This is a genomic window from Sphingobium trunci, from assembly GCF_022664535.1.
In the GTDB taxonomy this organism is placed as follows: domain Bacteria; phylum Pseudomonadota; class Alphaproteobacteria; order Sphingomonadales; family Sphingomonadaceae; genus Sphingobium.
On the sequence record NZ_JAKUJY010000007.1, the window covers coordinates 1 to 110,404 of the forward strand.

Annotated in this window: 119 protein-coding genes (1 of these 119 cut by a window edge); 79 read left to right on the forward strand and 40 right to left on the reverse strand. The window is 65.4% G+C overall.

Annotated elements, in window-relative coordinates:
* The 7 genes from MJ601_RS08115 to MJ601_RS08145 form a co-directional block, all read left to right on the forward strand.
* Positions 1-480 (forward strand): flagellar motor protein MotB (locus MJ601_RS08115; protein WP_245405716.1); only part of this gene is annotated, 480 nt, incomplete at its 5' end.
* A 65-nt stretch (positions 481-545) separates the two neighbouring features.
* On the forward strand, positions 546-1,094 hold the full coding sequence (locus MJ601_RS08120) for a flagella basal body P-ring formation protein FlgA (RefSeq protein ID WP_242125192.1): 549 nt from the start codon (positions 546-548) through the stop codon (positions 1,092-1,094).
* Between the two features lie 46 nt (positions 1,095-1,140).
* Positions 1,141-1,419, forward strand: a complete 279-nt coding sequence (flgM, locus tag MJ601_RS08125; protein ID WP_242125194.1) for a flagellar biosynthesis anti-sigma factor FlgM — start codon at positions 1,141-1,143, stop codon at positions 1,417-1,419.
* Positions 1,420-1,423: 4 nt separating this feature from the next.
* Entirely contained in the window at positions 1,424-1,732 is a 309-nt protein-coding gene (locus MJ601_RS08130) for a hypothetical protein (protein WP_242125196.1), read from the forward strand.
* A 152-nt stretch (positions 1,733-1,884) separates the two neighbouring features.
* Complete coding sequence (locus tag MJ601_RS08135; protein WP_242125197.1) at positions 1,885-2,706, forward strand: lysozyme family protein; 822 nt, start codon at positions 1,885-1,887, stop codon at positions 2,704-2,706.
* A gap of 9 nt (positions 2,707-2,715) precedes the next feature.
* On the forward strand, positions 2,716-4,836 hold the full coding sequence (gene flhA / locus MJ601_RS08140; RefSeq protein ID WP_242125199.1) for a flagellar biosynthesis protein FlhA: 2,121 nt from the start codon (positions 2,716-2,718) through the stop codon (positions 4,834-4,836).
* Positions 4,837-4,848: 12 nt separating this feature from the next.
* Entirely contained in the window at positions 4,849-5,586 is a 738-nt protein-coding gene (locus MJ601_RS08145; RefSeq protein WP_242125202.1) for a sigma-70 family RNA polymerase sigma factor, read from the forward strand.
* 10 nt (positions 5,587-5,596) lie between these two features.
* Here MJ601_RS08145 and mdoH read toward each other — a convergent pair whose 3' ends face one another.
* The 3 genes from mdoH to MJ601_RS08160 all read right to left on the reverse strand — a co-directional run bounded on the left by mdoH (position 5,597) and on the right by MJ601_RS08160 (position 10,093).
* Positions 5,597-7,489, reverse strand: a complete 1,893-nt coding sequence (gene mdoH, locus MJ601_RS08150; RefSeq protein WP_242125204.1) for a glucans biosynthesis glucosyltransferase MdoH — start codon at positions 7,487-7,489, stop codon at positions 5,597-5,599.
* A 74-nt stretch (positions 7,490-7,563) separates the two neighbouring features.
* Positions 7,564-9,045, reverse strand: a complete 1,482-nt coding sequence (locus tag MJ601_RS08155) for an OpgD/OpgG family glucan biosynthesis protein (protein ID WP_242125206.1) — start codon at positions 9,043-9,045, stop codon at positions 7,564-7,566.
* Positions 9,046-9,268: 223 nt separating this feature from the next.
* Positions 9,269-10,093 (reverse strand): flagellin N-terminal helical domain-containing protein, encoded by an 825-nt coding sequence (locus tag MJ601_RS08160; RefSeq protein WP_242125208.1) that lies wholly within the window; start codon positions 10,091-10,093, stop codon positions 9,269-9,271.
* 338 nt (positions 10,094-10,431) lie between these two features.
* On the opposite strand from MJ601_RS08160, the gene MJ601_RS08165 reads away from it, so the two are divergent.
* The 25 genes from MJ601_RS08165 to queE all read left to right on the forward strand — a co-directional run bounded on the left by MJ601_RS08165 (position 10,432) and on the right by queE (position 32,102).
* Entirely contained in the window at positions 10,432-11,679 is a 1,248-nt protein-coding gene (locus MJ601_RS08165; RefSeq protein WP_242125210.1) for a sigma-54 interaction domain-containing protein, read from the forward strand.
* 13 nt (positions 11,680-11,692) lie between these two features.
* On the forward strand, positions 11,693-12,052 hold the full coding sequence (gene fliE, locus MJ601_RS08170) for a flagellar hook-basal body complex protein FliE (protein WP_242125212.1): 360 nt from the start codon (positions 11,693-11,695) through the stop codon (positions 12,050-12,052).
* 3 nt (positions 12,053-12,055) lie between these two features.
* Positions 12,056-13,807 carry a flagellar basal-body MS-ring/collar protein FliF gene (gene fliF, locus MJ601_RS08175; protein WP_242125215.1) on the forward strand — a complete coding sequence of 584 codons (1,752 nt, stop codon included), beginning with the start codon at positions 12,056-12,058 and terminating at the stop codon, positions 13,805-13,807.
* A complete protein-coding gene (gene fliG / locus MJ601_RS08180; protein ID WP_242125217.1) occupies positions 13,800-14,816 on the forward strand; it encodes a flagellar motor switch protein FliG in 1,017 nt (338 codons plus the stop codon). Before fliF ends, fliG begins: the two co-directional genes overlap by 8 nt.
* Positions 14,803-15,438, forward strand: coding sequence for a FliH/SctL family protein (locus MJ601_RS08185; RefSeq protein ID WP_242125219.1), 636 nt, complete (start codon positions 14,803-14,805; stop codon positions 15,436-15,438). Before fliG ends, MJ601_RS08185 begins: the two co-directional genes overlap by 14 nt.
* Positions 15,435-16,763, forward strand: coding sequence for a FliI/YscN family ATPase (locus MJ601_RS08190; RefSeq protein ID WP_242125221.1), 1,329 nt, complete (start codon positions 15,435-15,437; stop codon positions 16,761-16,763). The genes MJ601_RS08185 and MJ601_RS08190 overlap by 4 nt, the downstream gene beginning before the upstream one ends.
* The gene (locus tag MJ601_RS08195; RefSeq protein ID WP_242125223.1) at positions 16,760-17,185 is read left to right on the forward strand and encodes a hypothetical protein; all 426 of its coding nucleotides are present in this window, start codon (positions 16,760-16,762) and stop codon (positions 17,183-17,185) included. The genes MJ601_RS08190 and MJ601_RS08195 overlap by 4 nt, the downstream gene beginning before the upstream one ends.
* Positions 17,186-17,192: 7 nt before the next feature.
* Positions 17,193-19,115 (forward strand): flagellar hook-length control protein FliK, encoded by a 1,923-nt coding sequence (locus tag MJ601_RS08200; protein WP_242125520.1) that lies wholly within the window; start codon positions 17,193-17,195, stop codon positions 19,113-19,115.
* Between the two features lie 27 nt (positions 19,116-19,142).
* Positions 19,143-19,805 carry a flagellar basal body-associated FliL family protein gene (locus MJ601_RS08205; RefSeq protein WP_242125225.1) on the forward strand — a complete coding sequence of 221 codons (663 nt, stop codon included), beginning with the start codon at positions 19,143-19,145 and terminating at the stop codon, positions 19,803-19,805.
* Between the two features lie 50 nt (positions 19,806-19,855).
* Positions 19,856-20,740 (forward strand): flagellar motor switch protein FliM, encoded by an 885-nt coding sequence (locus MJ601_RS08210; protein WP_242125227.1) that lies wholly within the window; start codon positions 19,856-19,858, stop codon positions 20,738-20,740.
* Positions 20,737-21,075 carry a flagellar motor switch protein FliN gene (gene fliN / locus MJ601_RS08215; protein WP_242125229.1) on the forward strand — a complete coding sequence of 113 codons (339 nt, stop codon included), beginning with the start codon at positions 20,737-20,739 and terminating at the stop codon, positions 21,073-21,075. Before MJ601_RS08210 ends, fliN begins: the two co-directional genes overlap by 4 nt.
* A gap of 100 nt (positions 21,076-21,175) precedes the next feature.
* A complete protein-coding gene (locus MJ601_RS08220) occupies positions 21,176-21,439 on the forward strand; it encodes a FliO/MopB family protein (RefSeq protein ID WP_192668607.1) in 264 nt (87 codons plus the stop codon).
* Entirely contained in the window at positions 21,429-22,214 is a 786-nt protein-coding gene (gene fliP / locus MJ601_RS08225; protein ID WP_242125230.1) for a flagellar type III secretion system pore protein FliP, read from the forward strand. Before MJ601_RS08220 ends, fliP begins: the two co-directional genes overlap by 11 nt.
* A gap of 10 nt (positions 22,215-22,224) precedes the next feature.
* Positions 22,225-22,497, forward strand: coding sequence for a flagellar biosynthesis protein FliQ (gene fliQ / locus MJ601_RS08230; RefSeq protein WP_242125232.1), 273 nt, complete (start codon positions 22,225-22,227; stop codon positions 22,495-22,497).
* Complete coding sequence (gene fliR / locus MJ601_RS08235) at positions 22,494-23,276, forward strand: flagellar biosynthetic protein FliR (protein ID WP_242125234.1); 783 nt, start codon at positions 22,494-22,496, stop codon at positions 23,274-23,276. The genes fliQ and fliR overlap by 4 nt, the downstream gene beginning before the upstream one ends.
* A gap of 3 nt (positions 23,277-23,279) precedes the next feature.
* Complete coding sequence (gene flhB / locus MJ601_RS08240; protein WP_242125236.1) at positions 23,280-24,416, forward strand: flagellar type III secretion system protein FlhB; 1,137 nt, start codon at positions 23,280-23,282, stop codon at positions 24,414-24,416.
* A 104-nt stretch (positions 24,417-24,520) separates the two neighbouring features.
* Positions 24,521-24,979, forward strand: coding sequence for a hypothetical protein (locus MJ601_RS08245; RefSeq protein WP_242125237.1), 459 nt, complete (start codon positions 24,521-24,523; stop codon positions 24,977-24,979).
* An 83-nt stretch (positions 24,980-25,062) separates the two neighbouring features.
* Entirely contained in the window at positions 25,063-26,466 is a 1,404-nt protein-coding gene (fliD, locus tag MJ601_RS08250; protein WP_242125238.1) for a flagellar filament capping protein FliD, read from the forward strand.
* Between the two features lie 21 nt (positions 26,467-26,487).
* Entirely contained in the window at positions 26,488-26,886 is a 399-nt protein-coding gene (locus MJ601_RS08255; RefSeq protein WP_242125241.1) for a flagellar export chaperone FliS, read from the forward strand.
* Positions 26,887-27,030: 144 nt separating this feature from the next.
* Entirely contained in the window at positions 27,031-28,227 is a 1,197-nt protein-coding gene (locus MJ601_RS08260) for an aspartate aminotransferase family protein (RefSeq protein ID WP_242125243.1), read from the forward strand.
* A 58-nt stretch (positions 28,228-28,285) separates the two neighbouring features.
* The gene (gene argF / locus MJ601_RS08265) at positions 28,286-29,215 is read left to right on the forward strand and encodes an ornithine carbamoyltransferase (RefSeq protein ID WP_242125245.1); all 930 of its coding nucleotides are present in this window, start codon (positions 28,286-28,288) and stop codon (positions 29,213-29,215) included.
* A 69-nt stretch (positions 29,216-29,284) separates the two neighbouring features.
* On the forward strand, positions 29,285-30,193 hold the full coding sequence (gene hslO / locus MJ601_RS08270) for an Hsp33 family molecular chaperone HslO (protein WP_242125247.1): 909 nt from the start codon (positions 29,285-29,287) through the stop codon (positions 30,191-30,193).
* 131 nt (positions 30,194-30,324) lie between these two features.
* Complete coding sequence (locus MJ601_RS08275) at positions 30,325-30,720, forward strand: DUF3617 domain-containing protein (protein ID WP_242125249.1); 396 nt, start codon at positions 30,325-30,327, stop codon at positions 30,718-30,720.
* A gap of 37 nt (positions 30,721-30,757) precedes the next feature.
* Positions 30,758-31,450, forward strand: coding sequence for a 7-cyano-7-deazaguanine synthase QueC (gene queC / locus MJ601_RS08280; RefSeq protein ID WP_242125251.1), 693 nt, complete (start codon positions 30,758-30,760; stop codon positions 31,448-31,450).
* A gap of 4 nt (positions 31,451-31,454) precedes the next feature.
* Complete coding sequence (gene queE, locus MJ601_RS08285) at positions 31,455-32,102, forward strand: 7-carboxy-7-deazaguanine synthase (protein WP_242125253.1); 648 nt, start codon at positions 31,455-31,457, stop codon at positions 32,100-32,102.
* Positions 32,103-32,118: 16 nt separating this feature from the next.
* On the opposite strand, the gene cpdR is transcribed toward queE, so the two are convergent.
* The gene (cpdR, locus tag MJ601_RS08290) at positions 32,119-32,496 is read right to left on the reverse strand and encodes a cell cycle two-component system response regulator CpdR (RefSeq protein WP_242125255.1); all 378 of its coding nucleotides are present in this window, start codon (positions 32,494-32,496) and stop codon (positions 32,119-32,121) included.
* A 151-nt stretch (positions 32,497-32,647) separates the two neighbouring features.
* Here cpdR and MJ601_RS08295 point away from each other — a divergent pair, with 151 nt between their 5' ends.
* A complete protein-coding gene (locus tag MJ601_RS08295; protein WP_242125257.1) occupies positions 32,648-33,541 on the forward strand; it encodes an N-formylglutamate amidohydrolase in 894 nt (297 codons plus the stop codon).
* 369 nt (positions 33,542-33,910) lie between these two features.
* Here MJ601_RS08295 and rplL read toward each other — a convergent pair whose 3' ends face one another.
* From rplL to MJ601_RS08310, 3 genes are all read right to left on the reverse strand, one after another.
* Positions 33,911-34,288, reverse strand: a complete 378-nt coding sequence (gene rplL / locus MJ601_RS08300; protein ID WP_046761890.1) for a 50S ribosomal protein L7/L12 — start codon at positions 34,286-34,288, stop codon at positions 33,911-33,913.
* 54 nt (positions 34,289-34,342) lie between these two features.
* Positions 34,343-34,858 carry a 50S ribosomal protein L10 gene (rplJ, locus tag MJ601_RS08305; RefSeq protein ID WP_242125259.1) on the reverse strand — a complete coding sequence of 172 codons (516 nt, stop codon included), beginning with the start codon at positions 34,856-34,858 and terminating at the stop codon, positions 34,343-34,345.
* A gap of 340 nt (positions 34,859-35,198) precedes the next feature.
* The gene (locus MJ601_RS08310) at positions 35,199-37,304 is read right to left on the reverse strand and encodes a RelA/SpoT family protein (RefSeq protein WP_242125261.1); all 2,106 of its coding nucleotides are present in this window, start codon (positions 37,302-37,304) and stop codon (positions 35,199-35,201) included.
* A 110-nt stretch (positions 37,305-37,414) separates the two neighbouring features.
* On the opposite strand from MJ601_RS08310, the gene MJ601_RS08315 reads away from it, so the two are divergent.
* From MJ601_RS08315 to MJ601_RS08325, 3 genes are all read left to right on the forward strand, one after another.
* A complete protein-coding gene (locus tag MJ601_RS08315) occupies positions 37,415-37,921 on the forward strand; it encodes a winged helix-turn-helix transcriptional regulator (RefSeq protein ID WP_242125263.1) in 507 nt (168 codons plus the stop codon).
* Between the two features lie 102 nt (positions 37,922-38,023).
* The gene (locus MJ601_RS08320) at positions 38,024-39,130 is read left to right on the forward strand and encodes a sensor histidine kinase (protein ID WP_242125265.1); all 1,107 of its coding nucleotides are present in this window, start codon (positions 38,024-38,026) and stop codon (positions 39,128-39,130) included.
* Positions 39,127-39,930, forward strand: coding sequence for a LytR/AlgR family response regulator transcription factor (locus MJ601_RS08325; RefSeq protein ID WP_242125267.1), 804 nt, complete (start codon positions 39,127-39,129; stop codon positions 39,928-39,930). Before MJ601_RS08320 ends, MJ601_RS08325 begins: the two co-directional genes overlap by 4 nt.
* A gap of 3 nt (positions 39,931-39,933) precedes the next feature.
* On the opposite strand, the gene MJ601_RS08330 is transcribed toward MJ601_RS08325, so the two are convergent.
* On the reverse strand, positions 39,934-40,350 hold the full coding sequence (locus MJ601_RS08330) for a GtrA family protein (protein ID WP_242125270.1): 417 nt from the start codon (positions 40,348-40,350) through the stop codon (positions 39,934-39,936).
* A gap of 138 nt (positions 40,351-40,488) precedes the next feature.
* Between MJ601_RS08330 and MJ601_RS08335 the strand changes: the two genes are divergently transcribed.
* Positions 40,489-42,405 (forward strand): hypothetical protein, encoded by a 1,917-nt coding sequence (locus MJ601_RS08335; protein WP_242125272.1) that lies wholly within the window; start codon positions 40,489-40,491, stop codon positions 42,403-42,405.
* Here MJ601_RS08335 and MJ601_RS08340 read toward each other — a convergent pair.
* Complete coding sequence (locus MJ601_RS08340; RefSeq protein ID WP_242125275.1) at positions 42,367-42,825, reverse strand: nucleoside deaminase; 459 nt, start codon at positions 42,823-42,825, stop codon at positions 42,367-42,369. The genes MJ601_RS08335 and MJ601_RS08340 overlap by 39 nt on opposite strands.
* A 37-nt stretch (positions 42,826-42,862) precedes the next feature.
* Positions 42,863-43,084 (reverse strand): hypothetical protein, encoded by a 222-nt coding sequence (locus MJ601_RS08345; protein ID WP_242125277.1) that lies wholly within the window; start codon positions 43,082-43,084, stop codon positions 42,863-42,865.
* Positions 43,085-43,238: 154 nt separating this feature from the next.
* On the opposite strand from MJ601_RS08345, the gene rpmB reads away from it, so the two are divergent.
* Positions 43,239-43,532: a 50S ribosomal protein L28 gene (rpmB, locus tag MJ601_RS08350; RefSeq protein WP_007687480.1), complete on the forward strand. Its 294-nt coding sequence runs from the start codon at positions 43,239-43,241 to the stop codon at positions 43,530-43,532.
* A 110-nt stretch (positions 43,533-43,642) separates the two neighbouring features.
* On the opposite strand, the gene MJ601_RS08355 is transcribed toward rpmB, so the two are convergent.
* Complete coding sequence (locus tag MJ601_RS08355; RefSeq protein ID WP_242125279.1) at positions 43,643-44,626, reverse strand: esterase-like activity of phytase family protein; 984 nt, start codon at positions 44,624-44,626, stop codon at positions 43,643-43,645.
* Positions 44,627-44,926: 300 nt separating this feature from the next.
* On the opposite strand from MJ601_RS08355, the gene MJ601_RS08360 reads away from it, so the two are divergent.
* Complete coding sequence (locus tag MJ601_RS08360; RefSeq protein ID WP_242125281.1) at positions 44,927-45,343, forward strand: glycine zipper 2TM domain-containing protein; 417 nt, start codon at positions 44,927-44,929, stop codon at positions 45,341-45,343.
* 141 nt (positions 45,344-45,484) lie between these two features.
* On the opposite strand, the gene MJ601_RS08365 is transcribed toward MJ601_RS08360, so the two are convergent.
* Positions 45,485-45,712, reverse strand: coding sequence for a circumsporozoite protein (locus MJ601_RS08365; protein WP_242125283.1), 228 nt, complete (start codon positions 45,710-45,712; stop codon positions 45,485-45,487).
* Positions 45,713-45,926: 214 nt separating this feature from the next.
* On the opposite strand from MJ601_RS08365, the gene MJ601_RS08370 reads away from it, so the two are divergent.
* The 4 genes from MJ601_RS08370 (at position 45,927) to metH (ending at position 51,572) form a co-directional block, all read left to right on the forward strand.
* Entirely contained in the window at positions 45,927-46,898 is a 972-nt protein-coding gene (locus MJ601_RS08370) for an ArsR/SmtB family transcription factor (RefSeq protein WP_242125285.1), read from the forward strand.
* Positions 46,895-47,830 carry a methylenetetrahydrofolate reductase gene (gene metF / locus MJ601_RS08375; RefSeq protein WP_242125287.1) on the forward strand — a complete coding sequence of 312 codons (936 nt, stop codon included), beginning with the start codon at positions 46,895-46,897 and terminating at the stop codon, positions 47,828-47,830. The genes MJ601_RS08370 and metF overlap by 4 nt, the downstream gene beginning before the upstream one ends.
* Positions 47,827-48,873 carry a homocysteine S-methyltransferase family protein gene (locus tag MJ601_RS08380; RefSeq protein WP_242125289.1) on the forward strand — a complete coding sequence of 349 codons (1,047 nt, stop codon included), beginning with the start codon at positions 47,827-47,829 and terminating at the stop codon, positions 48,871-48,873. Before metF ends, MJ601_RS08380 begins: the two co-directional genes overlap by 4 nt.
* Before the next feature lie 98 nt (positions 48,874-48,971).
* On the forward strand, positions 48,972-51,572 hold the full coding sequence (gene metH, locus MJ601_RS08385) for a methionine synthase (RefSeq protein WP_242125292.1): 2,601 nt from the start codon (positions 48,972-48,974) through the stop codon (positions 51,570-51,572).
* Positions 51,573-51,615: 43 nt separating this feature from the next.
* Here the strand turns inward: metH and MJ601_RS08390 are convergent, their stop codons facing one another.
* Positions 51,616-52,773, reverse strand: coding sequence for a serine hydrolase (locus MJ601_RS08390; protein ID WP_242125294.1), 1,158 nt, complete (start codon positions 52,771-52,773; stop codon positions 51,616-51,618).
* Between the two features lie 175 nt (positions 52,774-52,948).
* Between MJ601_RS08390 and MJ601_RS08395 the strand changes: the two genes are divergently transcribed.
* Positions 52,949-53,806: an alpha/beta fold hydrolase gene (locus MJ601_RS08395; RefSeq protein WP_491572894.1), complete on the forward strand. Its 858-nt coding sequence runs from the start codon at positions 52,949-52,951 to the stop codon at positions 53,804-53,806.
* A 115-nt stretch (positions 53,807-53,921) separates the two neighbouring features.
* Here the strand turns inward: MJ601_RS08395 and nadB are convergent, their stop codons facing one another.
* The 5 genes from nadB to purM all read right to left on the reverse strand — a co-directional run bounded on the left by nadB (position 53,922) and on the right by purM (position 59,132).
* On the reverse strand, positions 53,922-55,541 hold the full coding sequence (gene nadB, locus MJ601_RS08400; RefSeq protein WP_242125296.1) for an L-aspartate oxidase: 1,620 nt from the start codon (positions 55,539-55,541) through the stop codon (positions 53,922-53,924).
* Between the two features lie 3 nt (positions 55,542-55,544).
* Positions 55,545-55,991 carry an endonuclease domain-containing protein gene (locus MJ601_RS08405; protein ID WP_242125298.1) on the reverse strand — a complete coding sequence of 149 codons (447 nt, stop codon included), beginning with the start codon at positions 55,989-55,991 and terminating at the stop codon, positions 55,545-55,547.
* Positions 55,991-56,929, reverse strand: a complete 939-nt coding sequence (locus MJ601_RS08410; RefSeq protein WP_242125300.1) for an ABC transporter ATP-binding protein — start codon at positions 56,927-56,929, stop codon at positions 55,991-55,993. The genes MJ601_RS08405 and MJ601_RS08410 overlap by 1 nt, the downstream gene beginning before the upstream one ends.
* A 45-nt stretch (positions 56,930-56,974) precedes the next feature.
* On the reverse strand, positions 56,975-57,925 hold the full coding sequence (purN, locus tag MJ601_RS08415; RefSeq protein ID WP_242125302.1) for a phosphoribosylglycinamide formyltransferase: 951 nt from the start codon (positions 57,923-57,925) through the stop codon (positions 56,975-56,977).
* 112 nt (positions 57,926-58,037) lie between these two features.
* Positions 58,038-59,132 (reverse strand): phosphoribosylformylglycinamidine cyclo-ligase, encoded by a 1,095-nt coding sequence (purM, locus tag MJ601_RS08420; RefSeq protein ID WP_242125304.1) that lies wholly within the window; start codon positions 59,130-59,132, stop codon positions 58,038-58,040.
* A 43-nt stretch (positions 59,133-59,175) separates the two neighbouring features.
* On the opposite strand from purM, the gene MJ601_RS08425 reads away from it, so the two are divergent.
* From MJ601_RS08425 to MJ601_RS08475, 11 genes are all read left to right on the forward strand, one after another.
* The gene (locus tag MJ601_RS08425; RefSeq protein WP_242125306.1) at positions 59,176-60,525 is read left to right on the forward strand and encodes a heavy-metal-associated domain-containing protein; all 1,350 of its coding nucleotides are present in this window, start codon (positions 59,176-59,178) and stop codon (positions 60,523-60,525) included.
* Positions 60,526-60,533: 8 nt separating this feature from the next.
* The gene (locus tag MJ601_RS08430) at positions 60,534-61,160 is read left to right on the forward strand and encodes a P-loop NTPase family protein (RefSeq protein ID WP_242125308.1); all 627 of its coding nucleotides are present in this window, start codon (positions 60,534-60,536) and stop codon (positions 61,158-61,160) included.
* 27 nt (positions 61,161-61,187) lie between these two features.
* Complete coding sequence (locus tag MJ601_RS08435) at positions 61,188-63,326, forward strand: RNA degradosome polyphosphate kinase (protein WP_242125309.1); 2,139 nt, start codon at positions 61,188-61,190, stop codon at positions 63,324-63,326.
* 6 nt (positions 63,327-63,332) lie between these two features.
* Positions 63,333-64,847, forward strand: coding sequence for a Ppx/GppA family phosphatase (locus MJ601_RS08440; protein ID WP_242125312.1), 1,515 nt, complete (start codon positions 63,333-63,335; stop codon positions 64,845-64,847).
* 132 nt (positions 64,848-64,979) lie between these two features.
* Complete coding sequence (locus tag MJ601_RS08445; protein ID WP_242125315.1) at positions 64,980-65,651, forward strand: queuosine precursor transporter; 672 nt, start codon at positions 64,980-64,982, stop codon at positions 65,649-65,651.
* A gap of 25 nt (positions 65,652-65,676) precedes the next feature.
* The gene (gene argB / locus MJ601_RS08450) at positions 65,677-66,594 is read left to right on the forward strand and encodes an acetylglutamate kinase (protein ID WP_242125317.1); all 918 of its coding nucleotides are present in this window, start codon (positions 65,677-65,679) and stop codon (positions 66,592-66,594) included.
* A 116-nt stretch (positions 66,595-66,710) separates the two neighbouring features.
* Positions 66,711-67,001 (forward strand): YggT family protein, encoded by a 291-nt coding sequence (locus MJ601_RS08455; protein ID WP_242125318.1) that lies wholly within the window; start codon positions 66,711-66,713, stop codon positions 66,999-67,001.
* Positions 66,998-67,327, forward strand: coding sequence for a DUF167 domain-containing protein (locus MJ601_RS08460; protein ID WP_242125320.1), 330 nt, complete (start codon positions 66,998-67,000; stop codon positions 67,325-67,327). Before MJ601_RS08455 ends, MJ601_RS08460 begins: the two co-directional genes overlap by 4 nt.
* Positions 67,324-68,217, forward strand: coding sequence for a bifunctional methylenetetrahydrofolate dehydrogenase/methenyltetrahydrofolate cyclohydrolase FolD (gene folD / locus MJ601_RS08465; RefSeq protein ID WP_242125322.1), 894 nt, complete (start codon positions 67,324-67,326; stop codon positions 68,215-68,217). The genes MJ601_RS08460 and folD overlap by 4 nt, the downstream gene beginning before the upstream one ends.
* Positions 68,214-68,888, forward strand: a complete 675-nt coding sequence (locus tag MJ601_RS08470) for a YybH family protein (RefSeq protein ID WP_242125324.1) — start codon at positions 68,214-68,216, stop codon at positions 68,886-68,888. Before folD ends, MJ601_RS08470 begins: the two co-directional genes overlap by 4 nt.
* Positions 68,885-69,502 carry a MarC family protein gene (locus MJ601_RS08475; RefSeq protein ID WP_242125326.1) on the forward strand — a complete coding sequence of 206 codons (618 nt, stop codon included), beginning with the start codon at positions 68,885-68,887 and terminating at the stop codon, positions 69,500-69,502. The genes MJ601_RS08470 and MJ601_RS08475 overlap by 4 nt, the downstream gene beginning before the upstream one ends.
* Positions 69,503-69,595: 93 nt before the next feature.
* Here the strand turns inward: MJ601_RS08475 and MJ601_RS08480 are convergent, their stop codons facing one another.
* The gene (locus tag MJ601_RS08480) at positions 69,596-70,276 is read right to left on the reverse strand and encodes a YiaD family glycine zipper/OmpA-like lipoprotein (protein ID WP_242125328.1); all 681 of its coding nucleotides are present in this window, start codon (positions 70,274-70,276) and stop codon (positions 69,596-69,598) included.
* A 154-nt stretch (positions 70,277-70,430) separates the two neighbouring features.
* Between MJ601_RS08480 and MJ601_RS08485 the strand changes: the two genes are divergently transcribed.
* Complete coding sequence (locus tag MJ601_RS08485) at positions 70,431-71,747, forward strand: hemolysin family protein (protein WP_242125329.1); 1,317 nt, start codon at positions 70,431-70,433, stop codon at positions 71,745-71,747.
* Positions 71,748-71,835: 88 nt separating this feature from the next.
* On the opposite strand, the gene MJ601_RS08490 is transcribed toward MJ601_RS08485, so the two are convergent.
* The 3 genes from MJ601_RS08490 to MJ601_RS08500 all read right to left on the reverse strand — a co-directional run bounded on the left by MJ601_RS08490 (position 71,836) and on the right by MJ601_RS08500 (position 76,166).
* Complete coding sequence (locus MJ601_RS08490) at positions 71,836-74,529, reverse strand: TonB-dependent receptor (protein WP_242125330.1); 2,694 nt, start codon at positions 74,527-74,529, stop codon at positions 71,836-71,838.
* A 151-nt stretch (positions 74,530-74,680) separates the two neighbouring features.
* Positions 74,681-75,385, reverse strand: a complete 705-nt coding sequence (locus MJ601_RS08495; RefSeq protein WP_242125332.1) for a 2OG-Fe(II) oxygenase — start codon at positions 75,383-75,385, stop codon at positions 74,681-74,683.
* A gap of 28 nt (positions 75,386-75,413) precedes the next feature.
* On the reverse strand, positions 75,414-76,166 hold the full coding sequence (locus tag MJ601_RS08500; RefSeq protein WP_242125334.1) for a class I SAM-dependent methyltransferase: 753 nt from the start codon (positions 76,164-76,166) through the stop codon (positions 75,414-75,416).
* A 126-nt stretch (positions 76,167-76,292) separates the two neighbouring features.
* On the opposite strand from MJ601_RS08500, the gene pip reads away from it, so the two are divergent.
* Positions 76,293-77,234, forward strand: coding sequence for a prolyl aminopeptidase (pip, locus tag MJ601_RS08505; RefSeq protein WP_242125336.1), 942 nt, complete (start codon positions 76,293-76,295; stop codon positions 77,232-77,234).
* A gap of 19 nt (positions 77,235-77,253) precedes the next feature.
* Positions 77,254-77,580 (forward strand): hypothetical protein, encoded by a 327-nt coding sequence (locus MJ601_RS08510; protein WP_242125338.1) that lies wholly within the window; start codon positions 77,254-77,256, stop codon positions 77,578-77,580.
* A gap of 53 nt (positions 77,581-77,633) precedes the next feature.
* Here the strand turns inward: MJ601_RS08510 and MJ601_RS08515 are convergent, their stop codons facing one another.
* Entirely contained in the window at positions 77,634-77,996 is a 363-nt protein-coding gene (locus MJ601_RS08515; protein WP_242125340.1) for a PilZ domain-containing protein, read from the reverse strand.
* A 79-nt stretch (positions 77,997-78,075) separates the two neighbouring features.
* Positions 78,076-80,259 (reverse strand): excinuclease ABC subunit UvrB, encoded by a 2,184-nt coding sequence (gene uvrB / locus MJ601_RS08520; RefSeq protein ID WP_242125342.1) that lies wholly within the window; start codon positions 80,257-80,259, stop codon positions 78,076-78,078.
* A gap of 391 nt (positions 80,260-80,650) precedes the next feature.
* On the opposite strand from uvrB, the gene MJ601_RS08525 reads away from it, so the two are divergent.
* The 3 genes from MJ601_RS08525 to MJ601_RS08535 all read left to right on the forward strand — a co-directional run bounded on the left by MJ601_RS08525 (position 80,651) and on the right by MJ601_RS08535 (position 82,049).
* Positions 80,651-81,190, forward strand: a complete 540-nt coding sequence (locus tag MJ601_RS08525; RefSeq protein WP_242125344.1) for a DUF3617 domain-containing protein — start codon at positions 80,651-80,653, stop codon at positions 81,188-81,190.
* Between the two features lie 10 nt (positions 81,191-81,200).
* Entirely contained in the window at positions 81,201-81,479 is a 279-nt protein-coding gene (locus tag MJ601_RS08530) for an HNH endonuclease (protein WP_242125345.1), read from the forward strand.
* Between the two features lie 69 nt (positions 81,480-81,548).
* The gene (locus MJ601_RS08535; protein ID WP_242125348.1) at positions 81,549-82,049 is read left to right on the forward strand and encodes a DUF3617 domain-containing protein; all 501 of its coding nucleotides are present in this window, start codon (positions 81,549-81,551) and stop codon (positions 82,047-82,049) included.
* 9 nt (positions 82,050-82,058) lie between these two features.
* On the opposite strand, the gene MJ601_RS08540 is transcribed toward MJ601_RS08535, so the two are convergent.
* From MJ601_RS08540 to MJ601_RS08560, 5 genes are all read right to left on the reverse strand, one after another.
* Positions 82,059-83,279, reverse strand: a complete 1,221-nt coding sequence (locus tag MJ601_RS08540; RefSeq protein ID WP_242125524.1) for an MBL fold metallo-hydrolase — start codon at positions 83,277-83,279, stop codon at positions 82,059-82,061.
* 171 nt (positions 83,280-83,450) lie between these two features.
* A complete protein-coding gene (locus tag MJ601_RS08545; protein ID WP_242125349.1) occupies positions 83,451-84,812 on the reverse strand; it encodes a methyl-accepting chemotaxis protein in 1,362 nt (453 codons plus the stop codon).
* A gap of 97 nt (positions 84,813-84,909) precedes the next feature.
* On the reverse strand, positions 84,910-85,824 hold the full coding sequence (locus tag MJ601_RS08550) for a DMT family transporter (protein WP_242125351.1): 915 nt from the start codon (positions 85,822-85,824) through the stop codon (positions 84,910-84,912).
* A gap of 81 nt (positions 85,825-85,905) precedes the next feature.
* On the reverse strand, positions 85,906-87,426 hold the full coding sequence (locus MJ601_RS08555; RefSeq protein WP_242125353.1) for a fumarate hydratase: 1,521 nt from the start codon (positions 87,424-87,426) through the stop codon (positions 85,906-85,908).
* Positions 87,427-87,519: 93 nt separating this feature from the next.
* Positions 87,520-88,167, reverse strand: a complete 648-nt coding sequence (locus tag MJ601_RS08560; RefSeq protein WP_242125354.1) for a glutathione S-transferase family protein — start codon at positions 88,165-88,167, stop codon at positions 87,520-87,522.
* Between the two features lie 518 nt (positions 88,168-88,685).
* On the opposite strand from MJ601_RS08560, the gene MJ601_RS08565 reads away from it, so the two are divergent.
* From MJ601_RS08565 to MJ601_RS08580, 4 genes are all read left to right on the forward strand, one after another.
* On the forward strand, positions 88,686-90,620 hold the full coding sequence (locus MJ601_RS08565) for a ribonucleoside-diphosphate reductase subunit alpha (protein ID WP_242125357.1): 1,935 nt from the start codon (positions 88,686-88,688) through the stop codon (positions 90,618-90,620).
* Between the two features lie 151 nt (positions 90,621-90,771).
* Positions 90,772-91,101: an endonuclease domain-containing protein gene (locus MJ601_RS08570; RefSeq protein ID WP_491572895.1), complete on the forward strand. Its 330-nt coding sequence runs from the start codon at positions 90,772-90,774 to the stop codon at positions 91,099-91,101.
* A 5-nt stretch (positions 91,102-91,106) separates the two neighbouring features.
* Entirely contained in the window at positions 91,107-92,159 is a 1,053-nt protein-coding gene (locus tag MJ601_RS08575) for a ribonucleotide-diphosphate reductase subunit beta (RefSeq protein ID WP_242125360.1), read from the forward strand.
* 82 nt (positions 92,160-92,241) lie between these two features.
* Positions 92,242-92,889 carry an MT-A70 family methyltransferase gene (locus MJ601_RS08580; RefSeq protein WP_242125361.1) on the forward strand — a complete coding sequence of 216 codons (648 nt, stop codon included), beginning with the start codon at positions 92,242-92,244 and terminating at the stop codon, positions 92,887-92,889.
* Here the strand turns inward: MJ601_RS08580 and MJ601_RS08585 are convergent, their stop codons facing one another.
* Together MJ601_RS08585 and MJ601_RS08590 are read right to left on the reverse strand one after the other, a co-directional pair.
* Positions 92,890-93,192: a BglII/BstYI family type II restriction endonuclease gene (locus MJ601_RS08585; RefSeq protein ID WP_348635567.1), complete on the reverse strand. Its 303-nt coding sequence runs from the start codon at positions 93,190-93,192 to the stop codon at positions 92,890-92,892.
* The gene (locus MJ601_RS08590) at positions 93,167-93,535 is read right to left on the reverse strand and encodes a BglII/BstYI family type II restriction endonuclease (RefSeq protein ID WP_242125363.1); all 369 of its coding nucleotides are present in this window, start codon (positions 93,533-93,535) and stop codon (positions 93,167-93,169) included. The genes MJ601_RS08585 and MJ601_RS08590 overlap by 26 nt, the downstream gene beginning before the upstream one ends.
* 80 nt (positions 93,536-93,615) lie before the next feature.
* On the opposite strand from MJ601_RS08590, the gene MJ601_RS08595 reads away from it, so the two are divergent.
* Entirely contained in the window at positions 93,616-93,810 is a 195-nt protein-coding gene (locus MJ601_RS08595; RefSeq protein ID WP_242125365.1) for a hypothetical protein, read from the forward strand.
* A 263-nt stretch (positions 93,811-94,073) separates the two neighbouring features.
* Positions 94,074-94,574, forward strand: a complete 501-nt coding sequence (locus tag MJ601_RS08600; RefSeq protein WP_242125367.1) for a glycine zipper 2TM domain-containing protein — start codon at positions 94,074-94,076, stop codon at positions 94,572-94,574.
* A gap of 46 nt (positions 94,575-94,620) precedes the next feature.
* Here the strand turns inward: MJ601_RS08600 and MJ601_RS08605 are convergent, their stop codons facing one another.
* Positions 94,621-95,190 (reverse strand): thermonuclease family protein, encoded by a 570-nt coding sequence (locus MJ601_RS08605; RefSeq protein WP_242125368.1) that lies wholly within the window; start codon positions 95,188-95,190, stop codon positions 94,621-94,623.
* 120 nt (positions 95,191-95,310) lie between these two features.
* On the opposite strand from MJ601_RS08605, the gene MJ601_RS08610 reads away from it, so the two are divergent.
* Positions 95,311-95,703, forward strand: a complete 393-nt coding sequence (locus tag MJ601_RS08610; RefSeq protein WP_242125370.1) for a group II truncated hemoglobin — start codon at positions 95,311-95,313, stop codon at positions 95,701-95,703.
* A 40-nt stretch (positions 95,704-95,743) separates the two neighbouring features.
* Here the strand turns inward: MJ601_RS08610 and MJ601_RS08615 are convergent, their stop codons facing one another.
* Positions 95,744-96,064, reverse strand: coding sequence for a hypothetical protein (locus tag MJ601_RS08615; RefSeq protein WP_242125372.1), 321 nt, complete (start codon positions 96,062-96,064; stop codon positions 95,744-95,746).
* A gap of 131 nt (positions 96,065-96,195) precedes the next feature.
* Here MJ601_RS08615 and MJ601_RS08620 point away from each other — a divergent pair, with 131 nt between their 5' ends.
* The 5 genes from MJ601_RS08620 (at position 96,196) to MJ601_RS08640 (ending at position 99,358) form a co-directional block, all read left to right on the forward strand.
* Entirely contained in the window at positions 96,196-96,576 is a 381-nt protein-coding gene (locus MJ601_RS08620) for a RidA family protein (protein ID WP_242125374.1), read from the forward strand.
* Between the two features lie 16 nt (positions 96,577-96,592).
* The gene (locus MJ601_RS08625; protein ID WP_242125376.1) at positions 96,593-96,949 is read left to right on the forward strand and encodes an ArsC family reductase; all 357 of its coding nucleotides are present in this window, start codon (positions 96,593-96,595) and stop codon (positions 96,947-96,949) included.
* A 65-nt stretch (positions 96,950-97,014) separates the two neighbouring features.
* On the forward strand, positions 97,015-97,998 hold the full coding sequence (locus MJ601_RS08630; protein WP_242125529.1) for a glycerophosphodiester phosphodiesterase: 984 nt from the start codon (positions 97,015-97,017) through the stop codon (positions 97,996-97,998).
* Positions 97,999-98,050: 52 nt separating this feature from the next.
* Positions 98,051-98,476 (forward strand): RrF2 family transcriptional regulator, encoded by a 426-nt coding sequence (locus MJ601_RS08635; protein WP_242125378.1) that lies wholly within the window; start codon positions 98,051-98,053, stop codon positions 98,474-98,476.
* 225 nt (positions 98,477-98,701) lie between these two features.
* Complete coding sequence (locus MJ601_RS08640) at positions 98,702-99,358, forward strand: MBL fold metallo-hydrolase (protein ID WP_242125380.1); 657 nt, start codon at positions 98,702-98,704, stop codon at positions 99,356-99,358.
* An 8-nt stretch (positions 99,359-99,366) separates the two neighbouring features.
* Here MJ601_RS08640 and MJ601_RS08645 read toward each other — a convergent pair whose 3' ends face one another.
* Positions 99,367-99,798: an MAPEG family protein gene (locus MJ601_RS08645; protein ID WP_242125383.1), complete on the reverse strand. Its 432-nt coding sequence runs from the start codon at positions 99,796-99,798 to the stop codon at positions 99,367-99,369.
* 209 nt (positions 99,799-100,007) lie between these two features.
* Between MJ601_RS08645 and rpmF the strand changes: the two genes are divergently transcribed.
* The 5 genes from rpmF to MJ601_RS08670 all read left to right on the forward strand — a co-directional run bounded on the left by rpmF (position 100,008) and on the right by MJ601_RS08670 (position 103,188).
* Positions 100,008-100,187 carry a 50S ribosomal protein L32 gene (gene rpmF / locus MJ601_RS08650; protein WP_192667702.1) on the forward strand — a complete coding sequence of 60 codons (180 nt, stop codon included), beginning with the start codon at positions 100,008-100,010 and terminating at the stop codon, positions 100,185-100,187.
* 66 nt (positions 100,188-100,253) lie between these two features.
* On the forward strand, positions 100,254-101,279 hold the full coding sequence (gene plsX, locus MJ601_RS08655) for a phosphate acyltransferase PlsX (RefSeq protein ID WP_242125531.1): 1,026 nt from the start codon (positions 100,254-100,256) through the stop codon (positions 101,277-101,279).
* Positions 101,276-102,244, forward strand: a complete 969-nt coding sequence (locus MJ601_RS08660) for a beta-ketoacyl-ACP synthase III (protein WP_242125385.1) — start codon at positions 101,276-101,278, stop codon at positions 102,242-102,244. Before plsX ends, MJ601_RS08660 begins: the two co-directional genes overlap by 4 nt.
* A gap of 222 nt (positions 102,245-102,466) precedes the next feature.
* Positions 102,467-102,763, forward strand: a complete 297-nt coding sequence (gene ihfA, locus MJ601_RS08665; RefSeq protein WP_192667705.1) for an integration host factor subunit alpha — start codon at positions 102,467-102,469, stop codon at positions 102,761-102,763.
* Between the two features lie 71 nt (positions 102,764-102,834).
* Positions 102,835-103,188, forward strand: a complete 354-nt coding sequence (locus MJ601_RS08670) for a MerR family transcriptional regulator (RefSeq protein WP_242125533.1) — start codon at positions 102,835-102,837, stop codon at positions 103,186-103,188.
* A 20-nt stretch (positions 103,189-103,208) separates the two neighbouring features.
* Here the strand turns inward: MJ601_RS08670 and MJ601_RS08675 are convergent, their stop codons facing one another.
* From MJ601_RS08675 to MJ601_RS08690, 4 genes are all read right to left on the reverse strand, one after another.
* The gene (locus MJ601_RS08675) at positions 103,209-103,727 is read right to left on the reverse strand and encodes a GNAT family N-acetyltransferase (RefSeq protein WP_242125386.1); all 519 of its coding nucleotides are present in this window, start codon (positions 103,725-103,727) and stop codon (positions 103,209-103,211) included.
* Between the two features lie 9 nt (positions 103,728-103,736).
* A complete protein-coding gene (locus MJ601_RS08680; protein WP_242125388.1) occupies positions 103,737-104,279 on the reverse strand; it encodes a SixA phosphatase family protein in 543 nt (180 codons plus the stop codon).
* A 94-nt stretch (positions 104,280-104,373) separates the two neighbouring features.
* Positions 104,374-107,124, reverse strand: coding sequence for an ATP-dependent DNA helicase (locus MJ601_RS08685; protein WP_242125390.1), 2,751 nt, complete (start codon positions 107,122-107,124; stop codon positions 104,374-104,376).
* 52 nt (positions 107,125-107,176) lie between these two features.
* Positions 107,177-107,569 (reverse strand): PilZ domain-containing protein, encoded by a 393-nt coding sequence (locus MJ601_RS08690; RefSeq protein ID WP_242125392.1) that lies wholly within the window; start codon positions 107,567-107,569, stop codon positions 107,177-107,179.
* Between the two features lie 246 nt (positions 107,570-107,815).
* On the opposite strand from MJ601_RS08690, the gene MJ601_RS08695 reads away from it, so the two are divergent.
* Complete coding sequence (locus MJ601_RS08695; protein WP_242125394.1) at positions 107,816-109,396, forward strand: lysine--tRNA ligase; 1,581 nt, start codon at positions 107,816-107,818, stop codon at positions 109,394-109,396.
* Between the two features lie 265 nt (positions 109,397-109,661).
* Here MJ601_RS08695 and MJ601_RS08700 read toward each other — a convergent pair whose 3' ends face one another.
* Positions 109,662-110,132 (reverse strand): RcnB family protein, encoded by a 471-nt coding sequence (locus MJ601_RS08700; RefSeq protein WP_242125396.1) that lies wholly within the window; start codon positions 110,130-110,132, stop codon positions 109,662-109,664.
* Between the two features lie 165 nt (positions 110,133-110,297).
* A protein-coding gene (locus MJ601_RS08705) for a prolyl hydroxylase family protein (RefSeq protein WP_242125398.1) crosses the window boundary here: on the reverse strand, positions 110,298-110,404 show its 3' portion. The gene runs 580 nt beyond the window's last position; the window shows 107 of its 687 coding nt (coding positions 581-687); the start codon falls outside the window, past its right edge; its stop codon occupies positions 110,298-110,300.

The window sequence follows — 110,404 nt, forward strand, 5'->3', positions numbered from 1 at the left end:
ATCCTCACCCCTTCCGGTGCCCGGCGAAGCCGCTGGGCACTCAGTTTCGCCGATCTGCTGCTGTTGCTGCTGGGCTTTTTCGTCATGTTGCAGGCGGGCGGACAGCGTCGCGACGCGATGCTCGCGCAGGTGCGCCAGCAATTTGGCGGGCGCGCCATGGCTCAGGCGACGGAAATCGCCGCGTCCGAACTGTTCGTGCCGGGCGAGGCCCTGCTGACCCCGCTGGGAGAGGCGCGGCTGACGAGGGTGGCGCAGCGCTTTGCGGGGGATCAGGGACGGCTGGAGATCAGCAGCCAGGGCAGCGATCCGGGGCGGCAGCGATTCGATAGCTGGGACCTGGCGGCCGCGCGGCTTGGCGCGGTGGCGCGAGCGTTGAAGGACAGGGGCGTGGATCGGCACCGGATCGTCCTGCGCGGTCTGGACCAGCTGGATGGCGCGGCGGGCAAGGGGCAGGTCATTCGCATATTGCCGGCCCAATGAGAGATGTCTGGCACGATATTTGCGTATCTCATGGTTAATCCTGTCCGCTTCATCGGAGAGACGCCGTGAACATCAAGCCCAAGATCCTCCTTCTGCTGCTGTCGACCCTGGCGTCGCAGCCAGCGATCGCGCAGCAGAAATTCGAGAATCTGGATCGCATCGACAGTCTGGTCGCGATGACCGTCGGCGCCAATGTGGGTGAGCCGGGAGGGCCGATCGCACCGGTCGACCGGCGCTTGCGGCTGGCCGCCTGTCCGGCGACGCCCAATGTGGAGGGGCCTGTGTTCGGGGCCGCGATCGTGAAATGCGATGCGCTGGGCTGGCGGATTCGCGTGCCGCTGGTCGCGGGCGGCGCGGCCGCGGCTTCAGGACCGGTCGCGCGCTATGCTCCCGCGATGCGCGCAGCGCCCAGGGAGGCGCTCGTGAAGAAGGGCGATCCGGTGCAGCTCATGGCGGGAAATGCCAGTTTCAACGTCTCGCGCATGATGGTGGCCGACGAAGACGGCGCCCTGGGCGAGACGATCCGGGTGCGCGAAGACAAGAAATCACCCCCGGTACTGGCGCAGGTCGTGGAAATGGGGATAGTTCGTGTTCCGGGATTTAAGGATTTTTGAACCCGGCCGTTATAGCCTCGTGCGGGACGAATGAAGGATTGAAACAATGATCAACTCTGTCGGCCAGAATCTGGGTGCCGCCATAGAGGCGAACCGTCTGAAGGAAGGCGGCAGGACGACGCGTGCCTCGGCCGCTTCGGCTGCGCCCTCGTCCGCTGCGGCGGCTTCGGCCAGCCCGGTGGCCCGCATGGCGGCGGAAGGCGCACCGGTCGACATGGACCGCGTGGCGGCGATCAAGGCGGCGATTGCTTCGGGCAATTATCCGGTCGATCCGGCGGCGATCGCCGACCGCATGATCGCGCTCGACCTGCCGAGCGCGGGCTGAACCGATGCCGCTCGGGCTTGCCGCGCTGGATGAACTGACCGCAGCGTTCGAGGAATTGCGCGCGGTGCTGGATGGAGCGGACCCGGCGGCGATCGAGTCGGCCAGCGCCCGAATCGCGCGCGCGGCGTCCGGGGTGAGAGCCATCGGCGTATGGCGGTCCGATTCGGCGGTGAAGGACCGGCTGAAGGCGCTCCAATCACTGATGGAGGCGGCGCGGGTGCGGACCAATGTGCTGGCCGACCATGCGAATCAGCGGCTGGCCATTCTGGCCGCCCAGGGATCGGAAACGGCGCCGCTGACCTACGGGCGCTGAAACCCCTTATTTTCGGTGATTTATGAAGGGCGCCCAGGGCGCCCTTTTGCGTTGAACCGAATGCCCGGCCGTTAATTATGAGCGCGCGTTAACCAAATCTTGGCACAAGCCTTGCTCTAATGATCCCCGGGTACCAGTGGGGATTGTTAACCGTGTCGGCTTTCGCAGACATATCAGTACAGGGCGCTTCGGCAGGCAATCGCGTGACCAACGCGATCGCCATGGCCAGCCGCAGGACGGGCGTGGACTTCGCCTATCTGTTGGGGCAGGCCAAGATCGAGAGCAGCCTCAACCCGACGGCCCGCGCGGCGACTTCCTCCGCGACGGGCCTGTACCAGTTCGTCGACCAGAGCTGGCTCGCCGTCATCGACAAGCATGGCAGCGAATATGGGCTGGGCTGGGCTGCCGATGCGATCAGCAAGGGCAGCAACGGACGCTATTATGTGTCCGACCCCGATTTGCGCCAGCAGATACTGGACCTGCGCAATCATCCCGAAACCGCTTCGGTGATGGCGGCGGAGCATGCCGCCGACAACAAGGCCTATCTCGAACAGCGGCTGGGACGCGAAGCCGAGCCGGTCGACCTTTATATGGCCCATTTCCTGGGCGTGGGCGGCGCGGCCAAATTCCTGTCGATGGAGGACAGCGCGCCGGATGCGGCGGCCGCCTCCCTGTTTCCCGCGGCGGCGCGAGCCAACCGCTCGATCTTCTACGACAAGCAGGGCAATGCCCGCAGCTTTGCCGAAATCCGCGACCGCTTTGCCGCCAAGCTCCAGAAGGGCTTCGATTCGGTGGGCACCGGTGACATCCAATATGCCGACGCTTCGCTGCCTTCCGGCGCGAAGACCGTACAGCCCGCCGATTATGTGCGGATCGAAACCCAGCGTCTTGCGAGCGCCGCCGACGTCAGCGTCCGGCCGGACCCGCAGACGGCGCGTCTCGCCTATCTCATGCTTGCCACCCTCGGAAGGTAACGGCCGACAATGACTCCTGCCCAAGTCAAAGCGAAGATCTGGATGAGTGCCGCCAAGGGTGCGGTGCTGCCGATTGCGACGCTGATGGTCGTGCTGTTCATGATGGTGCCGGTGCCTGCGATGATGCTGGACATCGGGTTCATCACCAACATCATGATCTCGCTGGCGGTGCTGATGGTGGCGCTGAATGCCGCAAAGCCGCTGGATTTTTCGAGCTTTCCCACGGTCCTGCTGTTCGCGACCCTGTTACGGCTGGCGCTGAACGTCGCCTCGACCCGCGTGGTGCTGGTGTCGGGGCATGAGGGATCGGATGCGGCCGGCCATGTGATCGAGGCGTTCGGCCATTTTCTCATCGGCGGCGATTATGTCGTCGGCATCTTCGTCTTCGCGATCCTGATGATCATCAACCTCGTCGTCATCACCAAGGGCGCGGGCCGCGTGTCGGAAGTCAGCGCGCGTTTCACCCTGGACGCTCTGCCGGGCAAGCAGATGGCGATCGACGCCGACCTCAACGCCGGCCTGCTGACTCCGGAAGAGGCCAAGGTCCGCCGCCGCGAAGTCGCGACCGAGGCGGATTTCTATGGCTCGATGGATGGCGCCAGCAAATTCGTGAAGGGCGACGCGGTCGCGGGCATCCTCATCCTGGCGATCAACATCGTCGGCGGTATCATATTGGGGGTCGTCAGCCATGGCCTGTCCATTGGCGAGGCAGCCCAGACCTATATCATCCTCGCGATCGGCGACGCGCTGGTGGCACAGGTTCCGGCGCTTCTCCTCTCCATCGCGGCGGCGGCGATCGTCACCCGCGTCGGCAGCGACGACGATCTGTCGGGCCAGATCACCAGCCAGTTCGGTTCGGGCAAGGCCTGGGTTCCGGTGGCCGCGATCCTGACTTTCCTGGGTATCCTGCCGGGGATGCCGCACATGATCATCCTGCCCGCTGCTGCCCTTGCGGGGGGCATCGCATGGCAGTTGCGCAAGGCTGGCCAACGCAAGGCGGCCGAACCCGAACCCGCCGCGCCGCCGCCCAATCCGGCGGTGATCGAGTGGAACGATGTTTCGGACGGCGCGGTGCTGGGCCTCGAAATCGGCTATGGCCTGATCGGGCTGGTCGACGAGCGCAAGGGCGCCCCGCTGATGGCCCGCATCACCGGCATTCGCCGCCAGTTGTCCAAGGAACTGGGCTTTGTCGTGCCGATGGTCCGCGTGAAGGACAATCTGGCGCTGGAGCCGAACCAGTATCGCATCACCATTGCCGGTGTCGTTGTCGGCGAGGACGAGATCTTCCCCGACGACCTGCTGGCGCTCGACAGCGGCGCGCTGGAGGGCACGGTGTCCGGCCGCGAAGCCAAGGACCCGACCTTCGGCCTCGACGCGGTATGGATTTCGCCCGCCAAGCGCAGCGAAGCGGTGGTCGCGGGCTATACGGTGGTCGATCCGCCGACGGTCGTGGCGACGCACCTCAACCAGCTGATCGCGATGAATGCGAGCGAGATGTTCGGCCTCGACGAAGCGCGCAAGCTGCTCGACAATCTGAAGGAGGCCGCGCCGCAGCTTGTCGATGGCCTGACGCCGGGGCTCTTGAGCCTTACCCAGATCAGCGCGCTTTGCCGTGCGCTTCTGGCGGAGGGCATCGCGCTCAAGGATTTCCGCCGCATCTGCGAGGCGATGGTCGATGCCGCGCGGCCCGACATGAGCCCCGACCAGCTGGTCGAGGCAGTGCGCCAGCGGATCGGCTCGCTCATCATCCAGGGCCTCGTTCCGGTGAAGATGCCGCTGCCGGTGATCACGCTCGACGGCGATCTGGAAGCTTTGCTCGCGCAGGCGATGCGCATGGCGGGCGATGCCCGGCACCCCATCGAACCGGCACTGGCCAACCGGATCATCGAAGCCGTCGTGCAAGCCGCCCGGCCGCTGCTGGGTCAGGCGCGCAACTTCGCCATCGTCACCTCGCCGGTCGCGCGTCGCGCGCTCGCCCGCCTGTTCAAGCCGCATCTGCCGGAGACGCCCGTGCTCTCTTTCCTCGAAATACCCGATGGCAAGGGCGTGGAAGTCGTCGCCGTGGTCGGCGGCGAACAGCGGCCCGCGCCGCGCCACGATCCGCTGCCCACGCGCGAACGCGTTGCATAAGGAACTCGTCTCATGTTCATGAACAGGGTCGTCGCCGGTTCCGATGCCAATACCTATGGCCGGTCCGCCAACAACCATTCACCTGAACGCCTCGCGCGCCAATATATGCCGCTGGTGCGCAAGACTGCCTGGCACGTCCATGGCCGCGTTTCGAGCGCCATCGAGATCGAGGATTTGCTCCAGATCGGCATGGTCGCGCTGGTCGAGGCGGCCAACGGGTTCGAGGATCGGGGATTGGGTTTCGCCTCCTACGCGCAGATGCGCGTGCGTGGGGCGATGATCGACCATCTGCGCCGCCATGCCACCATGACGCGGTCCGCCATGGCCCAGCGCAAGCAGTTGGCGGCCATTCGCAACCGGCTGGAGCAGAAGCTCGGCCGCGCGCCGCTGGAAGCGGAAATGTCGGCGGAAATGGGTCTGGATGCCGCCGCCTATCGCGAAGTCGCGGACAGTTGCGAAATGGTGCAACACAGCAGCATGGACGAGGTCTATTCCGACCAGTCCATGTGGTTCGCCGACGTCGAGGACCGTGCCGACGATGTGCTGGAACGGGAGTCGCTAAAGGGTGCGCTGGCCAAGTGCATCGGTGACCTGCCGCAGCGCGAGGCGCTGGTGCTCCAGCTCTATTTCGTCGAGGAACTCAATCTGGAGGAAATCGGCGCGACGCTGGACATTGGCGCGGCGCGGGTCTGCCAGATCAAGAAAGCGGCGCTGGACAAGCTGCGCGAAAAGCTGCGCGACTGGGATTGACGCCGACCGATCAGCTATCGTTGGCTGCGTCGGAAAATCCCTTGATCGGCGCATTGTCCAACTGCAACTGCCGATAGCGCGTCTTCTGGTAATTCTGCGTCCGCCACCACGGCTCCGCCACCTGGAACAGCCCGCTTTTCGCGACATGGCTTCCCAGATCCTTGCGCGCCGTGAAGGCCGCGAAGAAGGGAGCCAGCACCAGCCCCGCTGCCACCGGCATGATCCAGCCGAGGGAAGTGCCCGACCGGATCGCCAGTATCGTCAGGCCGACGCCCAACAATATATGCCATTTGAACAGCCAGATGGCGCCAAGGATCGCCATGCCGTCGCGATCGCGGGTCTGCCCGTTCCAGCTGCTTTTCCGCCCCATCAGGATACCGAACAGATTGATCGTCTGGGTCAGCATGCTGACCGGGGCCATCAGGATCGACAGGCCGATGTCCGCGATCACGCCGCGCATCATGCGGATGCCCCCGCCAAAGCCGATGCGAGTGGACGGATCGGCCAGCGCCCAGAGCATGGCGAGCAGCTTCGGTCCGAACAGCAGCACGGCGGTCAGCACCAGCAGCCCGCCTGAAGGCAGGATCGCACTGGGCGGCCATACGCCCGCCGCCGCGCCGCCCAGTACGACCAGCATCAGCGCCAGCCAGAGCGGCGAGGTGCAATAGGCGGATGCGCCGACGAACAGCTGGAACTTGCTGACCGGATGCATCCCCCTGATCCTGGCGAGGAGGGGTACATGCTGGATATTGCCCTGGCACCAGCGCCGGTCGCGCGTGGCGAGGTCCGGCAGGGAGGGCGGAAATTCCTCGAAACTGTCGTCCGCCATGACGATGTGCACGTCCCACCCGCGACGGCGCAGCAGGGCTGCCTCGATCATGTCATGGCTCATGATATGGCCGCCGAACGGGGCGCGGCCTGGCAGCTCCGGCAGGCCGCAGCTTTGCGCGAAGGCCCTCGTCCGCAGGATGGCGTTATGGCCCCAGAACATGCCTTCGGACCCTGCCCACCAGATCATCCCGGCGGCGGAAATGGGCCCGAACAACCGGCTGGCAAATTGCTGCCATCGGGCGAACAGGGTCGTCGCTCCGACGATGGACGGCACGGTCTGGATCAGGCCGACATGCGGATGCCGTTCCATATCGGCGGCAAGGCGTGCCATGGTCTGGCCGCTCATCACGCTGTCGGCGTCCAGCACGATCATATAGTCATAGGCACCGCCGAAGCGCTGGACCCATTCGGCGATATTGCCGGGCTTGCGCCCGACGTTCAGCGCGCGACGGCGATAATGGACGGGACGGGAGAAGCTCTTGCGCATCTTGAGATAGGCCGTGCGCTCGATCTCGCCATTGGCGGGGTTCGAATCGCTGAGGATGAAGAATTCGAAGCGCTCGCCGCCCATCACCTGCGCCAGCGAGCGCTCCATGATCGACAGCCGGCCCAGCACGCCCTGGAAATCCTCGTTGCAGACCGGCAGCAGCACGGCGGTCCGTCCGCGCAAGGGGGTGGTGGAACGCATGCGATAGGGGCCGGCCCCCTTGCCCTTGCCCACCGTCAGCAGCAGGAAACCGATCAGGCTGGTCGCGAATCCGAAGGCGATCCAGGCGAACAACGGGATGAACAGCGCAAGATAGACGCCTTCCCACACCGAAATGCCGTCCAGGCCGATCGACCGCCGCATCTCGTGCGCCGCCATGGAAGCGGGCAGCAGGGCCAGCAGGACGACCAGCAGGCGCCGTGCCCACAAGTCGACGTTGAACGGACGGTGTGGCAGGTCGCGCGGGCTGGCCGAAAAATCCTGCGCAGGCATGGCCAGCCGCCGTTCGGCGGGCAGATGCTCGAACGCCTTGCCCGGTGCCGGTGCGATGGTCTTACTCGATTCCACGCCGCCAGTTGCCTTCATGCCAGACCCATTGCCCACACTCGTTCATAGAAAAGCCCGTGCCAATAACCTGATTCCATGCAGGCTGGTTCCCTTCAGGCGCCTAGCGGATAATGCACATATTCGCTGAACGGGCGATTGCCGGAGCGAAGCTGGGCGCGAATATCAGCCGCCTTGCCCCGATCCCGGCGGATATCTAGGACCACGCGGAACAAGCCCTTCTGATGGAGGACGGGATAGCCCGCCTTCTTGACAAGCGTTCCCCCGGCCAGGTCGACCCAGATATCGGGTTGCGCCCTGTCGGGCACGCCCGCGAAGTCGATCAGAAGCCGGTCGCCGTCCGGTTCGGATTTGCCGAGCCAGATATTCTCCACCGTGGCCAGTCCGGTCGAGGCGGGCGTGCGGGCGCTGGTCCAGTCCAGCCGGTAGCTGGCCTCGATGCGGCTGCCCGCGCGGGTGGGGGCGGCAGGCGTCCAGTAGGCCGCGACATTGTCGGTATATTCGCTGTCGGTGGGGAAGGCATAAAGCCGCACCTGGCCTGCACCAAGCGGCTTTCGGGCCGTGGCCCAGAGCGAGGGGCGCCGCTCGTAGAACACGCCGTCGTCCTGATAATGGTCGAAGTCGCGGTCGCGCTGGAGCAGGCCGAAGCCCCTGGGGTTGCGCTCTGCAAAGACATCGACGCGAGGCGCGGACGGATTGACCAGCGGGCGGCAATGGGCGGTGCCATCGGCACTGGCGATGCTCAGCATGTCGCTGTCATGGATTTCCGGGCGCCAGTCGGTGCGGGTGCGCCGGTCGGCCTGATCGTACCAGAACATGCTGGTCATCGGCATCAGCCCCAGTTCGGGGATGGCGCGGCGGGTGAAGAAGACCGCATCGACATCCTGATGCACGCCGTCCCGGTCGAGACTGCTGGCAAAGCGCATTGCGCCGGTGATGGACGCGCTGTCGAGCAGGGCATAGACGGTCACGCTGCTGCCCCCGGTGCGTTCCAGCCAGAAATGGGTGAAGCGGGGGAATTCCTCCTTGCCCGCGATGCTGGTGTTGAGCGCGACGGCGCGGGCGGACAGTCCGAACTGCTTGTCCGCGGGCGCCCGGAAATAGGTCGCGCCCAGAAAGGACAGCCAGTCGCCGTCCCGGGCCGCGTTCATGATGCGAAAACCGGCAAAGCCCGCATCCGGCCCAAGCGCGTGCACGGGGCTGCCCGGCGGCGCATCGAACATGGCGGGGTCGTAGCGCAGCGGCGTGGCCCGGCCGCGTTCGACCAGCGCGATGGTGACGGGCTGCTGGACCGTGCTGCTCAGGGGAAAGAGGCGGATGCCGGTGTCGCCGCCAAGCTCGTTCCAGATCGTCCGCTCGTCGCGGAACCGTGCCTGGTTGAAGGCGTCGTAGCCGATCTTGTCCGCGCCGGGGAAGAAAGGCGTGACCGCAAAGTCGCCGCGGGCCAGCCGTTGCGCCCTGCCCACCAGAATGTCCCAGGAAAAGCTGTCTGCGCGGGCCTGCGCGAAAAGAGGCCCGGGAAGCAGCAGCGCCGCGCCGGAGGCCGCGATCATCGCGCGGCGATCTATCTTGGTCATGTTCCGCATCATGGGTGCGAAAAACGCCAAGGCAAGTGTTTCGATCCCGAACCGATCGGGAAATGCGATGAAGCCTCCGTCCGGGGGGACGGAGGCTTCTTTGGACTGGTCGTTTCATCGAAGTTTGTACCCCCGGCACGGTGGGGACTGTTAATGTGCCGGGGGTGGCATGACAGGCTGTCGGTGACCAAGACCTCAGCCGGTCAATTCGGCAAGAAGCGGATTACTGGATCAGCTTCAGGACGTTCTGCTGGCTCTGGTTCGCCTGGGCCAGCATCGCGGTCGAGGCCTGGCTCAGGATCTGGGCCTTGGCGAGAGCGGTCGTCTCGGTCGAGAAGTCCGCGTCCTCGATGCGGCTCTTCGCGTCAGTCAGGTTGGTGACGTTCGCGGTCAGGCTGTTGACCACCGATTCCAGCTGGTTCTGCGCGGCGCCCAGGTTGGCGCGGGTCGTCGAAACCGTCTGGATCGCCGTGTCGAACTTGTCGAGGTCGGCCGAGGTCAGGCTGGTGAAGGTCAGACCGGTGACGGCCGTGATGGTGGCGTCGGTGGTCAGCTTGTCCAACTTGATGTCGACGCCGTCGCTGCTGTTCGCACCGGCCTGGATCGTCACGGTGCCGGCCGTGCCGGCCGTGCCGTCGAACAGGGTCAGGCCGTTGAACTTGGTGTTGGCGAGCGTGTCGGTCAGCTGAGTCGAAAGCGAGGTCAGTTCGGACGCGATGTTCGCCTGAGCATTGGTATCGTTGGTGCCGTTGACCGACTGGACGGTCAGTTCACGCATACGCTGCAGCATGTTGGTGACTTCGTCGAGCGAGCCTTCCGCCGTCTGCGCCAGCGAGATGCCGTCGTTCGCATTGCGGATGCCCTGGGTCATGCCGCGGATCTGCGAGGTCATGGTGGCGGCGATGGCGAGGCCGGCGGCGTCGTCCTTGGCCGAGTTGATGCGCTTGCCGGTCGACAGGCGTTCCATTGCGGTGGAGAGCGCCTTGCTGGAAGCCGCGTTGGCATTCTGAGCACGCAGCGCCGAAGAGTTGGTTCCGATAACAGTCATGATAATCCCTTTCCGTTCACTATCAGGTCGCTGCCATCAGGCTGCTTGCGGCCTCGAAAGGGGATAACGGCGGGCGAAAAAAAGCTTTTAGGCCATGCCTCACTTTTTTTGAAAAAACTTTAAAAAGCCCGGGAAACTGGGCTTTTCTGGAGAAGGGCAGGCGCCCTTATATGCGGAAGCGAGAGAAAAGTTCCCCGCGGCCGGAAAAAAATTGCCGTGATGCGGCAAGAGGTTTGCCGGATTAACCATATGATAACCATGCTCGGGCAATTTGAACCCATCGAAGGGGTCAGGGGTGTACGGGGGTACAAGCCTGCCAGAAACATGGGGTCAAGTTCATGTCATCACTGGACGTGAGCCGAGGAGTCTGTGCGCTCGTTCCGGGCCTGCAGCACTGGCTGGAAAATGCATTCTTCTCCGTGCGTATATTGGACGCGCAGAATCCGCGCGAGCGGGATGACCGGCGCGTGCTGCTGGCGACCGAGATCGGGTACGCCACCCATCGCGACATATTGATCAACCTGATAGATGGGGAACCGTCCCTGGTTCCCGCTGCCAACGGCCTGCCCGCCCGCGTCGCCTTCGGGCTGGAGGATATGGGCTTTGCCTTCGCGCTGATCGCCGCGCTGGCACGGCCTGCTGCCGTACCGGCAGTGGGCGATGCGGCCAGCGCCCGGCTGATGAAGCTGGCCGGCCGCGTGGCCCGCAGCGATGCCACCGTGCTGATCCAGGGCGACACCGGCACCGGCAAGGAAGGCATGGCGCGCTTCCTGCACGCCCAGTCGGGCCGCACGAACCATGACTTCATCGCCGTCAACTGCGCGGCTCTTCCCGAAACCATGATGGAAGCCATGCTCTTCGGCCACAAGAAGGGCAGCTTCACCGGCGCGAACAATGCGTCGGAGGGCCTGTTCCTGGCAGCCGACGGCGGTACGCTGTTCCTCGACGAAATTGCCGAGCTGCCGCTCGCGCTGCAGGCCAAGCTGCTTCGCGCGCTGCAGGAGGGCGAGGTGCTGCCGGTCGGCGCGACCCATCCGGTGCCGGTCAATGTCCGCATCATCGCGGCCTGCAACCGCAACCTCGCTGCCGAAGTCGCCGCCGGGCGTTTCCGCGAGGATCTCTACTGGCGCCTCAACGTCATGCCGCTGGAACTGCGTCCGCTGGCGGAGCGTCCGGGCGATGTCACCGCCATTGCCGCCGCCATGCTGCTGCGTTCGCCGGAGGCCCTGATATGGCCGACCGCCGCCGCTCTGGCGAAGCTGGCGGCGCATAGCTGGCCGGGCAACGCACGCGAACTGGGCAATGTCCTCCAGCGCGCCATCGTCCTGCGCGACGGCGACCGGATCGATGCAGACGACCTGCACATCACCGGCGCGCCACAGCCGCTGCGCGTGGTGCAGGCGCAGGTGCTGGAAACGGCCCAACCGATCCGCCTGCGCGATGTCGCCCATCATTCGAAGCTGGAGGCTGTCCGCGCCGCGCTGCGCGAAACCGATGGTCACCGCGCCGCCGCCGCGCGCAAGCTCGGCATTTCCGAACGCACCTTGCGCTATCGGCTCGCCGAGATGCGCGAGCTGGCCGCTTAAGGGGAGATAGGGCATGTCTAGCATTTCCCCCACCGACAGCGTGATGGCGATCCGCAACGCCATCCTTCAGAAGAACGCCGCGCTGCGCGATGTTGCCCAGACCGGCAATGTCGGCACCGGATCGGCGGTCGGCACCAATGGCGCCACCGCGCCGGGCGGCTTCACCGATGCGCTGAAATCGGCGCTGGAGCAGGTCAATGGCCTGCAAAATCAGGCGGGCGAAGCCGCCGCCTCGTTCGAACGGGGGGAAACGACGGATATTGCCGGCGTCATGCTTGCCAAGCAGCAGGCGTCGGTCAGCTTCGAAGCCACCCTTCAGGTCCGCAACAAATTGTTGTCCGCTTACAAGGACATCATGAGCATGCCGGTGTAATCCATGAGCGAGAACGCACTCACCCCCTCCGTTGGCGGCGCTGCCGCTCTCCCGGCCACCAGCTCCGCCTTTCCCGGTGGCGCGAAGGGCGTCGATGCGCTGAGGGCGCGCTTCACCGGCTTCATCAAGCAGCCGGCCGTAGCGAAAAGCCTGCCGCTGCTGGGCCTGCTGGGCGTAGTCGCGACGGCTGGCGCGGCGTGGCTGGCGCTGCGCGAGCCGCCGCAGCGCGACCTGTTCCGCGCCTTGCCCGATGCCGACAAGTCGGCGGTCGCGCAGGTTCTGGACCAGAATGGCATCCGCTACGACTTCGACAATTCGGGCGGCATGACCGTTGGCCAGGACGATTATTTCAAGGCGAAGATGATGCTCGCCGCCCAGGGCCTGCCCAAGAGCGCGCCCGACGGCAACAGCATGATCGACAGCCTGCCGATGGGCGCCAGTCGTGCGGTGGAGGGCGAAAAGCTGCGCTCGGCCCGCGAAATGGATCTGGCCCGCACCATCGAGGCGATCGACAGCGTCGAAAGCGCGAAGGTGCATCTGGCCGTCGAACCGCCCAGCGTTTTTCTGCGCGAGCGGGCCAAGCCGTCGGCCTCGGTGATGCTGCGTCTGGCTTCGGGCCGGTCGCTGACCGACGCGCAGGTGAGCGCGATCGTCCACCTCGTCGCTTCGTCCATCCCCGAACTCAATCCGGAGGATATTTCGGTCGTCGACCAGAATGGCCACCTGCTCAGCAATAATGACAGCAATGCCGCCGACGATCGCCAGCTTGCCGTGCAGACGAAGATGGAGGATCGCTATCGCCAGTCGGTGATCGCCCTGCTGACCCCGATTTTGGGCGCGGGCAAATTTTCGACCGAGGTGCATGCCGAACTGAACTTTGCCGAGCGGCAGGCGACCCGCGAAACCTATCCGCAGGACGAGGCGCGGCTGCGCAGCGAACAGGGCACCTGGGCCTCCGACCCGCGCGGTCAGGGCAAGGGCGGGGAGGCCAGTGGCGTCCCCGGCGCCCTCAGCAACCAGGCGCCGGTCAATCCGACCGTCACCCAGACCAATCCCAATGGCCAGGCCGTGGCCCAGGGCACCACCAGCGCGCAGACCGCCGCCCAGCCCGGCACCCCGCCCAATCCGCTGATGAAGACCGAGGAAACCTTCAACCGCAGCTTCGAACTGGGGCGTGAAGTCTCCGTGACCAAGGATGCGATCGGCACGGTGAAGCGCCTCTCCGTCGCCGTGGCGCTGGACAACGGCCCGGACGGCAAGCCCCGCTCGGCGCAGGAAATTGCGGCTCTGGAGGCTCTGGTGAAGGGCGCGGTCGGCTTCGACCAAGCACGTGGCGACGTGGTGGCCTTGTCCTCGCGCAGCTTCGTCAAGGAAGAGGCGGCGACGACCCCCTGGTATGAAGCCGAATGGGTGTCGCCGCTGGTGCGCAACGTCTCGGCACTGCTGGTCGCGCTGCTGGTGATCTTCGGCATCGGCCGGCCGCTGCTGAAGCGCCGCGCCGCCGCACAGGAGGCCGCCGCCGAGCGGAACGCCGCGGAAGGCAAGAAGATCGGCCGCGAAATCTCGACCGAAATCACCCGCCAGGCTGCCGTGAACCCCGATGGCTCGGCGCCCGTGACGCTCGATATGATCTCCTCCACCTACGACTATGCCCAGCGCGCCGACCTGATCCGCAATTTCGTGAAGCAGGACCCCGATCGCGCCGCGCTGGTCGTTCGCGACCTTCTGAAGGAAGGGAAGAAGGAAAATGCCTGAGGTTGACGCCGCCAGCCCGGCGCTGAAGGGCAGTGCCGCCGCCGCCGTCCTGCTGATGCTGTTCGACGAGGACGAAGCCGCGCAGATCCTCTCGCGCCTCGAACCCGACGAAGTGCGTCAGCTCGGTTATGCGATGTACGATGTCGCTGACGTCGCGGTCGAGGAAGTCAATGAAGCGCTCGACCATTTCGTCACCAAGGCGAAGAAGCGCACCACCATCGGCTATGGCGCGACCCAGCATATTCGCGGCGCGATGACCAAGGCGCTGGGTGAGGAACGGGCGGAGAATATGCTCGCCCGCATCACCCCGCCCACCCGGTCGACGCAGCTCGAAATGCTGAAATGGATGGATGCCAAGGAAATCGCCGCGCTGATCGAGGCGGAGCATCCGCAGATCATGGCGATCGTGCTCGCTCATCTGGAGGCGCCGATCGCCGCCGATGTGCTGCAATTGCTGCCGGCCGAATATCAGGAAGAGATCGTCTACCGCATCGCCACGCTCGGCCCCGTGTCGAACGAGGCGCTCGACGACCTCGAACAGCTTCTCCTGCGCGGCAATATGGCCAAGAAGCAGGGCGGTGCCTCGCAGCGCGGCGGCACGGTCGAAGCGGCTGCGATCATGAACAATGTCCGCAAGGAAAATGAACAGCGCATCATCAAGGCGCTGGCCAAGCGGGACAAGATGGTCGCCCAGACCATCGAGGAGGAAATGTTCGTCTTCGACAATCTTATCGACATGGACGACAAGAATCTGGGCACGCTGATGCGCACCGTCGACAGTTCGATCCTGGTGGTCGCGCTGAAGGGTGCGAACGACATGCTGAAGGCCAAGATCTTCGGGTCCATGTCCGCCCGCGCCGCGCAGGCGATCGCCGACGAGATCGAGGAACGCGGTCCGATCCGCCTCGCCGAAGTGATCGACGCGCAGAAGCTGATCATCGGCACCGCCCGCCGCATGGCCGATGCGGGCACCATCATGCTGGGCGGCAAGGGGAATGATTTTGTATAAGGGCTGGAACGGGCACGACGTCGCCAGCATCCCGCTGGGCGGCATGGGCCAGGTCAGGAGCGGCGGCTTCCGCAGCCTCTTTACCGAAGGGCATGGCGCGCAGGGCACGGCCGTCAACGACGCCGCGCCGCAAAGCGAAGAGGATATACTGGAACAGGCACGCATCGAGGCCTTTGCCATGGGCTTCGACGAAGGCTGCCGCGTGACCGCCGATGCCAATGCTGCCGAGGCCGAGGCGCGCAACCGTCTGGCCCAGGCGCTCGAACTGCTGGCGCCGGCGCCCAGCGGCATGCTCTCCACCATGTTGTCCGCCACCGTGGTGCGGCTGGTCGAGCAGATTGTGGGCGAGGTCGAGATCGACATCGAGCGGCTGCTCCAGCGCTGCGATACCGTTGCCGCCTTCATCGAGGACAATGACGAAAAGGGCGCGCTGCATCTGCACCCTGAGGATATCGCCTTGCTGGACGGGGAAGAGATCGGCGTCAGGCTGGTGGGCGACAGCGCCATGCAGCGCGGTTGCGTCCGGCTGGAAACGAAGGATGGCTGGGTCGAGGACGGCCCGGACGTGCGCCTCTCACGCCTCCGGTCGCTGCTAGACGACATGGAGGGCAAGGCAGGATGATCCGCGCCGCGCTAGCCCAGGCGGAGACGCTGTTCGACCATATGCAGGTCCAGAACCGCCAGCCGCGCCATGTCGGCCGTCTGGTCAGCCATGATGCGGGGATGCTGGAAGTCACGGGCTTTCGCCGCCCCATCGGCGCGGGCGCGCGGGTGATCGCGGCGGACGGCACCGTCTGCCGTGCCGAGGTCGTCGGCTTTCGCGGCGACAGGACTTTGCTGGTGCCGCTCGACAATGACGCGCCGCTGGAAAATGGCGCGCGCGTGGAGCCGGACAGCCAGGCCAACATGGTGCAGGTGGGCGAGGGGCTGATCGGCCGCGTCATCGACGCCATGGGCCAGCCGCTCGACCGCAAGGGGCCGATCATCGCGGGCGGATCCTGGCCGCTCAACGGGGTCAAGGGCAATGTCCTCGACCGGGGGCGGGTGACCGAAGCCTTCGATCTGGGTGTCCGCGCCGTCAACGCGCTGCTGACCGCCGGACGCGGCCAGCGCATCGCCATCATCGCGGGGTCCGGTGTCGGCAAGTCGGTGCTGATGGGCCAGATGATCCAGGGTGCCGAGGCCGATATCGTCGTCGCTGGCCTGATCGGCGAACGCGGGCGCGAGGTCAGCGACTTTCTGGAAACCAAGCTCAAGGGCGCGATGCACAAGAGCATCGTCGTCGCCGTGCCAGCCGACCATCCGCCGGTGCTGCGCCTGCGCGCCGCCGCCCGTGCCACCGCCATCGCCGAATATTTCCGCGCGCGCGGCAAGAAGGTGCTGCTGCTGATCGACAGCCTGACCCGCTGCGCCCATGCCCAGCGCGAGATCGGCCTTGCGCTCGGCGAACCGCCAGCGATGAAGGGCTATCCCCCCTCCGCGCTCGCGCTGATCCCACGCCTGGTCGAGCGGGCTGGCGTCGATGCCCGCACCGGCGGATCGATCACCGCGCTCTACACCGTGTTGGCCGATGGCGACGATACCGACGATCCGATCGTCGACGCTGCCCGCGCCATCGTCGACGGGCATTTCGTGCTGTCGCGCCATCTGTCGGAACAGGCGATCTTCCCCGCCATCGACATCGGCAAGTCCTTGTCCCGCGTCATGGCCGATGTGGTGCCCGACGAGCATCGCATGGCCGCCGCCGCCTATCGCCGCCTGTGGGCGGCCTATGAGGAAAATCGCGACCTGATCCTGATGGGCGCCTATCGCCCCGGCAACGATCCGGTGATCGATGAAGCGGTGCAGCGGCGCCAGGACATTCTCGACTTCATCCGGCAGGATCAGAAGAGTTTCATCGATCTTCCCACCAGCGCCGATGCGCTGATCGCTGAGTTCGGCGCGTGAAGGAGGAGGTCTCCCGCCGCAACCGCGTGCTGCGCGTTCGCCATGTCCAGCATGCCATGGCGGTGGCCGAAACCGCCCGCGCCCGCGACGAGGCGGAGGGCATCGCCCGCAATGTCGAAAGGCTGCGCAATGTGCGCAATGATCTTTTTACGGCCCAGGGCGTCGCAACTGGCGCGAATTTTGCAGCGATGCAGGAACTGGCGGGTCGTCTGGAACAGGCGGGGCGCCAGCTGGATGGTGCGCTCTACGATGCGCGCCGCAAGGTGGAGGTCAAGGAAGGCCTCAGCCTGGCGGCCAATCGGGATCGCGAAATCGCCGTGAAGCTCAAGGATCGCGCCCGCGCGGACCTGGAGGAATGGCGGGAGAATAAACTGGCGGCTTTGCCGCGCTATCGCAGGATGCAGCGGACAGGAGATGTCTGACGTGAACATGCTGACCAGTCTCAAGGCCTTGCTCTTCTCCTCGGCCGCCACGCATGTGCCGGTCGAGGGGGCTGGCGCCCTTGCCGTTCCGGGCGAGGCGGGCGCCGATTTCGCGCAGTTGCTCCATGGTACGATGGAGGCGCCGACCGCAGCCCAGACGGTGGCGGTCACGGATGGGGCGGCGACCGCTCCGCAGGCCGCCGATCTGCCCGAAGTGGAGGCGTCCTCGACCGCAGTGACCACGGGAGAACTGCCCCTTGGCCTGGCAACGGCGCTGAATGCGGTTCAGGCCCATCGCAAGCCATCGTTGCCGTTGCCCCCTGGCCTGGCGCAGAGGGTGGAAAAGGCGCAGCAGAGCGATCAGGCCGAGGCTGAAGAGGTGGCGCCTGTACCGCCATCGGACGAGACGGGGCCTGTCGCGCCTGTAACACCGGAGCCTGTCGATCGAACTGCGCTGCCATCGCCTGAACCTGAAGAAGGCGAGTTGGTTGTCACCGATCAACCTGTCGGGAAACAGGATAAACCCGTCAAAGTCGCCAAATCTGTGGAAAAGGCGGAAATGGCGACTACCGAAGCTTTCGGGGATGATCCGGCCGTTGAGCAAGCGCCTCAAGAGGCGGGACCGGATCAGGAGGATGAGGGCAAGTCGGCTCCGGTCCGGAACGAAGCGGCGTCGCATCCCCTGCCAATGCCTATGCCGATGCCCATGCCCGTGGTGAATGCCGCGCCGCCGCCTCCCCCGGCCGAAGCGGCAGCAGGAGGTGAAACATCCCAGGCTTCCGCCGTTGTGCCGGAAGCATGGCCGCAGCCGGTGCCGATCCCGACAGACACAAAAGCCAGACCGGAGTCTCCGCCGGAAATCGACCCTGTCCCATCGGCCAAGGCCGCATCTCCAGCGCCTGACCCCACCGGGCTAGCCGCCGATATACCTGTCGTGATCGCGGAGGCTGCCCCGCAGCTTCGGGAATCCTCCCAGCCTGCGAGTCGGGCGCCGGTGACCGGCATTCCCGATGCTCCGATGGCAAAGCCTGTCCCGACCGCCGACGAACAGCCCACGGTCGCGGATCAGCCCTTGGCGGCGGTTCCCGCGGTGCAGGCCCAGCCGATGAAATCCGAAGCGCTTGCCCTGCTCCAGATGGTGCGCGATCAGATTTCGGCCCGTCAGCCGGGCGCGCCGGTTCGCGTCGGTGAACAGCTTTCCGCCATCGCCCGGACCAAGTCGGACCGGTCTTCGAGAATGGCTGAAACGCCCTTGGCAAGTCCGGCCCAGCCATCGCCCGACCTTTCGGCGCCACAGGCTGCGCCGCTGCAGTCCGCTTCCACCCCGGCCGTGCCTTCGACGGTTGCCGCCGCCCCGGTTGCGGATCTGTCCGCCAGCCTGGGCGCGCAGGTCGTCGACATGGGCGTTTCGGGCCAGTGGATCGACGGTCTGGCCCGCGATATCGCTGGGCTGTCCGCCAATGGAGCGCAGGGCCGTTTCCAGATCAACGCTGACCAGCTCGGCCCGGTCCAGGTCGATATCCGGCACGGACAGGAGGGCGCGTCCGTCAGCCTGACCGTTGCCAGCGCGGCGGCGGAGACGGCGCTTCGTCAGGACAGCGACCGGCTGCGGCTCGATGCGGGACTGGCGGCCGTGCGCATCACCGATGTGAAGATCGAGCGTGCGCCCCATGTCGCGGAAGCCGCGCGGGCCGACGGCGCCAGTCAGCAAGGTTCGCAGCAGCAGCCCCAGCAGCAGGCGTCCCAGCAACAGACGGGACAAAGCGCCTGGGCCAACAGCCAGAATATGGGACAGTCGCAGGGGCAGGGCCGCTGGCGGGCGCAGGAAAATAGCAGCTTTACCCCTAAAAATTCCGGCGATCCTGCCGTTCTTAACCATGACGACATGCGCCGGGCGGGCAATGATACCGTGCGCGCGCGCTATGCCTGATTGGCCTGATACGGGGGACTGTGACCGATGAGTGACGAGGCAAAGCCGAAGAAGAAAAAGGGCGGGGGCATGAAGATGATCCTGCTCATCGTCGTGGCCATGGTCGTGGGCGGGGCGGGCGCCGCCGGTGGCCTCTATGCCGCCGGTTTCTTCACCCACAAGGAAGAAGGGCCGAAGGAAGATCCGAACAAGCCGGTCCTCGTCCTTGCGGGCGAGAGCGCGGAGGACGTGGCCAAGGCCCATGGCGGCGGCGGTGGTGGAGAGGGTGGCGAAGGCGGCAAGGGCGGCGGCAGCAGCCATCAGCCATTGCCTGCTGGCGTCCATCTACCTGCCAAGGGCATCGATCTGCCCGCCCCGTCGAATCCGTCAGCCTATCAGGCGACCTATTTCCAGCTCCAGACGCCGTTCACATCGAACATGTCGGACACGGACGCCTTCGCCCAGATTTCGATCGCCGTTTCGACCTATTATGACATGCGCGTGATCGATGCGATCAAGGCCCATGAAATGGCGATTCGCAGCCAGGTGCTGATGATGCTGGCGCAGCAGCCGGTGGAGGCGCTGTCGACGCCGGAGGGCAAAAAGGCCCTTCAGGGCAAGATCAAGGGCATCATTAACGACATTCTGAAGCAAAAGACGGGCTATGGTGGCGTCGATAACGTTTATTTTACCAATTTCGTTATTCAATAGGGCTGCCTGAACGTGCGGGAAGTCCCCCGCCGTGATGGCAGGGGACATTCATGACCGACGTTCAATCCTATGCCTTCGGGCGAGGGGAATCGCAGGCGCCGCTGATGCTGTCAGGGCTGGACCGGCTGGGCGAAAAGCTCGGCCGGCGCCTTCGTGCCTTGTTCGAGCCGATTGCGGGCGCCCGGCCGCTTGTCGTCGCGCAGGATGCGCGGGCGCTGGAATTCGGCGCATGGGGCGCAGAAGTCCCCGCCTTTTCCAGCATTGGCGTCTATCGCCTGGCGCCGCTCAAGGGGCAGGTGCTGCTGCGGCTGGACGCGGCGATGATCTCCACGCTGGTCGACTGTTTCTACGGCGGCATCGGCAATCGCCCGCTGCCCTCGCGCGGCGAATTCACGCCTACCGAAGACCGGCTGATCGCCCGCATTTCCGATGCGTTCATGGCCCGCCTGATCGAATGCTGGAGCGACATGCTGGCGGTCGAACCGGCTCTGGTCGTCCGCGAAACCGGCATCGGCTTTGCTGCGGCAGCGCAGCCGGGCGAGCAGATGGTGCTGCAGCGCTTCAAGCTCAGTATCTCGCGCGATCAGGAATGGCCCATCGACCTGCTGTTCCCCCTCGCCGCGCTGCGGGCGGTCGAGCCGCTCATGGGGGCGAAACTTCCCGTTGACGAGGAACGCGTCGATCCGGTCTGGCAGGCCCGCATCGCCTCGCGGATGCGCGATATCCGCCTGCCTGCCCGCACGGTGCTGGCGCGGCCCAATCTTTCTCTGGCCGAACTGATGCAACTCAAGGCCGGCGATATCATTCCCGTCACCATCAACCGCAGCCTGCCGCTGATCGTCGGCGACCGCATCGTGGCCCATGGCTCGATCGGCGACCAGGACGGCCGCGCCGCATTCCAGATCGAAAAGCTTGCACAGGAACCCGGACAATGAGCGACATGAGCGAAGCACCGCGCCTCGACGGCATCGGAGAGGACAGCGTCAGCCGCATGGTGAACAACCGCCAATTCCGTTTGCTGGCGGACATTCCCGTCCGCATGTCGGTGGAGGTGGGGTCGACATCCCTGCGTCTGGCGGAAGTCATGGACCTGAGCGAAGGCAGCGTGGTCGAACTGGACCGGCAGGCCGACGACCTGCTCGACATCATGGTCAACGGTGCGCTGATCGCCAAGGGCGAGGTGGTGACGGTAAATGGCCGTTACGGCATCCGTATCGTCGAGATTGCCGCGACCGAAACCCGTCTGGCGGGTGTCGAACGGCGCGGTTGAGGATGCGCCCGATCTTTGGGTAACTGATTTTACCGCTTGCCTTGCGCGTCATTCTTTCCGAACGCATGACGCATTAACCATAGTCGCGGAAAGCCTTTGCATGATCTGGTATTTCGTCAAGCTGCTGATCCTGTTGCCTCTGGTGGGCGGCATGGCGTTCGGCGCGCTCTGGCTCTGGCGCAAATATCAGCCGGGCATGATGGTGGGGCAGAATGACCGCTCACTGAAATTGCTGGAAGCGCTGCCGATGGGGACTTTCGGCAAGCTGGCAGTCGTCGAGTTCGAGGGGAAGAAGATCCTGCTGTCCGTCACCCGAGGCCGGATCGAGAAGATCGCGGAAGGCGATCCCTATCGTGCGCGCTAAGGCCCTGTTGATTGGCGGCCTTGCGCTGGCCGTCGGCCTGTTGCTGGCCGAACCCGCGCTGGCACAGGCTGTCGCCCAGGCGGCGCCGGTCGACAATGGCGGCGCGCTGACCCGCGCCATGGGACAGATTTCGGGCGACGGCCGTTCGCTGTCGCTCTCCCTGCAGATCCTGATCCTTATGAGCCTGCTGACGGTGCTGCCGTCGCTGGTGCTCATGATGACCAGCTTCACCCGCATCCTCATCGTGCTGTCGCTGCTGCGGCAGGCGCTGGGCCTGCAACAGACCCCGCCCAATCAGGTGCTGGTCGGGCTGACCCTTTTCCTGTCGCTGTTCGTGATGCGGCCCTATGTCGATCAGATCAACGCACAGGCCTTCGACCCCTATGGCAAGGGGCAGATCAGCATCGAGGAAGCGGTGGGCCGTTCGGGCAAGGTGTTGCACGGTTTCATGACCAAGCAGACGCGCGAAACCGACCTCAAGCTGTTCCAGAATCTGGCCGAGGCGCCCGCCTTCAAGTCGCCCGCGGACATTCCCTTCTCGATCCTGCTGCCGGCTTTCGTGACGTCGGAACTCAAGACCGCGTTCCAGATCGGCTTCATGATCTTCCTGCCCTTCCTCATCATCGATCTGGTCGTCGCATCGACGCTGATGGCTTTGGGCATGATGATGCTGTCCCCCACGATCATCTCCATGCCGTTCAAGCTGCTGCTATTCGTGCTGGTCGATGGCTGGGCGCTGACCATGGGGTCGCTCGCCGGCTCCTTCGCCACCTGAGGAACGGGCCATGGAAAACGCCGATTTCTTCATGGGGCTGGCGCAGCAGGCGCTGTGGATCACGGCGCTGGCGGCAGCGCCGATCCTGATTCCGGCGCTGATCGCGGGCGTGCTGATCGGCATGATCCAGGCGGCGACCTCCATCAACGAACAGACGTTGAGCTTCATCCCGAAGATTCTGGTCGTCGGTGGGATGCTGGTGCTGTTCGGCGGCTCCATCATGGTGCTGATCGCCGATTTCACGCGCGAGATTTTCGAGCGCATCCCGGATCTGCTCCAATGATCGCGCCGGGCTTCGCCAATGTCGAAGTCCAGCTCTGGATCTGGCTCATCGCCATGATCCGGCCCGGCGCGGCCTTCATCGCCGCGCCCGTTTTCGGCGCGCCCGCGGTGCCGCTGCAACTGCGGCTGATCCTGTCGCTGGCGCTGGGCATGGCGGCGCTCAACAGCGTGCATATCGTGCTGCCCCAGGACGGCATCGCCAGCTTCGAAGGCGTCATGCTGGTCGCGGGCGAGGTCCTGGCCGGGCTTGCCATGGGGTTCGCCGTGCAGATCGGCTATGCCGCCGCGCTGGTCGCGGGCGAAGCGATCGGCAACACCATGGGTCTCAATTTCGCGGCGATGGTCGACCCCTCGTCGGGGCAGGCGACGCAGGCGGTGGGGCAGTTCCTTTCCATCCTCGCGACCTTTCTCCTGCTGGCCATGGATGGGCACCTCATGCTGGTGAGCTTCATCGTGCAAAGCTATCAGGCGTTGCCGCCGGGCGGCGCGATGCTGAGCAACGATGCGGTATGGCATCTCATCGAATTTGGCGGCGCGCTGCTGGGGGCGGGGGTGACGATCGCGCTGCCGGTCGGCTTCGCGCTGGTGCTGGTGCAGATCGTCATGGGCATGCTGTCCCGCACGGCGCCCGCGCTCAACCTGTTCGCGGTCGGCATGCCGGTGGCGCTGATGGCGGGGCTGGTGCTGCTGGCCATGGCCGCGCCGGTCATGGGGGATGGGATCACCGCCGCGCTCAAGGCCGGGCTGGACCAAGCCCAGTCCGTTTCGGAAGGGCATTGAGCGATGGCTGAAAGCAATGGCGGCGAAAAGACCGAAAAGCCGACAGCCAAGAAGCTGAGGGAAGCCGCCAAGAACGGCGACATCCTGCAATCGCGCGATCTGGCGACGGCTCTGGTGGTGATGGCCGGGATCGGCTGGATCGCGGTCACCGGTCCCAGGGTGATCGAATCCCTCTCGGACATGCTAATCGAGGCGCTGCGCTTCCGCCGTGAGGATATCGTCAATTTCGCCCCCGCCGACCGGGGGATGAGCCTGCTCTCCGGCATTGCCGTGCCGGTGGCGGGCATTCTGCTGGCGACCCTGCTGGCCGCCATTGCCGGGCCTGCGCTGCTGGGTTCGCTGGGCTTCCGTCCCGGCGCCTTCGCCCCCAAGGCATCGAAACTCAATCCCGCCTCCGGCCTCAAGCGGATGTTCGGGCTTCAGGGGCTGATCGAACTCGTGAAGTCGATTGCCAAGGTGTCGCTGCTGGGCGCCATCGGCGTCTGGATGATCTGGGACCGGATGACGGAGATCGTCGGCCTCGGCAAGGCGGGGCTGGCGCCTGCGATGGCGGATCTGGGCAATATCTTCATCATGACCTGCCTGGTCATGGCGGGCGGACTGTTCCTGATCGCTGGGATCGACGTGCCGGCGCAGCTCTTCCAGCGCGCCAAGCGGCTGTCGATGAGCAAGCAGGAAATCAAGGACGAGCACAAGGAAAGCGAAGGCTCGCCCGAACTCAAGGGCCATATCCGCCGACGCCAGTTCGAGGTGTTGAGCGGTTCCACCCGCAAGGCGGTAGCCGAGGCGAGCGTCATCATCACCAACCCGACCCATTTCGCGGTCGCACTGCGCTACAAGCCGGGGCAGGACGGCGCGCCCGTCGTCGTGGCGCGGGGCTGCGATGCGGTGGCGGCTGCGATCCGCGAACTGGCCGACCAGAATGGCGTGACCGTGCTGCAATATCCCGATCTGGCGCGCGCGATCTATTTCACCTCGCGCGCCGGACAGCTTGTCAATGAAGGGCTCTATATGGCCGTCGCGACGGTGCTGGCCTTCGTCTTCCGGGTCGAGAATCGCATGGCCAGCGAGATGGACCGGCCGTTCATCACCGTTCCGGACGATCTCCGCTTCGATGCGGATGGCAAGAAAATGCCATGATTTCAGTCGACTGAAAGGTCGCTCGAAAAAATAACGCTGCTTAACGCAAGTTTAGCACTTATTATCCGTATAATGTTCACGGGGACGCATTAAGATGGTGCGTCATGAACGACTATTTATCGCGGAGCGAGATATCGCCGGTTGAACGCAGCGCCACCCGCGCGCCGTCAGCCGTTTCCGCCGTTCAGCCGGTTTCCACCTCGGTTACGGCCAATTCCAGCGGCGGATCGGCACGAAACACAGCATCCGAAGACCAGGCGCAGGCCGAATCGGATATCGCCAGCAGTGCCGAATATGCCAGGGTCCATGCCCGCATCGCCGACATATTAGCCGACCTGCGGTCGCAGGACGGCATGACCACGGTCGAGGGCGCGGCGCAGGAAATCCAGTCCATGCTGCCCGCGCCGCAGGTGCTGGTGCCCTTGCCCCCGGCATCGAAGGAGGCGGTGGAAAGTTCGATCCGCATCGCCCGGCGCATCGCCGAACAGGCCGTCTATGCCCATGCCGCGCAAGCCAATGTCCGGCGCGGCACGGTCGACCAGATCGTGACCGCAAGCCTCTGACTTTCCGCTTTTTGCGTCCCCGCGAAAATCATTCCTAAAGGTCTTGGGTCTAGGGCCGTTCTTGCATTTGAAAGGACGGTCCCATGACTTCGGTGAGCAGCAGCATCTTGACGGCGCTTGGCGCAGGATCTGGCATCGACACCAGCTCGCTCGTCACCAGCCTGGTCAGCGCGGCGAAGGAGCCGAAGCAGACCGCGATCACCACCCGCCAGACCCTGAATACCGCGCGCATCTCCGCGCTGGCGTCCGCCTCCAGCTCGCTCGACACCTTTGCCGACGCGCTGAACAGCCTGCTGGCGGGAACCGGCTATTCGGGCACGCCGGCGTCCAACGACACCAGCATCGTCGCGGTCAGCGCGCTCCCGGGTGGAACGCCCACCGGCCTTCCCGCGCAGATCGAGGTGCAGCAACTGGCCTCGGCACGCACCCTGGCCTCCACCCCCGTTTCCGGCGCCACCTCCAGCACGGCGGTGGGTGAGGGGCAACTGACCCTGACGGTCGGCGGCAACAGTGCGACCATCACCATCGATTCGACCAACAACAGCTATTCCGGCCTCGCCACGGCCATCAACAATGCGGGGCTGGGCGTGACGGCGTCGGTCATCACCGATACCCAGGGGACGCGGCTGGTGCTGAAGGGGCCGACCGGCGAGGCGAACGACTTTTCGCTGACCAGCGTGTCAGGCACCGATCTCGCCCAATTCGCCTGGAGCGGCACCGACAGCAGCACCATGGCCTCCATGTCCGATCCCAAGGATGCGATCATCAAGCTGGACGGCGTGGAGCAGCATTATGCCAGCAACACGATCGACAGCGCCATTTCCTATCTCCGCATCGACCTCAACAAGGCATCGCCCGGCACCACCGTCACGCTCGCGACGAGCGAGCCGACCACCTCCATGCGCGACCTGATGGTCGAGTTCGTCGATGCTTACAATACGTTGATGAAGGCGCTGAACACGGCGACGGCGACCGGCACCGACTCCTCGAATGCGGGCGTGCTGAACGGCGAATCGTCGATCCGCGACATGAAGCGGCAATTGTCGCAGATGGTCTCGACCGCGCTGACGACGACCGGCACCTACAAGACGCTGAACGATATCGGCGTCAGCACCAATCGCGACGGCACGCTGTCCCTGGATACCACGGCTCTGGACAAGGCGATCGCGGCGGACCCCACGGCCATCACCCAGATGCTCAATCCCGCGGTCAAGACCAGCACCAATATCGGCCTCGCCGGGCTGATGGACAGCGTTCGCGACAATATCAAGAAGGATGGCGGCCCGCTCGCCACCTCGCAGAGCAAATATAAGGCGCTGGCGAGCGATCTCACCGATCAGCTCGACAAGCTGGACACGCAGATGAGCGATTATCAGGCGCAGCTGACCAAGGTCTATTCGGCCATGGAAACCCGGCTGTCCGCCATGAAGGCGACGCAGAGCTATCTGGAACAGCAGGTGGCGCTGTGGACCAAGAGCAGCAATTGATAAAAAAGGGTCAGGAAGAACATGTTCTATAATCACAGCGGCTTTGGTGGTGGTGCGGCGGCCCGGCGTTATGCAGCCGTGCATTCGGGCAGCCGGATCGAGGGCGCCACGCCTCATGCGCTGGTCAAGGTGCTGTTCGACGAACTGCTGCTCGCGCTGGATGCCGCCGCGCTGGCCGAACGGAACGGAGACCGCATCAAGGTTTCGGACAAGCAGGCCCGCGCCATGTCGATCCTGTTCGCGCTCGAATCGAGCCTGGATTTCGACAAGGGCGGCGACATCGCCACCGGCCTCGCGCAAATCTATCGCGAAGCCCGCCGCCTGCTGCTGGCCGGCGCCAAGGGACGCACGGCCGAGCCGGTCGAACAGGCCCGTGCCATGATCGGCGAGATAGCAGAAGCGTGGAATCAGATCGGGTAAACGGCCCCGATACCGTCCCTGCCGCATGGGGTTGCGCCTTTGGGGGCGCCCTTGTATAGGCAGCGCTCGCAAAGGGCGGCCCGGCGGGGGCCGCCTTTTTGCGTTTCGGAAAACTGCTTACATCAGCCCAGAAAGGGAAGGTCCATGTCGATTACGCCGCTCATGCCCGTTTACCCCCGGTGCGATGTACGCCCGGTCCGAGGCGAGGGCTGCTATCTGATCGGGGAGCGCGGCGAACGCTATCTGGATTTTGCCAGCGGCATCGCGGTCAACCTGCTGGGCCACGGCCATCCGAAACTGGTCAAGACCATCGCCGATCAGGCGGCGACGCTGATGCACACGTCGAACCTCTACGGCATGCCGCTGGGCGAGAAACTGGCGCAGCGGCTGGTCGACACGACCTTTGCCGACACGGTGTTCTTCACCAATTCGGGTGCAGAGGCGGTCGAGTGTGCGATCAAGACCGCGCGCCGTTACCATTATGCCAATGGGGAAGCGCACCGTCACAAGATCGTGACCTTCGACAACGCCTTCCACGGGCGGACGCTCGGCACGATCTCCGCGACCAGCCAACCCAAGATGCGCGACGGGTTCGAGCCGCTGCTGCCCGGCTTCGACGTGGTGCCGTTCAACGACCTTGCGGCAGCCACCGCCGCAGTCGATGAGGACACCGCGGCGATCATGCTGGAACCGGTGCAGGGCGAGGGCGGCGTCACGCCCGCGACGCAGGAATTCCTCGCGGGCCTGCGCAAGCTGTGCGACGAAAAGGGCCTGCTGCTGATCCTGGACGAAGTGCAGTGCGGCTATGCCCGCACCGGCACCTTCTTCGCGCATGAGCAATATGGCCTGACGCCCGACATCATGGCGGTGGCCAAGGGCATCGGCGCGGGCTTCCCGCTGGGCGCCTGCCTCGCGACCGAGGAAGCGGCCAAGGGCATGGTGTTCGGCACCCATGGATCGACCTATGGCGGCAATCCGCTGGCCATGGCGGTCGGCCTGACCGTGCTGGAAGAGGTGCTGGGCGAGGGCTTCCTGGATCATGTGAAGGCGATGGGCGCGCGCCTGCGTTCGGCGCTGGAGCAGCTCATCCCCAATCATGACGGCATGTTCGCGGATGTGCGGGGCATGGGCCTGATGCTGGGGGTCAAGATGACCGACAGCTACGATGCGCGCAATTTCGTGGCGCATCTGCGCGACAATCATGGCCTGCTGGCAGTGTCGGCGGGGCAGAATGTCGTGCGTATCCTGCCGCCCCTCGTCATCGAGGAAAGCCATATCTCCGAATGCATCGAGAAGATCTCTGCCGGTGCGCGGAGCTTTGCGGACGCGAACGCGGCCTGACGCCAATCATCCCCCTCCGTTCGACGCGATCGGACGGAGGACGGGATTGGGGGTTATCATGAGCAGACATTTCCTGAACCTGAGTGATGCCGGCGGCGATGCCATCGCCGCCATGATTTCCGACGCCATCGACCGGAAGGCCGCGCGCAAGGACTGGCCCAAGGGTCGGGCCGATGCCGATGCGCCGCTCGCCGGGCACACGCTGGCGATGATCTTCGAGAAGAATTCGACCCGCACCCGCGTGTCCTTCGACATGGCGATCCGCCAGCTGGGCGGCACGTCGCTGATCCTGGACGGCGCGACCAGCCAGCTCGGCCGGGGCGAGACGATCGCCGACACCGCGCGCGTGTTGAGCCGTATGTGCGACGCCATCATGATCCGCACCGACGATCATGCGAAGATCGAGGAAATGGCGCATCATGCCAGCGTTCCGGTCATCAATGGCCTCACCGACCTGTCGCATCCCTGCCAGATCGTCGCGGACCTGCTGACCGTGGTGGAACATGGGGTGGCGCTGCCCGGCAGCCAGTGGGCCTGGCTGGGCGACGGCAACAACGTCCTCCATTCGATCGTCGAGGCGGCGGGTCTGATGAAGTTCGACGTGCGCATCGCCGTGCCGGAGGGCTATGATCCCGATCCGTCCTTCGAGGCGGAAGCCGGTGCGCGTGGCGCCCGGATCGTCCATAGCCGGGATCCGCAGGCGGCGGTGGCGGGCGCCGATATCGTCGTCACCGACACCTGGATCTCCATGGGCCAGGCCCATGCCGAGGAAAAATTGAAGGCGATGATGCCCTACCAGGTGACGCCCGAATTGATGGCGCTGGCCAAGCCGACCGCCAAATTCCTCCACTGCCTGCCCGCGCATCGCGGCGAGGAAGTGGTGGAAGCGGTGATCGACGGGCCGCAATCGGTGATCTGGGACGAGGCGGAAAACCGCATTCACGCCCAGAAGTCGGTGCTGCTCTGGGCGCTGGGCCGCCTCGGTTGAGTTTGGCAGGCGCCTTCCTATCTAGCATCCTTTGACTGGCCCGCAAATGCGGGCCGCACGGAGCCTGATTTGACCACGACTGCCTCTCTCGACCAGGCCCTTGGCTTCACCATCCCCTCGCGCCATGCACGCGGGCGGATCGTGCGGCTGGGTCCGGTCCTCGACGATGTGCTGGCCGCCCATGCCTATCCGCCGCAGATCGAGCGGCTGCTGGCTTCCGCGCTGGTGCTCGCGGCGCTGCTCGGTACGACGCTCAAGGATGCGGGCGGCCAGCTCACCCTTCAGGCGCAGACCGAAAATGGCGTCGTCAGCCTGCTGGTCGCCGACTACAAGGGCGGCGAGGTGCGCGGCTATGCCAAGTTCGACGCCGACCGGCTGGCCGAACTCGGTCCCGATCCGACGCTGTTCGGCCTGTTCGGCAAGGGTTATCTCGCCATCACTTTCGACCAGGCGGTGAGCGGCGAGCGCTATCAGGGCATCGTGCCGCTGGACGGCGAGTCGCTGGCGGACGCGGCGGAACATTATTTCTTCCAGTCCGAACAGATCCCCAGCATCATGCAGATCGCGACCCGCCACGACGCGGGCGAAGGCTGTTTCGCCGCCGGCCTGCTGCTCCAGCATCTGCCCGAAGGCGAAGTCGGACGCGAACGGCTCCACGTCCGCCACGACCATCCCGAATGGGAACATGTGCAGGCACTGGCCCATACGCTGAAGGATACAGAACTGACCGATGGTACCTTGCCGCTGGCCGATATCGTCTGGCGGCTGTTCCATGAAGAGGATGAGGTGCGCGTTACGGAGCCGACAGCGCTTTCCAAGGGGTGCCGCTGCGACCTTGGCCACATCCGCAGCGTGATCGGCCGTTTTCCGGCGGAGGAGCGCGCGGAAATGGCCGACGATCAGGGCATTATCGGGGTCGATTGTGCCTTCTGTTCGCGCATGTTCCCGGTGGCGCTCGACAGTTTCGGACAGGGCTGATCGTCCCATTTTCGCCAGCCGCGCTCCGGCCCGGATTCGTTTCGCTATCAAATTGCCGCAATTCGCAGGCATGACGATCGGCGGAGTCGCATTCCGGCGCGGCTGGCGCGCAACTGATGAGGATTTCGGGAATGGGCTTGCGCACGTTGATATCAGCGTTTGCGATCATGGCGGCGGGCTGGCCCGCTCAGGCGGCTCCGCCCTCGCCACGGCTCGCCAAGGGGCTGGAGCCGGGCGAATGGGAATTGCGCGAACGCGGCGGGGATGGCGATGTCCGGCGCCTCTGCATGTCCGATTTCCGCCAGTTCCTGCAGATTCGACATGCCCGCGCGAGTTGCAGGACCTTCATAGTCAGTGAGACGCCGACCCGGCACGTCGTGACCTACGAATGCGGCGCTGCGGGTAATGGACGCACCGATCTGCGCGTGGAAACCGCGCGGCTTGTCCAGATCCGGTCGCAGGGCATTGCCGAGGGCGCACCCTTCGAATTCGCGATGGAGGGGCGCTGGATCGGCGCCTGCCACTAGACTTGCGCTGATGCGCCGGGAGGGGTAGCGCGGACCCATGGTTGCCCATGAAGGAAAATTTGCCGTCGTTCTGCTGTCGGGCGGACTCGACTCCATGGTCGCGGGCGGGATCGCGCGCGAAGCCGGTTATCGGGTGCTGGCCCTCACCATTGATTATAATCAGCGGCATCGCCTGGAATTGCAGGCTGCCGCCCGGGTCGCGTCGGCGCTCAATGCCCTTTCCCATATCGTCCTGCCGCTCGATCTCAGCGCCTTTGGCGGATCGGCCCTCACGGCGGACATCGCCGTACCCAAGGGCGGCGTGGAGGCGGGCATTCCGATCACCTATGTGCCTGCGCGCAACACCATCTTCCTGTCGCTGACCTTGGGCATGGCGGAGGTTGCGGGTGCAAACGACATCTATATCGGCGTCAACGCGCTCGATTATTCGGGCTATCCCGACTGCCGCCCCGAATTTATCGAGGCCTTCCAGAATATGGCGGCGCTGGCCACCAAGGCGGGCGTCGAGGGCGATCCCGTTCGCATCAACGCGCCGCTCCAGCATATGAGCAAGGCCGATATCGTGCGGGAGGCGCATCGGCTGGGGCTGGACGCCGGGATGAGCTGGTCCTGCTATGACCCGACCCCGGACGGGAAGCATTGCGGCCTGTGCGATAGCTGCCGCCTGCGTTCCAAGGGGTTCGAGGAGGCAGGTCTGCCCGATCCCACCATCTATGCGGTAAAGCCCTGACGCCATGGGCTATGCCGTCAAGGAGATGTTCCTCACCCTTCAGGGGGAGGGCGTCCATGCCGGGCGCCGGGCGGTGTTCCTGCGCTTTGCCGGGTGCAACCTGTGGACCGGGCGGGAACAGGACCGGGCGAGTGCCATCTGCCGCTTTTGCGACACGGATTTCGTCGGCACGGATGGCGAGGGCGGCGGCAGGTTCGCCGATGCCGAGGCTCTGGCTGACGCGGCGCTGGCCTTCTGGGGCGAGGGTGAAGAAGGGCGCTATATCGTCCTGACCGGAGGCGAACCGATGCTCCAGATCGATGATGCGCTGGTCGATGCGCTGCACGCGCGTGGCTTTTCCATCGCGATCGAAAGCAACGGCACCCTGCCCGCGCATCCGGGGCTGGACTGGGTCTGTATCAGTCCCAAGGCGGGAAGTGAGGTCGTCCAGTGCAGCGGCAACGAGCTGAAGCTGGTCTGGCCGCAGCCGGGGCAGGGCCATAGCCTCGCCGATGTGGAGGCTATGGAGGGCTGGGCCTTCGACCATTGGCTGGTTCAGCCGCTCGATGATCCCAGAGCCAGGGAAAATGCGCAGGCGGCGGTCGATCTGGTGATGGCGCGCCCGCGCTGGCGGCTCACGCTCCAGTCGCACAAATATCTGGGATTGCGTTAGGCGCGGCTTGCCTGACTCAGTTGAGGCCGGTCAGGCTTTCGCTGCCGAACATCCGTTCGACCTCCAGCACCAGATCGCGCAGGTGGAAGGGCTTGGACAGGACCTTGGCCTGCGGCACGGCCTTGCCCGCCTTCAGCGTCACGGCGGCAAAGCCCGTGATGAACATGATCCGCATTTCGGGCGCGACGGCGGCGGCATGTTGGGCCAGTTCGATGCCGTCCATTTCCGGCATGACGATATCGGTTAGCAGCAGGTCGAACCGGTCGCTGTTGATATGGGGCACGGCCTCCGCCCCTGTCGACACCGCCACGACCTCATAGCCGGACCGCTCCAGGGCGCGGGCCAGATAGGTGCGCATGCTTTCATCGTCTTCGGCCAATAATATTCGAACCATCGCCCCGTTTGTCTCGCCCCAGGCCCTTTACGGCCGACACACCAGATCGCCCCCTTCGCGGATGGCGTGAAGCGCCTATATATGCGACAAGGTGTAAATATTATCCAGCCGAGTAACCATTTTTGGACGGTGGCGTGTGAAAGGAGTCCCATTGGCACATTCCGCGCCGCCGGTTCCCACCGAATCCACCCCCGCCTATGATCTTTACGAGCCGGAGATGCCGTCCGGCCCGGTCATCATTTCCGTCCCCCATGCGGGCCGCGACTATGATTCGCCCCTGCTCGCCCAGGCGCGGGTAAGCCGGGAGATATTGCAGCGGCTTGAGGACCGTTGGGCCGATCTGATCGCCTATCCCCTGGTCGATCGGGGCTGGCCGGTGCTGGTGGCGCGGGCGCCCAGGGCGATGATCGACCTCAACCGGCATGAGCGGGAGGTCGATCCGGGCATGGTCACCGGCATCCCGCGCGACTGGCCCCTGCAGAGCAGCGCCAAGCTGAGGGGCGGCCTGGGCCTTGTTCCGCGCCGCCTGCCGGGCGCGCATGAGCTGTGGCAGCGGCCGATCGCATGGACGGAAGTCGAGCGCCGGATCGCGCAGATCCACCGGCCTTATCATGCGACGCTGGCGCGGCTGATGCGGACGGCGCGGGAAACCCATGGCCATGCGATCCTGATCGACCTCCATTCCATGCCGCCCCTGCCGCCGCCCGCCGCGGGACAGAAGGCGCCGGACCTGGTGCTGGGCGATCGCTTCGGCCGCAGCGCGTCGGCGCGATTGATGACGCTGGCGGCGGATGTCGCGGCCGGCCATGGACTGATCGCGGCGCAGAACCATCCCTATGCGGGCGATCATATGATCGAACGGCATGGGCGTCCGGCGCAGGGTCTTTATGCGATCCAGCTCGAATGCGACCGACGCCTGTATCTGGACGAGACGCTGGACCGGCCGGGGCCGGGGCTGGCGGATTTGAGCCGGGTCGTTGCCGCCATGGTGGAGGCGCTGGCCCAGGAATTGCCCCGGAGCGGCTATGCGATGGCGGCGGAGTGAAGGCCGTCAGTGGGCTTTGACGAACCGGACGTCCGACCCAGGGGCCTGGGTGACATAGGTGACACGATAGCGGCCTTTGCGACGCGCCGTTTCGCGCCCTTTTCCTGTGGGTTGATCGACGATGGAAAGAGCCGGGGCGGGCATAGCGCGGCCTGGAGGGTGTAGGACAGGAAAAAGCGCCAGTGCGAGTGAGTTCGGGGCGGCGTTGCGTATTTCCCCTCCACCGCGCTTCCTGCTCCAACGCCTGTCGCTCCGGCATGGCGACAGGAAAAAGGGCGGCGCCATGCAGGCACCGCCCTGAATTTCTCCGGCGCAAAGCCGGGAAGCGAGGCCCCGCGGTCGCGAGGCCCTGCATCTTGTCGACCGAACTTACTTGAGTTCGACGGTCGCGCCAGCTTCTTCCAGCTGCTTCTTGACCTTCTCGGCCTCGTCCTTGCTGACGCCTTCCTTGATCGCCTTCGGCGCGCCTTCGACGAGCGCCTTGGCTTCGGTCAGGCCCAGGCCGGTGATGGCGCGGACTTCCTTGATGACGTTGATCTTCTTGCCACCGTCGCCGGTCAGGATCACGTCGAACTCGGTCTGCTCTTCAGCAGCGGCAGCAGCCGGGGCGCCGGCGGCGGGGCCAGCGACGGCGACGGCAGCGGCGGCCGAAACGCCCCACTTTTCTTCCAGGGCCTTCGACAGCTCGGCGGCTTCGAGGACGGTCAGGGCCGACAGCTGGTCGACCAGAGCATTGATATCTGCCATGTTAAATTCCTAAAAAATTGAGTTGAAAACGTTCGTTTCGAAAAGGCGTGGCGATTAGGCCGCGTTCTTTTCCGCATAAGCGTTGAAGACCCGTGCGAGCTGGGCAGCCGGTGCCTGGGTGACGGTCGCGAGCTTGGTCGCGGGCGCAACGAGCAGCCCGACGATCTTCGCACGCAGTTCATCCAGCGACGGCATCGAGGCGAGCGCCTTGACGCCCTCCGCGTTCAGCATCACATCGCCCATCGCGCCGCCAACGATCTCAAGCTTGTCGTTGGTCTTGGCGAATTCGACGGCAACCTTGGCGGCAGCCACCGGATCGGCCGAGGAGGCGAGGCCAACCGGGCCGGTCAGCAGGTCGCTGATGCCGGTATAGTCGGTGCCTTCAAGGGCGATCTTGGCGAGGCGGTTCTTCGTAACCTTGTAGGTGCCGCCGGCTTCCCGCATCTTCTGGCGCAATTGGGTCGACTGGGCGACCGTCATGCCGAGGTTGCGGGTCACGACGACCACGCCAACATCCGCCAGATGTGCGTTCAGCGCGGAAACGACCTCAGCTTTCTGATTACGATCCATGCCATTACTCCACTTCATGTCCGTCCGGAACATCCGGGCGAACGGCAAAACCCGCGACGAATCGCGGGGCATCGAGTCCGAAGGGGAGAGATCGACTGGCCCGAATCCTCAAGAGGGAACAGGCAGACCCGGACAGGCGCAAGACCCGGCCGGCAAAGAACTTTTCCCCGTCTAGGCTGGAAATTAAGAAGGGCATATTCCCTTCACCAACTGTCTCGGACGGAAGACCGCCGGCATTGCTGACGGCGGTCTGCTGCGGGCGCCCTTACAGCGCCTGACAGGCAAAAGCAACGGATAACGAGCACGCCGCTCCCACGGAAGCAGGAAAGCGGAAGACGGCCTACACCCGATCCGCCTGCACCACCGCGTCGAGCGCGCGGAGCGCCGAGAGGATGCGGTTGAGATGCTGGGCGTCGGCCACTTCCAGGTCGATGATGTCGGTGTGGAAGGGGCCTTCGCGGTTCACCAGTTGCAGGTTGAGGATGTTCGCCTTGGTCGCGCCGAACACGTTGGTGACGGCGGCCAGCGCGCCCGGCTGGTTCTTGACGATGACGGAAAGCCGCGCCGTGCCGCCCTTCGACCTGCTGTCCCAGCTCAGGTCCACCCAGTCGTCATCCTGCCCGGCCTCCAGCGAGCGGCAGTCGATGGTGTGGACCTCGATCGGTTCGCCGGTACGGCGGACGCCGACGATGCGGTCGCCCGGAACGGGGTGGCAGCAGTCGCCCAGATGATAGGCGATGCCCGGCGTCAGGCCGCGGATCGACACCGGGGCATGCTGGCGCGGATGGGCTTCCTCCATCCCCTCCGCGCTGGTCGAGCCGGGGACCAGCGCTTCCATCACTTCCGAATCGAGCAGGCGGTGGGTGGCGATGGCGACCATCAGCGAGGCGCGATCGTCCAGCTTCAGCCGCTTCAGGGCGGCCTTGAGCGCCTTGTCGCCCAGTTCGCTCGCCAGTTCGGGGGAGAAGCGGCCGATAATCTCCTCATAGAGCTTCTCGCCCAGCGCCACTTCCTCGCCGCGCTGCTTCTGGCGGATATAGCGGCGGATGGCGGCGCGCGCCTTGCCGGTGACGGCGAAGGTCAGCCAGCCGGGCTGCGGCTCCTGCCCTTCCGATTTCAGGATTTCGACCTGATCGCCATTTTCGAGCGGCGTGCGCAGCGGCACGACGCGCCCGTTGACCTTGGCGCCCACGGTCTGGTTGCCGAGCGAGGTGTGCACCGCATAGGCGAAATCGACCGGCGTCGATCCCTTGGGCAGCTGGTGCAGTTCGCCCTTGGGGGAGAAGGCGAAGATCCGGTCCTGATACATCGCCATGCGGGTATGTTCGAGCAGCTCGTCCGCATCCTGGCTCTGTTCCAGTATCTCGACCAGGTCGCGCAGCCAGGCGGCATGATGGTCGCCCGCATCGCCCTTCTGCTTGTAGGCCCAGTGCGCGGCGAGGCCGAGTTCGGCGTCATGATGCATGTCGCGGCTGCGGATCTGCACCTCTATCCGGGCATTTTCCTGATGGATGACCGTGGTGTGCAGCGAACGGTAGCCGTTGCGCTTGGGCGTCGAGATGTAATCCTTGAACCGGCCCGGCACCATCTTGTAGGTGCGGTGGATGACGCCCAGAGCGCGGTAGCAGTCATCCTCCGTCTCGGTGATGACGCGGAACGCCATGACGTCGGTCAGCTGCTCGAAGCTGATGTGGCGTTCCTGCATCTTCTTCCAGATGGAATAGGGATGTTTCTCGCGGCCCGACACCGTGACCGACAGCCCCTTGCCGCCCAGCAGCAGTTGCAGTTCCGCGCCGATCCGATCGACCTTGTCATGGCCGCCTTCCTTCAGCTGCTCCAGCCGCTTGGTGATGCTGTCATAGGCTTCGGGTTCGAGTTCGCGGAAGGCGAGAAGCTGCATCTCGCGCATGAAGTCGTACATGCCGATCCGCTCGGCGAGCGGGGCGTAGATGTCCATCGTCTCGCGGGCGATGCGGCGGCGCTTCTGCTCATTCTTGATGAAGTGCAGGGTGCGCATATTGTGCAGCCGGTCGGCGAGCTTCACCAGCAGCACCCGGATGTCGTCCGACATGGCGAGCAGGAATTTGCGCAGATTCTCGGCCGCCCGCTCATTTTCGGACATGGCCTCGATCTTCGACAGCTTGGTGACGCCGTCGACCATGCGGGCGACGTCCTTGCCGAAGGCGTGCTCGATCTCCTCATAGGTGACCAGCGTATCCTCTATCGTGTCGTGCAGCAGCGCGGTCACGATGGTCTGGTCGTCCAGGTTGAAGTCGGTCAAGATGCCCGCGACTTCAATCGGATGGCTGAAATAGGGGTCGCCGCTGGCGCGTTTCTGGCTGCCATGTTTCTGGACCGAAAACACATAGGCACGGTTGATCATCGCTTCGTCCGCGTCGGGATCGTAGCGTTTCACACGTTCGACAAGTTCATACTGGCGTAGCATTGTTTCCCGATTGTCCGCTCTGCCCCTTGCAGTGCAACAAAAAAATCCCATTTCACAAAAACGCGCTGCACTTTTGCAACAGCGATGGCTTTGAGCTATCTATGGGACCCATGAAGCATAATCTGGCGCAGGATCTGCAACAATGCGCGCTTCCGAGCGCGCTGGAGGCCATGGGCGAACGCTGGTCGTTCCTGATCCTGAGGGGTGCCCTGTCGGGCATTCGCCATTTCGAGGATTTCCAGTCGATCCTGGGCATCGCCCGCAACATCCTGGCCAATCGCCTCGCCCGGCTGGTCGAAAACGGCATATTGGTGCGCCAGCCGATGCAGTGCGACCGGCGCAAGGTGGAATATCGGCTGACCGAAAAAGGGCAGGATCTGGCGCCCGCCATGATCGCGCTGCGCCAGTGGGGCGAGAAATGGGGCTGCGGTCCCATCGCCTGCCAGGTGCTGGCCGACAGCCGCGACCGGCAGCCGATCCGCAAGATGGCCATCCAGGCGCATGACGGCCGCACGCTGGACCTGAGCGACCTGGTGTGGCTGTGCATCGATGAGGAAACGCCGGTCGCGGCTGCGCCCGTGCCTGAAACGGTGCCGGAAACGGTGAAGGCGGCCTGACGGAGCGCTTGGTTTTGACGAGGGGCCGTCGTCGTCCCGAAAACCGGGCCGTGTAAAAAAACCGGTTCCCACTTTTTCGCCTGATGCTCTAGTCTGACCGCAATGTCAGTGCATCGCTTCCAACCGCAGCCCTTCTTCGCGGACAAGAACCGCGCTTTCTGGAACCTCCAGTCGCTGGGCTGGGCCGGGGCCTTCCTGCTGCGCGGTTCATCGACCATCGCCAACGGGCAGCCGCTTTCCAGCCTGATTCCGGTGATGATCTCGACCGTGTCGGGCTATTCGGTGACGCTGCTGATCGCGGTGGTGTTCCGCTTCCTGCAACGGCAGCGGCCGATCATCACCTGGGGCGCGTCGATCGTGACGGTGGTCGTGGCGGCGGGGCTGGTGGCCTTCATCGACGCCTGGGTGTTCTCGACCCAGAACCGGGGCAGCGAGACGGCGGGGCTGCAACTGTTCCTGGGCGCCTTCTATCTCAGCATGACATTGCTGGGGGCCTGGTCCGCGCTTTATTATGCGATCAATTTCTACCTGACGGTGGAGGAGCAGGCGGACCAGCTGCTGCGGCTGGAAAACCAGGCGTCGAGCGCGCAGCTGGCGATGCTGCGTTACCAGCTCAACCCGCATTTCCTGTTCAATACGCTCAACAGCATTTCGACCCTGGTGCTGCTGAAGCAGACCGACCGGGCCAATGCGATGCTCTCGCGCCTGTCCTCCTTCCTGCGCTATACGCTGATCAACGAGCCGACCGCGCAGGTGACGATCGAGCAGGAGATCGAGACGCTGAAACTCTATCTCGAAATCGAAAAGATGCGGTTCGAGGACCGTTTGCGGCCCGTCTTTCACATCGATCCGGCGGTGGCGCAGTCGCGCCTGCCCTCGCTGCTGCTCCAGCCGCTGGTCGAAAATGCCATCAAATATGCGGTCACGCCCAAGGAGGAGGGGGCCGAAATCTCCGTCACGGCGCAGCCTGCCGGTGAAAATGTCCGGATCATCGTATCCGACACGGGTCCGGGATTGAATGAGGGGTTCACCCGCCCGAACAATCCTGTCAGCGAAGGAACGGGCGTCGGCCTGGCGAATATCCGCGACCGCCTGATTCAGGCCTTCGGGGAACGACAGAGCTTCGAAACGCGTTCCACGCCAGGCGGCTTTTCGGTCCTGATCGAAATGCCGCTTAACCTGGATGAACCATCGAGAGTGGCCGCATGACCATCAGAACAATCCTCGTCGACGACGAAAGCCTGGCTATCCAAGGCCTCAAGCTGCGTCTGGAAGCGCATGAGGATGTCGAAATCGTAGAAACCTGTTCCAACGGCCGTGAAGCGATCCGCGCCATCAAGACGCACAAACCCGACCTTGTGTTCCTCGACATTCAGATGCCCGGTTTCGACGGCTTTTCCGTCGTGCAGGGGCTGATGGAGGTCGAACCCCCGCTCTTCATCTTCTGCACCGCCTATAGCGACCATGCCATCCGCGCCTTCGAGGCGCAGGCGGTCGACTATCTGATGAAGCCGGTGGAGGAGGGACGGCTGGCCGACGCGCTGGACCGGGTGCGCCAGCGCCTGTCGGAAAGGCGGCAGGTGCAGGAAGCCGAGAAACTGCGCGAGGTGCTGGCGGAGGTCGCGCCCGACGCGATGACCGAATTCGACTCCGGCGACGAGGATGCGCCGGCCGCCAACCGCTTCGAAAAACTTATCAACATCAAGGATCGCGGGCAGATTTTCCGCGTGGACGTGGATTCGATCGAGCGGATCGACGCGGCGGGCGACTATATGTGCATCTATACCGCCGACAATTCGCTGATCCTGCGCGAGACGATGAAGGATCTGGAAAAGCGGCTCGACCCGCGCAATTTCCAGCGGGTGCACCGCTCCACCATCGTCAATCTGAGCCAGGTGCGGCAGGTGAAGCCGCATACCAACGGCGAATGCTTCCTGGTGCTGGAATCCGGCGCGCAGGTAAAGGTCAGCCGCTCCTATCGCGACGTGGTGGCGCGGTTCGTGCACTGACGCTTAACGGAACACCCATTGCCGGTTGAGGCCGAACACCACGGCCGGCGTCACGAAGACCATGGCCGGGATGGGCGACCATTCCGGCCATCGCATATGGGTGACGCACAGCCACACCCAGAGCGCGTTCAGCGCATAGCTGATGAGCGATACCGCGAGGAAGCGGAAACCGCGCGCCGCCTGGTTGTCGCGGCCGCCATGGCCGCGGAAGGTGAAGGCGCTGTGCGTGACATAGCCGATCAGCACCGCCGCCAGATAGCCGATGCCGTTGGCGACCTGCGGATGCAGGCCGACCGGCGCCGCCAGCGTCCAGTAGATCGTCGCCTGGCAGGCGGTCACGAACAGCCCTGTCAGGCCGTATCGGACGATCTGCCAGAACAGGGCTTGCTGATGCGGTGTCAAGATTTGGAGGATTTTCATGCCGCCCCGTTGCGCTTTGATGCGGAGCCTCTAAAGCGGATTTCGTTTTCACGAAACCGCCTTGGATGTTTTTGATGCCGCATTTTCTGAGCCATCGACCGATAGCGGTCGAGTGGAAAATGCTGTGATCGGGCGCCCATGAACCTGCAAGGCTGGCCTGCCGTGCGTTCGCGCGCCGCGTTCCTGGCGGGGAAATTCTCCGCCTATGCCGATCGCCACTGGAAATGGCTGACGCTGCTGCTGTGGATCGCCCTGATGGCCGGGTTCCTGGTGGTGCGCTGGCCGCAGATCCACTGGCTCACTCTGAGCGATACCGACGACAATATCCGTTTCGTGCAGGTGAAGGACTGGCTGGCGGGGCAAGGCTGGTACGATCTGCGCCAATATCGGCTCGATCCGCCCGCGGGCTTCAACATCCACTGGTCGCGGCTGGTGGACCTGCCGATCGCGGGGCTGATGCTGTTCTTCCGCGCCTTCCTCGACCAGGGGCTGGCGGACCGGCTGGCCTGCGGCATCGCGCCGATGATCCCGATCCTGCCGCTGATGCTGGGGCTGGGCTTCATCGCCCGGCGGCTGGCGGGGGGCAATAGCTGGATATTGGCGGCCGCCGCGCCCTTCGCCGCGCAGATGGGCATCAGCATGTTCATGCCCATGCGGATCGACCATCATGGCTGGCAGCTCGCCCTCACCGTGCTGATGCTGGCCGGGCTGATCGATCGCAACTGGCTGCGCGGCGGGATCGTCGCCGGGGTCAGCAGCGCGCTTTCCATCGCCATCGGCATGGAGATGATCGTCTACCTGGCGGCAGGCGGCGCGTTGATCGCATTGCGCTGGGTGTTCAAGGATGGCGCGGCGCGGCGGATGCTGCCCTATGCGTTGAGCCTGACCGGCGCGACGTCGCTCTGCTTCCTGGTCTTTGCCAGCCATGCCAACCGCCAGATGGTGTGCGACGCGATCTCGCCCATCTGGGTCGCGATCTTCGCGGCGGCTTCGGCGGGGATGGTGCTGCTGGCGTTGCTGCCGCTCAGGAACTGGCCCGCGCGCCTGGGTGCGGGCATCTTGGTCGGCGCGGCGGTGGCGGCCTTTGCCTGGCTGAACTGGCCGCAATGCCTGTCGGGCGCCTATCAGATCTCGCCCGAATTGCAGAAGCTCTGGCTCGCCAATATCCGCGAGGCCAAGCCGATCAGCGTCCAGCCCTGGAGCCTGATCGTGCCGTTGATGGCGATTCCGGTCGCGGGCGTCATCGGCCTTGTCTGGGCATTGTGGGATTCGCGGCGCGACGGCGACCGGCTCTGGGCCTGGGCGACGGTGGGGCTGATGATGCTGTTTTCGACCGCCCTGCTGTTCTGGCAACTGCGCGCCGGGCCTGCGGCGCAGTTGCTGGCGATCCCGCCCGCGGCCTGGGCGGCCTATCGCCTGCTCTGCCTGATCGGGACGGGGCGCCCGCTGGTGCGGGGGCTGGCGCTGCTGGGGACCGCGCTGGTCGCCGTGGTGGTCTTCGCGACCCCGCTCTATCCGCAGATGAACGCGCTCTGGGCCAGGGCGACGGGCGAGGCGCCCAAGCCGCAAAAGCCGGCCGTCGCCACCCGCAAGGCCGCGATCAACAAGGCCAATGGCCGTTGCCGCACGCTGCCCGTGCTGGAGGTGCTGAACCAGCTTCCGCCCGCGACCATCTTCACCATGGTGGATCTGGGGCCGCGCCTGATCGCGACGACCCACCATAGCGCGGTCGCCGGTCCCTATCATCGCAACGGGGCGGTGATTCTGGACATGCACCATGCCTATGACGGGCCGGCGGACGCGTTCCGGCCGATCGCGGCGAAACATCATGCGACCTATCTGCTGGTCTGTCCCGGCTTCCCGGAAGGCACCATCTACCAGTCGCGCAGCCCCAGGGGCTTCTACGCCGGGCTGATGCGGGGGGAGGTGCCGGACTGGCTTCATCCCGTCCCGCTCAGGACGGGCCTGACGCTGCCCTACACCCTCTATCGCATCGATTATGGACGGCGTCCGTCATCAGCGTCGGGCGACGAAAAAGTCCCGCAGCAGCGCTGAGGCCTCCGCTGCGGCGATATCGCCATAGACTTCGGGCCGGTGCAGGCACTGCGGCTGGTTGAAAAGCCGCGGGCCCTGCTCGATCGCGCCGCCCTTGGGGTCGGGCGCGGCATAATAGAGCCGGGCGATCCGGGCGTGGGAAATGGCTCCCGCGCACATGGGACAGGGTTCCAGCGTCACCCAGAGATCGCAGCCGGTGAGGCGAAAATCCCCGATATGGGCGGCGGCGGAGCGGATCGCGACGATTTCGGCATGGGCGGTGGGGTCCTTGTCGCGGCGGTTGCGATTCTCGCCCTCACCGATGATCCGGCCGTCCAGCGTCACGACCGCGCCGATCGGCACTTCGCCCGCCTCCTGCGCGGCGCGGGCGAGGTCAAGGGCGCGCCGCATGGGGTCGGGCAGGGGAAAGGGCGGTGGCATGCCATCGCCCTTACAGCATCGGCCCGGAAAGGGACAATCAGGGTTTCTTGACGTCGACGGTCGGCACCTCGACCGTTTCCTTGCGCTTGCCGACCTCCACCTTGGCCACATTGGCCTCATATTTGGGCAGGGTGCCGCCCTTGACCGCGATTTCGGGCAGGCGCCCTTCCTGCGTTTTCTGCAGGTCGATGAAGCCGGTCGCGACGCCCGCGCCCAGCAGGAGCAATATGATCAGCAAAAGGCCACCAATGAATCGCATTTCCGCCTCCTGTCGGTTAAGGGGGAGAACGTCCCGGAGTCGGAAAGGGTTGCGCATGTGATCCCGGAAAGGCTCCCGGCGGGTTGACGGCGGGATGGAATCCCGTTATCGGCGCCGCTTTCCGAACGAACCCGAATTACAAGGTTGATTGACTATGTCGCGCATTTGCGAGCTGACCGGCAAGGGCCGCCAGGTGGGTCACAATGTTTCCCACGCCAACAACAAGACCAAGCGTGTGTTCCTGCCCAACCTGCAGAACGTGTCGCTGATCTCCGAAGCGCTGGAAACGACCGTGAAGCTGCGCGTGTCGACCCATGGTCTGCGTTCGGTCGAGCATAATGGCGGCCTGGACAACTGGCTGCTGAAGACCAGCGACGACAAGCTGTCGCTGAAGGCGCGCCGCCTGAAGCGCGACATCGCGAAGAAGAAGGCCGCCGTCGCGGCCTGATCGCTTTCGCTTCGTTCGCACGGGAGCGGTCCGGAAACGGGCCGCTTTTTTGCGTTGCGCGATCGGCTTGGAATCCATTTCAGGCCGTTTTTGGCCATTGGCTCACAAATTCAGTCCAGTGCGAATTTGAGCAGCAGGGTGCGCTGGAAAAATTCGTGATTGTCGTCGGATGCGATCCAGACGATGCGGCGTCGGCCTTCCCGGCTGATCGCCAGCCCTTCGAAATTGTCGGCCAGGAGCGGCGGAGCCAGCCGGGCGAGGCTGTGCGCCTTCAGCCTGTCGCCGGGCCGTGGATGATCGGGCAGTTCGATGATCGCCAGCGTGGCCGTGAACAGCTCCTGCAGGGTCAGCCGCCGATTCAGCACCAGCATGTGCCGGTCGTCGAGCGCCACGGCGTCGGTCGGCCGGTAGCCGCGTGGCGGCACGTAGCGCAGATGGATCGGCGCGCGCGTGGCGCTGTCCGCCGGGTCACCGCCGAACAGCAGCGCGTCGTGGCTGCCATCCGCGGTCATGCCCATTTCCGCGATCGCCAGAAAGCGGCCGTCGGGCAGGCGGGCCAGTGATTCGATGGAGCCGGTTTCCGGCCAGGCCTCGATCTCCGGCCAGACGCGGCACGCCTCGACCCGCGCAAAGCCGGGCGAATAGCGGCAGATCATCTGCTGCAGCTCGAACCCCACCCAATAGCGGTCGCTGGCCGGATCGTGGGCCATGGCTTCCGAATCCCAGGCCCACCATGGCTTGTCACGGTCCTGCGGGCGGATGGGAAGCGGGGCGATGAACGGGTGGCGGGCCGGTTTGCCGGGGCCGATATGAAAGCCCATCAGCGTGCCGGAATCGCTCAGGGCCAATATCTGCCCGTCCGGTTCGGCCAGGAGCGAGGATATGCCGCCAAAGCCGCTATGCCTGGCCCTGAGCTGCCAGCCGCCCAGATAGGTGAGGCGGCCAAGCCTGCGCAGCATGGGGTCGGCGGTGCTGAGCGGCAGGGGCTGGGCATTCACCAGCAGCGGGCCGGGTCCGAACAGTTCGGGCTTGTTCTTGTGCGGCGCCGGGAGAAGCAGGATCGCGAGCAGCAGGACGATCAGGATTCGGCGCATCGTTTCCCGCCATAGGGGAATATCGCCTGCCGTGCAGCAGCGCAGTTTTTCCCTTCGCGCCCGTTCAGGTAGCCGGTTGGTGCTGGCGGAGGGGCCGGTGTCGAATCGCTGGCTTTTCGAACGGAAAAGCGGGAAAATAGGGGCGCTTTGGCGAAGCCGGACTCCGTTGCCATGCTGAACCGCCGCTGACACCGCCATTCAGGCTCGGCTCAACGCGAATCGGGCAAAAGGGCTTCAATCGATGGTGAGTCTCTCTTTCGAGGACCTGCCTTCAATGATGGCTGATTGAGGAGCAACGCCATGAAGACCAAGTTTCTGATCAATATGGGGGCGGCGCTGGCGATGGGCGCTGCATCCCTGGCTGTCACCGCGGCGCCTGCACAGGCGCGGGACGGATGGGGCCACCGCTATGAGCGCGGCGACTATTATCGCGGCGACGGGGGCTATCGTGGCTATCGCGACGGCTATTATCGGGGTGGCGGCGGCTATTATCGCGACGATTATTACCGGGGCTATCGCGGTTATCGCGGCGGCTATCGCTGCCGGGACAACGGCACCGGCGGCACCATCATCGGCGCGATCGCCGGTGGCCTGCTGGGCAATGAGATCGGCAAGGGCAGCGGCCGTTATGGCCGTCGCGGGGACGGCACGACGGGCGCCATCATCGGCGCGGGCGTCGGTGCGCTGGCGGGCCGGGCGATCGACCGGGATTGCTGAACCAGCCACCGCGACAGGAATGAGGGCCGCTCCATCGGGGCGGCCCTTTCATTTGGCGGGACGTTCATGCCCTCTTTGCCCAAAGGAAAAGGCCGCCCCGTTTCCGGCGCGGCCTCTTCCAGATATTCCCGGTAAGGGGAATTACATCGCGTTCGAAGCGGCGTTCGAAGCAGCGTTGGTGGCGTTCGCAGCGGCGTTGCCGGCGTTGTCGGCGGCGTTCATCGCGGCGTTCATGGCGTTGTCGGCAGCATTCGAAGCGTTCTCGGCAGCGTTGGCCGAAGCGTTGGCGGCATTGTCCGCGCTCTTCGAGCAGGCGGCGAGGCCGAGCGAGGCAGCGAGAACGAGCGAAAGAGCAATCGACTTGGTCATGGGTTAACCCCTCTCTGAGAATAAAAACCGTGCAGACCACTCTCGGAGAAAAGTTCACCCCCCATTGCGTCTGCGCGCCGATTCGTAATGAATCCGGTGACTCATGGCAATCCCAATCATGCGTTGACGCCGCGATCCAGGGAGATGAGGGAGGCGAAGGGGTCGGTTTGAACGGCCATTGACGCATATAAAGATTTCTTTATATGATCCTGCCATGAGCGCTGCACTCGACATTTTCCGGGCATTGGGCGACCCGACGCGTCTGCGCATCATCCATCTTCTGCGTGCCATGGAGCTGGCCGTGGGCGAGATCGCGCAGGTCGTCGGGCAAAGCCAGCCGCGCGTCTCGCGCCATGTCCGCATCCTTGCCGAAGCCGGTCTGGTCGAGCGGCGCAAGGAAGGCAACTGGGTTTTCCTGCGGCTGGGCCGGGGAGCGGAAATCGCGCCTTTCCTGACGCTTTTCGACCAGCTTGTCCCGTCCGAGGGCGAACTGCTGTGGCAGAAGGCCGACCTGGCCCGGCTGGCGGCGGTGCGGGCCGATCGGGCGCAGGCGGCCGAGAGCTATTTTGCCGAACATGCCGAGGAATGGGACGCGATCCGCTCGCTCCATGTGCCGGAGGGCGATGTGGAACAGGCCATGACGGCGCTGCTGGGGGCGGAGCCGATCGGCCATCTGCTCGATATCGGCACCGGCACCGGGCGGATGATCGAACTGTTCGGTCCTTCGGCCGATCAGGTGACGGCGCTGGATCGCAGCCCCGACATGCTGCGGCTGGCGCGCGCCAAGCTGCCCGAGGATGCGGGCGACAAATATGCGCTGGTGCTGGGCGATTTCGCCGCCCTGCCGCTCGCGCCGGGCAGCGTCGACATGGTGGTCTTCCATCAGGTGCTGCATTATGCGCAGGCGCCCGAGACGGTGATCGCGGAGGCGGCGCGGGTGACGGCGGCGGGCGGCCGGGTGCTGATCGCCGATTTCGCGGCGCATGAGCGGGAGGAGCTGCGGCTGCGCGACCAGCATGCGCGGCTGGGCTTTTCCGACGGGCAGATCGAAAGCTGGTTCGCGGATGCGGGCCTGGAACTGGAGCGGGTGGAGGTGCTGCCCGGCCAGGAACTGACGGTACAACTATGGCTGGGACGGCGCCGGGGCGCGCGCGTCCTGCCGATCGAAGGACGACTTTCCGCATGACCTTGAGCTTCCCCTCCGTCGAAGAGGCCCGGCGCGCGCTCGATGCGCCGCTCTATGCCGATCTGGCGGGCGACCTGAATGTGAGCTTCGAATTCTTCCCGCCCAAGACGGAGAAGATGGAGGAGCAGCTCTGGTCCGCGATCCAGACGCTGACGCCGCTGGCCCCCAAATTCGTGTCGGTGACCTATGGCGCTGGCGGTTCGACGCGGGAGCGGACGCACAATACGGTAGCACGGATCGCGAAGAAAACGCCCCTGTCGGCGGCGGCGCACCTGACCTGCGTGGCGGCGAGCAGGGCGGAGATCGACGAGGTGGCCGACGCCTATTGGGAAGCGGGCGTGCGGCATATCGTGGCGCTGCGCGGCGATCCGCCCGAAGCGGGAACGAAGTTCGAACCGCATCCGGACGGCTACAAGGGCGCGGCGGAACTGGTCGCGGGGCTGGTGAAGCGCCATCCGTTCGAGATTTCGGTGGCGGCTTATCCCGAGACCCATCCCGATGCCCTGAGCGCGCAGAGCGATATCGATAATCTCAAGCGCAAGCTGGATGCGGGGGCGTCGCGGGCGATCACGCAATTCTTCTTCGAGCCGGATACCTTCTTCCGTTTCCGCGACACGGCGGCAGCGGCCGGGATCGACGCCGACATCATCCCCGGCATCATGCCGGTCAGCAATTTCGCGGCGGTCCAGCGCATGTCGGCCATGTGCAACACCGACGTGCCGGGCTGGATGGGCAAGCTGTTCGAGGGGCTGGACGACCTGCCCGCCGCGCGGCAGCTCGTGTCCGCGACGCTGGCGGCGGAACTGTGCCGCAAGCTTTACGCGGGCGGCGTGCGCGACTTTCATTTCTATACGCTCAACCGGGCGGAACTGAGCTATGCGATCTGTCATCTGCTCGGACTGCGACCGGCGACATTGGAGAAAACGGCATGACCGCCGAGGAACGCTTCCGCGCCGTTGCGGCGGAAAAGATCATGATCTTCGACGGCGGCTACGGCACGTCGATCCAGAAACATGGGCTGACCGAGGCGGATTATCGCGGTTCGCTCGATCTGGCGAAGGACCAGAAGGGCAATAACGACCTGCTCTGCCTGACCCGGCCGGATATCGTCGAGGGCATCCATAGCGCCTATCTCGACGCCGGCGCCGACATGATCGAGACCAACACCTTTTCCTCCACCAAGATCGCCATGGCCGATTATGGCTGCGAGCATCTGGTGCGGGAAATCAACATCGCCGCCGCCCGGATCGCGCGCAAGGCGTGCGAGGCGGCGAGCGCGAAGGATGGGCGCCCGCGCTTCGTGGCGGGGTCGATCGGGCCGACGAACAAGACGCTGTCGATCTCCCCGGACGTGAACGATCCTGCCTATCGCGAGGTCGATTATGATACGCTGAAGGCCGACTATCGCGAGCAGTGCGATGCGCTGATCGAAGGCGGGGTCGACTTCCTGCTGGTCGAGACCTGTTTCGACACGTTGAACGCCAAGGCGGCGGGCATGGCCGCGCGCGAGGCCGAGGCGGCGGCGGGGCGGCCGGTGCCGCTGATGCTCAGCTTCACCATCACCGACATGTCGGGGCGCAACCTATCGGGGCATACGATCAACGCCTTCTGGTATTCGCTGCGGCACCTTAAACCCCTGACCATCGGCGTGAACTGCGCCTTCGGGGCGGATTTGCTGCGGCCTTATTTGAGTGAACTGGCGAAGAATGCGGATACACTGATCCTGGCCTATCCCAATGCGGGCCTGCCCAATGAGCTTGGGCAATATGACGAGCTGCCGGAAACGACGGCCAGCCTCATCCGCCAGTGGGTGGATGAGGGGCTGGTCAATATGGTCGGCGGCTGCTGCGGCACCACGCCCGCGCATATCGGCGCGGTGGCGAAGGCGCTGGCCGGGCACAAGCCCAGGCAAGTGCCCGAATTGCCGGTGGTGACGCGGTTGGCCGGGCTCGAGCCCATGCATATCGCCGCGTAAGATGTAACCGTCATCCCAGCGAAAGCTGGGATCTCGTGCCTCCAGGGGCGCGCTCTAGATCGGGAGACCCCAGCCTCCGCTGGGGTGACGAATAAAAAATGACCACCCAATCCACCGCCACCTTCGTCAATATCGGTGAGCGCACCAACGTCACCGGTTCGGCCAAGTTCAAGAAGCTGATCATGGCGGGCGACTATGCCGCGGCGATCGACATCGCGCGCGATCAGGTGGAGAATGGCGCGCAGATCGTCGACGTCAACATGGACGAGGGCCTGCTCGACGCGGTCGAGGCGATGACGACCTTCCTCAAGCTCATGACCTCCGAACCGGACATCAGCCGCGTGCCGGTGATGATCGACAGTTCCAAATGGGAAGTGATCGAGGCGGGGCTAAAATGCGTTTCCGGAAAGCCCGTCGTCAATTCGATCAGCATGAAGGAGGGCGAGGAGGCCTTCCTGCATCATGCGCGGCTGTGCATGGCCTATGGCGCGGCGGTGGTCGTCATGGCCTTCGACGAGACCGGCCAGGCCGACACCAGGGACCGCAAGGTCGAGATCTGCGAGCGCGCCTACAAGCTGCTGATGTCGATCGGCTTCCCGCCCGAGGACATCATCTTCGACCCCAATATCTTCGCGGTGGCGACCGGGATCGAGGAGCACAACAATTACGGCGTCGACTTCATCGAGGCGTGCCGGGAGATCAAGGCGCGCTGCCCGCACGTCCATATCTCCGGTGGTCTCTCTAACTTCTCCTTCTCCTTCCGCGGCAACGAGCCGGTGCGCCGCGCGATGCACTCGGTCTTTCTCTACCACGCCATTCCGGCGGGGCTGGACATGGCGATCGTCAATGCGGGCCAGCTCGACGTCTATGACGCGATCGACCCGGCGCTGCGCAAGGCGTGCGAGGATGTGCTGCTGAACAGCGATCCCGAAGCCGGGGATCGCCTCGTCGCGCTGGCCGAAAGCTACAAGGGCAAGGATGCCGCGTCCGAGAAGGCGGCGCAGGAATGGCGCGGTTGGCCGGTCGCCAAGCGGCTGGAACATGCGCTGGTCAAGGGCATCGACATGTATGTGGTCGAGGATACGGAGGAGGCCCGCCTCGCCGCCGCAAAGCCGATCGAGGTGATCGAAGGGCCGCTGATGGACGGCATGAATGTCGTGGGCGACCTGTTCGGCGCGGGCAAGATGTTCCTGCCGCAGGTGGTGAAATCCGCCCGCGTCATGAAGAAGGCGGTGGCGCATCTGCTCCCCTTCATCGAGGCCGCCAAGGAGCCCGGTGCCAAGGGCAAGGGCAAGGTCGTCATGGCGACGGTCAAGGGCGACGTCCATGACATCGGCAAGAATATCGTCGGCGTCGTGCTCCAGTGCAACGGCTTCGAGGTGATCGACATGGGCGTGATGGTGCCCTGGCAGGACATCATCAAGGCCGCGAACGAAAATGACGCCGACATGATCGGCCTGTCCGGCCTTATCACCCCCTCGCTGGACGAGATGGTGACGGTGGCGGCGGAGATGCAGCGCGCGGGCATGACCATGCCGCTGCTGATCGGCGGCGCGACCACGTCGAAAGTGCATACGGCATTGCGCATCGATCCCGCTTTCGAGGGGCCGGTGGTGCATGTGCTGGACGCCAGCCGCGCGGTCGGCGTGGCGACGGCTCTGGTGTCGGAAACGCAGAAGGCCGATTTCGTCCAGAAGACCAAGGATGATTATGCCCATGTCCGCGCCGCGCGCGAGGGCAAGGGGCAGAGCAAGCTGCTGTCGATCGAGGAGGCGCGCGCCAATGCGTTCGAGATCGACGAGAGCCTGAAGCCCGGCAAGCCGCGCCTGCCCGGCGTGCATCGCTTCCCGGACTGGGACCTGAAGGATTTGCGGGGCTATATCGACTGGACGCCCTTCTTCCGCGCCTGGGAGCTGGCGGGCAATTATCCCGCGATCCTGGAGGACGAGGTGGTGGGCGAAAGCGCGACCAGCCTGTTTGCCGACGCGCAGAAGATGCTGGACCGCATCATCGACGAGAAATGGCTGACGGCGCGGGGCGTCGCGGGGCTGTGGCCCTGCCGCCGGGAGGGCGACGACATCATCGTCCATGTCGAGGATGAAAGGCATGTCCGCCTGCCGATGCTGCGCCAGCAGATCGCCAAGCGTGAAGGCCGGGCCAATATGTGCCTGGCCGATTTCATCAGCCATGACGGCGACTGGATGGGCGGCTTTGCCGTGTCGATCCACGGCATTGAGCCGCATCTGGCGCGGTTCAAGAATGCCATCGACGATTATTCGGATATATTGCTGAAGGCGCTGGCGGATCGCCTTGCCGAGGCCTTTGCCGAGCGGCTGCACCATTATGTCCGCACCGCGCTCTGGGGCTATGCCGAGGGCGAGCAGCTCACCAACGAGGCGCTCATCAGGGAACAATATCGCGGCATCCGCCCCGCGCCCGGCTATCCGGCCTGCCCGGAACACAGCCTGAAGCCGCTGCTGTTCGACATGCTCGACGCGCATCATGCGACCGGCATCACCCTGACGGAAAGCTTCGCCATGTTGCCGACGGCGGCGGTCAGCGGCTTTTACTTCGGGCATCCGCAGGCCGAATATTTCGGCGTGGCGCGGGTCGGGCGCGACCAGCTGGAGGATTATGCCGCCCGGCGCGGCGTCGACCTGGAGACGGCGGAACGCTGGCTGCGGCCGAACCTGGATTGAGCCTCTTCGTCCCCGCCTGCGCGGGAATGACGGACCGTAAAATTCACCGTGCCTCGTGGTTCGCCGCGACCGCCTTCGCCACGGCCTGCATCAACTGCCAGCGCACGGGGATCGGCTCGGTCGTGCTGCCGATCATCACCGCCACGGCATAGCTGGTGCCGTCGGGCGCCGTCATGATGCCGATATCGTTGAAGCCGGTCGACCGCGCGCCCAGTTCCTGGCCGGTGCCGGTCTTGTGCAGATAGTGCCATCCTGCGGGCACGCCGCCCTTGATCCGTTGCGGCCCGGTCTTCGCCTCGCCCATGATCGACATCAGCAGTTGCGATGAGGCGGGCGAGAGCATGTCGTTCTGCTTGAGTTTGGCCAGCGCCTCCACGATCGAGGAAGGCGCGGCGCCGTCGGGCGGGCTGGCGAGATAATTGTCGAGCGCCTTTTCGCGCACCGACAGGGGCAGCTTGGCGCGGGCGGCATAGAAATTGCGGCCGATCGAATAATCCTGCCGCCATTCCAGCCCCGCCGTGGTCGATTGCAGCAGCCGCTCGCCCGGTCCGAAGCGGATATCCCTGATATGGCGCCGGGCGAGATAGCCGCGCACCGCATCCGGCCCGCCCACGGCGCGCAGCAGCGTGTCGTTCGCCGTATTGTCGCTCTGCGTCATGGCGCGTCGCATCAGGTCGGAATAGGTGGTGGTCCAGCCGCTGCTGCCGACCATCGCCGCGCTCGGCTGGTGGAAGAGGGTCAGGTCCTTCTTCGTGATGGTGGTGCTGTCGCTCAGGCGGATCTTGCCCCGGTCGACCGCATCGAGGAAGGTCATCGACACCCAGAGCTTCGACACGCTCTGCTGCGGGAAGAGGCTGTTGCCGTTCCACGCCACGGTCCAGTCGCTGCCGACGCGGCGCACGGCGATGCCGACCTTGCCATGGAAGCTCTGGCCCAGATTGCGCACGACGCTGACCAGCGCGGGAGGGGGCGTTTCGCGCTGGTCGACGGCAAGCGCCTGATAGGGTTTGGGCGGGTTGGCGACCGGCTTGATCGGAAAGGTCGCCGTGGTCGGCTGCGGCGCCTGGGGCGGGCGGGCATAGGGCCGTTCCGGTGCGCTGACGCAGGCCGAAAGCGCCGCCATCAACAGTATGAGCCTGGCGGAGCCGCCGTTCCCGCCACCGTTTGGACGCCGCCCGCGTCCCTTGTCAAAACCGGTCATCAAAATCCCCGCACTCTCCTGGCCGCCTATGGAGTCAGAGGCTCGGCCGCAGACAAGATTCATGCGACGAACGATTCCACAAACGGGATGTAAGGAGGCTGAACGGCACGGGCCGCGACGCTGCTCATTTGCCGTTCAGCGCACCGACTGCAAGAAAGGCGGGATGAAGCCAGGCATGAACAGAAGAGGGGTGATGGGGGGCGGGCTGGCCCTGCTGGGCGCGGGGCTCGCAGCCGGGCTGGCGGGAGGCCTGTCGGCGGCTCCGGCCCTCGCGCCGCCCTTCGCCTCGCGCCGGATCGCGGTGACGGCCCGGGGCGCCGGGCGCGACGTGGTGCTGATCGCCGGTCTTGCGAGCGGGCCGGGCCTGTGGAACGGGGTGATCGGCGCGATTCCGGGCTATCGCTGGCATCTGGTGCATGTGCGCGGCTTTGCGGGGCTGGCGGCCGACGCCAATGCGAGCGGGCCGGTGGTCCAGCCGGTGGCGGACGAGATCGGGCGCTATATCGGCGCGGCGGGTCTCAGCCGCCCGGCGATCGTCGGGCACAGCATGGGCGGCACGCTGGCGATGCTGCTGGGGCTGAAGGGGCTGGCGGGCCGGGTGATGGTGGTGGACATGTTGCCGGAGGGCGCCGCGATGGTCGGCGGCACCGCGAGCGGCCTGGGATTTCTGGCGGACCAGCTGGGCGACTATTTCACCGGGACCAAGGCGGGTCGCGCCTATCTGGCGCAAATGCTGGCGCAGATGCCCGGCGCGCAGGGCAGCGACCCGGACGTCATCGCCAATGCGCTGCGCGATCTCGCCAATGTCGATCTGGGGCCGCAATTGCCACGCCTGACCGCGCCGATGGAGGTGGTCTATGCGGTGGGAAGCGACGCTTCGCAGGCCAGTGCGATCACCCGCACCTTCCGCGCCGCCTATGCGCCCAAGCGGGACGTGAAGCTGCTGCCGATCGGGCCGAGCGGCCATATGGTGATGGCCGACCAGCCTGCCCGCTTCAACGCGGCGCTGGCGGATTTTCTCAAGGGCATTTGACGCCGGTCAAAGGCGGGCCGCCCTTCCCCGGATAGACGGGGGAGGACGCTTACCCTTTCCCGCGTCACTCCTCACCTGATGGCGCGGCGCCGATAAAGTGCCGCGCCACCTTTTTTCATGGCGTCAGGATGGTATCGACCGCCTTGGGCAGCATGTCGGGGAAGTCGAGCGTATAGTGCAGCCCCCGGCTCTCCTTGCGGTGGAGCGCCGAGCGCACGACGAGGCGGGCGACCTCCAGCAGGTTGCGCAGCTCGATCAGGTCGGGCGTCACGCGGAAATTGCCGTAATAATCATCCACCTCCCTGGCCAGCAGGTCGATGCGGTGCTGGGCGCGTTCCAGCCGCTTGGTGGTGCGGACGATGCCGACATAGTCCCACATGAAGCGGCGGATTTCCTTCCAGTTATGCTGGACGATGACTTCCTCGTCCGAATTGGTGACGCGGCTTTCGTCCCAGGCCCGGATCGGCGGGGGGGCGGGCAGTTCGTCCCAATGGGCGCGGATATGCCTGGCCGCCGCCTCGCCGAAGACGAAGCATTCCAGAAGCGAATTGGAGGCGAGGCGGTTGGCGCCGTGCAGCCCGCTCTCCGTCACCTCGCCCGCGGCATAGAGGCCTGGCAGGTCGGTGCGGCCGTCCAGGTCGATCACCACCCCGCCGCAGGTATAATGCTGCGCCGGGACGACCGGGATCGGTTCCTTCGTGATGTCGATGTCGAGGTCCAGCAGCCGCGCATAGATGGTCGGGAAATGGGTGCGCACGAACTCCGGCGGCTTGTGGCTGATGTCGAGATGGACATAGTCGAGGCCGAGCCGCTTGATCTCATGGTCGATGGCGCGCGCGACCACGTCGCGGGGCGCCAGCTCGCCGCGCGGGTCGAAACGCGGCATGAACCGCTCGCCGCCGCCGGGCACGCCGGGGGGCAGCTTCAGATGCCCGCCCTCGCCGCGCACCGCTTCGGTGATGAGGAAATTCTTGACCTCGAGATTGTAGAGGCAGGTCGGGTGGAACTGGTTCATCTCCATGTTGGAGACGCGGCAGCCCGCGCGCCAGGCCATGGCGATGCCATCGCCGGTCGCGCCCCTTGGCGCCGTCGAGAAGAGATAGGTGCGCCCCGCGCCGCCCGTGCACAGGATCGTCGCCCGGCCCAGCAGGGCGTCGACATGTTTGGTTGCCTTGTTGAAGGCGTAGACGCCCCAGACATGGCCGTCGCCCGAATATTTCTCGCCATGGCGGCTGGTGATGAGGTCGATGGCGACCCTGTCCTCCAGCAGCGTGATGTTGGGATTGGCGCGGGCGGCCTTCAGCAGCGCGACCTGCACGGCATGGCCGGTGGCATCGTCGACATGGACGATGCGGCGGTGGCTGTGCCCGCCCTCGCGGGTGAGGTGCCAGCGTTCGCCGAACTCCTCGCCGCCTCCCTCTTCATTGGGGTTGAAGGGCACGCCAAGCTCCGCCAGCCGCTCGATCGCCGCGGGGGCTTCGGAGACGACGAACTCGACGGTGCTGCGGTCGTTGAGGCCAGCGCCCGCGACCATCGTGTCCTCGATATGCGCCTCGAAACTGTCACCTGCGTCGAGTACGGCGGCAATGCCGCCCTGCGCCCAGTTGGTCGACCCGCCATCGAGCGCGCCTTTGGCCAGGACCACGACCTTGCGGTCCTGCGCGAGGTTGATGGCGGCTGTCAGCCCCGCCGCGCCGGAGCCGATGATGACGACGTCGTAGGTGGTGATGGGCATCTTCTATACTCTCCCCTCCCGCAGGCGGGAGGGGTCGGGGGTGGGCAATAGCGCGAGCGTTGCCATTAAGTGTGACAGCACGCCGTCGATGTTCGACAGCACATCTGCATTGCTGAAGCGCAAAATGCTATAGCCTTGCGCGCGGCAATAAGCGTCGCGGCGGACGTCATGATCAGCGCTGTTGTCGTGGCTGGAGCCGTCAAGTTCGATGATGAGCCTGGCTTCGCGGCAGATGAAATCGGCGAAATAGGGACCGATCGGCATCTGGCGGCTGAATTTATGGCCCTTGAGCTGGCGATTGCGCAGGTGCTGCCAGAGGAGGCGTTCAGGCGGGGAGGCTCCGTTGCGGAGGGATTTGGCGCGTGGGGTGTCTCTGCTTTTGAAAGGTCGCGCTGGCCCACCCCCCGGCCCCCTCCCGCTTGCGGGAGGGGGAGGATTGACCTCCTCCATTATGCCGCCGCTGTCAGATTGAGGAACACATCCTCCAGATCGGGGTCACGCGTCACCACATCGACGATCGACAGCCCGCCTGCCTGCACGGCGCTCAACACCTGACCCGCATTGGCGCGGTTCTTCATGTAGGTGATGGTGAGGGTCCGCTCGTCCGACATTTCGATCTTTTCGAAGCTGGGGTCGGCGGGCGGCGTCACGATGTCGCGGTCCACCGTCACCTGCACCACCTTTTCCTGCGCCATCGCGATCAGCTCACGCGTCGGCTTGTCGGTGATGACCTTGCCATGGTTGATGATGCCGATGCGGTCGCACAGTTCCTCGGCTTCCTCCAGATAATGGGTCGTCAGCACGATCGTCACGCCCTGCCGGTTGAGTTCGCGGACATAGGCCCAGAGCTGCTGGCGAAGCTGCACGTCGACGCCCGCGGTGGGTTCGTCCAGCACCAGGATCGGCGGCGAATGCACCATGGCCTTGGCCACCAGCAGGCGGCGCTTCATGCCGCCGGAGAGCGTCCGCGCATAGGCGTTGGCCTTGTCCTCCAGATGCACGGCGCGCAGCAATTCCATCGAACGGCGGCGCTCCTTCGGCACGCCATAATAGCCCGCTTGGTTCTCCAGCGTCTCGAACGGCGTGAAGAAGGGGTCGAAGACGATCTCCTGCGGCACGATACCGATCGAATTCTTGGCGTTGCGGGGGTTCTGGTCGATGTCGAAGCCCCAGATTTTCGCCGTGCCGCCGGTCTTGTTCACCAGCCCGGCAAGGATGTTGATCGTGGTCGACTTGCCCGCGCCATTCGGCCCCAGCAGGCCATATATCTGCCCGCGCGGAATGGTGAGGTTGATATTGTCCAGCGCCAGCTTGCCGCCCTTGTAGACCTTGGTGAGGTCAGTGATTTCGATCGCAGGGGCGGGGGTGGCTGGCGGTGTGTCGGTCATGGCTGCCTATAGTGGGGTTGGGCGGGACCAAAGGAAAGAGCGCGTTTAAAATTCGTCGGCGGCGTCCAGCAGGGCGGTCAGCTTGCGCGGCGCGACCTCGCGCCAGCTGCGGTGCAGCCGCTCGGCGATCTGGTCCCAGTCGGTATCGCCAAGGTCGACGCGGATGCCGACCCAGCCGTCGCCGAAATAGGCGGGGCGGTAATAGCGGGCGGGATCGCTCTCGATCAGCATCGCCTGTTCTTCGGGCGCCGTCGTCTTGACCAGTACGGCGATGATGCCGTCCCCATGATGATCCTGCGTGAAATAGGCGAATTTCTTGCCCTTTTCGATGCCGAAGCAGGGCATGCCGTGGGATGTCACCTCATCGGCCTGCGGCAGGGCGAGGGCGCGCTCGCGCACCTTGTTCAGCAGCCATTCGGGCTGGCGCTCGCGCGTCACGAAATCGGCGAGGGTGCGGGAATAGAGCTGATGTTCGGCGATCAATATCCGCGCCGCCAGGCTGTCGGCGGTGTCGCCGGGCAGGATCGCGACATCGGTCTGGCCCAGCACCGGGCCGTCGTCCAGTTCGGCCGTGACGATGTGGACCGAACAGCCCGCATGGCTGTCGCCCGCGTCGAGCGCCTTTTGATGGGTGTCGAGGCCCTTATATCTGGGCAGCAGGCTGGGGTGGATGTTGAGCATCCGGCCTTCCCAGCCAGCGACGAATTCCGGCGAGAGCAGGCGCATGTAACCGGCCAGCGCCACATATTGCGCCCCGGCCGTGCGCAGCTGCGCATCGATTATCCGGTCGAACTCGGCCCGCTTCAGCCCCTTGTGGCTCTGCGCGAAGGTCGCGATGCCCTCCGCGGCGGCGAGCGTCAGGCCCGCGGCCTCCGGATCGTTGGCGGCGACCAGCACGATCTCATAGGGGCAGGACGGATGCTTGGCGGCATAGAGCAACGCCGCCATGTTCGAGCCACGCCCGGATATCAGAACGCCGACTTTCGCTTTTTGCATAAGCAGAAACTCCCCTTCCGGTTCGGGAGGGGCCGGGGGAGGGCCTGTTGAGGCGTCTCCCGGACATGCCCTCCCCTAACCCCTCCCGCCAGCGGGAGGGGGACTGGGTGATTTAGCCAAGATGCGTGGCGGTCCAGTCGGCCCTGGCGCTCCATGTGCCCTGGCTTCCCTTGACCGTGCAGCCCTTTTCGCCCGCTTCCACGATGCCGACGCGGACGACGGTTTCGCCCGCCGCTTCCAGATCGGCGGCCACGCTGTCCGCGCTCTCCGCGTCCACCGCCAGCACCATGCCGACGCCGCAGTTGAAGGTGCGCGCCATTTCCTCCGGCTCGATATGGCCCTGCGCCTGGAGGAAGGCCATCAGCCGCGGCTGTTCCCAGCCATCGGCATCGATCAGGGCGTGGCAGCCTTCAGGCAGCACGCGCGGGATATTCTCCAGCAGGCCGCCGCCGGTGATATGGGCCAGCGCGTTGATCCTGCCCGCCCGGACCAGCGGCAGCAGCGACTTCACATAGATGCGCGTTGGCGCCATCAGCGCATCGATCAGCAGCAGCTCATTGTCGAAGATCGCCGGGCGGTCGAGCTTCCAGCCCTTGTCGGCGGCGAGACGGCGCACCAGCGAAAAGCCGTTGGAATGCACGCCGGAGGAGGCGAGGCCCAGCAGCACATTGCCCGCCTTCACCCGGTTGCCGGTCAGCGCCTTGCTGCGTTCCACCGCGCCGACGCAGAAACCGGCCAGGTCATAATCGCCCGGCCCGTACATGCCCGGCATCTCGGCGGTTTCGCCGCCGATCAGCGCGCAACCGGCCTGCTTGCAACCCTCCGCAATGCCCGCGATCACCCGCTCGGCAACGCCGCTCTCCAGCTTGCCGGTGGCATAATAATCGAGGAAAAAGAGCGGCTCGGCGCCCTGCACGATCAGGTCGTTGGCGCACATCGCGACCAGGTCGATGCCGACGCCGTCATGGGCGTCATGGTCGATGGCGAGCTTCAGCTTGGTGCCGACGCCGTCATTGGCCGCGACCAGCAGCGGGTCGTCATAACCGGCCGCCTTCAGGTCGAAGAAGCCCCCGAAACCGCCCAATTCGGCATCGGCGCCGGGGCGGCGGGTGGCCTTGGCCAGCGGGGCGATGGCGCGGACCAGCGCATTGCCCGCGGCGATATCGACGCCAGCCTTGGCGTAGCTGTAGGATTCGGTGTCGCTCATGGCCCAGCGCCCTAGAGCAATGTGCGGGAAAACGGAACGGGAAATGGGTTGCCGCTTGGCAGAGGGGCCAAATCCCGCCAAAAGGACGCGCGTGAGCCTGCCCCCTGTCCTTCGCGATGTCCTTCGCGGCCTGTCCTTTCGGCCTCTGAACCTGATTCGTGCCCCATGGCGGGCGCTGTCGCGTCCGCTCCAGATTCTGGGTGCGATCGCGTTCGGCCTCGCCGCCGCGGCGCTGGTCGCGCAGATGGAGGGGGAGCGCGGCGTGCCGCCGATCGCCAGCGGCGGCGACTTCCAGGTCAGCGGCGTCAAGGTGGACGTCTTCGCCAAGGATGCCGACAGCGCCCGGCAGGCGGGATGGCGGCTGGCGCAACGCCGGGCCTGGCAGATGCTGTGGGCGCGCACCCATGGTGGCGCGGGCGCGCCGGGGCTTTCCGATTCGCAGCTGGAGGGCATGATCTCCGGCATCGAGATCGAATATGAACAGGCCGGGCCCAATCGCTATGTCGCGACGCTGGGGGTGATGTTCGACCGGGCGCGCACCGGGCAGCTGCTGGGCGTGACCGGCAGCAATGTCGTGCATTCGCCGCCGCTGCTGGTGATCCCGGTGCTGTGGGACGGCGGATCGGCCGTCTCCTATGAACGGATCAACGAATGGCAGAAGGCCTGGGCGCGGTTCCGCACCGGCGACAGCGCCATCGACTATGTCCGCGTGGCGGGGTCGATCGCCGATCCGATCCTGCTGAATGCGGGCCAGACGGGACGGCGCGGGCGGCTGTGGTGGCGCGTGCTGCTCGATCAATATGGCGCGGCCGACGTGGTGATGCCGATCGCCCGGCTCGAACGCCAATATCCCGGCGGTCCGGTGGTGGGCACCTTCACCGCCCGTTATGGCCCCGACGATTCCCTGATCGGCAGCTTCTCGCTGCGGGCCTCCAACGACAGCGCGATCCCGCAGATGATGGACCAGGCGGCGCAGCGCATCGACCAGCTCTATACCCAGGCGCTGAACGATGGCCGCCTGCGGCCCGATCCGTCGCTGATCATCGAGGAGCCGGTGGATACCGACGCGCTGGCGATCGAGAATGGGGCGGATCAGCCCGTCGAGGAGCTGAACGTCCCGCCGCCCGCCGCGACGACGGGCAGCTTCGCGATCCAGTTCGACACGCCCGATGCCGGGTCCGTGGCGCAGGGCGAGGCGACGGTCCGCGCGATCGCCGGCGTGCGTTCGGCCGCGACCAGCAGCCTGGCGCTGGGCGGCACTTCGGTGATGCAGGTCAGCTTCGACGGCACGGTCGATGCGCTCAAGGCGGCGCTCCAGGCGCGGGGCTACACCGTCGCCGCCTCCGGCAGCACGTTGCGCATCCGCAGGGCGGGATCCGGCTCTGCTCCATGAAGGGCATCATGAGACAGATCAGCCTGCCGTTCGACCGTCCGCCCTATGCGGGTTCGCAGGCGACGGGCGATGAATTGCTGGTCAGCGACGCCAACCGCATCGCCCTCCGCCATCTGGAAGGATGGCAGGCCTGGCCGCTGGCGATCAGCGTGCTGACCGGGCCGCCTTTGTCGGGACGATCGACGCTGGGACGCCATTTCGCGGCGATGAGCGGCGGCCGGGTGATCGACGATGCGCAGGGGCAGGCGGATGAAGGCCTTTTCCACGCCTGGAACGAGGCGCAGACCGCGCGCAGCCCCCTGCTGCTGATCGGCGATGATCCGCCGGCGCAATGGCCGGTGATCCTGCCCGACCTGCGCTCCCGCCTGGCGGCGGCGCCGCATGTGGCGATCGAACAGCCGGACGAGGCGCTGGCGCTGGCGCTCATCGAACGCTCGCTCTCCGCCGCCGGGGCCAGCTATGCCCCGGACCTGCCCGAATGGCTGCTGCGCCGGATCGAGCGCAGCTATGCCGCGATCGCCGCCGTCACCCATATGCTGGATGAGGCGGCGCTGTCATCCGGACGTAAGATTTCCATCGCTATGGCGAAAGAGGCCCTGCACGCCGCGGGATTTTTGCCTATACTTCCCGACTGACCCTTCAGTCCGACCGATGAGAGAGACGTGGCCGAAGCCGACCCCTCCGCCAGCCTGACCCTGCCCAGCGACCGCTATTTCAACCGGGAGCTGTCGTGGCTGGCCTTCAACCAGCGCGTGCTGGAAGAGGCGATGAACCAGGCGCACCCGTTGCTGGAGCGGCTGCGCTTCCTGTCGATCTCGGGCGCCAATCTGGACGAATTCTTCTCCGTGCGCGTGGCGGGGCTGAAGGGACAGCAGTTGCAGGATGTCGACCTGCGCTCGGCTGACGGGCTGACCCCGGCGCAGCAGCTGGCCGCCATTACCGACGAAACCGCCCGGCTGATGGGCGCGCAGCAGAAGGTCTGGGGGGCGCTGCACGGTGAGCTGGCGAAGGTCGGGATCGAGGTGATCGGCCCGTCCAGCCCGCTGCACGAAAGCTGCGAGAACTGGCTGCGCGAGCATTTCCTGACGCAGGTCTTCCCGATCCTGACGCCCCAGGCGCTGGACCCGGCGCATCCCTTCCCCTTCATTCCCAACCAGGGCCTCTCGATCGTCTTCGATCTGGAGCGGCTGTCGGACAAGGAGTCGATTCGCGAACTGGTGATGATCCCCGCCTCGCTGGCGCGCTTCGTGCGGATGCCGGGGGAAACGGCGCGCTACATGGCGCTGGAGGCGGTGATCCGGCGCTTTTCGGCCGATCTCTTCCCCGGATACCGGGTCCGCAACAGCGGCGTGTTCCGCATCATCCGCGACAGCGACATCGAAATCGAGGAAGAGGCCGAGGATCTCGTCCGCTATTTCCGCAGCGCCATCAAGCGCCGCCGCAGGGGCCGCGTGATCCGCATGGAGATAGAGGAGCGCATCCCCGAACCGGTCGAGGAGATGTTGCAGGACATGCTCCAGGGCCATGAGGCGATCATCGTCGAGGTCGAGGGCTTTGTCGGCATCGGCGACCTGTCCGGCGTGGTCGAGGAGGACCGGCCGGACCTGAAGTTCGAACCCTATGCCCCGCGCTTTCCGGAGCGCATCCGCGAATATGGCGGCGATTGCTTCGCCGCGATCCGGGCGAAGGACATCGTCGTCCACCATCCCTATGAAGCCTTCGACGTGGTGGTTTCCTTCCTGAAACAGGCGGCATCCGACCCCGATGTCGTCGCGATCAAGCAGACGCTCTACCGCGCGGGCAAGCAGTCCGCGATCATCCGCGCCCTCATCGACGCGGCGGAGGCGGGCAAGTCCGTGACCGCCGTGGTCGAGCTGAAGGCCCGCTTCGACGAGGAGCAGAACCTCATGTGGGCCGACGCGCTGGAACGCGCGGGCGTGCAGGTGGTCTATGGCTTCATCGACTGGAAGACCCATGCCAAGGTGTCGATGGTCGTCCGGCGGGAAGGGGGGCAGTTCCGCAGCTACTGCCATTTCGGCACCGGCAATTATCATCCGGTGACGGCGCGCATCTATACCGATCTGAGCTTCTTCACCGCCGACCCGGCCTATGGCCGCGATGCCGCGGCGCTGTTCAACTACATCACCGGCTATGTCGAGCCGCAGCGGCTGGAAAAGCTGGTCATGAGCCCGCGCGATCTGCGCAACCGCCTCTGCGAGCTGATCGACGCGGAGATAGAGCATGTCCGCGCCGGACGGCCGGGAACCATCTGGGCGAAGATGAACTCGCTGGTCGATCCGGCGATCATGGAAAAACTCTATGCCGCCAGCAATGCGGGCGTGCAGATCGAACTGATCGTGCGCGGCATCTGCTGCCTGCGGCCGGGCGTTCCGGGCATGTCGGAAAATATCCGGGTGAAGTCGGTCGTCGGCCGCTTCCTGGAACATAGCCGCATCACCGTGTTCGGCAACGGCAAGACCCTGCCCAACAATGGCGCCAAGGTCTTCATCAGTTCCGCCGACTGGATGCCGCGCAATTTCGACCGTCGCGTCGAGTTTCTGGCGCCGGTCGAGAATCCGACCGTGCACGACCAGATACTGGACCAGGTCATGGTCGCCAACCTGATCGACACCGAACAGAGCTGGGTTCTGGACAGCGAGGGCCAATATAGCCGCGTGGAGGCGACCGACCGGCCGTTCAACCTGCACCGCTATTTCATGACCAACCCCTCGCTTTCGGGCCGGGGCGCGGCGCTCGACAGCGAGGCGGTTCCCACCCTGCGCCTGCGCGGACGGGCCTGAAGCCTCATGAATTCGATGCTCAGTCAGGTCCGGGCCATCGCCGAAACGATGGCCACCTCCCCCCAGCATGCGCGGGCGCGGACGGCGATCATCGACATCGGCTCCAACAGCGTGCGCCTGGTCGTCTATGACGGGCCGCGCCGCATTCCCTTCATCCTCTTCAATGAAAAGGTGATGGCGGGGCTGGGCGCGTCGCTCGGCAGGACCGGGCGGATCGAGGCCGATGCCATGGATCGCGGCCTGCGCGCGGTGGGGCGCTTCGCCCATCTGTGCCGCGAAATGCAGGTGGACGAGGTGCGCTGCGTCGCCACCGCCGCCGTGCGCGACGCGGAAAATGGCGCGGACTTCATTGCGCGGGCGGCCGCCATGGGCCTCACCGTCGAGCTGCTCACCGGCGCGCAGGAGGCGATCGCGGCGGCGCATGGCGTGCTGTCGGGCATTCCCGGCGCGGACGGCATCGTCGGCGACCTGGGCGGCGGCAGCCTGGAACTGGCGCGGGTGCGCGACGGCGCCGTGCATGAGACGGTTTCGCTGCCGCTGGGCGTGCTGCGCCTGCCGCAGATCCGCGCCAAGGGGCCGGGCGCGCTGGAACGGCAGGTCAAGAAGATGCTCGCCAAGGCGGGCTGGGCGGGGGAACCGGACCTGCCCTTCTACATGGTCGGCGGTTCATGGCGCGCCCTGGCCCGGTTCGACATGGAATCGACCCATTTCCCGCTGCCGGTCATGCATCAATATGAAATGACCGCCGCCCGGGCCGAACAATTGACGCGCAGCCTGTCCCATGTGGACAAGGCGCGTTTCAAGGAGATACCGCAGATCACCGGATCGCGCGTGCCGACGCTTCCCGATGCGGCGGCGCTGCTGTCGGTCATCGTGCGGCAGTTGAAGGCGAGCCGGCTGGTGGTGTCGGCCTATGGCCTGCGCGAGGGGCTGCTCTATGGCGACCTGCCGCCGGAGATACGGCAACATGACCCGCTGCTGGTCGCGGCCGAGGCGGAAGGGGAGGCGCAGGCGCGCTTTTCCGGCCATGGCGACATGATCGAACGCTGGATCGCGCCCCTGTTCCTGGAGGATGGCAGTGCCTGGCGGCGGATTCGCCGTGCCGCCTGCCTGCTGGCCGATGTGGGCTGGCGCGCCAATCCCGATTTCCGGTCGGAGCGCGGCGTCGAGATCGCGCTGCACAGCAATTGGGTCGGCATCACGGCGGCCGAGCGGGCGATGCTGGCGCAGGCCCTGCACAGCAATTTCGGCGGCGGCATATCGACGCCGCCGGGGATCGAGCGGCTCGCCCCGCCCGAGGCGCTCAAGCGGGCGATGCTGTGGGGGCTGGCGATCCGGCTGGGGCAAAGGCTGTCGGGCGGGGTCGAGGGACCGTTGCTGGCGTCGCGGCTGGAGATGGAGGGCGACGTGCTGGAACTTCGCCTGCGCGGTGTGGACGCCGATCTGTTCGGCGAGGCGGTCGAACGGCGGCAGCGGCAATTGGCGCAGGCCATGGGGGTGAAATACCGGCTCGCCTGGTGACGGCTTTGGGTGGAGGCGGACGTCGTTTCTCTCCTTCCGTCTGCCGGAGGGGGATGTCTGGGCTGGGCCAAAACCCGCCTATTCCCTTCCCTCTCTCTTCCCACCTTGCCGAAATCCCGTTAAGTCCCGGCCATGGCTTCCCATTCCGCGCCCATTGCGCGTTCGCTCTTCGTCTTTTCGATCTTCTACGGCGGCATGGTCTGCATAGCCGGCGTGCTGGGCAACAAGCAGGTGACGCTGGGGCCGCTGTCCGCGATCGGGCCGTGGTTCGGCCTGGGTCCGCTGGCGGTGGAGGCAGGCATTTTCGCCTTCCTGCTGCTGGTGACGATTTCCAGCGCCGTCGCCGAACTGCATGGCCGGGCGGTCGCCAACCGGCTGGTGCGGTTCGGGTTCCTGCCGCTGATCGCCTCCATCCTGTTGTCGATCATCGTCCTGTCGGTTCCGGCGGCAGGGGACATGGACCCGGCGCGGCGCGACGCCTTCGCGCTGATGATGGGCGGCACGCCGCGGATCTGGCTGGGCGGGATCATCGCCTATGGCGTTTCGCAGACGCTGAACGTCACCCTGTTCGCGGCGCTGAAGGGGCGGGAGGGCGGCCGGCTGCTCTGGCTGCGGGCGGCGGTGGCGAGCATGCTGTCGCAGGTCGCCGACACGCTGCTGTTCGTTTCCATCGCCTTCTACGGCGTGTTCCCGATCGGCGGGCTGTTGCTGGGACAGATGCTGGCGAAGGTGACGCTCTCGGCGATTTTCGTGCCGCCGGTCATCTATGCGCTGGTGGCGCTGGGGCGGCGCCTGGACCGCTAACTTGCGGTAGCGCGCAGACTCGCCTATGCGCCCGCGCATGAACAGCAAGCACGCCCCCGATCCGGCGCTCCTCGCCAAGGCCGAAACCCTCGTCGAGGCATTGCCCTATATGCAGCGCTATGCGGGCAAGACCTTCGTGGTGAAATATGGCGGCCATGCCATGGGCGACCCGGAGGCGGCGCGCGATTTCGCCGAGGATGTGGTGCTGATGAAGGCGGTCGGCATCAATGTCGTCGTCGTCCATGGCGGCGGCCCGCAGATCGGCGCGATGCTCAAGAAACTGGGCGTCGAATCGCAGTTCGTGGGCGGCCTGCGCGTCACCGACAAGGAAACCGCGCAGATCGCGGAGATGGTGCTGGCCGGTTCGATCAACAAGGAAATCGTCGGCTGGATCAGCGGCGCGGGCGGCCGGGCGGTCGGCATATCCGGCAAGGATGGCGGCCTTGTCCTGTGCGAAAAGGTGCTGGGCAAGCGGGAGGCCGATCCCAATTCGGGGATCGAGCGCAATGTCGACCTGGGTTTCGTCGGCGATCCGGTGAAGGTCGACCGGCGCATCCTCGATACGCTGACGCAGGACGGGATCATCCCGGTGGTTGCCCCGGTGGGCATCGGCGCGGACGGCCACACCTATAATGTCAATGCCGACACCATGGCGGGCGCCATCGCGGCGGAACTGGGCGCGTCGCGCTTCTTCCTGCTGACCGACGTGGCGGGCGTGCTGGACAAGCAGGGCCAGTTGATGACCGACCTCGACCCCGAAGCGATCCGGGGGCTGGAAGCCGACGGCACCATCAGCGGCGGCATGATCCCGAAGCTCGAAACCTGCGTGCGCGCGATCGAGGGCGGGGTGGACGCCGCCGTCATTCTCGACGGCCGGGTGCCGCATGCGATGCTGCTGGAAATCTTCACCGATCGCGGCGCGGGAACCCTGGTCCGCCGCTAAGGCGGATTGGGACCCTCCGCCTTCCATCCCGTCCCTTCTCCATCAAATCTGGCGCTATGGCTTGTCCCGCGCCGCCTCCCTCGGCTAGAGCGGATTGCAATCAATTCGGAGACCGCATGGCCTACGCCCTCTATCAGATCATCGTCATCCTGCTCGATGTGCTGTGGTGGATCATCATCATTCAGGCCATCATGAGCTGGCTGATCGCCTTCAATGTCGTCAATCTTTCCAATGATTTCGTGCGCACCGTCATGGTCGCGCTGGATCGGATGACGGCGCCCATCTACAATCCGATCCGGCGGATACTGCCCGATCTGGGGGCGCTCGACCTGTCGCCCATGGTGGTGTTGCTGGGCATATTGATCGTCCGCCAGGCCATATTGCCGCCGCTGTTCGGGCTGGTGTGACGGTCTTCGTCCGGGACGGCGGCGATCTGATCCTGTCCGTCCGGTTGACGCCGGGCGCGACGAAAGAGCAGATCGGTGGCGTCTGGACGGATGAGAAGGGCGCGGAGTGGATGAGCGCGCGGGTGCGCGCCGTGCCGGAAAAGGGCCGGGCCAACACCGCGCTGATCGCCCTGCTGGGCAAGCGCCTGGATTGGCCGCGCAGCGCGATTTCGCTGGAATCGGGCGACACCAACCGGCTAAAGCGGCTGCGGATCAAGGGCGGCGGCGAAGCGTTGGCGTATCGCCGGCTCTGCGCCATTATCGAACAACAGGGTGAAGCATCATGACCATCGGCAAGATCATTGACGGCAAGGCGTTCGCCGAGACGCTTCGCGGCAAGGTTGCGGACGGCGTTGCCGCTTTCGTCGAAAAGGCCGGGCGCAAGCCGGGCCTCGCCGTCGTGCTGGTGGGCGAGGACCCGGCCAGCTCCGTCTATGTCCGCAACAAGGGCAAGATGACCGTCGCCGTCGGCATGGAAAGCATGGAATTCAAGCTCCCGGCCAGCATCGGCGAGGAGGAGCTGCTCGATCTGGTCGAGGAACTGAATGCGGACGAGCGGGTGGACGGCATCCTCGTCCAGTTGCCGCTGCCCGCCCATATCAACGAAGCCTCCGTGATCGGCACGATCGATCCGGCCAAGGATGTGGACGGTTTCCACGTCGTCAATTCCGGCCTGCTGGCGACGGGGCAGGAGGCGCTGGTGCCCTGCACGCCGCTGGGCTGCATCATGCTGCTGAAGGATGAGCTGGGCGACCTGTCCGGCATGGAGGCGGTGGTGGTCGGCCGCTCCAATATCGTCGGCAAGCCGATGGCGCAGCTTCTGCTGGCGGAAAATTGCACCGTCACCATCGCCCACAGCCGCACCCGCGACATCGCCTCGGTCGTGCATCGCGCCGATATCGTCGTGGCGGCGGTGGGCCGCGCCGAAATGGTGAAGGGCGAATGGATCAAGCCCGGCGCGACGGTGATCGACGTCGGCATCAACCGCGTCACCGATACGGAGGATGGCAAGAGCCGGATCGTCGGCGATGTCGCCACGGCGGAGGCGCTGGCCCATGTCCGCGCGATCACGCCGGTGCCGGGCGGGGTCGGGCCGATGACCATCGCGGTGCTGCTGCGCAACACGCTGGTTGCCGCCCATGCGCGCGCGGGGCTGCCCAGGCCGGAGGGGCTGTGAAGGCACGCGCCGCGCTCCTGGGCCTGGGCGCGCTGGCGCTGGTGGCTGCCAAGCCGCCGATGCGCTTCCAGCCCGATCCCAGTTCCGTCATCGCGGCCGAATTGGCCTTCAACCGGCTGGCGCAGGACAAGGGGCAATGGACCGCCTTTCGCGCCACCGCCGCCGAGGACGCGGTGATGTTCGTGCCGCAGCGGGTGCTGGCCCGGCAGTGGCTCAAGGGCCGCGCCGATCCGCCCGCACCGGTGACCTGGGCGCCGTCCATCGTCTATGTGTCCTGCGACGGCAATCTGGCGGCGAGCACGGGCAACTGGCAGCGGCCGGACGGTTCCGTCGGCTATTTCACCACTATCTGGCGGCGCGACAAGAAGGGCGACTGGAAGTGGATCATGGACCATGGCGACAAGCTCGCCAGTCCGCGCCCCGCACCGGATTTCCTGACCGGCAAGGTCGCGACCTGCAAGCGGCGCGGGCCTGGAGAGGGCGCGCCTATGGCCGGCCCGCCACCCGGATCAAGGCCCGCCAAGGGCGCCGTGCCGCCTGCTGCCGGGGATGAGAGCCTGACCTGGAGCGCCGATGTCGCCACCGACGGCAGCCGCCGCGTGACCGTGCGCCTGTGGAACGGTTCGGACTATGAGACGGTGATCGACGACAGGGTCGCGGCGGGCGCATGACGGAACTGTTCATTTCCGCCTTCGTCACCCTGTTCGTGGTGATCGATCCGCCCGGTTGCGCCCCCATCTATGCCAGCCTGACGACCGGGGCCTCCATGGCCCAGCGGCGGTCGATGGCGATCCGGGCCGTGGGCATCGCGGCGGCGATCCTGCTGCTCTTCGCCTTGTGGGGCAAGCAATTGCTCGGCGTGCTGGGGATCGCGCTGGACAGTTTCCGCATCGCCGGCGGGATCATGCTGTTCATCATCGCCATGGACATGGTGTTCGAAAAGCGCACCCAGCGGCGCGAGGACAGGGCGCACAAGATCGCGGAAACCCCGGAGATCGAGGATGTGTCGGTCTTTCCGATGGCGATGCCGATGATCGCCGGGCCGGGTTCGATCGCCACCGTCATGCTGCTGATGTCGCGGGCGGAGGGGCTTTCCGAACGGCTGGTGGTGATCGGCGCGGTGGTGGTGACGCTGCTGCTGATGCTGGGGTCGCTGCTCGCGGCCGGGCCGATCATGGCGCTGCTGGGCGCCAAGATCGAGGCGGTCATCACCCGGCTGCTGGGCGTGCTGCTGGCCGCGCTCGCCGCGCAGTTCGTGATCGACGGGCTGAAGGCGAGCTTCTAGCTGGCCTCGCCGATTCATGGCGGATTTGCCAATCCTCCCCACGCGATCGCGCAGGGAGGATGTCGGAAGGAGCAAAGTCGGGCCGGCGCAGCCTCAGCTGCGCACGTCCTGCTCCGTCACCGGCGCGATCTTGATTTCGACGCGACGGTTGGCGGCCTTGCCCTCGGCGGTGGCATTGGACGCGATCGGCTGGGTCTCGCCGAAGCCGCGGGTGGCGATGCGCGCCGACTGCACGCCATGGCTGGTCAGATAATCGCCGACCGCCTGGGCGCGGCGTTCGGACAGCGCCTGGTTATAGGCGTCGGTGCCGTCGCTGTCGGTATGGCCGTACACGTCGATATAGGTTTTGGGATATTGCGCCAGGACCGAGGCCACATCGTTCAGCGTCGGCTGGAATTGCGGCTGCACGGCGGAACTGTCGGTCGCGAAGGTAATGCCCGATGGCATGCGCAGCACCAGATTGTCGCCGTCGCGGATCACGTCCACGCCGCTGCCGGCGGTTTGTTCGCGCAGCTTGCGTTCCTGCGCGTCCATATAGGCGCCGATGCCCGCGCCCGCGACCGCGCCGATGCCCGCGCCCAATATCTTTTCGGTGCGGTCATGCCGTCCGCCGACCAGGTCGCCCAGCAGATAGCCGCCCAGCGCGCCGCCGATGCCGCCGATCGCCGCCTTGGAAATGGTGCGGTTGCCCGTATTCGGGTCAGTGGTGCAGGCGGTGGTGGCCAGCATGGCTGCCAGACCGGCTGCGCCCATGATGCGATGCAGATTTCGCATGGATTTTCATTCCCTTTCTCTCGTGCGTCCGACAACGACGGATGCATGCCCAATGGTCGAGTGCGGGTCTTTGTTCCACAAGCGAACTGAACTGCGGATGATGGGACGGTTGTGAAATTGTAAGAATCAAGGTTATAGATGGCCGCCGACCACCATGGCCAATATCCCCCCGCACGCTCCGACGCCCTTTCCCTGGGTCGACATCATCATCATTCTGGCGCTCGTCGCGCTGAATGGCCTGTTCGCCATGTCCGAACTGGCGATCGTATCCGCCCGCAAGCCGCGCCTTCAGGCGATGGAGAAAACCGGGCGCCGCGGGGCCAGGTCGGCGCTGGCAGCGGCGGCCGACCCCGGCAAGTTCCTGTCCACCGTGCAGATCGGCATCACCCTGATCGGCATCGTCGCGGGCGCCTATTCGGGCGCGAGCCTTGGCGGACCGACGGGGGAGCGGCTCCAGATGCTGGGCCTGTCGCCGCATGTGGCGCAGAATGTGGGCTTCGCGCTGGTGATCGGCCTCACCACCTATGCCTCGCTGATCGTCGGCGAGCTGGTGCCCAAGCAATTCGCCCTGCGCGCCCCGGAATCGATTGCCGTGCTGGTCGCGGGACCGATGCTGTGGCTGGCGAAGATCACCGCGCCGATCGTCTGGGTGCTGGACGGATCGAGCGCGCTGATCTTCCGCCTGCTCGGCCTGACCCGTGAATCGGAGAATCAGGTGACGGCGGAGGAACTGCACCTGATCGTGGCGGAGGCGAGCAAGTCCGGCGTGATCGAGGAAAGCGAGCGCGCCATCATTTCCGGCGTCGTGCGCCTGGCCGACCGCCCGGTCCGCGAAGTGATGACCCAGCGCATGGATGTCGACTGGATCGACATCGGCGCGGACGAGGAGGCGATCCGCGCCAAGCTGCTCGCCACCCCCCACACCCGCCTGCCGGTGGGCCGGGGCACGGTGGAGGAGATTATCGGCGTCGTGCAGGCGCGCGACATCATGACCGCCCTGTTCCGGGGCGAGGGGCTGAACCTGGAGGCGCTGATGCGCAAGGTGGAGGTCGTGCCCGATCAGGTCGACGCCATGGACGCGCTGGAGGTGCTGCGCCGCGCCGAAGTGCCGATGGTGATGGTCCATGACGAATATGGCCATTTCGAGGGGATTGCGACACCCGCCGACCTGTTGTCGGCCATTGCGGGGCATTTCGTATCCGACCTCGACAGCGCGGACGAGCCGGACCTGGTCGAGCGCGAGGATGGCAGCCTGCTGGTATCGGGCCAGATGCCGATGGACCTGCTGGCCGAGCGGATCGGCATCGATCTGCCGGAGGATCGCGATTATGCGACCGTTGCGGGCCATACGCTCTGGCTGATGAAGCGGCTGCCCGAAGTCGGCGACTATATCGACGATCAGGGCTGGCGGTTCGAGGTGGTCGACATGGACGGACGCAAGATCGACAAGCTGCTCGTCGCCGAGCGCTGATCGCTGCGCTGCGGGCGGCCCGCCCACCGCCCAGGCTGGCGGAGATGCCGTGGCGGGCCGGCCTGCTGAACGCCCGGAAGGCGGCGGCTCAGAAGAACAGCTTGCGGAAGCCGATCGTCAGCGCGCGGCCCTGCGGGTCCAGATAGCCCGGCTGATACCGGATCGGCGTCATGCCGGTCGCATCGGTGACGCTTTGCCGCTGGTTGAAGATATTGTCGATGCCGATCGACACGCGCGCGCCCCGCAGGAAGGGGTGCGCCTTCACCAGCGAGGGCATCTGTCCCAGATTGGCGAACAGCCGCAGGTCCACCGTCGCCAGGCTGCCGAAGTCGAGCCGTGAAGCGCCCCCCGCCGTCCCGCCCAGGGCGCCGTCGACATGGGTGCCGCTTTGCCAGTCCGCACTCAGCCGCGCGCCAAGGCCGTTGTTGCTGTAGCCGATCCGCGCATTGATCTCATGCCGGGGCTGGCCGCCCGACGATCCGGTGGCGCCGCCGTTCAGCAGGTCCAGTTCCGGCACGCCCGGCGCGATCAGGATGCTCTCGGTGAAATGCCAGGTGTGGTAGAGGCTGAAGCTCAGGCGCCCGCCCCCGCCGCCGCCCCGCCCGCCGCCAAAGCCGCCCGGTCCGCCAAAGCCGCCGGGGCCACGCGGGCCGCCCCCGCCGCCCCCGCCAGGACCGCCCTGATTGCCCTCGCCACGCGGCCGGTCGCCGCCGTCCTGACCCTGCCCCTGCCCCTGGGGCGGCGGCCCCCCGGCCTGGCCGTCACCCTGACGCCCACGATTGCCGAACAGGCTGCGCAGGTCCTGCAATTCCTTGGGCCGCTCTTCCGGCTTGGCGCCCGCGGCGCGCCAGGCCTCGATCACCTTCTGGATATGCGATTTCAGCGGAATCGACAGGTCGAAGCCCCAGCGGAGCTGCTCGCTCTGCGATCGCAGATAATTGACCGGGCGCGCGTCGATCTGCACCAGATTGCCGTCCTCATCGCGCAGGAAACGCTGCGGGAAGGCCGCCTCGATCGCCGGGCTGGGCGTGGGGAAGGCGGAGATCGCATTGCTCGTCCGGCTGTTGGTATAGGTCGCCGTCAATGTGAGATTGGGCTTTTCGAAGGGCTTCACCGTGGCGCTCAGGCGGAACTGGTCGCGCACGCTTTCCTTGAGCGTGGCATTGCCGCCGCTCAACTGCGACACGAACACCGTCTGCCCGGTCGCATAGTCGAACACGGAAATATTGGGCGTGGAGATCAGCGGATCGGTCAACTGGTTGCCGGTCGGCGCCGCCCGGTCCTGATTGGCCGACATCAGCAGTTGCACTGCCGGGACCGGCCGCCAGCGCAGCCCATAGCCCAGCGTCGAAAGCGTGCCGAAATCCGAATAATGCTGCGCCGCCGCGTTTACATTGACGCCGATATCGCCGACGGCGCCCAGCACCCCCTTCGACCGGCTGGTGATCGGCACGTCGACGCTGACCTGTCCGCTGGCGATCTGGCGATCATAGCTGGACGGCGTCTCGACCCCCGACCGGATCGACCGGCTGTCGAAACCGTTGGCCGACCCGCCTACGCGCACCGACGTGGTGACCGCGCCCGCGGGCAGGTTGAACAGCGGTCCGGACAGCAGCAGGTCGCCCTGCACCGCCTGCGACCTCGCCCTGGCCCGGTCGACCACATGGGTGGAAAACAGGTCCGGCGCAAAGCTGCCGAAGGGGTTGGCCCCCCCGTCGATCGCGCTCTGGATCACGTCCGGATCGACGCCGCGGTCGGTGGCGGTGCGCGTGTTGGAATAATCGCCATTGCCGGTGAAGGACCATTGCCAGCCCTTGCCCAGCAGCCCGTTCAGCGTCACGCCGAGATGGCCGGTGGTGCCCCTGATCTGCTGGCCGAGCACGCCCGACTGGCGCAGATAGCGGTAGAAGCTGGTCTCATCGGCCAGGGGCGAGAAGGGGTTGCCCGCCGCCAGCGTGAAGGGCGCGGCCTGAAAGCCCTGCAGGCTGTCGCTGTCCGACAGCTCCACCCGCGCGTTGATCGTCATCGACACCTTGCCCAGGGCGCGGGCCAGCGTGGCGTTGGTGGAAAAATTCTCGGTCGCCGGACTGAGCGTGCGGTGATGCGCCAGCTCGCCGCCGGTCATCGCATTGTCGCCGGTCAGAAACGCGTTCAGCGCCGATTGTCGGCCCTGCACCGCCGGTATCACGCCACGCTCGCTTTCCAGCAGCGAGGCGGCGGTCTTGTACTGCATGTCCAGGGTGAAGCGATTGTCGCCGCGAATGCGCAGTATCGCGCCCTCGGCCGATCCGTTTTCGCCCCCGCCCTGCGTCGTGGTGCCCGCGCGCAGGTCCGCCATTTCCGCGCGGAACCGCTGGCGCAGCACGATGTTCACCACTTTCTGCGTCGGCGCATAGCCATAGGAGAGCGCGACCTCCTCCGGCAAGATGTCGACCCGCGCCACGGCTTCGGACGGGATGTCCTGTATCTCCGAAAAGCTCGAAATCCGCTTGCCGTTGAGAAGGACCACCGGCGTCCCGTTGGTCTGCGGCGACAGTTCCGTGATCATCTCGGCGATGGAGGTGACGCCCAGCGCGCGCACGTCGGCGGGCGAAAGCTGCTGTTCCGGCTTCACATTGCCGATCACGGCGCCGCGCTGGGGCTGGCCGGTGACGACGATCTCGTCGGCATCGTCCGTCTGCTGGGCGGGCCCCTTGGCCTCCCCCTGCGTCTGCGCCATCAGCGCGCCGGGCGCGACACCGGCCATCAACGGACATAGAAGAAACGCGATCGATCGGCGCACAATTCACCCCTTGGATTCAGGACCCTGACGCCTCCCCTCTAGGGGCGAGTTGTCGCAGGATTCTGCCAAGCTTCATAAAGATTTGTCGCAAAATGTAATGGGCCATTCCGGATAGGGGCGCGGCGATGTGGTGGCATCGTCTTATCCACCGTCATGCCGCATCATGGAAGATGATGCCCAGCGTGTGGCGCACGCCCGACAGCAGGCGGCTGACGCCATGGCGCATCTGTACCCGATAGGGACCGCGCGTTCCGCTCACGGGCCGCTCCCGCACCGGAAAGATCACCGCGTCGCCCTGGGCCAGCGGCACGACTTCGGGCCGGGACTGCATGCGCGGCCGCTGTTCGGTCAGGACGAAGGCGCCGCCGGTAAAGTCCCGGTCCGGCGCGGACAGCAGGATCGCCGCCTGAAGCGGGAAGATGTGCGGCCCATAGACATCCTGATGCAGCGCGTTCCAGTCCCCCGCCTCGTAGCGCAGCAGCAGCGGCGTCGCCTTGTCCTGCCCGCCCAATGCACCCCGGCGCAGAAAATCGGCATGGCTTGCGGGATAGATGTCGCCGCTGCCCAGCATCGCGGCCCAGCGATTGGCGACTTTCGCCAGTGCCGGATACAGCGCGTCGCGCAGCGCGGCGACGGGTTGCGGCAGGGGATAGCCGAAATAGCGGTAGCGCCCGCTGCCATAGCCATGGCGCGCCATCACCACCTCCTTGCGGAAGAGGTGGGGCCGGTCCCACAGTGCGATCATCTCCGCGCATTGATCCGGGGAAAGCAGGGCGGGCAGCCGCGCGGCGCCGTGAAGGTCGAGATCGCCAAGGTCCATGCCCGCCAGAATGACGCGGGCGGCGGTCCCTGTCATCCCGCCGCTTGCGCTCAAAGGCCGCGCATCATCTGGGCTTGCGGAACCGGAAGAGGAAACGGTCGGTCTTGCCGCGAATGGCGGGGTCGAACACATTCTTGCTGTGATCGTCCTGCGGATTGGCAAGCAGCGGGCTTTCCCCGTCCAGCAGGAAGCCCGCCTTGGTGAAATCCGCCTTGACTACGGCTGGGTCGATCCGGTGCAGCTTGTCGACGATCGCCCGCGTGTCGCCCGCGGGGCCTGCATGGTCGATCACCCCGACGATCCCGCCCGGCTTCGTCGCGGCATAGAGCGTCTTCACGAAGGCGGCCGGATCGGTGAAGGGAATGCCGAACTTTTCCGATTGCCAGTAGAGGTCGTGATAATTGAGGTTGATGAGGGTGAAATCGAAACTGCCCGGGGGCGCGGCGAAACCTTCGAACGGATAGCTGACCCAGCGGATTTCGGGCCGCCGCGCCTGCAGCGCCTGCCATTTCTTCCCGCTGTCCGGGCCGGCCGTGAACTGGCTGGGTTCAAAGCCCGTCACCTTGCCCCTGGCGCCCACCACATCGGCCATGATCTCCGCCCAATAGCCCGAGCCGGTGACGATATCGGCCGCCTTCATGCCCGGCTTCAACCCCAGAAAGGCCAGCGTTTCGGCAGGCTTGCGCCCTTCGTCCAGCGCCTTCGCCTCGGCGGGCCGCTTCGGATCGGCCAGCGCGGCGGCATAATCGGGCGCCTTGGCCATGGCGGCAACGGGCGTGGCGAGGACAAGGCAAAGGCAGAAAAGGGTGGAACGCATCGGAAACCCTCCTGTGGGACGGGCGGGACCATGCACCTTCGGCCGTCGCCGCTCAAGGCTCCCCGGTCGAAGCGGATGGCATGTCTGTCGATTGCATTGCCCGCCAGACTTTCTAAACCTTGGCCCATGCGCACGCTCTACCCGCCCATCGAACCCTTCGCCTCCGGCCATCTGGAAGTGGGGGACGGTCACCATGTCTATTGGGAACGGGCGGGCACGCCCGGCGCCAAGCCAGCCGTCTTCCTCCACGGCGGCCCCGGCGGCGGCATTTCGCCCGACCATCGCCGCCTGTTCGATCCGGCGCGCTACGACGTGCTGCTGTTCGACCAGCGCGGCTGCGGCCGCTCCACCCCCCATGCCGAGCTGGAGGCCAACACGACCTGGCACCTCGTCGCCGATATCGAGCGGCTGCGCGAGATGATGGGCGTCGACCGATGGCTGGTCTTCGGCGGCAGCTGGGGCTCGACCCTCGCGCTGTCCTATGCCCAGACCCATGCCGGCCGCGTGACCGAACTGGTGCTGCGCGGCATCTTCACGGTCCGTCGCCAAGAGATCGACTGGTATTATCAGCATGGCGCCAGCCGCATCTATCCCGACAAATGGGAACGCTTCGTCGCGCCGATCGCGGAGGCGGAGCGTGGCGACCTGCTCCACGCCTATCGCCGCATCCTGACCGGCGACGACCGCACGCAGCAGATCGCCGCCGCCAAGGCATGGAGCGTCTGGGAAGGCGAAACCATCCGCCTGCTCCCGGACGAGGCGCTCTCCGCCACGCATGAGGCGGATGATTTCGCGCTCGCCTTCGCCCGCATCGAAAATCATTATTTCGTCCATGGCGGCTGGCTGGAGGAGGGGCAACTGATCCGTGACGCGGGCCGGCTGGCGGCCATCCCCGGCGTCATCGTGCAGGGCCGCTACGACATGGCTTGTCCCACGGAGACCGCCTGGGCGCTGCACCGCGCCTGGCCGCAGGCGCGCTTCGAAATGATCGAGGGCGCGGGCCATGCGTTCAACGAACCGGGCATCCTGGATGCCCTCATCCGCGCGACCGACGGCTTTGCGGCCTGACCGAAGGGAAAGATATCACATGCGAAAGATGATCGTGCTGGCTGCGGCCTTCAGCCTGATGTCCTGCGGCGACAGCAGCGACACCAAGCCCGCCGCCAAGCCCCAGCCCGCCCCCGACACCGGCGCGGCCGCCGCCGTCGCCAAGCTCGACGAAGGACTGCGCAACGGCGTGCTGGAAAAGGCGATCAAGGCGTCGGGCGCGCTCTGCCCCAGCGTGACCAGATCCGAACGCGCCGAAATCCGCCCCGGCATCATGGGCTGGAAGGCCGAATGCGACAATGGCACCGCCCATCTGATCGAAATCCACGCCGACGGCACGGCGGACGTCACCAGCCGGACTTATTGAAGGTTTTGGCCAGAGTGAACTGACTGGGCTGGCCTTCGATTCCAGACCTGTGGTCAGGTGACACAAAGCGGCTGCATCCGAATGATGGTCCCGACTTCAGGCGCCTTCCGCCCTACGGGCCGGATGGAATGCTCACGGATAAAGGATTCGGGATCGACGCAATGTTCCAGGAGCACGCCGCACTTCTCGCCCTCAGCCCAGATGACGGACGCGCAAAATTCGAGTTGATCCACCACGATCGTCACGGGCGTCCCGGCAGGCGGGAAGGCGAACCCCTCCAACTGCGCGCCGTAAATCGACATGTTCCTGATTGTGGCGAATTCGTATAGCCCGGCCCAATTCACCGTACAGGGGACTTGGGCAGTCTGGCGCCGGCCCTGGCGACGCTCAGGCGCATGGACGAGTGCTCTCCGCATGATCTTTGTCCCGTGGTCCCCGGTTGGAAACCGATAGGGCAACGGATTGTTCCGGCACCGTCCGTTTGCTTCCTCCGCCCTAGCGCCCGAACTTCCTCTGCACCTTCCCGTAACGCAGCTTCCGCGTCCCCGGCTTGCCTTCGCTGGCCCGTCCTCTCGGCGCCGCCACCTGCTGGTCGGCGGGCAGCCCCAGTTCCTCCGCCTCCAGCTTGCGGATCTCGTCGCGGATGCGGCCCGCCTCCTCGAACTCTAGGTCCGCCGCGGCGGCGCGCATCTGCTTTTCCAGATCCTCGATATAGGCGCGCAGATTATGGCCCACGAGATGCGGCCGGTCCTCCAGCCCCGTGTCCACCGTGACCTGGTCCTTCGATGCGACATGGGCGATGATGTCGCCGATATTCTTCTTCACCGTCTGCGGTGTGATGCCATGCTCGGCATTATAGGCCATCTGCTTCTCGCGCCGCCGCGAGGTTTCGTTGAGCGCCCGCTCCATGCTGCCGGTCACCCGGTCGGCATAGAGGATTACCCGGCCGTCAACGTTGCGCGCCGCGCGCCCGATGGTCTGGATCAGCGAGGTTTCGGAGCGCAAAAAGCCCTCCTTGTCCGCGTCCAATATCGCCACCAGCCCGCATTCGGGAATGTCCAGCCCCTCGCGCAGCAGGTTGATGCCCACCAGCACGTCATAGACGCCCAGCCGCAGGTCGCGGATCAGCTCGATGCGCTCCAGCGTCTCGACGTCCGAATGCATGTAGCGGACCTTGATCCCCGCCTCATGCATGAACTCGGTCAGATCCTCCGCCATGCGCTTGGTGAGCGTCGTCACCAGCGTCCGGTATCCCTTCTTCGCTGTCTCCTTCGCCTCATGGATCAGGTCGTCCACCTGGTCCTCCACCGGCTTGATCTCGACCGGCGGATCGATCAGGCCGGTGGGGCGGATCACCTGTTCCGAGAAGGCGCCGCCGGTCTGCTCCATCTCCCACGGGCCGGGCGTCGCGGAGACGCTCACCGTCTGCGGCCGCATCGCGTCCCACTCGTTGAAGCGCAGCGGCCGGTTGTCGATGCAGCTCGGCAGGCGGAATCCATATTCGGCGAGGGTAATCTTGCGCCGGTGGTCGCCCCGCGCCATCGCCCCGATCTGCGGCACGGTCTGGTGGCTCTCATCCACGAACAGCAGCGCATTTTCGGGCAGATACTCAAACAGCGTCGGCGGCGGCTCGCCCGGCAGACGCCCGGTCAGGAAGCGCGAATAATTCTCGATCCCCGCGCATGATCCCGTCGCCGCGATCATCTCCAGGTCGAAGTTCGTCCGCTGCTCCAGCCGCTGCGCCTCCAGCAGCTTGCCCTCGGCGGTCAGCTCCTTCAGCCGCTCGGCCAGTTCGAAGCGGATCGCCTCCATCGCCTGCTTCAGCGTCGGACCCGGCGTCACATGGTGCGAATTGGGAAAGACCTTCACAAAGTCGAGGCTCGCGATCTTCTTTCCCGTCAGCGGATCGAACTCGACAATCTCCTCGATCTCGTTGCCGAAGAAGCTGACGCGCCACGCCGTATCCTCATAGTGGGAGGGGAAAATTTCCAGATTATCCCCCTTCACCCGGAAATTGCCCCGCGCAAAGGCCGCGTCGTTGCGCTTGTACTGCAGCGCCACCAGCTTGCGGATGATCTCCCGCTGGTCCTCGATTCCGCCCTTCTTCATCGCGAAGGTCATGGCGGAGTAAGTCTCGACCGACCCGATGCCGTAGAGGCAGGACACCGACGCCACGATCAGCACGTCGTCCCGTTCCAGCAGCGCGCGGGTGGCCGAGTGCCGCATCCGGTCGATCGCCTCGTTTACCGAGCTTTCCTTCTCGATATAGGTGTCCGACCGCGGCACATAGGCTTCGGGCTGGTAATAATCATAATAGCTGACGAAATATTCGACCGCATTTTCGGGGAAGAAGCTCTTGAACTCCCCATAGAGCTGCGCCGCCAATATCTTGTTCGGCGCCAGCACCAGCGCGGGCCGCTGCAACGCCTCGATCACCTTGGCCATGGTGAAGGTCTTGCCCGATCCGGTGACGCCCAGCAGCACCTGGTCCTTCTCGCCCGCCAGCGCGGTTTCCACCAGTTCGGCGATGGCGGTGGGCTGGTCGCCCGACGGCTCATAGTCCGACACCAGCCTGAACGGCCTGCCGCCCTCGCTCTTTTCCGGGCGCGCGGGGCGGTGGGGGACGAAACCTTCGCCGGTCTCCGGCTCGTCCAGCGTGGTGCGGATCTGGATAGACATGGGGGGAATATGGGGCCTTTGACCGGAGACGCAATCGGCTTCACGCTCTCTTCGCCGACAGGCGGAAAAGCCGTTGGTCTCCTTCCCTTCAGGGCTTCAGTTCAAACGCACCTTGGGCGGCGGCGGATGGATTATTCCGAGCAACAATGCCTGTATGGAAACCATAACCACTCTTACTCCGCTTCTTCCAGTTGAAAAAAATGGCCGAAGCCCCTCAAAATATCCCCTTCATCCGCTTTTCGCTCCAAGAACACTCCACCGAGTGTCGAGTGCATCTAACAGAGCGCAAGGAACATATCAAGAACAAACAGATTCATGCGTTCCACATTGCATAGTATTCCTCGCTTGATATGGTCGCTTTCCACATGGCGTGGAGACAGGGAGAATGCCTATGCGTCCGACACTTCCCATCCTGATCGGTCTGGCGGCCTTGCTGGCGGGCTGCGGAGAAAAACCGTCCGGCCAGCCGCAGACCCGCGAGGAGGTGCGCAAGGAAGTTTCCAAGGTCCAGCTCAAGCCCGGCCAGTGGGAAGGCAGCTATGAGCTGATCGACATCGACATGCCGAACATGCCCGGCGGCGGCGCCCAGATGAAGGAGCAGATGAAGAAGATGATGAGCCGCACGGCCATCAAATATTGCGTCTCGCCCGAAGAGGCCGCCAACCCCAGCGGCAAGATGTTCTCGGGGCAGGAGAATAAGGACTGCACCTATAAGGGCTTCGACGCGAGCGGCGGGTCGGTGAAGGGCGAGATCAGCTGCAAATCGGCGCAGGGCGGCACGATGAACGCCGTGATGTCGGGCGATTATGCGCCGGAAAGCTATGAAATGCACATGGACATGAAGATGACCGGTGCCCCCAACGGCATGAACATGAGCATGAAGGCCAAGACCAGCGGCAAGTGGATCGGCACCGCCTGCACGCCGAAATAGGCCTTGGCGAATGAGCGCCGATGCCCCGGCATGCTGGCTCTGCCGGCGCCCGCTGGGCAGGCGCGTCGAATGGCATCATCCCGTGCCGAAAAGCTGGAGAGGGCGGGACCGTGTGCCCGTCCATCCGATCTGCCATCGCGCCATTCATGCCCATCTGGGCAATGCCGAACTCGCGCGCGGCTATAGCGATGCCGATGCCCTGCGCGCTCATCCCGGCCTGGCGCGCTTCCTTGTCTGGGTGGCGAACAAGCCGCCCGATTTCCACGCCCCCACCCACAGGAAGCGATGAGAAATCTCTTGCGCTTTTCGCGGCTTGGCGCGAGCCTCGCTCGGTTCGTACAAGAACAGGGGAGAGGATATGCGAAAGATGGTGCTGGCGGCGCTGCCGCTGGGCGTGATGACTCTGGCCGCCTGCGGCAGCAGCCCGGAACCCGCGCCCGAAACCACCGAAGCGCCCATAGTGATGAAGGCGGGCGAATGGGTGCTGACCCGCAAGACCACCGGCTACAACACGCCCACTGTCACTGCGGCCGAATATCAGGCGGCGCTCAAGGAAAGCCGTGAGGACAAGATATGCATCGCCGTCGACGCGGCGGGCGTGCCCGGCGCCGACGCGCTGGCGGGGGACGAAGGCAAGGATTGCACCTACAAGGACAAGCTGATCCGCAAGGGCCGCCTGATCGCGACGCTGGCCTGCACCTCCGGCAAGGGCACGTCCGAAATCGTGCTGGAGGGCAATTTCACCGCCGACACGCTGACGCTGGGCAGCACCATGACCCGGACGCAGGGCGGCCAGCCGGTTCTGCGCACCACCCATGACGTTACCGGCAAGCGTATCGGGGAATGCGCCAAAGGCTGAGGCCCGGCTTCACTCCAGCGCCGCGATCGCCCGCGGGTCGCAGCGTTTTTCGCCCCGCGGCACGGCGGAATAGCCCGGCACCAGGATCGGCTGGCCGATCCTGACCGGCGCAAAGCGCTTCCGCTCGATCCCTTCGCAGCGCAGATAGAGTTCCAGCATTTTGGGCGGCGTGTCCCGCTTTTCATAGGACAGGCGGAACGTCCCCCAATGGATGGGGATCGCGGTGGAGGCGCCCAGCTTCTCGAACACCTGCACCGCCTGCTCCGGCCCGATATGCGAGTCCGACCGCATCTGCCCGTGCCAGAAGCGGAAGGCCCCGATCGGGATCATCGCCAGCCGGATCGGGCCCAGCCGCGCCGCTTCCTGCGGCCAGGCCATGTCGCCCGCCCCGGTATCGCCCGCGAAGAAGATGTTGCCCGCCCGCGTGCTGATGAAGAAGCTCGACCACAGGGCCCGGCTGCGATCCGTGCCCCAGCGGCTGCTCCAATGATGGTTGCGCAGCACATGGACGCGATAATCGGGGCAATGTTCGTAATTTTCGCACTGGATCAGCGTGTCGCGGCCAAGCCCGTTCAATTCCGCCCCGCTGACCGACTGTCCCCAGTCCAGCGCGGTGGAGGGAATGCCGTTGTCCCGCAGGATCCGGTCATTGCCCAGGCTGGTGATGATCCTGGGCCGGTCCCGCTCCCACAGCTTCTTCAGCGTGGGAATGTCCATATGGTCGTAATGATTGTGGCTGATAAGGATCAGGTCGATCTTGGGCAGATCGTCGAAGCGGATGCCCGGCTGCGCCACCCGCTTCGGCCCCAGCGGCGGGAAGGGGCTGGCATAGTCCGACCAGATCGGATCGGTCAGGATATTGATCCCCGCCGCCTGCACCAGCACCGTCGCATGGCCGACCCAGGTCGCCACCATGCCGCGCGGCGCGGCGAAGGCGGGCGGGCGCGACGGCTTCACCGCCACCGCATCGGGCCAATCGGGCCGGTCGCCCTGTCCCATCAGCCAGCGCGCGATCAGGCCGCGCCGGCTGCTTCCCGGCGGCGCGGCGAACGTTATGTCCCCATCGGGATTGAAGAAACGCGCGCCGTCATAATGGTGGCTGACCGGCCCCTCATAATAGATGCGGTCGAGGAAAGGGGGGATGATGGTCACCGCCAGACAGAGCGCGACCAGCAGAAACAGCAGAGTAACCCCAACGCCCTTCACGATTCTTCCGACGATGCGGCCCATGCCGTCTCCCGCGATGATGACGGGGAGGGACATAGCGCGGATCAGGGCGCGGGCAAGGGGGTGGGCGATTTCGATGGTTTCCAGCCGTTGGGATCTTCGTCATCCCGGATCAAGTCCGGGATGACGGAATAGGGGGAACCCCGTCCCTGGGCACCGCATTGGATGCCGGCCCTATCGCTGGTCCTGATAGGCCATCTGCAAAATCCCCCAATGCCTGCCGCGCACATGGATGGAGGCGATGACCTGTTTCAGCAGGATCACGTCGCCCTCCGCGGTCAGCCGCCGATAGGCCTTGAGGCAGAAGGGATCGGTGATCCTGGCCTGTTCGCGCGTGTCGGGAAAGTCGAAGATCACGCCCTGCCGGGAAAATTCCATGTTCCAATTGTCGTCGCCCGGCCGCTGCGGATGCGAACGTTCGGGCATGGCCACCGCGCCGAAACTGTTGCGGTCGGTGAAGGTCATGCCGAACAGTCCGGCAAAGCCCCGCGCCTTTTCCTGCCAGACCCGCGCGGCGGGGATCAGCACCGGCTGGACCGGATGGCTGTATTGGGGCGGCTGCGTGCCGGCGATGGGCGCGTAAAATTCGCTGAACAGCTCGGCCTCGGTCAGCCTGCCTTCGTCCAGCGCCTGCTCGATCGCCCCGCTCACCGCCTTCGCCGCGTCCAGGCAGAAATCGATATAGGGCGAATCCGGAATCTCGACGCCGCTCTCCGCGACCAGTTGCAGCAACTGGTTGGTGTCTTCGCTGGCGACGGAAATCCGCCCCGACAGCCTTTGCAGGCCGCCGGCATTGTCGGTCGATGTGCTGGCCAGCGCCAGCAGCCCGGTCCTGATCTCGCCCGCCGAACCGACCATCGACGCGATTCGCTGCGCCACGGCTTCGCTGTTGCTGGACAGGTCGCCCATCAGCGATCCCAGCCGCTCGACCAGCATCTCGATATTCTTGGTGTCGGACAGCGCCATGCGCGCGGTTTCGGCGCCATGGTTGATGCCCTCCAGCATCTTGCCCGCCTCGCCGGTCAGCGCGCCGATCGACTGTTCGATGGTCTGCGTCGCCGACGCGGTTTCCTGCGCCAGCTTCTTCACCTCCGCCGCCACCACGGCAAAGCCGCGCCCGGCATCGCCCGCGCGCGCCGCCTCGATCGTGGCATTGAGGGCCAGCAAATTGGTCTGGCTGGCGATGCCGCTGATGACGCTGGTGACATGGGCGACGGTCTTGAGCGCCTCGCGAAAGCCGTCGAGCTGCGCATGGACGCTGCCCACCCGCTCGATCAGGTCGACGAAATTGGCGTTGGCGTCGGACAGCTGCCGCCCCGAATCATCGATGATGCCGCGCGCCGCGACCGCCTTTTGCCGCGCATCCTGCCCGGCCAGCGACACGCTTTCGCCGTCGCGCGACAATTGCGCCGCCGCGCCGCTGATCGCCTCGATCGTGCGGGCCTGATGAGTGACGCGGTCGGCCAGCTCGCTGATGTCCGCCTGCAAGTCGAGCGTGCGGATGCCCAGGTCGCCAGACAATTTGGCCACCTTCATCACCGCATCTTCGACGTTCCGCTTTTTCGCCTGATTTTCCACGGGCCTGATGGCTATCGGACGATGGTAAAATATCCGTTATCGATGCGCCCGGCCGTTACAGGGCGCCCATCAACGCCAGCACCACGCCGCCCGCCACCAGCATCAGCCCCATGACCTCGCTGCGCGCCATTCGCTCGCCCAGGTAGAAATGGCCGAAGCCCAGGGTGAAGGCGACCTCGATCTGGCCGACGATCCGTACCAGCGCGACCGGCGCGGTGGCAAAGCCGGTGAACCAGCAGGCCGATCCCAGCGAGGACAGCAGCCCGACCTGCCCCGACACGCGCCAGCTGCGGAAGACCCGGCCGATCTGGTCCGGCTCGCGCAGCAGCATATAGCCGCCCTGCATCACTGTCTGCATCGCCACCGTCACCACCAGCACGACCAGCGCGGCCCATATCGGATCGGCGCCCCCCACCGCCTGCGTCGCCCGCCTGATGCCGATGGCGGTCAGGGCGAAGAAAAAGCCCGATGCAATCCCGCACAGCGCCGCCGGCTGGCCGAGCGCCTTGGCGAAGTCCGCCACGCCCATCCGCCTGCCCCCGGTCGACAGCAGCATGACGCCGATCACGCCGCAGCCGATTCCCGCCCAGGCCAGCGGATGCAGCCGCTCGCCCAGCAGCAGGAAGGACAGGATCGCGCCCTGCACCGCCTCGGTCTTGGAATAGGCGGTGCCGACGACGAAATTGCGATGGGCAAACGCCATGATGAGCAGGTTGGTGGCAATGATCTGCGCCAGCCCGCCGCCCAGGCAGAAGAGCAGGAACAGCGGATCGGGCGAGGGCAGGGGCGCGGGAAACAGCAGCCGGTATCCGCCCAGCAGCAGCGCCGTGAAGGGCAGCCCGTAAAGATAGCGCACCAGCCCTGCGCCATTGACCGACAGGCTGTGGCTCACCCGCCGCTGCACCGCGGTCCGCCACGCCTGCACCCCGCCCGCCATCAATGTCGCGGGCAACCAGATCGGAAAACTCATGTCGCTACTCATACTCATGAAAAAACGCGCCGCTCGAAGACCGGGCGGCGCGTCCAAATTCCAACGAAGGAGAAGAGACGCTCACGCGCCTTCGAGCAGATGCTCCTTCCGGATCTTCTCCTGCCACACCAGCGGGGCGAGGCGGTGGACATTCTGGCCCTCGCTGTCGACCGCGACCGTCACGGGCATGTCCTGCACCGTGAATTCGTAGATCGCTTCCATGCCCAGATCCGCAAAGCCCACGACCTTGGCTTCCTTGATCGCGCGCGCCACCAGATAGGCCGCGCCGCCGACCGCCATCAGATAGGCGCTCTTGTGCTTGGCGATGCTATCGGTCGCCGCCGGACCACGCTCGGCCTTGCCGACGCAGGCGGCGAGGCCCTGTTCCAGCATCATGTCCATGAACTTGTCCATGCGGGTCGCGGTCGTCGGGCCGGCCGGGCCGACCACCTCGTCGCGCACCGGATCGACCGGGCCGACATAGTAAATGACGCGGCCCTTGAAATCGACCGGCAGCTCCTCGCCCCTGGCCAGCATGTCCTGGATGCGCTTGTGCGCGGCGTCGCGCCCGGTCAGCATCCTGCCGTTCAGCAGCAGCCGGTCGCCATGCTTCCAGCTTTGCACCATTTCCGGCGTCAGCGTGTCCAGGTCGACCCGGATCGCTTCCTTGCTCGGCTTCCAGTCGACCTGCGGCCATTCGGAAATCTTCGGCGCCTCCAGATAGGCCGGACCCGACCCGTCCAGCGTGAAATGCGCATGGCGGGTCGCCGCGCAGTTCGGGATCATCGCCACCGGCTTGCCCGCCGCATGGCAGGGATAGTCGTAGATCTTGACGTCGAGGATGGTCGAAAGCCCGCCCAGACCCTGCGCCCCGATGCCCAGCGCATTGACCTTGTCGAAAATCTCGATGCGCAGCTTCTCGATATCATTTTGCGGCCCGCGCGCTTTCAGCTCGCCCATGTCGATGGGTTCCATCAGCGATTCCTTGGCCAGCGCCACGGCCTTTTCCGCCGTGCCGCCGATGCCGATGCCCAGCATGCCGGGCGGGCACCAGCCCGCGCCCATTTGCGGGATCATCTCCAGCACCCAGTCGACGATCGAATCGCTGGGGTTCATCATCTTGAACTTGGTCTTGTTCTCGCTGCCGCCGCCCTTGGCCGCGACGTCGACGGTCACCTTGTTGCCCGGCACCATCTCGACATTCAGGACGCAGGGCGTGTTGTCCTTGGTGTTGACGCGGCTGAACGCCGGGTCTTTCAGGATCGAGGCGCGCAGGCGGTTTTCCGGGTTGAGGTAAGCCTTGCGCACGCCCTCGTCGACGACCTCCTGCATGGAGCGGCTATTGTCGTCCAGGCGGCAGTCCATGCCCCATTTGACGAAGACGTTGACGATGCCGGTGTCCTGGCAGATCGGGCGATGCCCTTCGGCGCACATGCGGCTGTTGGTCAGGATCTGGGCGATGGCGTCCTTGGCCGCCGGATTGGCTTCGGCGTCATAGGCTTTGCCCAGCGCGCGGATATAATCCATCGGATGATAGTAACTGATGAACTGCAGCGCGTCGGCGACGCTCTCGATCAGATCGGCGGTCTTGATGACGGTCATCTACCCTGGTTCCCATATTTGCGGCCCGCCCTGCACGGCGGGTCCATGCAGGCGCGGCTATAGGCCTTTGGCGCCCCGAGTCCAGACGCGCCTTCACCCGTTGGCGTAGGGGAACATGGGCCACCACGGCTCCTTCTCCTGCAGCACCCGCGCAAAGCTCTCCCGCGCCTCCACCCGCTCCAGATAGGCGGCCAGCGCCGGAAAGCCGCTCCGCACCGGCACGATCCTGTCCGCATAGAAGAGCGAAGGCGCCGCCGCGCAGTCGGCCAGCGTGAAGTCGTCCCCCGCAGCCCAGCGCCGCCCCGCCATCCGCGCCTCCAGCAGCGCATAGGCCTTGCCCAGCGTCGCCCGCGCCTGATCCATGCCATGGGGATCGCGCGCCACCCCTTCGGGCCGGATGCGGTCGCCGACCAGCGCCTGCATCGGCGTCATCACATAATTGTCGAACAGCCGGTCCATCAGCCGCACCTCCAGCGCCGCCTCCGCATCCTGCGGGATCGGCCGGAAGGGGCCGGGGCAATGCTGCCCGACATATTCCACGATGATGCTGGCCTCCGCCACGGTCACGCCCCGCGCCTCGTCGCGCAGCACCGGAAACCTGCCGATCGGCCAGAGCGTCAGCCACGCCTCGGCCACGGCCGGATCGTCCAGCATCCTCGGCTCGAACGGGGTGCCATTCTCGTAAAGGGCGATCAGCACCTTCCAGCAATAGGAGGAGAGCGGGTGATAATAGAGAATCATGACGGGGCACCTCTCCGGCGGTCTTTTCGAGGCCGCCAATGTGCCATCCCGCCCGGTCCGGATCACCCCCTTCCGTCACCGAACCGTCATCCGCGTTCGGCCGGGGAATCGCAGAATCCAGCAATCGCTTGGCAAGCCAAATTTATTTTACGGACGCAATTGTCCCTCTTGCCTTTTCGAGAGGTGAGGAAAGTCCATGCGTCGCTGCGACGCACCGTTCCGAACCGTCGATGAAATGAGTCATGGCAGCGGCGAACCGAGTCCCTGAACTGTCATTTACCCCCTTGCAAGCAAATGAAGCTGTGGCACTATCCCTTGTATCGGGTTAACGGGGGTTACCCAACAGATTGTGATCGCACCAACCGGGCTGGTTCCCGGAGGGAGGGTGTTTTTGCCCTTGTGATCTGCTCTGCGGGGCCCATCTCCGTGCCTGACCGGGTCGAAAATGCTAAGTTCTTTCGGCCCGGCCGCCAGGGCTTGACCGAATCGAACGGAACGGGAACATTCGGGGGCTGGTCATGGATTTTCGAGATAGCGAACAGGTGAGTGCAAGCGACGTGGCAACCGTGATTGACGAAGTGGTCGAAACCGTGGCGGAAAAGAAGGCAACGCCAGCCCCGAAGGCTGACCCCGCGCCCAGCTCGTCTACCGTGCAGGAGCGCCGCTTCCACGTCGTGACGGACGACAGCCGCGACGCGCTGCTGACCGATTTCGGCAAGGACACGCTGCAGGACCGCTATCTGCTGCCCGGCGAATCCTATCAGGATCTCTTCGCCCGCGTCGCCGCCGCCTATGCCGATGACGCGGACCATGCCCAGCGCGTCTACGACTATATCTCGCGCCTCTGGTTCATGCCCGCCACGCCCGTCCTGTCGAACGGCGGCACCGGCCGTGGCCTGCCGATCAGTTGCTATCTCAACAGCGTCGATGACAGCCTGGAGGGCATCGTCAACACCTGGAACGAGAATGTCTGGCTCGCCTCGCGCGGCGGCGGCATCGGCACCTATTGGGGCAATGTGCGCGGCATCGGCGAGCCGGTGGGCCTCAACGGCAAGACCAGCGGCATCATTCCCTTCGTCCGCGTGATGGACTCGCTGACCCTTGCGATCAGCCAGGGCAGCCTGCGCCGCGGCTCGGCCGCCTGCTATCTCGACATCTCGCATCCGGAGATCGAGGAGTTTCTGGAAATCCGCAAGACGTCCGGCGACTTCAACCGCAAGGCGCTGAACCTGCACCATGGCGTCCTCCTCACCGACGAGTTCATGGAGGCGGTTCGCGACGGCAGGGAATTCGCCCTGCGCAGCCCCAAGGACCAGTCTGTGCGCGGCAGCGTCAATGCCCGTGCCCTGTTCCAGAAGCTGGTGGAGGTCCGCCTCGCCACCGGCGAACCCTATATCGTCTTCAACGACACCGTGAACCGCACGATGCCCAAGCATCATCGCGATCTCGGCCTCAAGGTGTCGACCTCCAACCTCTGCTCGGAAATCACTTTGCCGACGGGTCGCGACCATATCGGCAATGACCGCACGGCCGTCTGCTGTCTCTCCTCGCTCAATCTCGAAACCTGGGATGAGTGGAAGGACGACAGGCAGTTTGTCGAGGACGTCATGCGCTTCCTCGACAATGTGCTGCAGGACTATATCGACCGCGCGCCGCCGGAAATGGCGCGGGCGAAATATAGTGCGAGCCGTGAACGGTCGGTGGGCCTGGGGGTGATGGGGTTCCACTCCTTCCTCCAGGCCCGGGGACTCCCGTTTGAAGGCGCGATGGCCAAGTCGTGGAACCTGCGCATCTTCAAGCATATCAACGAGAAGGTGAACGAAGCCTCGATGCAGCTCGCGGTCGAGCGCGGCCCGTGCCCGGACGCCGCCGACATGGGCGTGATGGAGCGCTTCAGCTGCAAGATGGCGATCGCGCCCACCGCGTCCATCTCCATCATCTGCGGCGGCGCCTCGGCCTGCATCGAGCCGATCCCGGCGAATATCTACACCCACAAGACGCTGTCGGGCAGCTTCGCGGTCAAGAACCCGTACCTTGAAAAGCTGCTGGTCGAAAAGGCGAAGGATTCGACGGCGGTCTGGAACTCGATCCTCGAAAAGGGCGGCTCGGTCCAGCATCTCGACTTCCTCTCCCAGGAGGAAAAGGACACGTTCAAGACCAGCTTCGAAATCGACCAGCGCTGGCTGCTCGAACTGGCCGCCGATCGCACGCCCTATATCGACCAGGCCCAGTCCCTCAACCTCTTCATCCCCGCCGATGTGGAGAAATGGGATCTGCTCATGCTCCACTACCGGGCGTGGGAACTGGGCATCAAGTCGCTCTACTATCTCCGCTCCAAGTCGGTCCAGCGCGCCGGCTTCGCGGGCGGCGTGGAGGCCGACAACACCATCGACGCCCCGAAATTCGAAATCGGCGAGACCACCGACTATGACGAGTGCCTCGCCTGCCAGTAACCCGATAATCTCCTCTCCCCTTGCGGGAGAGGAAGGGGCCCGCGCGGTGCAGCCGCGTGGGAAGGTGAGGGGTAAGGCCCCAAACCCGACGATCGCCCGGGCAAGGGAACTCCGCCGCAACGCAACCGACGCCGAGAAACGCCTCTGGACTTTGCTCCGCGAAAAGCTGCCTGCCGCGGAATTCCGCCGCCAGGTCCCGATCGGCCCCTATTTCGCAGATTTCGCCTCTCATGCCGCCCGCCTGATCGTCGAACTGGACGGCGGTGGCCATGACGAAGCGACGGACGCGCCCCGCACCGCCTTCCTCGAACGGGAAGGCTATCGCGTGATCCGCTTCTGGAACCATGACGTGATGCAGAATTCTGAAGGCGTGCTGGTCACCATCGTCGGCGCCCTTCCCCCTCACCCTCCCACGCCTGACGGCGCGGGGCCCTCCCTCTCCCACAAGGGGAGAGGGTCTGGTATAAGTTTCGCGGAGTAACCACCATGCCTCTTCTTCAAGCCAGCAAGGTCTACAAGCCCTTCGAATATCCCTGGGCCTATGAGTTCTGGAAGCGCCAGCAGCAGCTCCACTGGCTGCCGGAGGAAGTGCCGCTGGGCGAGGATTGCCGCGACTGGGCGCAGAAGCTCTCCGACCATGAACGCAATCTGCTGACCCAGATTTTCCGCTTCTTCACCCAGGCCGACGTGGAGGTGCAGGACTGCTACCACGACAAATATGGCCGCGTGTTCAAGCCGACCGAAATCAAGATGATGCTGACCGCCTTCAGCAACATGGAAACGGTCCACATCGCGGCCTACAGCCACCTGCTCGACACGATCGGCATGCCCGAAACCGAATATTCGGCCTTCATGCAATATAAGGAGATGAAGGACAAACACGACTATCTGGCGCAATTCGGCGTCGACACGGACGAGGATATCGCCAAGACGCTGGCCATGTTCGGCGGCTTCACCGAAGGGCTGCAACTCTTCGCCAGCTTCGCCATGCTGATGAACTTCCCGCGCTTCAACAAGATGAAGGGCATGGGCCAGATCGTCAGCTGGTCGGTCCGCGACGAGACGCTGCACTGCGAAGGCATCGTCCGCCTGTTCCACGCCTTCGTGAAGGAACGCGACTGCCTGACCGCCTCGGTCAAGGACGACATCATGGACATGTGCCAGAAGACGGTGCGGATCGAGGACGCCTTCATCGACCTCGTCTTCGAAATGGGTCCGGTGCCGGGCATGACGCCCAAGGACATCAAGAAATATGTCCGCTACATCGCCGACTGGCGCCTTGGGCAACTGGGCCTGAAACCCATCTACATGATCGACGAGCACCCGCTCCCCTGGCTGACCCCGCTGCTGAACGGCGTCGAGCACGCCAATTTCTTCGAAACCCGCGCGACGGAATATTCGAAGGCGGCCACCCGCGGCCAGTGGAACGACGTATGGGACGCCTTCGACCGCCGCACCAAACTCAAGAGCAGCACCGCCGCCAACGCCGACGAAAGCGACCCGGACATGTTCAAGGCAGCGGGCATCGCGGCGGAGTAAGATATGAGACGGCAAGTGTGGATTACCGATAAATCCGCATTTGCCGATTGATCCGAGAATCCTGTTCTGCCAAGATCTTCTTATGTTCCCTGAAAGCGATCTGCTCGAAGCCCATGCCGATCTCCTGCGAGCCGCCAGGGGACAGAAATTTGGGACTATCCTTGCTGACCCTCCATGGCAGTTCCAGAATCGGACTGGTAAGGTCGCACCGGAGCATAAGCGGCTCAATCGCTATGGCACCATGACGCTAGATGAAATCTGCGCTTTGCCTGTCGCACAGATTGCTGACGAACCATCTCATTTGTACCTGTGGGTGCCCAACGCACTGCTACCGGAAGGCATGCAGGTAATGAATGCGTGGGGGTTTCGATACATCTCCAATCTCGTTTGGCACAAGGTCCGCAAGGATGGCGGATCGGACGGGCGCGGCGTCGGTTTCTACTTCCGCAACGTCACCGAACTGCTGCTCTTCGGAGTGCGCGGGAAGAATGCCCGCACCCTTGCGCCCGGCCGCAGTCAGGTCAACATGATCCAGACACGCAAACGCGAACATAGTCGCAAACCTGATGAGCAATATGATATTATCGAGGCCTGCTCATGGGGACCGCGGCTTGAAATGTTCAGTAGGGGCGCACGCAAGGGATGGGACGTGTGGGGCAATCAAGCCGACGAAAGCTATAAGCCGACATGGGAAACTTATAGCTACAACAGTGCTGTTGCTGCCGAATAGCTAGTTTTCATCAGGTTTCTTTTGCGCCTCGGCGATTTGTTGTTCGGTTGGTGGACCATCATCGACATAGAGTTCTGGCTTGATCGCAAAGGTCAGGATTGGGCAGCCACCACCTCCACCGCCTTCAATTCGTGGCCAGAGCTTTTCATGATGGGTAGTTGATGACCCGTATGATGCTCCCTTGCCAAGCGATTTGAAAATTGTTTGCAATTCTGTGGCGCGGGTAATGACAACACCTACGTCAATGGCGCGAAGGTCGAATAGCAGGCGAAAGTTGTTAAGATCCCTGTCGAAAAAAAGGATCCTTGTTGTTCCATTCCACTTCTAACGCGACCCGGCCTTTCAGACAGTCGATTTTGTGGGTCGGGCTTTCAAACAGATCATTGTCGATCTTTATCGCAGTCTGAAACTGCTTTTCCTGCCATCCTCGACGATAAAAGCCGCCATCAATCTGGTTGGCAATAGGGGATTTTCGTCCACCCGCTGCCTGAATCTCGGATCGAGGTAGTCGAAAATCTCGAAGAACTTCAATGATTTCCTGCCATTCACCCGGACATGCCGTGGCTAAAACTCCCGTTGCATTTCGCCATTCACGAACATGATAGCGCTGCTGTAAATCTTCGGGAACAAGATGGATGGTCGACATCAACGCTTGGTGCCTTACAGGGTGTAGAAAGGCAATGCTGCTATCCATTCTTTAATTATAATAGCTTATCCTCCCGTCCCATGTTCGGCGTCCGCCTCTCCTCCCTTTTCACCAGCCGCTGGATGGCGCTGCTTTGGGCGGTGCTGGTGATCCTGACGGCGATCCAGTTCGTCGGCACCTCCGGCAAGGACGATGGCGCGGCGACCACCGCGCAGGGCGCGTCCGCCGACACCCTCACCGATCAGCAGAAGGCTGCGATCAACAGCGCCCTCTGACCGCGCGCCCGGCCGATCCTATTTCCTGTCCTACAGCCCCCCGGCTCTGCTATGCCGCGCGCGGCTCTTTCTCATGACGGCAACTATCGGAAAGTGGGCGTTTTTCCATGTCTCCATCGTGTCACCTATGTCACCCGGCCGGCGGTGGCGGACAGGCCGCAGCCTGACCGCCCCATGAACGCATTGTTTTGTTCCGTTCATGCAACGTTCGGGCGCATGGGTCGTTCTGCACCCATCGAAGAAACGAACCGAAGGAGTCAGAGATGAAATCCACCCTGAAAGCCGCCTTCGCCGCCCTTTCGCTGGGCGCCGTGACCCTGAGCGCAGCCCCCGCCGCCGCCGATCCGCCGCCCTGGGCGGGCCACGGCCGGGGCCATGGTGACGACGACTGGAAGCATGGCGGGCGCCACGACAATGGCCGCCACGAAGGCTGGCGCCGCCCCGGCGGAGTCGTCTACAGCTATGACTGGAACCGCCCGGACCCGCGCTACGGCCGCTATTACCGCCCCGACCGCTATTATCGCGGCGGCTATGAACCGATCCGCGTCACCCGCGAAACCCGCATCTATCGCGGCTATGACGACCGCTATTATTGCCGCCGCTCGGACGGCACCACTGGCCTGATCGTCGGCGCGGCGCTGGGCGGCCTGATCGGCAGCCAGATCGACCGCGGCCGCTCGAACACCGCGGGCATCCTGATCGGCGGCGGCGCGGGCGCGCTGCTCGGCCGCGAAATCGACCGCGGCAGCCTCAACTGCCGCTGACGGAAGGCGGGGGAGGGGCCTTGCCTCTCCCCTCGCTCAACCCGCCCTAGCACCAGGGATGCCGCGCCCCATCCCATTCGCGCGCCAGGCCTTCCGCGACCAGCATTTCCCCGATCGACCGCCCGCCCCGCGTCACCACGCGCAGCGCCCGCCCATAGCGATCCCGGTCCCGGTCCCCGCTCTCCAGCGAAAAGGGGCCTGCGTTCATCAGCGCCTGCAACCGCTGCGTCGCCCGCGCGCCGAGCGCCGCTTCCTCAGCGCAGCGCGGCGGATGGGTCTCCGGCGCGTCGATATCCATCACCCGCACCTTCTGCCCCTGGAACCAGAAGGTATCGCCATCGACCACGCAATTGGTCCCGCCGCCCGTGTGGCAAAAGCCGAACTGCGCCGACAGGCGATCGCTGGCCACCGGCGCCACCGCATCCCGCCGCGTGAAGCGCTCCACCGCATCCGGCCCGAACCAGCCCAGCACGCCGCCGGTCAGCACCCCGCCAGCCACCAGAACCCCGAAGGAAGGCCCTTTGCGCCGCTTCCGCCGCAACCGGGCCTCGCCCGCCCGCCGCGCCTCATATCGCCACGCCCGCTGGGCGCGTTCCTTGTCCGTCATGCGCTTCATGACCCGGCGATAGCGGAATCGGGCCGCCCCGTCTCGCGCCAAAGCCCCTCAATTTGACCCCGATCAATGACAGCCGCGGCTCACCCGCCACCCTGGCCCGGACCCAGCAGGAGCCGCCTCATGCCCACCCCCTACGACCGTATCGGCGGCGAACCGACCATCGCCGCCATCGCCAACCGCTTTTACGACCTGATCGGGCAGGACCCGGCCTATGCCGGCCTGCGCGCTCTCCACGCCGCCGATCTGGCCCCGGTCCGCCACGGCCTTGCTCGCTTCCTCGCCGGCTGGGCGGGCGGCCCCCGCGACTGGTTCGAACGCGGCCAGTGCGTCATGTCGCTCCACCGCGCCTTCCCGATCACCCCGGCGCTGGCCGATCAATGGGCGAGCGCCATGACCCGCGCCATCGCCGCGCAACCCGGCCTCGACCCGCAACTCGCCCACGCGATGAGCGACGCCCTCGGCCATATGGCGCGCGGGATGATCAACCTGTCGCTGGAACAAAGCGCCGCCTAGGTGACCCGGTGCAGGGCCATGCGCTGGATCAGTTTACGCCCTAATCCTCATCCTCGGTCGGACCGAGACTGTCCTCCTCATCGTCCATCTGCGGCTCCCCGGCAAAGGCATCGGTGTCGATCCGCCCCGACCGGTTCATCTCCTCCATCCTCTCGACCAGATCGGGCGTGTCGTCGGGCAGGATCTGCGCGGGGTTCGCCTTGCCGCCGCGCTCGCTGTCCTCGCTGAGGTCGGTCCTGCCCAACCGGGCGTCGTCGGCCACGTCCTGCGCCTGGGTACCGGCTTCGGCCTGTTCGCTATTCTCCTCGTCCGGGTCGGGCAGCGGGTCGGGGGGCAGGTGGTCGGGGTCGGGCTTTTCCATGGCATGTCTCCTTCGCTGCCCCAACGGCCCAGCGGTCCCGCCCGTTCCCGCGCCGCAAAAGCCTCTGGACAGCACTCCCCCGACCGGGCAAGAGCCGCGCGATCCCTTTCGCATCGCACAAAGGTATTTCCATGCCCCGCCAGCTCATTTCGTCCGGCTCGCCTTTCGAGGCGCAGGTCGGCTATTCGCGCGCCGTCGTCCAGGGCGACTGGTGCTTCGTCGCCGGGACCACCGGGACCGACCCTGAAACCAAGGCCATGCCGGAATCCGTCGTCGACCAGGGCAGGAACGCGCTGAAGGTCATCGGCAAGGCGCTGGAGGAGGCCGGCTTTTCCTTCGCCGACGTGGTCCGCGTGACCTATTACATCACCGATCCCGCCTATTGGGACGTGCTGGGCGAAGCGACCGCGCCGGTGTTCGGAGAGATCCGCCCCGCCGCAAGCTGCATCGTCACCGGCCTCATCAAGCCTGAGATGAAGATCGAGATCGAAGTCACCGCCTACCGCGGTTAATTTTGGGGATAAGCCCATGCTTACCATGTACGGCATCAAGAATTGCGACACGATCAAGAAGGCGCGCAACTTCCTCGACAATAGCGGCAAGGCCTACAGCTTCCACGACTATAAGGTGTCGGGCGTCGACAAGGCGAAGCTGGAGGAATGGGTGATGGAACATGGCTGGGAAACCATCCTCAACCGTTCCGGCACCACCTTCAAGGCGCTGGACGCGGGCGACAAGGCGCATATCGACGCGGAAAAGGCGATCCTGCTGATGAGCGCCAACCCCTCGATGATCAAGCGCCCGATCCTGGACCTGGGCGACCGCACCATCGTGGGTTTCAAGGCGACCACCTATGAAGACGCTCTGGAGGGCGTGAAGGCATGAAGGGGGGGAGGATGCTCCGAACCGCTGCCATCCTCCTCCTGACCCTTTTTACGGTGGCGACCCTGATGCCCGAGGCCAGAGCCGAGCCTTTCATCATCGCCCATCGCGGCGCCAGCGGCGAGCGGCCCGAACATACGCTCGCCGCCTATGAACGCGCGATCGACGAGGGCGCCGACTATATCGAACCCGATCTGGTGCTCACCAGGGACGGCGTCCTCGTCGCCCGACATGAAAATGAGATAGGCGGCACCACCGACGTCGCGGACCATCCCGAATTTGCCGACCGCAAGACGACCAAGACCATCGACGGCCAGTCCGTCACCGGCTGGTTCACCGAGGATTTCACCCTGGCCGAACTGCGCACCCTGCGCGCCCGCGAGCGGCTGCCGCAGCTTCGCCCGGCCAACAGCCGCTTCGATACGCTCTACCCGATCCCGACCTTCGAGGAGATATTGAAGCTGGTCCGCGCCAAGGAGGCCGAAACCGGCCGCCGCATCGGCCTTTATCCCGAAACCAAGCACCCCGGCTATTTCGCGAAGCTCGGCCTGCCGCATCAGGCGCCGCTGCTCGAACTGCTGGGCAAATATGGCTATCAGACGGAGGCCGACCCGGTCTTCATCCAGTCCTTCGAGGTCGGCAATCTGAAGGCGATCCGCGCCGTCTCCCGCCTGCGCCTGATCCAGCTTGTCGACAGCCAGGGCGGCCCGGCGGACGAACCGGGCACCAGCTATGCCGACATGCTGACGATAGAGGGGTTGAAGCAGGTAGCGGACTATGCCGACGGCATCGGCCCCGCGGCGGCGATGGTGCTGGCGCCCGAAGGGGCGACCGACCTTGTCGGCCGCGCCCATGATGCGGGGCTGCAGGTCCATGTCTGGACGCTGCGGATGGAGAACAGCTTCCTGCCCGCCGCCTTCCAGCGCCCCGACGATCCGCAGGGCAGGGGCGACTTTGCCGGCTATGTCCAGGCGGTCGCGCGCACCGGCGTCGATGCCCTGTTCAGCGATTTTCCGAAACAGGCGCGGGCCGCGCTTACCCCTGCGCCCTGAAACCGGCGTCCCATGACTTGTCAAATCTCCGGCGGGAGCGAATAACAGTCCCATGCTCTCGCAGAAGACCCGTTACGCCATCCGCGCCCTCCAGCATCTCGCAGACCGCTACCGCCAGGGGCCGGTGCCCCTGAACGAGATCGCCACGCGGCAGAATATCCCGTCCAAATTCCTGACGGTGATCCTGTCAGAACTGGCGCGCGAGGGGCTGGTGGCGACCCAGCGCGGACGCGACGGCGGCTATTGGCTGGCGCTGGCGCCGGTCGACATCAGCTATGGCGACATCGTGCGGCTGACGCGCGGGTCGCTGGCGCTCACCCCCTGCGCCAGCCGTTTCGCGCATGAAACCTGCACCAACTGCCTGCCCGAATCGGAATGCCGCCTGCATCGCGTGATGCTGCGCGTGCGCGACGAAACGGCCAAGGTGCTCGACAGCATCAGCCTGGCCGAGCCCTTCGCGACCGAAGACGCCGGCTAGAGCATTTTCGAAGCGGGTGGCATCACCTGCTGGCTCGGAAAATGCGGAAAACAAGGACAAATAGACCATGATCCGATTCAATTCGATCGGATCATGGTCCAGAGCGATTTCCAGTCAGATGGCATCATCTGACGGTTAAGAAACCGCTCTAGCTCGATCGGCCCCGGGAACCCGGGCCGTCGGTCGGCACTTGCGCGCGGCCCGCAGCTTCGCCACATCGGCGGCATGACGACACCGCCCCTCAAAGCCGCCCTGATTCCCGTCACGCCGCTCCAGCAGAACTGCACGCTCTTCTGGTGCACGGCGACCCATCGCGGCGCCTTCGTCGATCCGGGCGGCGATCTGCCGATGCTCAAGAAGGCGGCGGAGCAGCAGGGCGTCACCATCGAGAAGATTCTCGTCACCCACGGCCATATCGACCATTGCGGCCAGGCCGGCATCCTTGCCCGCGACCTGGGCGTGCCGATCGAGGGGCCGCATGAGGCCGACCGTTTCTGGATCGACCGGCTGGGCGAGGATGGCGCCAAATATGGCATCAATGGCGAGAGTTTCGAACCCGACCGCTGGCTGAAGGACGGCGATCAGGTGACGGTCGGCGATCTGACGCTGGACGTCTACCACTGCCCCGGCCACACGCCGGGCCACGTCGTCTTCCACCATGCGCCCAGCAAGCTGGCCATCGTCGGCGACGTGCTGTTCCAGGGTTCGATCGGCCGCACCGATTTCCCGATGGGCAATCATCAGCAACTGATCGACGCCATCACCGGCAAGCTCTGGCCGCTGGGCGGCGACACCGCCTTCGTCCCCGGCCACGGCCCGATGAGCACCTTCGCCCACGAACGCCGCGCCAATCCCTTCGTGGCCGACGCCGTCCTGGGCTGAAGGGAGCCTTATCGCATCATCGCCATGGCGGGCGGTGCCGGAACCTCCCGCGTCGCCCCATAGGCGATATAGAGGGCCACCAGCGCCAGCCCGACCATCACCAGCCAGGTCAGCATCGCCCCGCTCGCGCGCCACACGGTCGGCTTGTCCGCATCCATCCCGAAGCCATGGGCGATTCGCGCCAGCGCGAAGACCAGCGCCGCGCCCCATAGCCAGGCCGACGCGCCCACCGCCAGTTCCACCAGGCCGAAGAGAATCAGCGTCATCGGCACATATTCGGTGAAGTTCGCATGCGCCCGCATCCGCTTCGCCAGCAGGCTGTTGCCGCCGTCGCCGTGCAGCGCCTTGTCCGCGATGCGGATTCGCGCGCAGCGGGCGGCCAGCCACATGTTGAGCAGCGCGCAGGCAGCCGCCAGAGTCAGCGTAATCGGCAACAGCATCCCATTTCCCCCGGATCGTCCATTTGCGCGCACCATAAGCGGGCGGGGGAAAGGGGCAAGGAAGGACTTGCGCCATGCCCAAAAAACGCTATAGGCGCAGGGCTTCGCGATCATCCGGGCCGCATGGGTCTGCGGCGCCGTTGGCGTCAGCATCCATTCGGAACTGGCCAGTCGCACTAACAGATCAATTTATGGAATAAGGTGCCGACATGGCTGTCCCCAAGAGGAAAACGTCCCCGTCCCGCCGTGGCATGCGTCGCAGCCATGACTCGCTGCGCGTCGAAGCGTTCCAGGAATGCTCGAACTGCGGCGAACTGAAGCGCCCGCACAATCTGTGCGACGCGTGCGGCCACTATAATGGTCGCGAAGTCATCGCCGTCGGGGCCTGACACCTAAGTTTCTCCTGAAAAGGGTGCGTTAACTTGTCCAGCCAACCGCGAATCGCAATCGACGCGATGGGCGGGGATGAAGGCGTGCGCGTGATGATGGCGGGGGTGGCGCTCGCCCGTCGCCGTCACGAAGGACTGCGCTTCACCCTTTTCGGAGACGAGGCGCGGATCAGGTCCGCGCTCGACAATCACCCGAATCTGCGCGCGGCGTCGGAAATCGTCCACGCCCCCGATGTCGTGGATGCGGGCGACAAGCCCAGCGTCGCCATCCGCAAGAAGACCAGCTCGATGAGCATGGCCATCGCCGCGGTGAAGGCGGGCGAGTGCGGCGCTGCCGTCTCGTCCGGCAATACCGGCGCGCTGATGGCGATGGCGAAGCTGGCCCTGCGCACCATGAAGGGCGTCGATCGCCCGGCGCTGGCCGCCATGCTGCCGACGCTGGGCGACAATGACGTGGTTATGCTCGACCTGGGCGCCAACACCGAATGCGACACGCGCAATCTCGTGCAGTTCGCGGTGATGGGCGCGGCCTATGCCCGCATCGCCCTGGAACTCGAACGCCCGCGCGTCCGGTTGATGAACATCGGCACCGAAGAGATGAAGGGCACGGAGGAAATCCGCGACGCCGCCGCGATCCTGCGCGCCGCGACCAGCCTGCCGCTCTCCTTCGAAGGTTTCACCGAGGGCGACAAGATCGGCCGGGGCGATGTCGACGTCATCGTGTCGGACGGCTTTTCCGGCAATGTCGCGCTCAAGACGGCGGAGGGCACCGCCCGCTTCGTCACCGACCTGCTGCGCACCGCCTTCACCAGCTCGATCCGCTCGAAGCTCGGCTTCCTGATCTCCAGGCCCGCCATGCACCTGCTGCGGCACCATCTCGATCCCAACAACCATAATGGCGCAGTGTTCCTGGGCCTCAATGGCGTGGTGGTGAAGAGCCATGGCAGCGCCAATGACAAGGGGGTGGCCAATGCCGTCCATGTCGCCGCGCGCCTGCTGGAAGAAGATATCACCCGGCGCATCGCCGCCGACATGCATGGGATCGAGGGGCTGACCGCTCCCGCATCCAGGATGGAGCTGCCCGCAAAGTGATCCGCCGATCCGTTCTTCTGGGCACGGGCTCCGCCCTGCCGGTTCGCTCCGTCAGCAATGCCGAACTGGCGGAGACCGTGGACACCAGCGACGAATGGATCGTCGAACGCACCGGCATCCGCAACCGCCATATCGCGGGCGAGGGCGAAACCACCGCGACGCTCGCCACCGACGCGGCCAGGGCGGCGCTGGAGGCGGCCGGGCTGGCGGCGCAGGACATCGATCTGATCGTCCTCGCCACCGCGACCCCCGACCAGACTTTCCCCGCCACCGCGACCATCGTTCAGGCTTCGCTCGGCATCGATGATTGCGTCGCCTTCGACGTGGCGGCGGTCTGCTCCGGCTTCCTCTATGCCATCACCGTGGCCGACAGCATGATCCGCTCGGGCGCCGCGCGGAACGCGCTCGTCATCGGTTCGGAAACCTTCAGCCGCATCCTCGACTGGGAGGACCGCACCACCTGCGTCCTCTTCGGCGACGGCGCGGGCGCGGTCGTGCTGGGCGCGGAAGACAGCGCCGAGGGCAAGCGCGGCATATTGGCCTCGAAGCTCCATGCCGACGGCCGCCACAACCAGCTCCTCTACGTCGATGGCGGCCCATCGACCACCCAGACGGTCGGCAAGCTGCGCATGAAGGGGCAGGAAGTCTTCCGCCACGCCGTCACCAATCTCGCCTCCGTGCTGACCGAGGTGATGGAGACGGCGGGCATGGCGCCCACCGACATCGACTGGCTGATCCCGCACCAGGCCAACGCCCGCATCCTCGACGCGACCGCGCGCAAGCTGAAACTGGCGCCGGAAAAGGTGGTCATGACGGTCGACCGGCACGCCAACACCTCGGCCGCTTCGGTGCCCCTGGCGCTCGATCTCGCCATGCGCGACGGGCGCATCCGCACGGGCGACCTGCTGGTGCTGGAGGCGATGGGCGGCGGCTTCACCTGGGGCGCCTGCGTCCTTCGCGTATAACGGCCGAATCGCGCGCCGCTGGCGCGCTTTGCAACACAGATGGCGTCATCCGCGCCAGGAAAAGTTCCGGTCCCGTTATGGGACCGCTATCTTGCCCATTTTTCACGCTTTTTTCCCGGATTTCGCGCAGCCCTCATATTGCCGAATCATGCCGAATCGCGCACATTATCCAGTGATCCCCCGCATTTAGGCTCGACGGGCGATCAAGGTGGGGTAAGTCCGATGACTGGCACAGGGACTCTGACGCGCGCCGATCTCGCGGAGAGCGTGAACCGGCATATTGGCCTTTCGCGGGCGGAAGCGGCAACGCTGATTGAATCCATTTTGGAGCATATGGCCTCCGCGCTCGAACGCGGGGAAAATGTGAAGATCTCCAGCTTCGGCACCTTCGTGCTGCGCGACAAGACGCAGCGCATGGGCCGCAACCCGAAGACCGGGGTCGAAGTGCCGATCGAACCGCGCCGGGTGCTGACCTTCCGCGCCAGCCAGACGATGCGGGATCGGGTCGCCTCGGTCTGAGGGGCACGCGCAAAATAGCCTTTTTTACCGAAGGTTGACCTTGGCATCGCTAAGGGTGCAACATCATGGTCATGGAAAAGGTAGAGGGTGCATTTCTGACCATCAGCGAGCTGGCGAGCGAACTGGCTCTGCCGCAGCATATCCTGCGCTATTGGGAAACGCGCTTCAGCCAACTCAGGCCGCTGCAGCGATCGGGCAACCGCCGCTATTACCGCCCCGCCGACGTCGAACTGGTCCGGCGCATCAACCATCTGCTCAATGTCGAGGGGTTCACGGTGAAGGGCGCGCAGAAGGCGCTGGCCGACGGCGGCGGTGAGCCGCTGCCCGCCGCTCCGGCGAAAAATGGCGAAGCCGCCGCGAGCGCCGATCTGCTCCCGCGTCTGGAAGCGATCCGCGCGACGCTGGCCCGCGCCATCGGCGAATAGTCCCTCCTGGGATCCCGGCCCTAAAGCCGCGCCGCGTAGATGAGGTCGCGGAACGGCACCTCGCCCACCATGAAGGTCATCTCGCCGATTGCCGCGAAGCCATGCCGCGCATAGAAACGCCGCGCCCGCTCATTTTGCGGATAGACGGCCAGCAACAGCCGCGCCGCGCCCCGGCGCCGGGCCTCTTCGAACACCAGCTCCATCAGCCGGTCGCCATGGCCGCCGCCCTGCCAGCCGCCCAGCAGGTAGATGCGCTTGAGCTCGACATCCCGATCGTCCGTCGCCACCGGCAGATGCGGCGGCGTCAGCATGGCATAGCCGACCGGCGCGCCCAGCGGGGTTTCGCCGATCAGCACCGTCTGCCGCGGGTCGGCCAGGGCCGCCTGATAATAAGCGACGCCATGGGCACTGCGAATATGGTCGATCAGCGCGCCGCCCGGATGGTCATTGGCGAAACTGGCGAGGAAGGTGGCGCCGCCCAGCAGGGACAGCGCATCCGCATCGCCCGCCCCGGCATGGCGCCAGTGGATCGGTGTCATGGCGCCCGATCAGCGCGAACCCGGCCCCAGCGCCGGGTCCAGGTCGCGCGGGCGGGTGAAGCTGGCGAGCTGCGCGCTGCCGGATCGCACCTCGCTCCAATGATCGACGGGCAGGTCGAGCACGGCGATGCTGGCCGTGGGGAATTTCACCTCCACATCCTCGCGCAACGGGCCGCCGCCATCTTCGGGGACAAGCTCCAGGATCAATTCCTCCAGCCCCGGATTGTGGCCCGACATCAGCACGCTTCCGGCACTGTCCGGCAAGTCGCGGATCACGTCGAACAGCGTCGCGGTCGAGGCGAGATAGATGCGCCGGTCCCAATGCGGATCGATCGTCTCGCCATAGCCGGTGAAGAAACTGTCCAGCGTTTCCACCACGCGCACCGCCGGGGAAGCGACGACGAAATCGAAGCGCATGCCCTTCGACCGCGCGAACTGTCCCATCAGCACCGCCGCCTTTTCCCCGCGCCGGTTGAGCGGCCGGTCGAAATCCCGCGCGACCGGATCGTCCCAATCGGACTTGGCGTGGCGCAACAGGATCAACCGCTTCATTCTTGCTCCCGATCCCAGGGCGTTTCCGAAGCGGGTGGGATCAGCCGCCGGCCCGGGAAACGCGGAAAAACAAAGACTCCATGACCCCATGGGGTCACCGGATGCCGGATTCGATTCCCTGATGCCCTAACTCCGCATCGCCGCCAAGGCCAGCGCGCGAATGGCTGCTGACCGATATGATCGCTTCGTCCAGCGTCAGGCGGCGGATCGGCGTGCCCGGCGGAAAGGCGCCGAGCAGGCGGCTGGGCATGGCGGCGGACAGGATGACGAAGCTCCCCTTGTCCTCCGCCCGCCGGATCAGCCGCCCGAAGGCCTGCGCCATCCGCGCCCGGATCAGCCGGTCGTCATAGGCGTTGCCGCCGCCCCCCTGATCGCTGGCGGCCAGCTTGCGCGCCGCGTGCAGCACGGTCGGCTTGGACCAGGGCACGCCCTCCATCACCACCAGCCGCAGCGAATGGCCCGGCACGTCGACGCCGTCGCGCAAAGCGTCCGTCCCCAGCAGGGAGGCGCGGGGATCGTCGCGGAAGATGTCGATCAGCGTGCCCGTATCCATCGGGTCGACATGCTGGGCGTAGAGCGGCAGTCCCGCCCGCGCCAGCCGGTCGGCGATGCGCGCATGGACCGCCCGCAGCCGCCGGATCGCGGTGAACAGGCCCAACGTGCCGCCGCCCGCCGCCTCGATCAGCCGCGCATAGGCGCCAGACAGCGCCGCGATATCGCCGCGCTTGATGTCGGTGACGATCAGCACTTCCGACCGCCCCGGATAGTCGAAGGGGCTGCTGGCCTCGAACTGGTCCGCCCCGCGCGGCAAATGGCTCGCCCCGCTGCGCCGTTCCGCATTGTCCCAATCGCCCCCGCCCTTCAGCGTGGCGGAGGTGATGAGCACCCCCTGCGCGGGTTTCAGCACCGTCTCCGCCAGCGGCCGCGTCGGGTCGAGCCAATGGCGATGGATGCCGATATCGAACTCGCGCCCCTCGATCCGCTCGACCGCCAGCCAGTCGACGAAGTCCGCGTCGGCCGGGCCGCCGATCCGCGCCAGCAGCGCCAGCCAGGCCGCGATCAGGTCTCGCCGCCAGCCCAGCGAAGCGATCGCGCCCTCGACCCGCGCCCGCGCCGCGCCGTCCAGCCAGTCCGGCGCATCCTCGATCACCGCCTCCATCCGCTTGCCCAGATGGGTCAGCGGCCGCAACAGACCGTCCAGCGCCTTTGCCGCCTTCGCCGCCGCCTCGACCAGTGCGCCGTCGGGTTCGGCCAGCTCGGTCTCCAGCCCATAGCCCGCATCGGCCTCGCCATTGTCGGCCGCCCGCGCATAGACGGTGCCGCGCACCGCCGCGAGCAGTTCCTCGACCGGCCCGAACGGCTCGCCCGCGACGATCCGCTTCAGCCACTCGTCGGCGGGCAGCGCCCGCGCCGCATCCGCTGCCGCGCGGATCGCCTCGCCGCCCTGCTCGTCATAGCTGGCCAGGTCGGACAGGCGCGCCGCCAGGCCGCGCCTTCGCCCTCTGGAATTGCCCTCCGGCCCCATCACCCACCGGCGCAGTTCGATCGCCTCCTGCCCCGACAGGGCGACGGAAAAGGTCGAATCCGCCGCGTCGAACAGATGATGGCCCTCGTCGAATATGATGCGCTGCGGCGCCTGCCCGGTCTCGCGCCCGCGCGCGGCGTTGATCATCACCAGCGCATGGTTGGCGATCACGATGTCCGCCTCGGCCGATGCGCGCGATGCCCGCTCGATGAAGCATTTGCGATAATGCGGGCAGCCGGCATAGATGCACTCGCCGCGCCGGTCGGTGAGCGCGGTCGATCCGTTGCGCCGGAACAGGGTCGGCAGCCAGCCGGGCAGGTCGCCGCCGATCATGTCGCCATCCTTGGTGAAGGCGGCCCAGCGCGCCACCAGTTGCGCCAGGATCGCCGCGCGCCCGGAAAAGCCGCCCTGCAACGCATCCTCCAGGTTCAGCAGGCAGAGATAATTTTCCCGCCCCTTGCGCACCACCACCCGCCGCGCGGCGACGGCGGGATCGGGGAAGAGGCGCAGGCTCTCCCGGTCCAGTTGCCGCTGCAACGCCTTGGTGTAGGTGGAAATCCACACCGTCCCCTGCGCCTCCCCGGCCCAGAGCGAGGCGGGGGCGAGATAGCCCAGCGTCTTGCCGATGCCCGTCCCGGCCTCGGCCAGCAGCATGTTGGGCTGGTCGCGATGCGCCCTGGGCCGGAATATCTCCGCCGCCGCCGCCGCATAGGCGCGCTGGCCCGGCCGCTCTTCGGCACCTTTGCCGGTCAGCCCTTCCAGCCGCGCCAGCACGCTGTCCGCCTGCAGCGGGACGATGCGCGGGGCGGGGCGGGGGGCGCCTTCCTCCCATTCGGGCAATTTGGAAAACAGCCAGCGTTCCGCTTCGGCGGGCCGGGCGATGCGGGGCGCGACCAGCGGCGCCCAGGTCCAGCGCAGGCGATGCAGCGATTGCGCCGCCGTCCATCCGCCCTCGCGCTCTTTCCAGTCCGGCGATTCCATCCTGGCGAGCAACGCCCCGGCCGCGGCCTGCAACAGGGCGGGAATGTCGGCTTCGCTTTTCGCGGGGGGCAGGTCCAGCGCTTCGGCCAGCCCCTTGGGCGTGGGCACCAGAAAGCGCGCCGGGTGGACGAAAGCCCATAATTCGAGCAGGTCGAGGCCGTTCAGCTCCGGATAGCCCAGTCGCTGGCCCGTCAGCGGTGCGTTCAGCAGCAGCGTCGGCGTCTCGGCCGCGCGGGCGATGGCCGTGCCCTTGGCGACGGCGTCGGTGCGATCCGCTTCCCTGATCCAGATGCCGCCATGGCTGGCATGAAGGGCGGGCAGGGCGGATGGTTCGATCACGGTCCCGGCTTAGGCGAGCCGGAACAAAAGGGAAACCCGAAATAAGGGCGCTTCAGCCGATCCGCCGCCCGAATCCGCCCGAAATCGGCGTCCCGGCCCGCGGACCCACGGTGTGGCCCATCGTCCCGGCCATCGTCCGGGGCTGAAAGGCGGCCGGCGTCAGCCGCGCCGCGCGCGCGATTTCCAGCCGGTCGAACAGGGGGCCGTCGGTCAGTTCATAGGGGAAGCGGATGCCCATGCGGTCTTCCTCCGACCATTGCACGGTCCCGAACACGATATGGCCGTCATAGTCGATCTGGCACTGGCTGCGCACCGGCAGGCCACACCCGACGATCTGGGCGCCGCCTTCGCTGAGGTCGACGATCGTTCCTTCCCGATGGTCGAGCACCGTCGTCACTATGACCGGAATGTCGACGGCTATCCTTTGTCTGCTCCGCGGCTGCATAGTCCCTCCTGAGCCCCCAGGCTCCGGGCAAATATGACCGATCAAGGTTAATCAAAGTTAAAAGATGCGGCTGGGAACCTGCCATTCGTCTCCGTTTTGACACCAAAAACCCTGCCTTTCCGTCCAGGCTGGACGGTCCGGACGCCGCGCGGGCCTTGTGCAGGCCGGTGATTGCGACTCGCTGTAGCGGGCCTTGCCGAACGGACGTTCCATCTGATCCGAAAATGCTCTAGGGGGCGTCGCATCATGACCGTGTCCGACATCATCCGCACCGCCGCGCAGGCGTCCAAGGCCTGGCCCTATGAGGAAGCCCGCAAGCTCCTGAAGCGCTATCAGAACGGCGCGCCCGAAAAGGGCCATATCCTGTTCGAGACCGGCTACGGCCCCTCGGGCCTGCCGCATATCGGCACGTTCAACGAGGTTCTGCGCACCACCATGGTCCGCAACGCCTATCATGCGCTGTCCGACATTCCGACGCGCCTGATCGCGTTCAGCGACGATATGGACGGGCTGCGCAAGGTGCCGGACAATGTGCCCAACCAGGCGATGCTGGCGCAGCATCTGGGCAAGCCGCTGACGCAGGTGCCCGATCCGTTCGAGAAGTTCGAGAGCTTCGCCCATCACAACAACGCGATGCTGCGCGAGTTTCTCGACCGCTTCGGCTTCGACTATGAATTTGTGTCCGCCACGGAGCGCTACAGGTCGGGCGCGTTCGACGACGCGCTCCGGAATGTCCTGCGCCACTATCAGGACATCATGGACATCATGCTGCCGACGCTGCGCAAGGAACGGCAGGCGACCTATTCGCCGGTGCTGCCGATCAGCCCCAGGAGCGGCATCGTGCTCCAGGTTCCGGTCGAGGTGATCGACGCCGAAACCGGCCTCGTCCGCTTCGAGGATGAGGGTGAAGTCATCGAACAGTCGATCCTGTCGGGCGGCGCGAAGCTGCAATGGAAGGTCGACTGGGCGATGCGCTGGGTCGCGCTCGGCGTTGATTACGAGATGGCGGGCAAGGATCTGATCGATTCGGTCACGCAAAGCTCGAAAATCTGCCGCGCGCTCGGCGCCCGCCCGCCCGAGGGCTTCAATTACGAGATGTTCCTCGACGAAAAGGGCGAGAAGATCTCCAAGTCCAAGGGCAACGGCCTCAGCCTGGAACAATGGCTGACCTACGGCCCGCAGGAGAGCCTGGCCTTCTACGCCTATCGCGAGCCGAAAAAGGCGAAGCAGCTGCACATGGGCGTCATCCCCCGGGCGGTCGACGAATATTGGCAGTTCCGCGGCAATTATCCCGGGCAGGCCATCGAGCAGCAGCTCGGCAACCCGGTCCACCATATCCATGACGGCCGGCTGCCGCAGGGCGAACTGCCGGTCACTTTCGGCCTGCTGCTGAACCTGGTCGGCGTGATGGGCGATGCCAGCCGCGAACAGGTCTGGGGTTATCTCCAGAACTATGTCGCGGACGCCAATGCCCAGTCCTATCCGGAACTGGACGCGCTGATCGGCCATGCGCTGGCCTATCACCGCGATTTCGTCGCCCCCACGCTCAAGCGCCGCGCGCCCCAAGCCCATGAAGCCGCCGCCCTGCGCAAGCTGGACGAGGAACTGGCCGCCCTCCCCGAAGGCGCCACGGCGGAGGATATCCAGAATATCGTCTACGCCATCGGCAAGGACGAAGCCTATGGCTTCGCCGAGCTGCGCGACTGGTTCAAGGCGCTCTACCAGACGCTGCTGGGCGCCGATCAGGGGCCGCGCATGGGCAGCTTCATCGCGCTCTACGGCATCGCCAACAGCCGCCGCCTGATCGCGGAAGCACTGACCGCCTGAGGGAACATTTCGCGGCGCCGAACGTTGCGCTCGATGGTCCACCCCCTTTCGGACTGATGGTGCGGTCTCCGCGCCATCGGCCGCGCCTGCCCGGAAACGAGCGGCGCGGCCAAGGGGCAAATGCGCGGAAGAGGGCATTTCGGGCAACCACACCGGCCCGCACGCCCTTGGCGCATGCCCAAACAGTCTCCAGGACCCGCCCCCGCGCGCCAAGCAAAACGGCCCCCGGATCATCCGGAGGCCGTTTCCTTTTCAACGCAACGGCTTACCAGAAGAAGCCGCGATGCACCTGCACCACGCGGCCGGTCCGCACATTGACCAGCAGCACGTCGTTATAATGCCTTACCCACTGCAGGTTCGCGCCCGGCCGGGGCAGGTGATAGCGATAGGGGTCGGCGATATAATAGCGCGGGCTGTAATAGGTCGGGCGGAGCTGCGCGCCCACATCCCAGCGATTATAGCGGAACGGCGCCCGCCAGTTGCCGCCGCGATAGACGTCGCGGTGCGACTTGCGATAGTCGCGCCAATCCTCGCGCAGTTCCTGCCGCGCATCGCGCACGTCGCGCCGTGCGTCGCGCACGTCACGGTGGTCGCCATAACGCTCCGCATCGCGCAGTTGCCGCTGCTCCTGGCGCAGGTGACGTTCACTGTCGCGCACCTCGCCGCGCGACTGCGCCATGGCGACGCCCGGAATGACGGTAGCGGCCATCAGGCCCAGAATGATCAATTTACGCATATCTCTTCTCCCATCAGCTTGCTGGCTGACATATTGTGGAGTTCGAACCTTCGGCCTCGCTTCCGGTTCCGCCTCCAACAGCCATGCTTATGGCGCTTCCCGCCTGAACCGGCCGGGAATGAAGTTGTCAGGAATCAGTCATTTATGTCGCGATTTGTATCGGCGTCAGGCCGCGCCGGGCGTCCATTTGCGCTCGCGAAACCATTTGGTGACGACATATTTGGTGCCGTGCTCCACCGGCCGGGCGGCGTGCAGGCTGAACATGTTGGGCG

Coding starts and splice junctions, on each gene's coding strand:
- MJ601_RS08510 (WP_242125338.1), top strand. CDS start 77,254: ATGCGAAAGATGATCGTGCTGGCTGCGGCCTTCAGCCTGATGTCCTGC.
- MJ601_RS08525 (WP_242125344.1), top strand. CDS start 80,651: ATGCGTCCGACACTTCCCATCCTGATCGGTCTGGCGGCCTTGCTGGCG.
- MJ601_RS08640 (WP_242125380.1), top strand. CDS start 98,702: ATGACGACACCGCCCCTCAAAGCCGCCCTGATTCCCGTCACGCCGCTC.
- MJ601_RS08540 (WP_242125524.1), bottom strand. CDS start 83,279: ATGGGCCGCATCGTCGGAAGAATCGTGAAGGGCGTTGGGGTTACTCTG.
- MJ601_RS08260 (WP_242125243.1), top strand. CDS start 27,031: ATGTCGATTACGCCGCTCATGCCCGTTTACCCCCGGTGCGATGTACGC.
- folD (WP_242125322.1), top strand. CDS start 67,324: ATGACCATCGGCAAGATCATTGACGGCAAGGCGTTCGCCGAGACGCTT.
- MJ601_RS08360 (WP_242125281.1), top strand. CDS start 44,927: ATGAAGACCAAGTTTCTGATCAATATGGGGGCGGCGCTGGCGATGGGC.
- fliR (WP_242125234.1), top strand. CDS start 22,494: ATGATCGCGCCGGGCTTCGCCAATGTCGAAGTCCAGCTCTGGATCTGG.
- MJ601_RS08340 (WP_242125275.1), bottom strand. CDS start 42,825: ATGCCACCGCCCTTTCCCCTGCCCGACCCCATGCGGCGCGCCCTTGAC.
- MJ601_RS08205 (WP_242125225.1), top strand. CDS start 19,143: ATGAGTGACGAGGCAAAGCCGAAGAAGAAAAAGGGCGGGGGCATGAAG.
- MJ601_RS08275 (WP_242125249.1), top strand. CDS start 30,325: ATGGGCTTGCGCACGTTGATATCAGCGTTTGCGATCATGGCGGCGGGC.
- flhA (WP_242125199.1), top strand. CDS start 2,716: ATGACTCCTGCCCAAGTCAAAGCGAAGATCTGGATGAGTGCCGCCAAG.
- MJ601_RS08190 (WP_242125221.1), top strand. CDS start 15,435: ATGATCCGCGCCGCGCTAGCCCAGGCGGAGACGCTGTTCGACCATATG.
- MJ601_RS08380 (WP_242125289.1), top strand. CDS start 47,827: ATGACCGCCGAGGAACGCTTCCGCGCCGTTGCGGCGGAAAAGATCATG.
- MJ601_RS08355 (WP_242125279.1), bottom strand. CDS start 44,626: ATGCGCCGAATCCTGATCGTCCTGCTGCTCGCGATCCTGCTTCTCCCG.
- queE (WP_242125253.1), top strand. CDS start 31,455: ATGGGCTATGCCGTCAAGGAGATGTTCCTCACCCTTCAGGGGGAGGGC.
- cpdR (WP_242125255.1), bottom strand. CDS start 32,496: ATGGTTCGAATATTATTGGCCGAAGACGATGAAAGCATGCGCACCTAT.
- MJ601_RS08550 (WP_242125351.1), bottom strand. CDS start 85,824: ATGAGTTTTCCGATCTGGTTGCCCGCGACATTGATGGCGGGCGGGGTG.
- MJ601_RS08700 (WP_242125396.1), bottom strand. CDS start 110,132: ATGCGTAAATTGATCATTCTGGGCCTGATGGCCGCTACCGTCATTCCG.
- MJ601_RS08440 (WP_242125312.1), top strand. CDS start 63,333: ATGAATTCGATGCTCAGTCAGGTCCGGGCCATCGCCGAAACGATGGCC.
- rpmF (WP_192667702.1), top strand. CDS start 100,008: ATGGCTGTCCCCAAGAGGAAAACGTCCCCGTCCCGCCGTGGCATGCGT.
- MJ601_RS08515 (WP_242125340.1), bottom strand. CDS start 77,996: ATGCGGAGAGCACTCGTCCATGCGCCTGAGCGTCGCCAGGGCCGGCGC.
- MJ601_RS08405 (WP_242125298.1), bottom strand. CDS start 55,991: ATGGAGGAGGTCAATCCTCCCCCTCCCGCAAGCGGGAGGGGGCCGGGG.
- MJ601_RS08475 (WP_242125326.1), top strand. CDS start 68,885: ATGACGGAACTGTTCATTTCCGCCTTCGTCACCCTGTTCGTGGTGATC.
- fliG (WP_242125217.1), top strand. CDS start 13,800: ATGCCTGAGGTTGACGCCGCCAGCCCGGCGCTGAAGGGCAGTGCCGCC.
- MJ601_RS08315 (WP_242125263.1), top strand. CDS start 37,415: ATGAAGCATAATCTGGCGCAGGATCTGCAACAATGCGCGCTTCCGAGC.
- MJ601_RS08675 (WP_242125386.1), bottom strand. CDS start 103,727: ATGACACCGATCCACTGGCGCCATGCCGGGGCGGGCGATGCGGATGCG.
- metF (WP_242125287.1), top strand. CDS start 46,895: ATGACCTTGAGCTTCCCCTCCGTCGAAGAGGCCCGGCGCGCGCTCGAT.
- argF (WP_242125245.1), top strand. CDS start 28,286: ATGAGCAGACATTTCCTGAACCTGAGTGATGCCGGCGGCGATGCCATC.
- fliD (WP_242125238.1), top strand. CDS start 25,063: ATGACTTCGGTGAGCAGCAGCATCTTGACGGCGCTTGGCGCAGGATCT.
- MJ601_RS08630 (WP_242125529.1), top strand. CDS start 97,015: ATGCCCGAGGCCAGAGCCGAGCCTTTCATCATCGCCCATCGCGGCGCC.
- MJ601_RS08185 (WP_242125219.1), top strand. CDS start 14,803: ATGATTTTGTATAAGGGCTGGAACGGGCACGACGTCGCCAGCATCCCG.
- MJ601_RS08330 (WP_242125270.1), bottom strand. CDS start 40,350: ATGAAAATCCTCCAAATCTTGACACCGCATCAGCAAGCCCTGTTCTGG.
- MJ601_RS08410 (WP_242125300.1), bottom strand. CDS start 56,929: ATGACCGACACACCGCCAGCCACCCCCGCCCCTGCGATCGAAATCACT.
- rpmB (WP_007687480.1), top strand. CDS start 43,239: ATGTCGCGCATTTGCGAGCTGACCGGCAAGGGCCGCCAGGTGGGTCAC.
- MJ601_RS08145 (WP_242125202.1), top strand. CDS start 4,849: ATGTTCATGAACAGGGTCGTCGCCGGTTCCGATGCCAATACCTATGGC.
- rplJ (WP_242125259.1), bottom strand. CDS start 34,858: ATGGATCGTAATCAGAAAGCTGAGGTCGTTTCCGCGCTGAACGCACAT.
- nadB (WP_242125296.1), bottom strand. CDS start 55,541: ATGCCCATCACCACCTACGACGTCGTCATCATCGGCTCCGGCGCGGCG.
- MJ601_RS08155 (WP_242125206.1), bottom strand. CDS start 9,045: ATGACCAAGATAGATCGCCGCGCGATGATCGCGGCCTCCGGCGCGGCG.
- rplL (WP_046761890.1), bottom strand. CDS start 34,288: ATGGCAGATATCAATGCTCTGGTCGACCAGCTGTCGGCCCTGACCGTC.
- MJ601_RS08565 (WP_242125357.1), top strand. CDS start 88,686: ATGGATTTTCGAGATAGCGAACAGGTGAGTGCAAGCGACGTGGCAACC.
- MJ601_RS08575 (WP_242125360.1), top strand. CDS start 91,107: ATGCCTCTTCTTCAAGCCAGCAAGGTCTACAAGCCCTTCGAATATCCC.
- MJ601_RS08335 (WP_242125272.1), top strand. CDS start 40,489: ATGAACCTGCAAGGCTGGCCTGCCGTGCGTTCGCGCGCCGCGTTCCTG.
- MJ601_RS08600 (WP_242125367.1), top strand. CDS start 94,074: ATGAAATCCACCCTGAAAGCCGCCTTCGCCGCCCTTTCGCTGGGCGCC.
- MJ601_RS08495 (WP_242125332.1), bottom strand. CDS start 75,385: ATGACAGGGACCGCCGCCCGCGTCATTCTGGCGGGCATGGACCTTGGC.
- MJ601_RS08555 (WP_242125353.1), bottom strand. CDS start 87,426: ATGACCGTCATCAAGACCGCCGATCTGATCGAGAGCGTCGCCGACGCG.
- MJ601_RS08430 (WP_242125308.1), top strand. CDS start 60,534: ATGAGACAGATCAGCCTGCCGTTCGACCGTCCGCCCTATGCGGGTTCG.
- MJ601_RS08610 (WP_242125370.1), top strand. CDS start 95,311: ATGCCCACCCCCTACGACCGTATCGGCGGCGAACCGACCATCGCCGCC.
- fliN (WP_242125229.1), top strand. CDS start 20,737: ATGAGCGACATGAGCGAAGCACCGCGCCTCGACGGCATCGGAGAGGAC.
- MJ601_RS08560 (WP_242125354.1), bottom strand. CDS start 88,167: ATGATTCTCTATTATCACCCGCTCTCCTCCTATTGCTGGAAGGTGCTG.
- flgM (WP_242125194.1), top strand. CDS start 1,141: ATGATCAACTCTGTCGGCCAGAATCTGGGTGCCGCCATAGAGGCGAAC.
- MJ601_RS08625 (WP_242125376.1), top strand. CDS start 96,593: ATGCTTACCATGTACGGCATCAAGAATTGCGACACGATCAAGAAGGCG.
- MJ601_RS08245 (WP_242125237.1), top strand. CDS start 24,521: ATGAACGACTATTTATCGCGGAGCGAGATATCGCCGGTTGAACGCAGC.
- MJ601_RS08255 (WP_242125241.1), top strand. CDS start 26,488: ATGTTCTATAATCACAGCGGCTTTGGTGGTGGTGCGGCGGCCCGGCGT.
- MJ601_RS08590 (WP_242125363.1), bottom strand. CDS start 93,535: ATGTCGACCATCCATCTTGTTCCCGAAGATTTACAGCAGCGCTATCAT.
- fliE (WP_242125212.1), top strand. CDS start 11,693: ATGTCTAGCATTTCCCCCACCGACAGCGTGATGGCGATCCGCAACGCC.
- MJ601_RS08345 (WP_242125277.1), bottom strand. CDS start 43,084: ATGCGATTCATTGGTGGCCTTTTGCTGATCATATTGCTCCTGCTGGGC.
- MJ601_RS08485 (WP_242125329.1), top strand. CDS start 70,431: ATGGCCAATATCCCCCCGCACGCTCCGACGCCCTTTCCCTGGGTCGAC.
- uvrB (WP_242125342.1), bottom strand. CDS start 80,259: ATGTCTATCCAGATCCGCACCACGCTGGACGAGCCGGAGACCGGCGAA.
- purM (WP_242125304.1), bottom strand. CDS start 59,132: ATGAGCGACACCGAATCCTACAGCTACGCCAAGGCTGGCGTCGATATC.
- purN (WP_242125302.1), bottom strand. CDS start 57,925: ATGCAAAAAGCGAAAGTCGGCGTTCTGATATCCGGGCGTGGCTCGAAC.
- mdoH (WP_242125204.1), bottom strand. CDS start 7,489: ATGAAGGCAACTGGCGGCGTGGAATCGAGTAAGACCATCGCACCGGCA.
- MJ601_RS08445 (WP_242125315.1), top strand. CDS start 64,980: ATGGCTTCCCATTCCGCGCCCATTGCGCGTTCGCTCTTCGTCTTTTCG.
- MJ601_RS08160 (WP_242125208.1), bottom strand. CDS start 10,093: ATGACTGTTATCGGAACCAACTCTTCGGCGCTGCGTGCTCAGAATGCC.
- flhB (WP_242125236.1), top strand. CDS start 23,280: ATGGCTGAAAGCAATGGCGGCGAAAAGACCGAAAAGCCGACAGCCAAG.
- MJ601_RS08425 (WP_242125306.1), top strand. CDS start 59,176: ATGGGTTGCCGCTTGGCAGAGGGGCCAAATCCCGCCAAAAGGACGCGC.
- MJ601_RS08390 (WP_242125294.1), bottom strand. CDS start 52,773: ATGACCGGTTTTGACAAGGGACGCGGGCGGCGTCCAAACGGTGGCGGG.
- MJ601_RS08310 (WP_242125261.1), bottom strand. CDS start 37,304: ATGCTACGCCAGTATGAACTTGTCGAACGTGTGAAACGCTACGATCCC.
- MJ601_RS08615 (WP_242125372.1), bottom strand. CDS start 96,064: ATGGAAAAGCCCGACCCCGACCACCTGCCCCCCGACCCGCTGCCCGAC.
- MJ601_RS08500 (WP_242125334.1), bottom strand. CDS start 76,166: ATGCGTTCCACCCTTTTCTGCCTTTGCCTTGTCCTCGCCACGCCCGTT.
- MJ601_RS08635 (WP_242125378.1), top strand. CDS start 98,051: ATGCTCTCGCAGAAGACCCGTTACGCCATCCGCGCCCTCCAGCATCTC.
- MJ601_RS08455 (WP_242125318.1), top strand. CDS start 66,711: ATGGCCTACGCCCTCTATCAGATCATCGTCATCCTGCTCGATGTGCTG.
- ihfA (WP_192667705.1), top strand. CDS start 102,467: ATGACTGGCACAGGGACTCTGACGCGCGCCGATCTCGCGGAGAGCGTG.
- MJ601_RS08165 (WP_242125210.1), top strand. CDS start 10,432: ATGTCATCACTGGACGTGAGCCGAGGAGTCTGTGCGCTCGTTCCGGGC.
- MJ601_RS08645 (WP_242125383.1), bottom strand. CDS start 99,798: ATGCTGTTGCCGATTACGCTGACTCTGGCGGCTGCCTGCGCGCTGCTC.
- MJ601_RS08545 (WP_242125349.1), bottom strand. CDS start 84,812: ATGAAGGTGGCCAAATTGTCTGGCGACCTGGGCATCCGCACGCTCGAC.
- MJ601_RS08220 (WP_192668607.1), top strand. CDS start 21,176: ATGATCTGGTATTTCGTCAAGCTGCTGATCCTGTTGCCTCTGGTGGGC.
- MJ601_RS08130 (WP_242125196.1), top strand. CDS start 1,424: ATGCCGCTCGGGCTTGCCGCGCTGGATGAACTGACCGCAGCGTTCGAG.
- argB (WP_242125317.1), top strand. CDS start 65,677: ATGCGCCCGCGCATGAACAGCAAGCACGCCCCCGATCCGGCGCTCCTC.
- MJ601_RS08325 (WP_242125267.1), top strand. CDS start 39,127: ATGACCATCAGAACAATCCTCGTCGACGACGAAAGCCTGGCTATCCAA.
- MJ601_RS08680 (WP_242125388.1), bottom strand. CDS start 104,279: ATGAAGCGGTTGATCCTGTTGCGCCACGCCAAGTCCGATTGGGACGAT.
- MJ601_RS08480 (WP_242125328.1), bottom strand. CDS start 70,276: ATGCGAAATCTGCATCGCATCATGGGCGCAGCCGGTCTGGCAGCCATG.
- MJ601_RS08695 (WP_242125394.1), top strand. CDS start 107,816: ATGACCGTGTCCGACATCATCCGCACCGCCGCGCAGGCGTCCAAGGCC.
- MJ601_RS08365 (WP_242125283.1), bottom strand. CDS start 45,712: ATGACCAAGTCGATTGCTCTTTCGCTCGTTCTCGCTGCCTCGCTCGGC.
- MJ601_RS08530 (WP_242125345.1), top strand. CDS start 81,201: ATGAGCGCCGATGCCCCGGCATGCTGGCTCTGCCGGCGCCCGCTGGGC.
- MJ601_RS08670 (WP_242125533.1), top strand. CDS start 102,835: ATGGAAAAGGTAGAGGGTGCATTTCTGACCATCAGCGAGCTGGCGAGC.
- MJ601_RS08200 (WP_242125520.1), top strand. CDS start 17,193: ATGCTGACCAGTCTCAAGGCCTTGCTCTTCTCCTCGGCCGCCACGCAT.
- fliQ (WP_242125232.1), top strand. CDS start 22,225: ATGGAAAACGCCGATTTCTTCATGGGGCTGGCGCAGCAGGCGCTGTGG.
- MJ601_RS08370 (WP_242125285.1), top strand. CDS start 45,927: ATGAGCGCTGCACTCGACATTTTCCGGGCATTGGGCGACCCGACGCGT.
- MJ601_RS08395 (WP_491572894.1), top strand. CDS start 52,949: ATGAACAGAAGAGGGGTGATGGGGGGCGGGCTGGCCCTGCTGGGCGCG.
- MJ601_RS08535 (WP_242125348.1), top strand. CDS start 81,549: ATGCGAAAGATGGTGCTGGCGGCGCTGCCGCTGGGCGTGATGACTCTG.
- MJ601_RS08595 (WP_242125365.1), top strand. CDS start 93,616: ATGTTCGGCGTCCGCCTCTCCTCCCTTTTCACCAGCCGCTGGATGGCG.
- plsX (WP_242125531.1), top strand. CDS start 100,254: ATGGGCGGGGATGAAGGCGTGCGCGTGATGATGGCGGGGGTGGCGCTC.
- queC (WP_242125251.1), top strand. CDS start 30,758: ATGGTTGCCCATGAAGGAAAATTTGCCGTCGTTCTGCTGTCGGGCGGA.
- MJ601_RS08605 (WP_242125368.1), bottom strand. CDS start 95,190: ATGAAGCGCATGACGGACAAGGAACGCGCCCAGCGGGCGTGGCGATAT.
- MJ601_RS08620 (WP_242125374.1), top strand. CDS start 96,196: ATGCCCCGCCAGCTCATTTCGTCCGGCTCGCCTTTCGAGGCGCAGGTC.
- MJ601_RS08320 (WP_242125265.1), top strand. CDS start 38,024: ATGTCAGTGCATCGCTTCCAACCGCAGCCCTTCTTCGCGGACAAGAAC.
- MJ601_RS08690 (WP_242125392.1), bottom strand. CDS start 107,569: ATGCAGCCGCGGAGCAGACAAAGGATAGCCGTCGACATTCCGGTCATA.
- pip (WP_242125336.1), top strand. CDS start 76,293: ATGCGCACGCTCTACCCGCCCATCGAACCCTTCGCCTCCGGCCATCTG.
- MJ601_RS08210 (WP_242125227.1), top strand. CDS start 19,856: ATGACCGACGTTCAATCCTATGCCTTCGGGCGAGGGGAATCGCAGGCG.
- MJ601_RS08580 (WP_242125361.1), top strand. CDS start 92,242: ATGTTCCCTGAAAGCGATCTGCTCGAAGCCCATGCCGATCTCCTGCGA.
- fliF (WP_242125215.1), top strand. CDS start 12,056: ATGAGCGAGAACGCACTCACCCCCTCCGTTGGCGGCGCTGCCGCTCTC.
- metH (WP_242125292.1), top strand. CDS start 48,972: ATGACCACCCAATCCACCGCCACCTTCGTCAATATCGGTGAGCGCACC.